This window comes from Streptomyces plumbidurans, assembly GCF_019857225.1.
In the GTDB taxonomy this organism is placed as follows: domain Bacteria; phylum Actinomycetota; class Actinomycetes; order Streptomycetales; family Streptomycetaceae; genus Streptomyces; species Streptomyces plumbidurans.
Genome location: NZ_JAFJSY010000006.1, coordinates 1 through 111,541 on the forward strand (window position 1 = coordinate 1; position 111,541 = coordinate 111,541).

At 71.6% G+C, this 111,541-nt stretch carries 109 protein-coding genes and 2 pseudogenes (1 of these 111 cut by a window edge); 64 read left to right on the forward strand and 47 right to left on the reverse strand.

What is annotated here, in order from left to right:
• Together JYK17_RS04515 and JYK17_RS04520 are read right to left on the reverse strand one after the other, a co-directional pair.
• A partial coding sequence (locus tag JYK17_RS04515) for an MFS transporter (RefSeq protein WP_222809807.1) occupies positions 1–1,322 on the reverse strand: 1,322 nt, incomplete at its 3' end.
• A 188-nt stretch (positions 1,323–1,510) separates the two neighbouring features.
• Entirely contained in the window at positions 1,511–2,464 is a 954-nt protein-coding gene (locus JYK17_RS04520; protein ID WP_222809808.1) for a GlxA family transcriptional regulator, read from the reverse strand.
• Positions 2,465–2,606: 142 nt separating this feature from the next.
• Between JYK17_RS04520 and JYK17_RS04525 the strand changes: the two genes are divergently transcribed.
• Positions 2,607–3,245, forward strand: coding sequence for an HD domain-containing protein (locus tag JYK17_RS04525; RefSeq protein WP_222809809.1), 639 nt, complete (start codon positions 2,607–2,609; stop codon positions 3,243–3,245).
• 61 nt (positions 3,246–3,306) lie between these two features.
• Here JYK17_RS04525 and JYK17_RS04530 read toward each other — a convergent pair whose 3' ends face one another.
• A complete protein-coding gene (locus JYK17_RS04530; RefSeq protein ID WP_222809810.1) occupies positions 3,307–4,494 on the reverse strand; it encodes an MFS transporter in 1,188 nt (395 codons plus the stop codon).
• Positions 4,495–4,593: 99 nt separating this feature from the next.
• On the opposite strand from JYK17_RS04530, the gene JYK17_RS04535 reads away from it, so the two are divergent.
• Together JYK17_RS04535 and JYK17_RS04540 are read left to right on the forward strand one after the other, a co-directional pair.
• On the forward strand, positions 4,594–5,679 hold the full coding sequence (locus JYK17_RS04535) for a DUF5937 family protein (protein ID WP_222809811.1): 1,086 nt from the start codon (positions 4,594–4,596) through the stop codon (positions 5,677–5,679).
• 180 nt (positions 5,680–5,859) lie between these two features.
• On the forward strand, positions 5,860–7,524 hold the full coding sequence (locus tag JYK17_RS04540; protein WP_222809812.1) for a sigma-70 family RNA polymerase sigma factor: 1,665 nt from the start codon (positions 5,860–5,862) through the stop codon (positions 7,522–7,524).
• Between the two features lie 45 nt (positions 7,525–7,569).
• Here the strand turns inward: JYK17_RS04540 and JYK17_RS04545 are convergent, their stop codons facing one another.
• The 9 genes from JYK17_RS04545 to JYK17_RS04585 form a co-directional block, all read right to left on the reverse strand.
• On the reverse strand, positions 7,570–9,561 hold the full coding sequence (locus JYK17_RS04545) for a carbohydrate-binding protein (protein ID WP_222809813.1): 1,992 nt from the start codon (positions 9,559–9,561) through the stop codon (positions 7,570–7,572).
• Positions 9,562–9,780: 219 nt separating this feature from the next.
• Positions 9,781–10,068, reverse strand: coding sequence for a zinc-ribbon domain-containing protein (locus JYK17_RS04550; RefSeq protein ID WP_108012928.1), 288 nt, complete (start codon positions 10,066–10,068; stop codon positions 9,781–9,783).
• Positions 10,069–10,130: 62 nt separating this feature from the next.
• Positions 10,131–11,546, reverse strand: a complete 1,416-nt coding sequence (locus tag JYK17_RS04555; protein WP_234547367.1) for an aminobutyraldehyde dehydrogenase — start codon at positions 11,544–11,546, stop codon at positions 10,131–10,133.
• Complete coding sequence (locus tag JYK17_RS04560; protein ID WP_108012655.1) at positions 11,539–12,858, reverse strand: flavin monoamine oxidase family protein; 1,320 nt, start codon at positions 12,856–12,858, stop codon at positions 11,539–11,541. Before JYK17_RS04560 ends, JYK17_RS04555 begins: the two co-directional genes overlap by 8 nt.
• A 29-nt stretch (positions 12,859–12,887) precedes the next feature.
• Positions 12,888–13,961 carry an ABC transporter ATP-binding protein gene (locus JYK17_RS04565; RefSeq protein ID WP_108012656.1) on the reverse strand — a complete coding sequence of 358 codons (1,074 nt, stop codon included), beginning with the start codon at positions 13,959–13,961 and terminating at the stop codon, positions 12,888–12,890.
• A gap of 5 nt (positions 13,962–13,966) precedes the next feature.
• A complete protein-coding gene (locus tag JYK17_RS04570) occupies positions 13,967–14,848 on the reverse strand; it encodes an ABC transporter permease (RefSeq protein ID WP_108012657.1) in 882 nt (293 codons plus the stop codon).
• Positions 14,845–15,735: an ABC transporter permease gene (locus JYK17_RS04575; RefSeq protein WP_108012658.1), complete on the reverse strand. Its 891-nt coding sequence runs from the start codon at positions 15,733–15,735 to the stop codon at positions 14,845–14,847. Before JYK17_RS04575 ends, JYK17_RS04570 begins: the two co-directional genes overlap by 4 nt.
• 3 nt (positions 15,736–15,738) lie before the next feature.
• Positions 15,739–16,863 carry a polyamine ABC transporter substrate-binding protein gene (locus JYK17_RS04580; protein WP_222809814.1) on the reverse strand — a complete coding sequence of 375 codons (1,125 nt, stop codon included), beginning with the start codon at positions 16,861–16,863 and terminating at the stop codon, positions 15,739–15,741.
• Positions 16,864–17,066: 203 nt separating this feature from the next.
• Complete coding sequence (locus tag JYK17_RS04585; protein ID WP_222809815.1) at positions 17,067–18,266, reverse strand: aromatic ring-hydroxylating oxygenase subunit alpha; 1,200 nt, start codon at positions 18,264–18,266, stop codon at positions 17,067–17,069.
• 370 nt (positions 18,267–18,636) lie between these two features.
• Here JYK17_RS04585 and JYK17_RS04590 point away from each other — a divergent pair, with 370 nt between their 5' ends.
• The 8 genes from JYK17_RS04590 (at position 18,637) to JYK17_RS04625 (ending at position 26,612) form a co-directional block, all read left to right on the forward strand.
• On the forward strand, positions 18,637–19,065 hold the full coding sequence (locus tag JYK17_RS04590) for a hypothetical protein (protein ID WP_108012660.1): 429 nt from the start codon (positions 18,637–18,639) through the stop codon (positions 19,063–19,065).
• Complete coding sequence (locus tag JYK17_RS04595; protein ID WP_108012661.1) at positions 19,062–20,282, forward strand: NADH-ubiquinone oxidoreductase-F iron-sulfur binding region domain-containing protein; 1,221 nt, start codon at positions 19,062–19,064, stop codon at positions 20,280–20,282. Before JYK17_RS04590 ends, JYK17_RS04595 begins: the two co-directional genes overlap by 4 nt.
• 33 nt (positions 20,283–20,315) lie before the next feature.
• A complete protein-coding gene (locus JYK17_RS04600; RefSeq protein WP_108012662.1) occupies positions 20,316–20,507 on the forward strand; it encodes a ferredoxin in 192 nt (63 codons plus the stop codon).
• Position 20,508: 1 nt separating this feature from the next.
• A complete protein-coding gene (locus tag JYK17_RS04605) occupies positions 20,509–22,563 on the forward strand; it encodes an acetate--CoA ligase family protein (protein WP_222809816.1) in 2,055 nt (684 codons plus the stop codon).
• Positions 22,564–22,605: 42 nt separating this feature from the next.
• Positions 22,606–23,778 carry an acyl-CoA dehydrogenase family protein gene (locus tag JYK17_RS04610; RefSeq protein WP_128803972.1) on the forward strand — a complete coding sequence of 391 codons (1,173 nt, stop codon included), beginning with the start codon at positions 22,606–22,608 and terminating at the stop codon, positions 23,776–23,778.
• 79 nt (positions 23,779–23,857) lie between these two features.
• Positions 23,858–25,030: an acyl-CoA dehydrogenase family protein gene (locus JYK17_RS04615; RefSeq protein ID WP_108012665.1), complete on the forward strand. Its 1,173-nt coding sequence runs from the start codon at positions 23,858–23,860 to the stop codon at positions 25,028–25,030.
• A 20-nt stretch (positions 25,031–25,050) separates the two neighbouring features.
• On the forward strand, positions 25,051–25,953 hold the full coding sequence (locus JYK17_RS04620) for a 3-hydroxybutyryl-CoA dehydrogenase (protein WP_108012666.1): 903 nt from the start codon (positions 25,051–25,053) through the stop codon (positions 25,951–25,953).
• A 47-nt stretch (positions 25,954–26,000) separates the two neighbouring features.
• On the forward strand, positions 26,001–26,612 hold the full coding sequence (locus JYK17_RS04625; RefSeq protein ID WP_128803973.1) for a TetR/AcrR family transcriptional regulator: 612 nt from the start codon (positions 26,001–26,003) through the stop codon (positions 26,610–26,612).
• 11 nt (positions 26,613–26,623) lie between these two features.
• Here JYK17_RS04625 and JYK17_RS04630 read toward each other — a convergent pair whose 3' ends face one another.
• The 4 genes from JYK17_RS04630 to JYK17_RS04645 all read right to left on the reverse strand — a co-directional run bounded on the left by JYK17_RS04630 (position 26,624) and on the right by JYK17_RS04645 (position 32,159).
• Positions 26,624–27,385, reverse strand: coding sequence for a polysaccharide deacetylase family protein (locus tag JYK17_RS04630; RefSeq protein ID WP_108012668.1), 762 nt, complete (start codon positions 27,383–27,385; stop codon positions 26,624–26,626).
• 141 nt (positions 27,386–27,526) lie between these two features.
• Positions 27,527–29,452, reverse strand: coding sequence for a glycoside hydrolase family 5 protein (locus JYK17_RS04635; RefSeq protein ID WP_234547365.1), 1,926 nt, complete (start codon positions 29,450–29,452; stop codon positions 27,527–27,529).
• A 410-nt stretch (positions 29,453–29,862) separates the two neighbouring features.
• The gene (locus JYK17_RS04640) at positions 29,863–30,588 is read right to left on the reverse strand and encodes a LuxR C-terminal-related transcriptional regulator (RefSeq protein ID WP_128803974.1); all 726 of its coding nucleotides are present in this window, start codon (positions 30,586–30,588) and stop codon (positions 29,863–29,865) included.
• A 119-nt stretch (positions 30,589–30,707) separates the two neighbouring features.
• The gene (locus JYK17_RS04645; RefSeq protein WP_108012671.1) at positions 30,708–32,159 is read right to left on the reverse strand and encodes a purine-cytosine permease family protein; all 1,452 of its coding nucleotides are present in this window, start codon (positions 32,157–32,159) and stop codon (positions 30,708–30,710) included.
• A gap of 241 nt (positions 32,160–32,400) precedes the next feature.
• On the opposite strand from JYK17_RS04645, the gene JYK17_RS04650 reads away from it, so the two are divergent.
• A complete protein-coding gene (locus JYK17_RS04650) occupies positions 32,401–33,120 on the forward strand; it encodes a hypothetical protein (RefSeq protein WP_108012672.1) in 720 nt (239 codons plus the stop codon).
• 73 nt (positions 33,121–33,193) lie between these two features.
• Here JYK17_RS04650 and JYK17_RS04655 read toward each other — a convergent pair whose 3' ends face one another.
• A complete protein-coding gene (locus JYK17_RS04655; protein ID WP_108012673.1) occupies positions 33,194–34,642 on the reverse strand; it encodes a glyceraldehyde-3-phosphate dehydrogenase in 1,449 nt (482 codons plus the stop codon).
• A 230-nt stretch (positions 34,643–34,872) separates the two neighbouring features.
• Here JYK17_RS04655 and gnd point away from each other — a divergent pair, with 230 nt between their 5' ends.
• The 8 genes and pseudogenes from gnd to JYK17_RS04695 all read left to right on the forward strand — a co-directional run bounded on the left by gnd (position 34,873) and on the right by JYK17_RS04695 (position 41,912).
• A complete protein-coding gene (gnd, locus tag JYK17_RS04660) occupies positions 34,873–36,312 on the forward strand; it encodes an NADP-dependent phosphogluconate dehydrogenase (RefSeq protein WP_108012674.1) in 1,440 nt (479 codons plus the stop codon).
• 157 nt (positions 36,313–36,469) lie between these two features.
• A complete protein-coding gene (locus tag JYK17_RS04665; protein ID WP_128803975.1) occupies positions 36,470–37,975 on the forward strand; it encodes a purine-cytosine permease family protein in 1,506 nt (501 codons plus the stop codon).
• Positions 37,972–38,517 (forward strand): cysteine hydrolase family protein, encoded by a 546-nt coding sequence (locus tag JYK17_RS04670; RefSeq protein ID WP_108012676.1) that lies wholly within the window; start codon positions 37,972–37,974, stop codon positions 38,515–38,517. Before JYK17_RS04665 ends, JYK17_RS04670 begins: the two co-directional genes overlap by 4 nt.
• Positions 38,518–38,537: 20 nt before the next feature.
• Positions 38,538–38,948, forward strand: a pseudogene (locus JYK17_RS40410) (Type 1 glutamine amidotransferase-like domain-containing protein); the annotation flags it as partial.
• A 199-nt stretch (positions 38,949–39,147) separates the two neighbouring features.
• Positions 39,148–40,389, forward strand: coding sequence for an acyl-CoA dehydrogenase family protein (locus JYK17_RS04680; RefSeq protein WP_222809817.1), 1,242 nt, complete (start codon positions 39,148–39,150; stop codon positions 40,387–40,389).
• Between the two features lie 181 nt (positions 40,390–40,570).
• A complete protein-coding gene (locus JYK17_RS04685) occupies positions 40,571–40,972 on the forward strand; it encodes an SseB family protein (RefSeq protein ID WP_108012679.1) in 402 nt (133 codons plus the stop codon).
• Positions 40,973–41,021: 49 nt separating this feature from the next.
• Positions 41,022–41,462, forward strand: a complete 441-nt coding sequence (locus tag JYK17_RS04690) for a VOC family protein (RefSeq protein WP_222809818.1) — start codon at positions 41,022–41,024, stop codon at positions 41,460–41,462.
• A gap of 36 nt (positions 41,463–41,498) precedes the next feature.
• Positions 41,499–41,912, forward strand: coding sequence for a nitroreductase/quinone reductase family protein (locus tag JYK17_RS04695; RefSeq protein WP_108012681.1), 414 nt, complete (start codon positions 41,499–41,501; stop codon positions 41,910–41,912).
• A 43-nt stretch (positions 41,913–41,955) separates the two neighbouring features.
• Here the strand turns inward: JYK17_RS04695 and JYK17_RS04700 are convergent, their stop codons facing one another.
• On the reverse strand, positions 41,956–42,873 hold the full coding sequence (locus JYK17_RS04700; protein ID WP_222809819.1) for an oxidoreductase: 918 nt from the start codon (positions 42,871–42,873) through the stop codon (positions 41,956–41,958).
• A 118-nt stretch (positions 42,874–42,991) separates the two neighbouring features.
• Here JYK17_RS04700 and JYK17_RS04705 point away from each other — a divergent pair, with 118 nt between their 5' ends.
• Positions 42,992–43,588 carry a TetR/AcrR family transcriptional regulator gene (locus JYK17_RS04705; protein WP_234547361.1) on the forward strand — a complete coding sequence of 199 codons (597 nt, stop codon included), beginning with the start codon at positions 42,992–42,994 and terminating at the stop codon, positions 43,586–43,588.
• A 209-nt stretch (positions 43,589–43,797) separates the two neighbouring features.
• Positions 43,798–44,562 carry an alpha/beta fold hydrolase gene (locus JYK17_RS04710; RefSeq protein WP_222809820.1) on the forward strand — a complete coding sequence of 255 codons (765 nt, stop codon included), beginning with the start codon at positions 43,798–43,800 and terminating at the stop codon, positions 44,560–44,562.
• A 68-nt stretch (positions 44,563–44,630) separates the two neighbouring features.
• On the opposite strand, the gene JYK17_RS04715 is transcribed toward JYK17_RS04710, so the two are convergent.
• From JYK17_RS04715 to JYK17_RS04725, 3 genes are all read right to left on the reverse strand, one after another.
• The gene (locus tag JYK17_RS04715) at positions 44,631–45,038 is read right to left on the reverse strand and encodes a MarR family winged helix-turn-helix transcriptional regulator (RefSeq protein WP_108012685.1); all 408 of its coding nucleotides are present in this window, start codon (positions 45,036–45,038) and stop codon (positions 44,631–44,633) included.
• A 76-nt stretch (positions 45,039–45,114) separates the two neighbouring features.
• On the reverse strand, positions 45,115–45,465 hold the full coding sequence (locus JYK17_RS04720; protein WP_222809821.1) for a VOC family protein: 351 nt from the start codon (positions 45,463–45,465) through the stop codon (positions 45,115–45,117).
• Positions 45,466–45,658: 193 nt separating this feature from the next.
• Positions 45,659–46,537, reverse strand: a complete 879-nt coding sequence (locus tag JYK17_RS04725) for a YhjD/YihY/BrkB family envelope integrity protein (RefSeq protein WP_222809822.1) — start codon at positions 46,535–46,537, stop codon at positions 45,659–45,661.
• Positions 46,538–46,690: 153 nt separating this feature from the next.
• Between JYK17_RS04725 and JYK17_RS04730 the strand changes: the two genes are divergently transcribed.
• The 8 genes from JYK17_RS04730 to JYK17_RS04765 all read left to right on the forward strand — a co-directional run bounded on the left by JYK17_RS04730 (position 46,691) and on the right by JYK17_RS04765 (position 52,928).
• Entirely contained in the window at positions 46,691–47,653 is a 963-nt protein-coding gene (locus tag JYK17_RS04730) for an SMP-30/gluconolactonase/LRE family protein (RefSeq protein WP_222809919.1), read from the forward strand.
• Between the two features lie 168 nt (positions 47,654–47,821).
• Positions 47,822–48,283, forward strand: a complete 462-nt coding sequence (crcB, locus tag JYK17_RS04735; RefSeq protein ID WP_128803980.1) for a fluoride efflux transporter CrcB — start codon at positions 47,822–47,824, stop codon at positions 48,281–48,283.
• Entirely contained in the window at positions 48,280–48,660 is a 381-nt protein-coding gene (locus JYK17_RS04740; RefSeq protein ID WP_108012688.1) for a DUF190 domain-containing protein, read from the forward strand. Before crcB (JYK17_RS04735) ends, JYK17_RS04740 begins: the two co-directional genes overlap by 4 nt.
• The gene (gene crcB, locus JYK17_RS04745; RefSeq protein WP_128803981.1) at positions 48,657–49,031 is read left to right on the forward strand and encodes a fluoride efflux transporter CrcB; all 375 of its coding nucleotides are present in this window, start codon (positions 48,657–48,659) and stop codon (positions 49,029–49,031) included. Before JYK17_RS04740 ends, crcB (JYK17_RS04745) begins: the two co-directional genes overlap by 4 nt.
• Positions 49,032–49,104: 73 nt before the next feature.
• Positions 49,105–49,941 carry an undecaprenyl-diphosphate phosphatase gene (locus tag JYK17_RS04750; protein WP_108012690.1) on the forward strand — a complete coding sequence of 279 codons (837 nt, stop codon included), beginning with the start codon at positions 49,105–49,107 and terminating at the stop codon, positions 49,939–49,941.
• A 119-nt stretch (positions 49,942–50,060) separates the two neighbouring features.
• Positions 50,061–50,825 carry a FadR/GntR family transcriptional regulator gene (locus JYK17_RS04755; RefSeq protein WP_234547359.1) on the forward strand — a complete coding sequence of 255 codons (765 nt, stop codon included), beginning with the start codon at positions 50,061–50,063 and terminating at the stop codon, positions 50,823–50,825.
• A 31-nt stretch (positions 50,826–50,856) separates the two neighbouring features.
• Positions 50,857–51,873, forward strand: coding sequence for an asparaginase (locus JYK17_RS04760; RefSeq protein ID WP_108012692.1), 1,017 nt, complete (start codon positions 50,857–50,859; stop codon positions 51,871–51,873).
• A gap of 116 nt (positions 51,874–51,989) precedes the next feature.
• Positions 51,990–52,928: a glutaminase gene (locus JYK17_RS04765; RefSeq protein WP_108012693.1), complete on the forward strand. Its 939-nt coding sequence runs from the start codon at positions 51,990–51,992 to the stop codon at positions 52,926–52,928.
• Between the two features lie 14 nt (positions 52,929–52,942).
• Here the strand turns inward: JYK17_RS04765 and JYK17_RS04770 are convergent, their stop codons facing one another.
• Positions 52,943–53,713 (reverse strand): alpha/beta fold hydrolase, encoded by a 771-nt coding sequence (locus JYK17_RS04770; RefSeq protein ID WP_164932413.1) that lies wholly within the window; start codon positions 53,711–53,713, stop codon positions 52,943–52,945.
• Between the two features lie 112 nt (positions 53,714–53,825).
• On the opposite strand from JYK17_RS04770, the gene mptB reads away from it, so the two are divergent.
• Positions 53,826–55,295, forward strand: coding sequence for a polyprenol phosphomannose-dependent alpha 1,6 mannosyltransferase MptB (gene mptB, locus JYK17_RS04775; RefSeq protein ID WP_181362486.1), 1,470 nt, complete (start codon positions 53,826–53,828; stop codon positions 55,293–55,295).
• Positions 55,292–56,662 carry a glycosyltransferase 87 family protein gene (locus JYK17_RS40960; protein ID WP_308011643.1) on the forward strand — a complete coding sequence of 457 codons (1,371 nt, stop codon included), beginning with the start codon at positions 55,292–55,294 and terminating at the stop codon, positions 56,660–56,662. Before mptB ends, JYK17_RS40960 begins: the two co-directional genes overlap by 4 nt.
• Positions 56,663–56,745: 83 nt before the next feature.
• Here JYK17_RS40960 and JYK17_RS04780 read toward each other — a convergent pair.
• Positions 56,746–57,576, reverse strand: a pseudogene (locus JYK17_RS04780) (D-alanyl-D-alanine carboxypeptidase family protein); the annotation flags it as partial.
• A gap of 256 nt (positions 57,577–57,832) precedes the next feature.
• On the opposite strand from JYK17_RS04780, the gene JYK17_RS04785 reads away from it, so the two are divergent.
• The 4 genes from JYK17_RS04785 to JYK17_RS04800 all read left to right on the forward strand — a co-directional run bounded on the left by JYK17_RS04785 (position 57,833) and on the right by JYK17_RS04800 (position 62,100).
• On the forward strand, positions 57,833–58,702 hold the full coding sequence (locus JYK17_RS04785) for a DUF427 domain-containing protein (RefSeq protein ID WP_222809823.1): 870 nt from the start codon (positions 57,833–57,835) through the stop codon (positions 58,700–58,702).
• Between the two features lie 26 nt (positions 58,703–58,728).
• Complete coding sequence (locus JYK17_RS04790; RefSeq protein WP_222809824.1) at positions 58,729–60,453, forward strand: MOSC and FAD-binding oxidoreductase domain-containing protein; 1,725 nt, start codon at positions 58,729–58,731, stop codon at positions 60,451–60,453.
• Positions 60,454–60,538: 85 nt separating this feature from the next.
• On the forward strand, positions 60,539–60,946 hold the full coding sequence (locus JYK17_RS04795; RefSeq protein WP_108012698.1) for a YciI family protein: 408 nt from the start codon (positions 60,539–60,541) through the stop codon (positions 60,944–60,946).
• An 8-nt stretch (positions 60,947–60,954) separates the two neighbouring features.
• A complete protein-coding gene (locus tag JYK17_RS04800) occupies positions 60,955–62,100 on the forward strand; it encodes an RNA polymerase sigma factor (RefSeq protein WP_222809825.1) in 1,146 nt (381 codons plus the stop codon).
• Between the two features lie 67 nt (positions 62,101–62,167).
• On the opposite strand, the gene JYK17_RS04805 is transcribed toward JYK17_RS04800, so the two are convergent.
• Positions 62,168–63,037 (reverse strand): alpha/beta fold hydrolase, encoded by an 870-nt coding sequence (locus tag JYK17_RS04805; RefSeq protein ID WP_222809826.1) that lies wholly within the window; start codon positions 63,035–63,037, stop codon positions 62,168–62,170.
• Between the two features lie 173 nt (positions 63,038–63,210).
• Between JYK17_RS04805 and JYK17_RS04810 the strand changes: the two genes are divergently transcribed.
• Complete coding sequence (locus tag JYK17_RS04810) at positions 63,211–63,855, forward strand: TetR/AcrR family transcriptional regulator (protein ID WP_108012701.1); 645 nt, start codon at positions 63,211–63,213, stop codon at positions 63,853–63,855.
• Between the two features lie 41 nt (positions 63,856–63,896).
• Positions 63,897–64,478 (forward strand): class I SAM-dependent methyltransferase, encoded by a 582-nt coding sequence (locus tag JYK17_RS04815; RefSeq protein WP_128804615.1) that lies wholly within the window; start codon positions 63,897–63,899, stop codon positions 64,476–64,478.
• A gap of 57 nt (positions 64,479–64,535) precedes the next feature.
• Here the strand turns inward: JYK17_RS04815 and JYK17_RS04820 are convergent, their stop codons facing one another.
• From JYK17_RS04820 to JYK17_RS04835, 4 genes are all read right to left on the reverse strand, one after another.
• Positions 64,536–64,970, reverse strand: a complete 435-nt coding sequence (locus JYK17_RS04820) for a PaaI family thioesterase (protein ID WP_108012702.1) — start codon at positions 64,968–64,970, stop codon at positions 64,536–64,538.
• 165 nt (positions 64,971–65,135) lie between these two features.
• Complete coding sequence (gene rho / locus JYK17_RS04825; RefSeq protein WP_128803986.1) at positions 65,136–66,278, reverse strand: transcription termination factor Rho; 1,143 nt, start codon at positions 66,276–66,278, stop codon at positions 65,136–65,138.
• Between the two features lie 326 nt (positions 66,279–66,604).
• Complete coding sequence (locus JYK17_RS04830; protein ID WP_128803987.1) at positions 66,605–67,429, reverse strand: class I SAM-dependent methyltransferase; 825 nt, start codon at positions 67,427–67,429, stop codon at positions 66,605–66,607.
• Positions 67,430–67,531: 102 nt separating this feature from the next.
• Positions 67,532–68,674 (reverse strand): chitinase, encoded by a 1,143-nt coding sequence (locus JYK17_RS04835; protein WP_181362487.1) that lies wholly within the window; start codon positions 68,672–68,674, stop codon positions 67,532–67,534.
• Positions 68,675–68,832: 158 nt separating this feature from the next.
• Between JYK17_RS04835 and JYK17_RS04840 the strand changes: the two genes are divergently transcribed.
• From JYK17_RS04840 to JYK17_RS04875, 8 genes are all read left to right on the forward strand, one after another.
• Positions 68,833–69,333, forward strand: a complete 501-nt coding sequence (locus JYK17_RS04840) for a winged helix-turn-helix transcriptional regulator (protein ID WP_222809827.1) — start codon at positions 68,833–68,835, stop codon at positions 69,331–69,333.
• A gap of 89 nt (positions 69,334–69,422) precedes the next feature.
• A complete protein-coding gene (locus tag JYK17_RS04845; RefSeq protein WP_108012706.1) occupies positions 69,423–69,932 on the forward strand; it encodes an SRPBCC family protein in 510 nt (169 codons plus the stop codon).
• Entirely contained in the window at positions 69,932–70,987 is a 1,056-nt protein-coding gene (locus JYK17_RS04850; protein WP_108012707.1) for an LLM class flavin-dependent oxidoreductase, read from the forward strand. The genes JYK17_RS04845 and JYK17_RS04850 overlap by 1 nt, the downstream gene beginning before the upstream one ends.
• Positions 70,988–71,081: 94 nt before the next feature.
• Entirely contained in the window at positions 71,082–71,804 is a 723-nt protein-coding gene (locus JYK17_RS04855; protein ID WP_108012708.1) for a YciI family protein, read from the forward strand.
• Positions 71,804–72,142, forward strand: a complete 339-nt coding sequence (locus JYK17_RS04860) for a YciI family protein (RefSeq protein WP_128803991.1) — start codon at positions 71,804–71,806, stop codon at positions 72,140–72,142. Before JYK17_RS04855 ends, JYK17_RS04860 begins: the two co-directional genes overlap by 1 nt.
• Entirely contained in the window at positions 72,139–73,398 is a 1,260-nt protein-coding gene (locus tag JYK17_RS04865) for an RNA polymerase sigma factor (protein WP_222809828.1), read from the forward strand. The genes JYK17_RS04860 and JYK17_RS04865 overlap by 4 nt, the downstream gene beginning before the upstream one ends.
• Positions 73,399–73,447: 49 nt before the next feature.
• Positions 73,448–73,585 (forward strand): hypothetical protein, encoded by a 138-nt coding sequence (locus JYK17_RS04870; RefSeq protein WP_164932323.1) that lies wholly within the window; start codon positions 73,448–73,450, stop codon positions 73,583–73,585.
• Between the two features lie 2 nt (positions 73,586–73,587).
• On the forward strand, positions 73,588–75,024 hold the full coding sequence (locus JYK17_RS04875; protein WP_222809829.1) for an MFS transporter: 1,437 nt from the start codon (positions 73,588–73,590) through the stop codon (positions 75,022–75,024).
• Here JYK17_RS04875 and JYK17_RS04880 read toward each other — a convergent pair.
• Positions 75,011–75,418, reverse strand: coding sequence for a nuclear transport factor 2 family protein (locus JYK17_RS04880; RefSeq protein WP_222809830.1), 408 nt, complete (start codon positions 75,416–75,418; stop codon positions 75,011–75,013). The two genes, JYK17_RS04875 and JYK17_RS04880, sit on opposite strands and share 14 nt — an antisense overlap.
• Before the next feature lie 83 nt (positions 75,419–75,501).
• Between JYK17_RS04880 and JYK17_RS04885 the strand changes: the two genes are divergently transcribed.
• Positions 75,502–76,236 carry a class I SAM-dependent methyltransferase gene (locus JYK17_RS04885; protein ID WP_222809831.1) on the forward strand — a complete coding sequence of 245 codons (735 nt, stop codon included), beginning with the start codon at positions 75,502–75,504 and terminating at the stop codon, positions 76,234–76,236.
• A 19-nt stretch (positions 76,237–76,255) separates the two neighbouring features.
• Here the strand turns inward: JYK17_RS04885 and JYK17_RS04890 are convergent, their stop codons facing one another.
• Positions 76,256–78,475, reverse strand: coding sequence for an ATP-binding protein (locus JYK17_RS04890; protein WP_222809832.1), 2,220 nt, complete (start codon positions 78,473–78,475; stop codon positions 76,256–76,258).
• 140 nt (positions 78,476–78,615) lie between these two features.
• On the opposite strand from JYK17_RS04890, the gene JYK17_RS04895 reads away from it, so the two are divergent.
• Positions 78,616–79,485, forward strand: a complete 870-nt coding sequence (locus JYK17_RS04895) for an MEDS domain-containing protein (protein ID WP_164932324.1) — start codon at positions 78,616–78,618, stop codon at positions 79,483–79,485.
• Positions 79,486–79,533: 48 nt separating this feature from the next.
• On the opposite strand, the gene JYK17_RS04900 is transcribed toward JYK17_RS04895, so the two are convergent.
• The 7 genes from JYK17_RS04900 to JYK17_RS04930 form a co-directional block, all read right to left on the reverse strand.
• Positions 79,534–80,277 (reverse strand): GntR family transcriptional regulator, encoded by a 744-nt coding sequence (locus JYK17_RS04900; protein ID WP_108012715.1) that lies wholly within the window; start codon positions 80,275–80,277, stop codon positions 79,534–79,536.
• A gap of 130 nt (positions 80,278–80,407) precedes the next feature.
• Positions 80,408–81,574 carry a serine hydrolase domain-containing protein gene (locus JYK17_RS04905; protein ID WP_108012716.1) on the reverse strand — a complete coding sequence of 389 codons (1,167 nt, stop codon included), beginning with the start codon at positions 81,572–81,574 and terminating at the stop codon, positions 80,408–80,410.
• 105 nt (positions 81,575–81,679) lie between these two features.
• Positions 81,680–82,090: a nuclear transport factor 2 family protein gene (locus JYK17_RS04910; RefSeq protein ID WP_222809833.1), complete on the reverse strand. Its 411-nt coding sequence runs from the start codon at positions 82,088–82,090 to the stop codon at positions 81,680–81,682.
• Positions 82,091–82,109: 19 nt separating this feature from the next.
• Positions 82,110–83,078 carry an acetylxylan esterase gene (locus tag JYK17_RS04915; RefSeq protein WP_222809834.1) on the reverse strand — a complete coding sequence of 323 codons (969 nt, stop codon included), beginning with the start codon at positions 83,076–83,078 and terminating at the stop codon, positions 82,110–82,112.
• A gap of 114 nt (positions 83,079–83,192) precedes the next feature.
• Positions 83,193–83,777: an Rv1733c family protein gene (locus JYK17_RS04920; protein WP_222809835.1), complete on the reverse strand. Its 585-nt coding sequence runs from the start codon at positions 83,775–83,777 to the stop codon at positions 83,193–83,195.
• A 182-nt stretch (positions 83,778–83,959) separates the two neighbouring features.
• Entirely contained in the window at positions 83,960–84,715 is a 756-nt protein-coding gene (locus tag JYK17_RS04925) for a ferredoxin reductase (RefSeq protein WP_108012720.1), read from the reverse strand.
• Entirely contained in the window at positions 84,708–85,313 is a 606-nt protein-coding gene (locus JYK17_RS04930) for a sulfite oxidase-like oxidoreductase (protein ID WP_108012721.1), read from the reverse strand. Before JYK17_RS04930 ends, JYK17_RS04925 begins: the two co-directional genes overlap by 8 nt.
• 196 nt (positions 85,314–85,509) lie before the next feature.
• Here JYK17_RS04930 and JYK17_RS04935 point away from each other — a divergent pair, with 196 nt between their 5' ends.
• Together JYK17_RS04935 and JYK17_RS04940 are read left to right on the forward strand one after the other, a co-directional pair.
• Positions 85,510–86,430 (forward strand): NADP-dependent oxidoreductase, encoded by a 921-nt coding sequence (locus JYK17_RS04935; protein ID WP_222809836.1) that lies wholly within the window; start codon positions 85,510–85,512, stop codon positions 86,428–86,430.
• Positions 86,427–87,137, forward strand: coding sequence for a GNAT family N-acetyltransferase (locus JYK17_RS04940; RefSeq protein ID WP_222809837.1), 711 nt, complete (start codon positions 86,427–86,429; stop codon positions 87,135–87,137). Before JYK17_RS04935 ends, JYK17_RS04940 begins: the two co-directional genes overlap by 4 nt.
• Here JYK17_RS04940 and JYK17_RS04945 read toward each other — a convergent pair.
• Complete coding sequence (locus tag JYK17_RS04945) at positions 87,131–87,625, reverse strand: MarR family winged helix-turn-helix transcriptional regulator (protein WP_128803999.1); 495 nt, start codon at positions 87,623–87,625, stop codon at positions 87,131–87,133. The two genes, JYK17_RS04940 and JYK17_RS04945, sit on opposite strands and share 7 nt — an antisense overlap.
• A 114-nt stretch (positions 87,626–87,739) precedes the next feature.
• Here JYK17_RS04945 and JYK17_RS04950 point away from each other — a divergent pair, with 114 nt between their 5' ends.
• Positions 87,740–88,867, forward strand: coding sequence for an ABC-2 transporter permease (locus JYK17_RS04950; RefSeq protein WP_222809838.1), 1,128 nt, complete (start codon positions 87,740–87,742; stop codon positions 88,865–88,867).
• Between the two features lie 172 nt (positions 88,868–89,039).
• Positions 89,040–89,849, forward strand: a complete 810-nt coding sequence (locus JYK17_RS04955; protein ID WP_222809839.1) for a putative protein N(5)-glutamine methyltransferase — start codon at positions 89,040–89,042, stop codon at positions 89,847–89,849.
• A 225-nt stretch (positions 89,850–90,074) separates the two neighbouring features.
• Here the strand turns inward: JYK17_RS04955 and JYK17_RS04960 are convergent, their stop codons facing one another.
• On the reverse strand, positions 90,075–90,725 hold the full coding sequence (locus JYK17_RS04960; RefSeq protein WP_128804000.1) for a WavE lipopolysaccharide synthesis family protein: 651 nt from the start codon (positions 90,723–90,725) through the stop codon (positions 90,075–90,077).
• Between the two features lie 168 nt (positions 90,726–90,893).
• The gene (locus JYK17_RS04965) at positions 90,894–92,963 is read right to left on the reverse strand and encodes a SpoIIE family protein phosphatase (RefSeq protein ID WP_108012728.1); all 2,070 of its coding nucleotides are present in this window, start codon (positions 92,961–92,963) and stop codon (positions 90,894–90,896) included.
• 277 nt (positions 92,964–93,240) lie between these two features.
• On the opposite strand from JYK17_RS04965, the gene JYK17_RS04970 reads away from it, so the two are divergent.
• The 4 genes from JYK17_RS04970 to JYK17_RS04985 all read left to right on the forward strand — a co-directional run bounded on the left by JYK17_RS04970 (position 93,241) and on the right by JYK17_RS04985 (position 97,298).
• Positions 93,241–94,116, forward strand: a complete 876-nt coding sequence (locus JYK17_RS04970) for a hypothetical protein (RefSeq protein ID WP_222809840.1) — start codon at positions 93,241–93,243, stop codon at positions 94,114–94,116.
• 104 nt (positions 94,117–94,220) lie between these two features.
• A complete protein-coding gene (locus JYK17_RS04975) occupies positions 94,221–94,589 on the forward strand; it encodes a hypothetical protein (RefSeq protein WP_108012936.1) in 369 nt (122 codons plus the stop codon).
• A 111-nt stretch (positions 94,590–94,700) separates the two neighbouring features.
• Positions 94,701–96,716 carry an NADPH-dependent 2,4-dienoyl-CoA reductase gene (locus JYK17_RS04980; protein ID WP_108012730.1) on the forward strand — a complete coding sequence of 672 codons (2,016 nt, stop codon included), beginning with the start codon at positions 94,701–94,703 and terminating at the stop codon, positions 96,714–96,716.
• 30 nt (positions 96,717–96,746) lie between these two features.
• Positions 96,747–97,298, forward strand: a complete 552-nt coding sequence (locus tag JYK17_RS04985) for a PadR family transcriptional regulator (RefSeq protein ID WP_108012731.1) — start codon at positions 96,747–96,749, stop codon at positions 97,296–97,298.
• Between the two features lie 26 nt (positions 97,299–97,324).
• On the opposite strand, the gene JYK17_RS04990 is transcribed toward JYK17_RS04985, so the two are convergent.
• A complete protein-coding gene (locus JYK17_RS04990; protein ID WP_222809841.1) occupies positions 97,325–97,891 on the reverse strand; it encodes a hypothetical protein in 567 nt (188 codons plus the stop codon).
• Positions 97,892–98,075: 184 nt separating this feature from the next.
• Positions 98,076–99,068, reverse strand: a complete 993-nt coding sequence (locus JYK17_RS04995) for a fibronectin type III domain-containing protein (RefSeq protein ID WP_222809842.1) — start codon at positions 99,066–99,068, stop codon at positions 98,076–98,078.
• Positions 99,069–99,503: 435 nt separating this feature from the next.
• Between JYK17_RS04995 and JYK17_RS05000 the strand changes: the two genes are divergently transcribed.
• Complete coding sequence (locus tag JYK17_RS05000) at positions 99,504–100,199, forward strand: glycoside hydrolase family 75 protein (RefSeq protein WP_108012734.1); 696 nt, start codon at positions 99,504–99,506, stop codon at positions 100,197–100,199.
• Between the two features lie 153 nt (positions 100,200–100,352).
• On the opposite strand, the gene JYK17_RS05005 is transcribed toward JYK17_RS05000, so the two are convergent.
• From JYK17_RS05005 to dhaK, 3 genes are read right to left on the reverse strand one after another with little or no spacing between them, the layout of a single operon-like run.
• On the reverse strand, positions 100,353–100,763 hold the full coding sequence (locus JYK17_RS05005; protein WP_222809843.1) for a PTS-dependent dihydroxyacetone kinase phosphotransferase subunit DhaM: 411 nt from the start codon (positions 100,761–100,763) through the stop codon (positions 100,353–100,355).
• On the reverse strand, positions 100,756–101,358 hold the full coding sequence (gene dhaL, locus JYK17_RS05010; RefSeq protein WP_108012736.1) for a dihydroxyacetone kinase subunit DhaL: 603 nt from the start codon (positions 101,356–101,358) through the stop codon (positions 100,756–100,758). Before dhaL ends, JYK17_RS05005 begins: the two co-directional genes overlap by 8 nt.
• Positions 101,359–101,403: 45 nt before the next feature.
• The gene (gene dhaK / locus JYK17_RS05015) at positions 101,404–102,396 is read right to left on the reverse strand and encodes a dihydroxyacetone kinase subunit DhaK (protein ID WP_222809844.1); all 993 of its coding nucleotides are present in this window, start codon (positions 102,394–102,396) and stop codon (positions 101,404–101,406) included.
• A gap of 180 nt (positions 102,397–102,576) precedes the next feature.
• Here dhaK and JYK17_RS05020 point away from each other — a divergent pair, with 180 nt between their 5' ends.
• Positions 102,577–103,164, forward strand: a complete 588-nt coding sequence (locus JYK17_RS05020) for an Rv1733c family protein (protein WP_222809845.1) — start codon at positions 102,577–102,579, stop codon at positions 103,162–103,164.
• A gap of 93 nt (positions 103,165–103,257) precedes the next feature.
• Here the strand turns inward: JYK17_RS05020 and JYK17_RS05025 are convergent, their stop codons facing one another.
• A complete protein-coding gene (locus JYK17_RS05025; protein ID WP_222809846.1) occupies positions 103,258–103,620 on the reverse strand; it encodes a DUF6479 family protein in 363 nt (120 codons plus the stop codon).
• Between the two features lie 126 nt (positions 103,621–103,746).
• Here JYK17_RS05025 and JYK17_RS05030 point away from each other — a divergent pair, with 126 nt between their 5' ends.
• The 6 genes from JYK17_RS05030 to JYK17_RS05055 all read left to right on the forward strand — a co-directional run bounded on the left by JYK17_RS05030 (position 103,747) and on the right by JYK17_RS05055 (position 110,985).
• A complete protein-coding gene (locus JYK17_RS05030) occupies positions 103,747–104,118 on the forward strand; it encodes a four-helix bundle copper-binding protein (RefSeq protein ID WP_108012740.1) in 372 nt (123 codons plus the stop codon).
• Positions 104,119–104,203: 85 nt separating this feature from the next.
• Positions 104,204–105,382 carry an acyl-CoA dehydrogenase family protein gene (locus tag JYK17_RS05035; RefSeq protein ID WP_222809847.1) on the forward strand — a complete coding sequence of 393 codons (1,179 nt, stop codon included), beginning with the start codon at positions 104,204–104,206 and terminating at the stop codon, positions 105,380–105,382.
• Positions 105,383–105,404: 22 nt separating this feature from the next.
• Entirely contained in the window at positions 105,405–106,340 is a 936-nt protein-coding gene (locus JYK17_RS05040; RefSeq protein WP_222809848.1) for an oxygenase MpaB family protein, read from the forward strand.
• The gene (locus tag JYK17_RS05045; RefSeq protein ID WP_222809849.1) at positions 106,322–108,562 is read left to right on the forward strand and encodes a serine/threonine-protein kinase; all 2,241 of its coding nucleotides are present in this window, start codon (positions 106,322–106,324) and stop codon (positions 108,560–108,562) included. The genes JYK17_RS05040 and JYK17_RS05045 overlap by 19 nt, the downstream gene beginning before the upstream one ends.
• Before the next feature lie 75 nt (positions 108,563–108,637).
• Positions 108,638–110,206 (forward strand): phytoene desaturase family protein, encoded by a 1,569-nt coding sequence (locus tag JYK17_RS05050; protein ID WP_222809850.1) that lies wholly within the window; start codon positions 108,638–108,640, stop codon positions 110,204–110,206.
• Positions 110,203–110,985 (forward strand): class I SAM-dependent methyltransferase, encoded by a 783-nt coding sequence (locus JYK17_RS05055; RefSeq protein ID WP_222809851.1) that lies wholly within the window; start codon positions 110,203–110,205, stop codon positions 110,983–110,985. Before JYK17_RS05050 ends, JYK17_RS05055 begins: the two co-directional genes overlap by 4 nt.
• A 2-nt stretch (positions 110,986–110,987) precedes the next feature.
• Here JYK17_RS05055 and JYK17_RS05060 read toward each other — a convergent pair whose 3' ends face one another.
• Positions 110,988–111,541, reverse strand: the 3' end of a protein-coding gene (locus JYK17_RS05060) for a serine hydrolase domain-containing protein (protein ID WP_222809852.1). The gene runs 1,228 nt beyond the window's last position; only the last 554 of its 1,782 coding nucleotides appear in the window; its start codon lies beyond the right edge, outside the window; the stop codon is at positions 110,988–110,990.

The following is a 111,541-nucleotide window of genomic DNA, read 5'->3' on the forward strand; positions in this document are numbered from 1 at the left end:
CTCAGGTCCCGGTGACGGGTCTCCTTGGCCACGCCGATGGCGAGCACCGTCAGGGCGGCCGCGGCGATGACGTAGAGGGCGATCGGGGTGGAGTTGTCGTACTCCGACAGGAGCGCCGTGGCGATCAGCGGGGCGGGCGCGCCGGCCGCGACCGAGGCGAACTGGGCGCCGATGGAGGCACCGGAGTAGCGCATCCGGGTCGTGAACATCTCGGAGAAGAAGGCGGCCTGGGGCGCGTACATCGCCCCGTGCAGCACCAGGCCCACGGTGACCGCGAGGAGCAGATTGCCGAAACCGCCGGTGTCGATGAGGGAGAAGAAGGGGAACATCCACAGGCCCACGCCGACCGCGCCCAACAGGTACACCGGCCGCCGCCCGATCCGGTCCGACAGGGAGCCCCAGGCCGGGATGACCGCGAAGTGCACGGCCGAGGCGATCAGTACGGCGTTGAGCGCGGTCTGCTTGGAGACGCCGGCCGAGTTGGTGGCGTAGACGAGGATGAACGCGGTGATCACGTAGTAGCTGATGTTCTCCGCCATGCGCGCGCCCATGGCGATCAGTACGTCCTTCCAGTGGTGGCGCAGCACCGACACGAGCGGCAGCTTCTCGGCCACCGCGGTCCGGTCGGCCTTGCGGGCCTCGGCGCGCGCCAACGCCTCCTTGAACACCGGCGATTCATCGACAGAGAGACGTATCCACAAACCGACGATCACGAGTACGCCGGAGAGCAGGAAGGGAACCCGCCAGCCCCACGAGGTGAACGTGTCGTCCGACTGCAGGGCCGTCAGTGCGGAGAGCACACCGGTCGCGAGCAACTGCCCGGCAGGCGCACCGGTCTGCGGCCACGAGGCCCAGAAGCCGCGGTGCCGCGCGTCCCCGTGCTCGGACACCAGTAGTACGGCGCCGCCCCACTCGCCGCCGAGTGCGAAGCCCTGGATCAGGCGCAGGGTGGTGAGCAGCACCGGAGCGGCGGTGCCGACGGTCGCGTGGGTCGGCAGCAACCCGATCGCGAAGGTCGCGCCTCCCATCATCAGCAGGCTCAGCACCAGCAGCTTCTTGCGCCCGATCCGGTCGCCGTAGTGCCCGAAGACCAGTGCGCCGAGCGGGCGGGCGGCGAATCCGACGGCGTACGTCAGGAAGGACAGCAGGGTGCCGACGAGCGGGTCGGAGTCGGGGAAGAACAGCTTGTTGAAGACGAGCGCGGCGGCAGAACCGTAGAGGAAGAAGTCGTACCACTCGATCGTGGTGCCGATCAGACTCGCTGCGACGATGCGCGTGAGACCGGTGGGCGTCGGGGGAGCGGATGGTGCTGCGGAGGCCATGTGCGCCACTTCCTCGTGTGCGGTGGGGACGGGTGGGTGTCGGCACACCGTAGGAAGGAGCAGGTCAGTGGCACATGTGGTGGGGCTACATAGTTCTGGATACGGCTATGCGTGCGGCCACCATGCGCCCGCTCCGTTTCTCGGGTCGCTCTCCTGGCGGTCGCGGCAACACCCCGGAGCGCCCGCCCTCAGCCGGTGGTCGTGGCGAAGCGTTTGCGGTATTCGGTCGGGGTCGTGCGCAGGTGGCGGGCGAAGGCGCGGCGCAGGGTCTCGTCGCTGCCGAGGCCGCTGCGCTGCGCGGCCGCGGTGACGCTGTGCCCGTCGAGCAGCAGTTGCTGTGCCCGGTCGAGGCGCACGCGCTCGACCCAGCGGGCGGGTGTCGTGTGCAGCTCGGCCTGGAACAACCGGGCCAGATGCCGGGTACTGACGGCTGCGGATGCGGCCATGGTGGGCAGACTGTGGTCGGCGGCGGGGTCGGCGAGTAGGGCCGCGACGATCGGACCGAGCAGGTCGCTGCGGGCGGGCGGGGTCTTCAGGGCCGTGGAGAACTGCGACTGACCGCCTGGGCGTTGCATGAAGACGACCAGTTCGCGGGCGGCCTCCCGGGCCACGTCCGCTCCGTGGTCGTCCTCGACCAGTGCGAGCGCGAGATCGATGCCCGCGCTGATGCCCGCGGAGGTGACGTACCGGCCGTCGTGGATGTGCAGGGCGTCCGGTTCGACCCGGACGCGGGGGTAGCGGCGGGCGAGCGTCTCGGCGTGGCGCCAGTGCGTGGTCGCCCTGCGCCCGTCCAGCAGGCCCAGTTCCGCCAGGACGAACGCACCGCTGCACACCGACGCCACCCGCCGTGCCCGCTCCGCGAGTTGGGCCGCCGCAGCCAGCAGCGCTTGGCCCGGGGGACGCTCCGCGAGCACGTCGGCACCCGCGACCACGAGCGTGTCGATCCGGCCCACCTGGTCCGCGGCGACGGTCTGCGCCAGCGCCGCGCCCGAGGAGGTCGTGATCACGCCGCCGGCGGGGGAGACCAGGACGGGTGCGTAGGAGCAGCCGAGACGCCGCGCTTGGTCCAGCACCTCCAGGGGGCCGCTGACATCGAGGAGGGTCACGCCGTCGAACGTCAGGAAGGCGACTCGGTGCGTCATGTCTGAATCTGCGTGCGTCATGTCTAAATCTGTGATGTCTGAATCTGTGGGTTGTCTGGCAGAAAGGACATGGCCCCAGCATAGGGCACCCCACGAATCTGGAGGAGGTCACTGATCGAGCAGGCAGAGGAAGGCGGACATCATGAGTGAAGAGATCGCGGGCGTACGGATCCCGGACAGCGCATTGGCACGGGAGGCGACCGAACTCGTACGGGACTCCGCAGCACCCCTTCTGTTCGACCACTGCCGGCGCGTGTTCCTCTTCGGGTCGCTGCGCGGCAGGGAGCAGGCGCTGGCCTTCGACCCCGAACTGCTCTACGTGGGCGCGATGTTCCACGACCTCGGGCTGACCGAGCGGTTCCGCCGCACCGATCAGCGCTTCGAGATCGACGGCGCCGACGAGGCCCGCCGCTTCCTGCACCGGCACGGCATCACCGGCGAGCCGGCCGACCGGGTCTGGACGGCGATCGCGCTGCACACCACCCCGGAGATCCCCCTCCACATGACGCCCGAGGTCGCCCTGGTCACCCGAGGCGTGGAACTGGACGTCCTGGGCATCGGCTACGACACCGTCTCCGACGAACAGCGCGCGGCCGTCACCGCGGCCCACCCCCGCCCCGACTTCAAGAACCGGATCCTCGCCGCCTTCACCGACGGCATCAAGGACCGCCCCGCAACGACGTTCGGCAACGTCAAGGCGGACGTACTGGCCCACTTCGTGCCGGGCTTCGTACGGGGAGACTTCGTCGAGGTCATCAAGGGCTCGGAGTGGCCCGAGTAGCCGACCACGCCGTGGCTCGACCCGGCCGAGGGTGGCCGGGCCGGGCAGCTGGTCGCAGCGGCTATGTGCGGCGAACTGCCGCTGCGGAGACGAGTGTTGCGGTGGCCAAGGTGCACCACAGGGCGGTCGCGCCGTGGGGTGCGAGGGCCGTGATGGCCGCCGGGGAGACGGCGAGGCCGAAGCCCGTGGAGAGTTGGAAGCGGGCAAGGGTACGGCCCAGGGCGTGGGGTGGGGCGAGGGCGGTGACGAGTGCGGTGGCGCTGCCGGCGTAGACGATCTCGCCGATGGTGCAGAGCACGGACACCGCGGCCACGGCCGGGGCGCCCCAGCCGTGGCCCAGTGAGGTGGCCGCGAGGAAGCCGAGGTAGGACGCGGTGAGCACCACGCCCGAGAGGGCCAGCACCGTCCGGCGGGAGTAGCGGGACAGCATCACCGTGAGTGGCACCTGAAGGGTGACCACGAGCACGGTGTTGGCCACGAAGATGGCCCCCGCCCACACCTGGGAGGCGTGCAACTGCGTCTGCAGGACCAGGGGGAGCGCGATCTCCGGAACGTTGAGGCAGAAGACGTAGATCACGTTGGCGGTCAGCAGGGTGGGCATCCGGGGTGCGGCTTCCTTCTCCCTGCCCCAGGCACGGGGAGCGGACGGCCGCGCGCGCAGACGGACCGACCACGCCAGGGTCGCCGCGGCGAGATAGGCGAGCCCGGTGACTGCTGCCAGCCACTGCAGTGCGGCGGCGCCGCCCGCCAGGCAGGCGGTGGCGACCAATGCTCCCACGCCCAGTGCGGCGTTGCGCAGGGCGCGGCCCGCGGCGAGAGCGGCGTCTCGGTCGCGGCCGTGGGCGACCGTGGCCACGACGGCGGCGTGGGCGGCCGGCCATGCCTGGTTGCCGATGCCGAGGAAGAGGGCCGCCGCCGCGAACGGCCAGACGTGCCCCGGCGGGGCCGCCAGCAGCAGCGCCACGCCCACCACCCTCACCAGCATCGCCGTCGCCACGACCGTGCTGCGGGCGCCCCGGTCGAGCCACCGGCCCACCGCGGGCATGCACACCAGGCCCGCGACGATGCCGGCCGTCATGGTGGTGCCGGAGGCGGGCGGGGACAGTTTCAGCACCGTCACCCCGTAGAGCAGCAGAAAGGGGCGCAGCATGCCGGTGCCGAGTGCGTCCACGGCCAGCGCAACGGCGTAGCGGGGGCCTCCGGAGGCCCGTACGAGGGCATGAGGGCGGATCCTGGTGGTGGTTGCCATGGCGTCAAACGGTGCGTTCGGTTGCCCGGGCGGGCACGTGGGTTGACGGACACCGTCAATCGACGCCGCCGCCCGCCGTGCGGTCGGCGATGATGAAGGGTGACCTTGAGGATCGACATCAGCGGCGCGCCGTCCGAGCGGGTGCGGTTCGCCGCCTCCCCGCTGGCCGAACTGACGGCGATGCTGCATGTGTTGGCCGAGCCCGGGCACCATCCGCAGCTCGCCGACTGGGCGGCGGACGTCTGGTCCGGGATGCGGCCGGAGCTGGCCGAGCGGCTCCGGGAGGCGGAGTTCCTCTGGCGCTCCTCACAGGCCGACTTCATGATCCCCGCGCGGCCCCGACCGACCCTCGCCGAGGAGTTGGACGACGTGGACCGGATCGACGACGAGACCTACGTGACCGCCGCGCTCGTCACCACGTGCGGCAGCAACCGGGTCCACTTCCGCGGTGCGTCGCCGCTCACCGACACGACCGCGCGCGAGCGGGCGATGGAGGTGGCCCAGGCCCGCGGCGCGCTGCAGGAGGCCTTCGCGGAACGGCTGCTCGCAGATCCGGCCGCGGTGCGAGCGCGCGTACGGCACACCCTCGAAGAATGCGCCGGCGCCTTCTTCGAGGACGCCTGGGCGGGCGTCGCCGTACGGCTCGCCACCGACCTGCGTCTGAAGAACGACCTGCTGCAGCGCGACGGAATCGCGGCGGCCCTCGCGTCCGTCTCCGGCGCGGTCACCCTCGCCGAGGACGGCGACTGCATCATCGTGGACAAGGTGCAGGACAAGGCGACCGCCGCCCGTGGCGCCGGGGTCACCTTCATCCCCAGCGTCTTCGGTCGCCCGCACCTGGTGGCGGTGCACGCGCCCGGGTGGCATCCGGTGGTGCAGTACCCCGTGGCCGAGCCGACACCGTCGGAGCCCGTGTCACTGGGGACGGTCACCCTACGGCTGGAGGCACTGTCCCATCCCGTACGGCTGCGGCTGCTGCGCACGCTGGCCCGCGGCCCGCACACCACCAGCGAGCTGGCCCACTTCTGGGAACTCTCACCCCCGGAGGTCTCCCGCCACCTCACCGTCCTTCGCCGAGCGGGCCTGATCACACCCCAGCGGCAGGGTCGTTACGTCCGCTACACCCTCAATCTCCCGGATTTGACGGCACTGGGCTCCGACGTGCTGACGGCCGTTCTGCGCTGAGTCGGCGCCGTGTGACACTCGCCACAGCCCCCCGTCGCCGGTTCCCATCCTGATCAGGGACAACACACGTCTCAGCCTCGTCTCTTGGTGCACCTGTCCGAAGAACTGTTATCCGAGACCCACCGAACGGTCTCCCAGGTATCGGGCAGGATCGTTCGACGTCGACGACGGGAAGCTTTCATGAGTACACAGCGCACGATGGGGCCGGTGGCCCTGGTGGCCGCCGCCCGAGGGGGCGATCCGGAGGCTCAGGACGCCCTGGTCAGTGCGTATCTCCCGCTGGTCTACAACATCGTGGGCCGGGCGCTGAACGGCTCGGTCGACGTCGACGACGTGGTTCAGGAGACCATGCTCCGGACCCTGGACGGTCTTGACCGGCTGCGCACCCCCGAGAGCTTCCGCTCCTGGCTCGTCGCCATCGCCATGAACGAGGTCCGCAGGCACTGGCAGGACCGCTCGCTCACCCCGGGCACCGTGGAGGAGGCCGAGGACCTCGCGGACCCGGGGGCCGACTTCGTGGACCTGACCATGGTGCAGTTGCAGCTGTCGGGCCAGCGCCAGGAGACGGCCCGTGCCACGCGCTGGCTGGAGCCGGACGACCGGGGGCTGCTGTCCCTGTGGTGGCTGGAGTGCGCGGGCGAGTTGACCCGCGCCGAGGTCGCCGCCGCCCTGCAGCTGTCGCCCCAGCACACGGCCGTACGAGTGCAGCGCATGAAGGCGCAGCTGGAGGCGGCCCGCGTCGTGGTGCGGGCGCTCGCCGCGCAGCCGCCGTGCCAGGAACTGCGCGGGGCACTGGCCACCTGGGACGGCCGCCCCTCCGCGCCGTGGCGCAAGCGAATAGCCCGGCACGCCCGCGGCTGCGTGCAGTGCAACGGGCTGTGGAGCGGGCTGATGCCCGTCGAGGGACTGCTGGCCGGCCTCGCGCTGGTCGCCGCGTCGCCCTCACTTCCGGCGAAGATACGCACCGCCGTCGGCGCGGTGACGGATGCGGGTATGGCCGAGGCCGGAATGGCCGTGCCCGGGGCGGCCTCGTCCCCCTCGGGCGGTCGCGCGGGATCGCGCCGCGGAGCCGGACACCGTGCCGCGCGGGGGCGGGTGGCATCCCGCGCCGAGGCACGCCGCCGACGGCGCAACCGGCGCCGTGCCGTCAGCGGTGCCGTCGTCGTTGCCTGCGTCGCGGGCGGTGGCTTCTGGTACTTCGGCACCGACTCCGGGCCCGCCACCACCGACGAGGCGACCGCCGAGCACTCCGCGGACGCACCGGTCGCGGACCTCTCCACGTCGAGCGCCCTGCAGACCTCCCCGTCCGCTTCCCTGTCTGCGTCGCCCTCCGCGTCCCGTACGAAGACGGCGAGCGCATCCAGGACCAAGCACCCGGCCAAGAAGGCCGCGCCGACGCCCCGGCCGACCACCACGCCCTCCCGGACCGCGGCCGCCGCACCGCAGCCCTCGTCCACGCCGTCGGACACCGTCGCGCAGGTGGTCGCGCTGGTGAACCAGGAGCGGGCGAAGGCCGGTTGCCAAGCGCTCACCGAGGATCCGCAGCTGGAGAAGGCCGCGCAGGGCCAGTCCGACGACATGGCGGCGCGCGCCTTCTTCGACCACACCAACCCCGACGGCGCCGACCCCGGGCAGCGCATCACCGCCGCGGGCTACAAGTGGTCCACGTACGGCGAGAACATCGCCCAGGGCCAGCAGACCGCGGCAGCGGTGATGGAGTCCTGGATGAACAGCCCCGGTCACCGCGCCAACATCCTCAACTGCTCGTTCAAGGACATCGGCGTGGGTGTCCACAAAGGCTCGGGCGGCCCTTGGTGGACACAGGACTTCGGCGCGAAGCTCTGACTGCCTGCTTCAGCAGGCTCAATGGGCTCAGCGGGCTCAGCGGGCTCAGTGGTCGAACGCGAACCAGTTGACGTTCACGAAGTCGTCGGGCTGGTCGCTCGCGAAGGTCAGATACACGGTGTGGGTGCCGGTGACCCCGGAGATGGCCGTGCTCTTCGTGGCCCACGTCTGCCAGCCGCCCGTGCCGGTGACCGCGATGCTGCCGACGGGTTCGCCGGAACGGGAGTTGAGCCGGATGTCGATCCGGCCGCCTGCACCGTCGGCGGCCCCGGACGCCAGCCGCACCCGGACCTGCGTCGCCGCCGTCCCGCCGAAGGCGACCTTGCCGTACTCGACCCAGTCGCCGTCGCCGACCGAGCCGATGTCCTCGCCGCCGCCGGTGTCCCCGGTGACCTCGACGGCGACACCGGAGGCGTCGTCGTACGCCTCGGCCTGGATGGCTGCGTAGGCGTCGGTCGTCGTGCCGCGTGAACCCGGCTGCGTCCAGACGTACGTGCCGACGGTCTTCGCCGGCAGCGTGTGCGTGAGCTGCCGGCGGCCGCTGCGCAGGGTGAAGTCCTGTGCTGTGGCAGTGCCGTTGACGACGACGGTCGCGATGGTGCCGTCCGGGTTGCGGTAGGCGACCGTGGTGACGGTGCCGGTGTTGCCGTAGTCGCTGAAGACGCGGTGGGCGCCGCGGTGGATGAACTTCGAGAACTGGGCGAAGAAGTAGTACTCGGGCAGGGCCCAGTAGACGTCGCGGTCGTCGAGGCTCTGGACGAACGGGGTGGGGTCGGGCACGCCGAAGTTCTGGGTGGCCCGGTTCTGGTCGAGCAGCGTGACCCAGGAGATGTAGCCCGTCGACCAGCTGCGCAGATAGCGGGCGATGCGGTCGGCGCCGTCCGTGCCCCACAGCATCCGCTCGGTCAGCACCATGTCCAGGTCGGGATAGCTGGTCTTCATCAGGGACATCGTTCTCGGGTCGCCGGAGTAGTCGTGCCAGGCGATGCCGTCGGTGTCGCGGTAGGTGTCGGTGTAACCGGCGTCCCTGCTGCCGAACATGTCGCCGAGATAGGTCCCGGTGTCGCCGAAGTTCCAGTCCCAGGCCCAGATCCGCGTGGTGATGCCGTGCGCGTCGAACTCCTTGCGCAGTTCCTCGACGAACCGCTTGGCCTGCTGTGCCGAGACGAGCATGCTCGGGTAGTGGCCCGCGGGCCAGCCCGGTTCGTTCTGCGGCGTCACGGCGTGGATGTGGATGCCCTGAGCGGCGTACGCCTGGACGACCTTGCGGTAGTAGCGGGCGAGGGTGGGGACGTGCTCGTCGAGCAAGTGGCCGTCGATGAGGCTGTTGTTGTCCTTCATCCAGGCCGGGGCGGTCCAGGCGGTACCGCAGATGGTGAGTTCCGGGTTGATCCGCAGGGCCTCCTTGAGGGTCGCGATGATGTGGTTGTCGATGTCCCTCTGGATGGAGAACCGCGACAGCGTCGGATCGGCCGGACCGTCGTCGTACGTGTAGAACTCGCCGTGCGTGAAGTCGGACGTGCCGAAGCAGATCCGGGTGAGGTCGAAACCGGCGCCGTGGTGGGGGTCGAAGAGCGCGCGAAGGGCCTTGGTGCGGGCGCCCTTGCTCATCAACGACAGGTTGTGGACGGTCGAGTCCTCCATGGAGACGCCGACGCCGAGCATCCGCTGGTACGTCTTGGCCGGGTCCACGTTGATCACCGTGCCGAAGTCCTTGCCCGACGCGGTGAGCACGAGGTCGCCCTGCCGGCTGAGCTTGTGCGCGACCGCGGCGAGACCGGTCGCCGGATCGGTGTACCAGGTGGCGCTCTTGGGCGCGAAGCCGGGCGCCGTGGACTCCGAACTCCAGGTCACCTCAACCCTGTTGGCGCCGTGGTGGCCGCCCGGCTCGGCGCTCGCCTGTCCCGGCAGAGCGAGCGCGGAGCCCGCCGCGGTCACGGCAGCGGCTGCCATGAACGTACGGCGGCTGAGCGGGGCACGGTCCTGCTCCTGCGGGAACGGCGGCTGCGCCGACGGCATGGAGGCAGACGTGGACATGGGCGTCTCCTTGAGAGGGGTCAGGGCTCGCCGTCCGGGGCGAGGCGGGCTGCTCGGCGAAGTGCGCAGCCCGTGGCGGGCGGCGTCGGTGACCGCGGCCCGCGTGAAGCCCGACACTGTGGTGTCACGCATTAATTTAAGAACTAATGGAAGTCTCCATGGGGCGTCAAGGTCTTGGACACGGCTGATCGAATCCGCGGGCGGCCGAGCGCGCCGGACTCAGTGCTGATGCGGCTGCTGCGACTGCCCGTAGGACTGGCCGCTCGGGCCGCCGGCGGCCTGCGCCTGCATCTGGTCGGCCTGTTCCCCGGTCAGCCTGTGCTCGATGCCGCAGAAGGTGCACTGCGTCGCGTACTTCGTCGAGATCGGGAACAGGGGCACGAAGAACAGCGTGAACTTGGTGACGCGCTTCTTGAGCGTGTGCGCGGAGGGGTTACCGCAGTTGCCGCACACCAGCGTCAGGATCGCGAGCTGGTACAGATACCCCTTGGTACCGAAGATGATCATGCCGGTGGCCTCCCCGATCCGTGTCTCCGGCCATCGTGCCATGCTCCCGCAGCAGCGCGCGGTCACAGCATCACATGCTTGACCTGGGTGTAGTCGAGCAGGCCGGTGAGGGAGAGGTCGCTTCCGTAGCCGGAGTGACGTACACCGCCGTGAGGCATCTCCGAGACCGTCGTGCCATGGGTGTTGACCCAGACGATGCCGGTGTGGAGCGCGCGGCTGGCCCGCATCGCCCGGTCGTGGTCGCGGGTCCACACGCTCGCGGCGAGCCCCTGCGGCACGTCGTTCGCCATGCGGATCGCCTCGGACTCGTCCGCGAAGGGCTGGACGGTGACGACCGGCCCGAACACCTCGCCCTGCACGATCTCGTCCCGCTGCCGCACCCCTGCGACCACGGTCGCCTGGTGGAAGTAGCCGGGCCGGGGCAGCGCGGCACCGCCCACGACGACCTCCGCATGCTCGGGCAGCCGCTCCAGCATCCTTTGTACGGCGGCGAGTTGGGCGGCATGGGCGAGCGGGCCGAAGTCGGCGCGCTCGTCGTCCGGCATTCCGGGCCGGCGCCCCGCGGCCCGCTCGGCGAAGGCGGCGAGGAAGGCGTCGTGGATCCGGTGATGGACCAGGATGCGGGTGGCGGCCGTGCAGTCCTGCCCGGCGTTGTAGAACGACAGCGACGACAACTGCTGTACGGCGTCGTCGAGATCGGCGTCCTCATGGATCAACACCGGTGCGTTGCCGCCCAGTTCGAGATGGAGCCGCTTCAGGTCGGCCGCCGCCGCGGCGGCGATCTCCTGACCGGCCCGGACGCTACCGGTGACGGCCACCAGCCGGACCTGCGGATGGGCAACGAGCGCGCGGCCGGTGTCCCGGTCGCCGCACACCACGTTGAACACCCCGGCGGGCAGATGCTCGGCGGCGAGGCGAGCCAGGAGCACGGCCGACGACGGCGTCGTGTCGGACGGCTTGAGGACGACCGTGTTCCCGGCCGCGAGCGCGGGCGCGACCTTCCACACGGCCATCATCAGCGGGTAGTTCCACGGCGTGATCTGCGCGCAGACGCCGACCGGCTCACGGCGCAGGATCGACGTACGACCGGGCGTGTACTCGGCGGCCGCGGCGCCCGGCAGGTTGCGGGCGGCGCCCGCGAAGTACCGCAACACGTCCACGACGGCGGGCAGTTCGTCCGCCATGAACAGCGCACGCGGCTTGCCGGTGTCGGTCACCTCGGCGTCCGCGACCGCGTCCGACTCCCGCTCCAGGGCGTCGGCGATACGCAGCAGAGCCGTCTGTCGCTGCCCCGCGGGCGTCGCCGCCCAGCCCGGAAAGGCATGTTGCGCGGCGCGGCAGGCCGTGTCCACGTCCTCGGCGGCGGACAGGGGCGCCGTGCCGTGCGGGAGGCCGGTGGCCGGGTCGATGAGCGGCAGGGTGGCACCGGAGGCGGCCGGTACTTCCTTGCCGCCGATGTGGTTGAGGCTGTCAGCCACGGCGCAGCGCCTCCTCGGCGGCGGCGCGGCCGGTGCGGACGGCGCCCTCCATGTATCCGGCGACCCACTGGTCGGAGCCGCAGACGTAGAACGGTGGTTCATGGGTGCCGTGCAGGGGACCCACCGCCATGACCTCGCCCGGCGGCCACTGGGTGACATAGCCCTGCGTCCAGGGGTCGGTGCCCCACAGCCGCAGATGGCAGGTGGTCGGGCGGTGCGCCTCGTCGCCGAACATGGCGGCGATCTCGGCCAGAAGCTCGGGGATGCGCAGGTGCGACGGGGTGCCCAGCAGGACGCCGTAGCGCTCGGGTGGGACGAGCGCCGACAGGATGCCCTCGTTCTGCGGCCAGGTGCTGCCCAGGACCCCTTCGCTCTCCGACAGCCCGTTGAGGTCGTCGGCGCGCCAGAAGGGGCGGTCGTAGACGGCGGCGAACTTCGCGGCGACCGCGTGGCGTTGGCGGCGCAGGGAGGCGAGCCGGGCGTCGCTGACACCGCTGACCGCGACCGATCGCAGTGGTCCCACCGGCAGGGCGCTCACCACGGCCGTGGCGGTGAGGACCTCACCGGTGACCAGGCGTACGCTGCTGCGCCCCGGGCGTACGGTGACGGCGGCGACCGGTGCGCCGAGCCGGATGCGCGGGCCCAGTTCGCGGCCCATCACCTCCGCGAGCGTCGCCGAACCCTCGGCCAGCCGCAGTCCTTCCCAGTCGTCGTAGTCGTAATCGCCGGTGCCCGAGCCGGGTACGGCGGCGCTCTTGCGCAGGGCGGCAAGGAGGGAGATCCGTTCGTAGGAGCCGCCGGCCAGGGCTAGTTGGCCGATGTCCCACAGGCGCACCACGGCGGGGGAGGCGTGCCGGGAGCGCAGCCAGCCGGCGACCGAGAGCCGGTCCAGGGCGGCGGCGTCCGGATGCGACCAGGGGTCGTCGGGGTCGACCGTGGCGGCCAGCGTGCTGAACTCCCGGCTCAGCAGCTCGTGTTGGGCGGCATCGCCGGGACCGAACCAGTGCGGCGGGTCCCCGGCCGAACGGCCCTCCGGCGTGGCCCGGGTGATGCGGCCGGGCTCGGCGACATAGCTGGGGACCAGCTCCAGACCGAGTTCCTTGGCGAGTTGGAGGTAGGAGGTGTGGCCGCGGCCGACCACCTCACCGCCGAGCTGGACGGTACGGCCGTCGGGGGCGCGGGTCTGCTCGACCCGGCCGCCGACGCGGTCGCGGGCCTCCAGGACCAGCACGTCGGTGCCGGCGGCGGCCAGGTCGCGGGCGGCCGAGAGCCCGGCGAGACCGGCGCCGAGCACGATCACGTCGTGATGCATGGGTATCGCTTCCGATCGGGAAGGGCGGCTCAGGCCAGGACCAGGCAGTGCTCGGGGCGCCAGCCGAACTCCACCGTCTCGCCGCCGCTCCAGCGGTCCTCCATACGGGCACGGTCGGTGTTCTGCTCCAGCACCGACAGCGTGACGCCCGGGGCGAGTTCGATGAGATACGTCGTGGTCGGGCCGCTGTAGACGGTCTCGCGCAGCTGCCCGCGCAGCTTCGACATGCCCGGTTCGAAGTCGGAGAGCCAGATCTTCTCCGGGCGCACGGACACGCTGACCGCGGTGCCGTCGCTGATCCCGGACCGGGTGCCGACCGGCAGCGCCGGACCCTGCTCCAGGGCGACTTCACCGTCCCGGTAGGTGCCGCTCATCAGGTTGGAGGTGCCCATGAAGGAGGCGACGAAGCGGCTGGCGGGGTGCTCGTAGATGTCCTCGGGGGTGCCGCACTGCTCGATGCGGCCCTCGTTCATCACCGCGATCCGGTCGGACATGGTCAGCGCTTCGTCCTGGTCGTGGGTGACGAAGACGAAGGTGATGCCGACCTCGCGCTGGATCTGCTTCAGCTCCACCTGCATCTGGCGGCGCAGCTTGAGGTCGAGGGCCGCGAGCGGTTCGTCCAGGAGCAGCACGGCGGGCCGGTTGACCAGCGCCCGGGCGAGCGCGACGCGTTGGCGCTGGCCGCCGGAGAGGGTGCGGGGTCTGCGGTCGGCGAGCCCGTCGAGCTGCACCAACTCCAGCATCTCGCCGACGCGTTGGCGGATCTCCGCCTTGGCGACGCCCTTGCGCTTGAGACCGAAGCCGACGTTGTCGGTGACGCTGAGGTGGTCGAAGAGGGCGTAGCTCTGGAAGACGGTGTTGACGTTGCGCCGGTTCGGCGGCCGGCCGGTCACGTCCTCGCCGGACAGCACCACCGAACCCTCGGTGGGGTCGGTGAATCCGCCGATCATGCGCAGTGACGTGGTCTTGCCGCAGCCGGAGGGGCCCAGCAGGGAGAAGAAGTGGCCGGCGTCGATGTCGAGGTCGAGGTGGTGGACGGCGTAGGAGTCACCGAACTGCTTGGAGACGCCGTCGAGCCGGACGGCAGGGGTCGTCGCGTCCATGAGGGTCACTCCCCGGAGAGGATGTCGAGGCCGCCGCGGCGGCCGAAGAGGCGCGGGATGAACAGGGCCAGGGCGATCAGGGCGATGGAGCCCGCGAGCATCAGCGTGCCGACCGCGTTGATGGTGGGCTGGACGCCGAAGCGGATCGCCGAGTAGATCCGCACCGAGAGCGGCTGCGGGTCGACGCCGGTGGTGAAGTAGGCCAGCACGAAGTCGTCGAAGACCAGCGCGAAGATCAGTACGGCGGAGGCGAGCACCGCGGGCAGCAGGGCGGGCAGGGTCACCAGCCGGACCGCCTGCCAGCGGGTGGCGCCGAGATCCATCGCGGCCTCCTCCACCTCGGGGTTCAGGGCGGCGACACGGGAGCGGAGGATGACGGTGACGTAGGAGATGGAGAAGGTGATCTCGGCGAGCATCACCGTGCCGGTGGACAGGGCGATGCCCAGGCCCTTGAACAGCAGCATCGAGGCGACACCGGTGACGATCTCCGGCGTGATCAGCGGCACCAGCATGACGAGGCCGGCCAGTGAGCCGAGCCGGGTGCGGCAGCGGACCAGGCCCAGGGCGAGGGCCACCCCGAGGACGACCGAACCGGCCGTCGCCACCAGGGAGATGCGCAGGCTGGTGCCCAACGACGCGATGATCACGTCGTCGTGGGCGAAGGCGCGGTACCAGCGCAGGCTGAACCCGCCGAACACGGTCAGGGACTTCTTGGAGTTGAAGGAGTACAGCGCCACGACCGCGATGGGCAGATACAGCAGCGCGAAGAAGAGCGCGGTGACGGCGATGAGGATGCGAGGCTTGCGGTCGGCGCGTCCTCGGCGGGTGCGGGACGTGGCCGCCGGGCGGGCCGGGGCGGTGGCGGCGGGCAGCTTGACCATGGTCATCGGCGGACCTCCGCCTCGTCCTTGCGGGTGCGCCGCAGATAGCCGAACATCCCGACCAGCAGGACCAGCATCAGCAGCATGGTGAGCGCGGAGCCCAGCGGCCAGTTCTGGCCCTGGAAGAACTTGTCCTGGATGAGGTTGCCGATCATGATCTGGTCCGGGCCGCCCATCAGTTGAGCGCTGACGAAGTCGCCCATGGCGGGCAGGAAGACGAGCACGAGTCCGGCCGCGGCGCCCTGCCGGGTGGCGGGCAGGGTGACGAAGAAGAAGGTGCGGAACGGTCCGCCGTACAGATCGCGGCCGGCTTCGACGAGGGAGACGTCGAGGCGTTCCAGGGCCGCGTACAGCGGGATGATCATGAAGACGACGAAGCCGTAGACGAGTCCCGCGACCACGCCCACACCGGTGTTGAGGATCTTCGTATTGGAGTCGGCCAGTCCGATCGCGCGCAGGGCGCGCAGCACCGGTCCGTCGTCGGAGAGGACCACCGACCAGCCGTACATCCGCACCAGGTAGTTGGCGAAGAACGGCACGACGATCGCGGCGATCAGCGCGTTCTTGTAGCGGCCGCCGTGCAGGGCGATCGTGTACGCCACCGGGTAGGCGATCAGCAGACAGATCGCGCAGGTCAGCAGGGCGTAGCCGAGGGAGCGTGCGAGCACCTCGGTGTAGGCGGGGTCGGCGAGGGCGCGCACGCCGGACAGGTCGAAACCGAAGCGGGGGTTGCCCAGTTCGTCGGTGGTGCCGACCGCGAGGACGGCGACGAGGGCCAGCGAGGCGATCAGGAATCCGGTCATCCACAGGGTGCCCGGCAGCATCAGCCAGACCCACATCCGGTTGCCGGAGGTGTCCTTGCGGGTGCGCGAGGAGTGTCGGAGCAGTGCCATGGCTCAGCCCGCCTTCACATGGGTCCAGGCGGTGTCGCGGGCGTCCTCCGCGGCACGGCCGCCGTTGCGGAAGAACAGGTCCGCCTTCAGGTCGTCCTCGGTGACCAGGCACTCGGGGAACGGCTTGACCAGCTCGGCGTAGACCTTCTCGGAGCCGGCCACCGGCATCGGGTAGCCGATGTACTCGATGTTCTTCTTCACGTTCTCCGGCCGCAGCATGTAGTCGATGAAGAGCATCGCCGTGCCCGGGTGGGGGGCGTTCCACGGGATGGCGTAGCAGTCGGAGTTGATCGGCGTGCCCTCCTTGGGGGCCTCGAAGCCGAACACCGAGGGGTCCTTGGCCTGGTTGAGCATGGCGGCCATGTCACCGCTCCAGGCCTGTGTCATCAGCGCGTTGCCGTTGAGGAGGTTGTTGTAGCTGTCGCTGGAGAAGCCGCGCAGCCGCGGGCGCAGGGTGCCCAGCAGCGAGGTGATGCGGTCCAGGTCGGCCCGGTCTCCGGTGCTGACGTCCAGGCCGAGTTCGAGTGCGCCCATGCCGAGCACCTCGTCGCGGTCGTCGAGCAAAAAGACCTTGCCCTTGACCTTGTCGCTCCACAAGTCCTTCCAGGAGCCGGTCAGTTCACCGATCCGGTCGCGGCGCCAGCCGATGCCGGTCTTGTACGCGGTGAAGGGGACCGTGTGCGCGGAGTGGGGGTCGTACCAGGGGTCGGCGAAGTAGTCGTAGGCGCCGAACACGGCCTGGGCGTTGGTGAGTTGTGAGTGGTCGATACGGCGCAACCGGCCGCCGCGGACCAGCCGCTGGGCCCATTTGGCGGTGGGGAAGACGATGTCGTAGCGGTTGCCGGCGTTGAGCTTGGCGACCATGCCCTCCATCGAGTCGAAGTTCGACTGGACGACCCTGACGCCGTACTCCTTCTGGAAGCCCTTGAACACGGACGGGTCGACGAAGTCGGCCCAGTTGAAGTAGACGAGATCGCCGTCGACACGTGGCTTCACCGGGGCGAGCAGGCTCGGGTCGGGCTTTTTCGCGGGCATGAACCCGCATCCGCCGGCCGCGGCGCCGAGCAGGCCGAAGGCGCCTGCCCGCAGCATGGCGCGTCGGGTCGGTGGGGGTACCTCGGGGGACATCGAACGCCCTCTCCGTCGAGGAACGGCACTGCTCCAGGGCTGGACCGGCTGGTCGGCTCGACGGAGGCCCTGACTCCGCGGGAAGGACCGGTCTGGGGAGGCTGCGAGTGTGCGTCAGCGGGGGAGGGGTAATCCCGACCGCGGACGCACCGCCGGGAGCCGTACGGCTCGGATGCGCACGGCGTGCGGCGCGCGGGAGGACGTCACGGCGTGGCCCCCTCCAGGTCGTCCCGGACCCGGCGGGCGAACCAGCCGACGGCGGCCTCGCGCTGCGAGAGCGGGCCCGGCTGGTAACCGGGCGTGGTCAGCCCGTCCTGCACGCGCTTGACCAGCTCGACGTCCTCGTCGTTGGTGACCCAGCCGATGTGGATGTTCAGCCGGCGGGCCAGCCGGGTGCGCAGGCTCTCGCCGTGCCGCGTGTAGAAGGCGCCCGGGGTCGCCGCCCGGTCCTGGGCGGTGGGCAGGGCGGTCCACGCGAGCACGTGGTCAGGGTAGAAGTCGATGAGCGTGTTCGGATAGATCACGGCGTACCGCCAAACCCGCCGGTCCGCCTCGGCCAGGCCCGGCATCGGGGTCGCGAGGCGCTGGTAGAGCCGCTCGGTCCAGTTCGAGGAGGGCTTGTCGCGCAGCGGTGACTCGAACAGGACGTAGTTCTCCCGCACGTCCACCGTGTACGCCTGGTAGTCGAGCAGCCGCATCAGCGAGGGGTGCGCCACGGGCACGTGGTAGCCCTCGAGATAGTTGTCGACGATCACCTTCCAGTTGGCGTGCTGCTCCTCGCCGCTCTTCAGGTCGTGGATGCGGTGCTTTCCCACGGGGACCAGGCCGGGACCGGCGTAGCGGCCGATGGCCTCGGCGAGTCCGGCGCAGCTCTCGGCGAGCGGGGTCGCCTGCAGGTCGAGGTTGACGAAGACGAAGCCGAGGAAGGACTCGACGTTGACCGGGTGCAGGCCGAGGCGGGGCTTGTCCAGGCAGGGGATGCGGCGGGCCTCGGGGGCGCCGACGAGCCGGCCGTCCAGCTTGTACGTCCAGCCGTGGTACGGGCAGCGGATCGCCTTGCCCGACGGCTCGGGGTCGGTGACCAGGCGGGTGCCGCGATGCCGACAGACGTTGAGGTGGGCGGCGAGGCCGCCGTCCTCGGTGCGTACGACCAGGACCTCGCGGCCCGCGGCGGTGGCGGCGAGGCGCGCTCCGGGTCCGGGGAGGTCGGACTCGTGGCAGACCAGCTGCCAGGACCTGGCGAAGATGTGCTCGGTCTCGGCCTCGGCGAGGGCCGGATCGGTGTAGTAGCGGGCGGCGAGCGCCTCCCCGGGGTGCTCGGGGGGCTCCTTCCGCGGGTGCTCGGAGGGCGTCTCCGGCACGGGCGGGGACGGGGCGGCTGCCCGGGTGGTCGACGGGTGCATGAAGGGTCCTCCTCCGCGCCGCGGCGGCGGCGATGGGCGGTGAGGCTGTGGCCGGACGAGGGCGGCAGACGTGGCCCCAGGGGTGCCTTTGGTGTCTTAGGTGCCTTTGGTGGCGCCGGAGTCTGTCCCAGTCGGCTGACTGATTGGTTAGTCAGAGTGGAGGGGATGCAGAAGCAAGTCAAGACTCGTGGGCTGACTAATTGGTTAGTTAGTCTCGTGCCCAGTCGGATGGCCCGGGCCCGCTGCTGCCCGCCCGGCCGTTCTCCCCTGTCCGCGGACCAGCGGTTCGCGCCACCGGCGTCCGGATCAGGACGCCCGCCCAGCTCCCCGCCCCTCTCGTCACGGCGACGGAGCACCCCCGGAGGCACGCATGAGCGATCGCCGAAGTCTCATATGGCTCGGCCTCACGCCCGAGCCCGAACAGGAACTGCCGGCCGCGGTCGCCGCCCTGCGCGCCGGGGCGGACGGCCGCCCCCCGTCCGCCCTCGTCACCGCCGAGCGGCGCCGCGTGGAGCGGCTGGTGCTGCGCGGCACCCAACGCGGCTGGCTGCGCTACCTCGGCGAGGTCACCGAACTCGTCGTGGAGGCCGCGACGGCGTGCGCCCCCGCCGACCCGAAGCCCGCCCTGCTGGCCGGCGAGGTCGTCCTCGACCACCACCGCATGCTCATCGGCCTGCCCGGCCCGGGCTACGACCGCACCGCCGCCCAACGGCGGGCACTGGAACGGGCGTTGACCCGCCTGAGGGCACGCCGCTGCACGGCCGCGCATGGCCGCACCCAGCACAGGAGCCCCGTATGACCGGCGTCCACTCCCTCCTGACCGAAGGACGGCCCGGACTGCTCACCACGCCCGGGACCGCCTCCTCGTACCTCGCGGCAGGCGGCTACGCGCCGCTGACCGACCCCGGGTTGACGCTCGACCGGATCGCCGCCGCGGGACTGCGCGGACGCGGCGGCGCCGGATTCCCGGCCGCCGTCAAGCTGCGCGCCGTGCGCGACGCACCGGGCAGGCCCGTCGTCGTCGCCAACGGCGAGGAGGGCGAGCCCGGTTCGGTCAAGGACCGCTGGCTGCTGCGACACCGCCCGCACCTGGTACTGGACGGTCTGCGGATCGCCGCGGCCGTCACCGGCGCCGTACAGGAGTACGTCTATCTCTCCGACGCACCCGCCGAACAGGCCGTCCTGACGGCGCTCGCCGAACGTCCCCCCGAGCTGGGCGTCGAGGTCGTACGGACGGAGCACACCTATGTCGCGGGCGAGGAGAGCGCGGTCGTACGGCGCATCGACGGCGGTCCGGCCCTGCCCACCGCGAAACCGCCACGCCCGTACGAGAGCGGGGTCGGCGGCGCGCCCACCCTCGTCGCCAATGTGGAGACGCTGGCCCGTGTCGCGCTGATGCACGCGCACCCGAACGACGCGGACCTGGTCGCCGCCACCCATCTGCTCACGCTCTCCGGAGGGGCCGGTGCCGCGCTCGTCGAAGTGCCCGCCGGTACGCACCTCAAGGTGCTCGCCGACCTGTGCGGACACGGACGGGCCGAAGCGGTCCTGCTCGGCGGGTTGTTCGGCGGCCTCCACGGCACCGGCTGGACGGACCTGCCGCTCGACCACGACGCCCTGAACGCGGCGGGCGGCGCCCTCGGGTGCGGCGCCCTGCACTTTCTGCACCCGGAGGACTGCCCGGTCGCGGTCGCCGCCGAAGCCGCCGCCCATCTCGCGGCACAGAGCGCACGGCAGTGCGGGGTGTGCGTCTCCGGCACTGGAGCGCTCGCTGCAACGCTCGCCGCCGTCGCCCGCGGCGAAGCCGACGACGACACCACCGGCAGGCTGCACCGCTGGTCGCGGCAACTGCCCGGCCGCGGGGCCTGCGGACTGCTCGACGCCGCCGCCCGGATCGCCGCCACCCTGCTCGCCCACTTCCCCGACCGGGTCGACGCCCACCGGGGAGCCGGCTGCCCCGCCTGCGTGGAACCGCCGCCCGAGAACGGGCGACGCTTCACCGTTGCCGTGCCCTGACCCGCCCCTCACCCAGCCGAAAGGACCGCCCCCATGAAACTCCTGCTGGACTCCACCCGCTGCCAGGGCTACGGCCTCTGCCAGGAACCCGCACCCGACCTGATCGACCTCGACGAGTGGGGCTACGCGCAGCCGCGGGTGGCCGAAGTGCCCGCCGACGGCGAGGACATCGCCGCTGCCGCCGTCGCCGCCTGCCCCAACTCCGCGCTGCGGCTGGGGAAGTGAGATGGGACGCGACCTCTCCGCACTCTTCGACCCGGTGTCCGTCGCCGTCGTCGGAGCCAGCGACGACCCCGCCAAGTACGGCCACGCCATCGCCGCGCAGGCCGTACGCGCCGACGGACGGCGCCCGATCCACCTCGTCAACCGCCGCGGCGGCACCGTGCTCGGACGCACCGCGGCGCCCAGTCTGAGCGCGATCGGCGAGCCCGTCGACCTCGCGGTGATCTCCGTGCCCGCCCAGGGGTTCGAGGACGCCGTCGACGAGGCCCTGCGGTGCGGAGCCCGGGCGATCGTGGCGATCACCGCCGGGTTCGCCGAGACCGGAGAGACGGGACGGGCCCGCCAGTTCGCCGTCGCCGAACGGGTGCGTGCGGCGGGCGCCGTGATGGTCGGACCCAACTGCCTGGGACTGGCCGACAACACCACCGACCTCTTCCTGGCCTCCGGCACCTTCACCCCCGGCGCCGTCGCGCTGCTGAGCCAGAGCGGCAATCTCGCCCTCGAACTCCAGCTCCGGCTCGCCCCGCACGGCCTCGGCTTCTCCCGCTTCGTCTCGCTCGGCAACCAGGCCGACGTCACCCTCGTCGATCTGCTCGCCGACTGCGCACGCCACGAGGGCACCCGCGCCATCGCGGTCTACGCGGAGGACTTCGGCGACGGGCGGGCGTTCGCGGAGGCGGCTGCCGCTGCCGGGAAGCCGGTGGTGCTGCTCACCGCGGGCCGCGGGGATGCCTCCGCGCGCAGTGCCATGTCACATACCGGTGCGCTGACCACCTCGGCCGACGTCGTGACCGCCGCCTGCCGCGACGCAGGCATGGAACTCGTCGCCACCCCCCGCGAACTCGCCGTCGTCCTGGCCGCGTTGAACGGCGCGCGACGCGCGGCCGGTCGCAGCGTCGCCGTGCTCACCGACGGCGGCGGCCACGGCGCCGTCGCCGCCGACGCCGTGGAAACGGCCGGGCTGACCGTGCCCGAGCTCCGCGAACCCACCCGCCGCCGGCTGCGCGAGACACTGTGGGAGCAGTCGGCCGTCGCCAACCCGGTGGATCTCGCCGGGATGGGGGAGCAGGACCCCGGCTCCTACGCGCAGACCGTCGCCGCGCTGCTGGCCGCCGAGGAGGCCGACGCCGTCCTGGTGACCGGCTACTTCGGCGGCTACACCGCCACCGAGGGCGGGCTCGGCGGAGGCGGCACACCGCTCGCGGAAGGCGAACAGGAGGCCGCCCGCCTCATCGCCGCCCGGCACCGCGCCACCGCGAAGCCCCTGGTGGTGCAGTCGATGTATCCCGACTCGCCCAGCTGCCGCACCCTCACCGCGGCCGGCATCCCGGTCTTCGGCGCCACCGAGGACGCCGCCCGCGCCCTCGCCGCCACGGCACCCGGCGCACCCCGCCCCGGTGTCGCACCCCTGCCCCCGGCGGCGGCCCCCCTCGCCGAGGTCGGCTACATGGAGACTCGCAGAGCCCTCGAAGCCGCCGGACTCGCCTTCCCCGCCGCACGGGAGGTCCACGACGAGACCGAACTGCTCGCAGCGGCCGGGGAGTTCACCGGACCGTACGCCCTCAAGGCCCTCCACCTGCTGCACAAGTCCGACGCGGGCGGGGTCGCCCTGGGCCTGGCCGGACCCGCCGAACTGCTCGCCGCCTTCCGGGAGATGCACGCCCGGTTCGGTGCGTCCGCCTACTCCGTGGAGGCCATGGCCGACCTCACCGACGGCATCGAGCTGATCGTCGGCGTCAACCGCGACCCGAGGTTCGGCCCGGTCGCCATGGTCGGTCTCGGCGGGGTGCTCGCCGAGGCACTGCACGACGTCGCCTTCACCCTGGCCCCCGTGCCCGCCGACCACGCCCTGCGGCTGCTGCGCGGACTGCGTACGGCGGCCCTCCTCGACGGAGTGCGCGGCCGTCTCGCCGTCGACCTGGAAGCGGCCGCGGCAGCCGTGGAGACGATCACCGCGTTCGCCGCCGCCCACCCCGAGATCGCCGAGATCGAGGTCAACCCCCTGCTCGTACGCCCCGACGGGGCCCTCGCGCTCGACTCCCGCGCCGTACTCGCCTGACCCACCCGCCCCGCATGGAACCCGTACGGAAGAGGCACCCTCATGGACCTGCGCTACACCCCCGAACAGGCCGACCTGAAGCGTCGGGCGGCCGAGTACGCCCGGCTGCTGATGCGCTACGAGGACCAGTCCGAGCAGGCCGGCGGACCCCTGCCGCAGCAGCTCGTGACCGAGCTGACCCGAGCCGCCATGGACGCCGGTGTCTACGCCATCAACATGCCCGCCGAGTGGGGCGGCGCCGGGCTCAGCCTGCTCGACCAGGTCATCGTCGAGGAGGAGTTCGGGAAAGTCACCAACTGCCTCTGGGACATCCCCTGGCGGCCCGCCAACGTCCTCGCCCAGGGCGACGAGCGGCAGCGCGAGAAGTATCTGCTGCCCGTGATCCGCGGGGAGCGGTTCGACGCGTTCGCCGTCACCGAACCGGGCGCGGGCTCGGATCCCTCCTCCGGCACCTCCACGGCCACCCGAACCGACGGCGGCTGGCTGCTCAACGGCGAGAAGTGGTTCGTCACGTGCGGCGACATCGCCGACTTCCTGCTGGTGCAGGCCGACGCCGGACCCGAGAAACTGCCCACGCTGTTCTTCGTGGACAAGGCCGCCCCCGGCGTGCGGCTGACCCGGCTGCCGCGCTTCATGCACTCCGCGGTCAACGGGCACCCCGAATTCACCTTCACCGACGTCTTCGTGGCCGACGAGGACGTCCTCGGCGGCGTAGGCAACGGCTACGAGCTCACCAAGGAGTGGTTCACCGACGAACGCCTCATGATCGCGGCCCGTACGGTCGGAGCCGCCGAGCGCGCCCTGCAGCTCGCCCGCGAATGGGCCCTGGAACGCGAGCAGTTCGGGGCGCCGATCGCCTCGTACCAGCTGATCCAGGGCATGCTCGCGGACTGCGCCGTGGACATCGCCGTCAACCGCGCCTACACCCACCAGGTCGCCTGGGAGGCGGACCAACCGGGCACCGACCGCAAGACCCTGCACGCCAAGGCCGCCACCGCCAAGCTCGCCGCCAGCGAGGCGGCGGGCCGGGTAGCCGACCGCTGTCTGCAGATCTTCGGCGGCCGCGGCTACGACCGCACCTACCCGGTCGAGCGGATGTACCGCGAACTGCGCGTGGACCGGATCTGGGAGGGCACCTCCGAGATCCAGCGGCTGATCATCGCCAACGAGCTGATCAAGCGCGGCACCCGCGCCCTGGCCCTGCCCACCGCCTGAACACCCCTCGCCCGAGCCTCCCTCGCCCGCATACCCCTCGCCCGAGCACCCCTGTCCCGCAACGACATCGAGGACTTCCATGGACTTCCGACTCACCCCGCGCCAGGCACAGCTCAAGGCCGACGCCCGCGCCCTCGCCGACCTCATCGCCGGCTACGAGCTCCAGTGCGAGCAGGACAACGGCCTGCCCGCCGACGTCCACGCCAAGATCCGCGACGCGGTCCTCGACGCGGGACTGCAGGCCGTCAACATGCCCGCCGAATGGGGCGGCGCCGGACTCACCATCGCCGAACAGGCCACCGTCCAGGAGGAGTTGGGACGTCTCACCGGCGCCCTGTGGGACATGGTGTGGCGGCCCGCCAACGCGCTCAGGTTCTGCACCCCCGAACAGCGCGAGCGCTTCCTGATCCCAGTGATCAACGGCGAACGCCGCGACTGCTACGCCGTCACCGAACCCGGCGCCGGCTCGGACCCGCAGAACCTCGCCACCACCGCCACCAGGAACGACCGCGGCTGGGTTCTCAACGGCGAGAAGTGGTTCGTCACCGTCGGCGACCACGCCGACTTCATGATCGTGCTCGCCGCGGCCGGACCGGAGCGCGCCCCCACGCTGTTCCTCGTCGACAAGGACACCCCCGGCATCGAGATGACCCGCGTGCCGCGCTTCATGCACACCTTCGTCTACGAGCACCCCGAGTTCACCTACACCGACGTCCAGGTCGGCGAGGACGCCGTCCTCGGCGGCATCGGCCAGGGCTACGACATCACCCGCTCCTGGTTCACCGAGGAGCGCCTGATGATCGCGGCCCGCACCATCGGCGCCGCCGAGCGCGCCCTTGAGCTCTCCCGCGAATGGGCGGTGGAGCGCGAGCAGTTCGGGGCGCCGATCGCCTCGTACCAGCTGATCCAGGGCATGCTCGCGGACTGCGCGGTGGACATCGCCGTCAACCGCGCCTACACCCATCAGGTCGCCTGGGAGATCGATCAGGCCTCGCCCGAGGACCGCAAGACGCTGCACGCCAAGGCCGCCATCGCCAAGCTCTCCGCCAGCGAGGCCTCGGGCCGCGTCGTCGACCGCTGTCTGCAGATCCACGGCGGCCGCGGCTACGACCGCTCCTACGCCGTCGAACGGCTCTACCGCGAGCTGCGCGTGGACCGCATCTGGGAGGGCACCTCCGAGATCCAGCGGCTGATCATCGCCAACGAGCTGATCAAGCGCGGCACCGAGGTCCTGAACCTGCCCACCGCCTGAACGAGCGGAGAGGAACCCTCATGACCGACATCGAGCACGTCGGAGTCGTCGGCTGCGGACTCATGGGCGCAGGGATAGCCGAGGTCTGTGCACGGGCCGGCGTGCCGGTGACGGTGGTGGAGCGCGATGCGCGGGCGGCCGAGGCGGGCCGGGCGCGCATCGCGCACTCGCTGGAGCGCGCCACCGCCTCGGGCAGACTCACCGACGGGCAGCACGCGACGGCGTCCGCCCTGATCACCGTGGTGGACCAGGTCGAAGCACTGCACGACCACGACCTGGTGATCGAGGCCGTCGCCGAGGACGAGGCCCTCAAACTCGACGTCTTCGCCCGCCTCGACGCCGTCGTCACCGGCGAGCACGCCATCCTCGCCACCAACACCTCCTCCATCCCGGTCATCCGCCTCGCCGCCGCGACCGCACGCCCCGATCACGTCGTCGGCGTGCACTTCTTCAACCCCGTACCGGTCCTGCGTCTCGTCGAACTCGTGCCGTCACTGCTCACCTCGCCCACCACGGCGGAACGCGCCGAGACCTTCGTGACGGACACCCTCGGCAAGGAGGTCGTACGGACCCGGGACAAGGCGGGCTTCGTCGTCAACGCGCTGCTGGTCCCATATCTGCTCGCCGCCATCCGCATGGTGGAATCGGGCAGCGCCACCGTCGAGGACGTCGACCGCGGCATGGTGCTCGGCTGCGCACACCCGCTCGGCCCGCTCGCCCTCACCGACCTCATCGGACTCGACACCACCCGGGCCATCGCCGAGTCGCTGTACGCCGAGTTCCGCGAACCGCAGTACTCGCCGCCGCCCCTGCTGTCCCGGATGGTGGAGGCCGGACTGCTGGGGCGGAAGTCCGGGCGCGGCTTCCACACCTACGCCGACGGACCGCCTGGCGAGCAGGCGGCACCGGTGGGGCGGCGGTGAGGGAAGATGGTCATGGCCCACGACCGTCGAACGAGGGGAGCCGCCCGGTGAGCACCAAGGTGCGCACGGCAGACACGCGTGAGCGCATCCTCACGGCCGCGTGCGAGGTCATCGCCGACATCGGCTTCGAGAAGATCCGTATGCGCATGGTCGCCGAGCGGGCCGGGGTGTCGACCGCGCTGCTGCACTACCACTTCGACACCCGCGAGAAGCTGTTCACCGAGGCGATGACCCACTCCTTCGCCAACACCGCGGTGGACGTCGAACGCGACGCGGAGACCGCACCGGCGGCCGTCATCCTGGCCCGCATCCTGCGCAACCTGCTGCCGACCGACCCCGAACTGCACCAGGACTGGCGGCTGTGGCAGGAACTGTGGGTGCGCGCCCTGCGCGACGAGACCACCCGCGTCTTCGCCGTGGACCTGTACGCGCAGCTGCACGCCTGGGTGACCGGTGCGGTGCGGCGGGGGATCGACTCCGGCGAGTTCACGCCGACCGACGTGGACGCCCTCGCCACGCTCGTGCTGTCGCTGAGCGACGGCTACGGCATCCGCATCATGCTGCGCGATCCGGCGGTCACGCTGGACACGGCGCTCGCGTCAGTCTGGCGCCATGTGTCCACCGCCCTCGGCCTGCCGGAGAAGATGCCGGCGGACTGAGGCACCGCCCCTCAGCGCACCGGGAAGCCGAAGGAGTAGCCCTGCTGCTTCAGCCACGGCAGGCATTCGCGCAGCGCGGCCACGGTCTGCGAACGGTCGCCGCCGGCGTCGTGGAAGAGGATCGTCGGGCCGTTGGGCACCTCGCTCCTGACGGTGGCGACGATGGCCTCGGTGCCGGGGCGCTCGAAGTCCTTGCTGTCCACGTTCCAGCCCAGCGGGCGCATCCCCTGCTTGGCCGCGAGGTGCCGGCTGTAGGGCGTGAACGCACCGCCCGGTGCACGGTAGTACTGCGGCCGTACGCCACCGGATGCCTTGGTGATCATGTCCGCGGCGTCCAGGATCTCCTTGGACTGGTACGCCTCGGCCTTCTTGTCCATCGTGGTGTCGTGCGACACCGTGTGGTCGCACAGCCGGTGCCCGGCCGCCACCACGGCCTTGACCAGATCCGGATGGGCCTGCGCCTGCGTGCCGACCATGCAGAAGGTGGCCTTCACGCCGTTCTCCTTGAGCACCTGCAGCACCTGCGGCGTCCAGACCGGGTCAGGACCGTCGTCGATGGTGATGTTCACGCCGTGCGCGCCCGCGTCCGAGGCATGGGCGATGGACACCGGGACGGTGCGCGGAGCGGAGTGGTGCGGCGAGGCAGCCGCCTGCTGCTCGTCGACGGGACCGGCCTGCGCGGTCCACACCGAGGTGGCCGCCGCCACCGCCGTCACCCCGACCGCCGCCGCGATTACCCGGCCGTACCATCCCCGCCCGCCATGCCGCGCCATGTCCGCCCCGCTCCTCGCCGTCCCTGTGGTGCTTGTGCACCTGTCAGGACGAAGATCGGGCCGCACGGGATCCGCCTGTTACTGATCACGGACAATTCCGCGGGAGTTCCGAGACGCTCCACGCTCGACGAGGGGTGCCGGTCACGCCCGCAGCGGGCTGCACAACAGGGCCGCGGGGCCCGGTGAGCTGCCCAGACGGGTGGTGAAGGCGATGCCGGCGGCGTACTCGTCGGCGGCGCACTGGCCCTTGTAGTGCCCCTCCGCGAAGTCACCGCCCGCGCCGTCGGAGGGCCGGTTGTCGGAGCGGTCGAACCACACGGTCCGCCCGGTGGCACCCAGCGGGACGCGGGCGGGTGCGCACAGAGCCGCCGACACCCGCTCACCGCGGCGGCTGTAGCCGATGAGGAACTGCCCTGCGGGGCATTGGAGTTTGGTGTAGCCGGCGGCCCAGTCACCGCCCGCGGGGACATTGCGTTCGTCGGTGACGACCGTCTGGGTGTTGCCCGCGGCGCGCAGGTCGCCGCCCGTCGTGTCGGTGCACAGGCCGCGCCCGCCGGTGTGGCTGAGACCGATCAGCCGCAGGCCGTCGGGGCATACGGCCTTGTAGGCGCCGGAGTCCCAGTCGCCGTCGGCGCGCACCCGCAGCGACTCCACGGCGTCGCCGTGGTCGGTGGCGAGCATGCGCCACACGGGCACCTGCGGGATGTCCCCGGTGCGGCTCGCGGCGGTCATGAGGTGGTTCCAGGCGCTCGCCCGCCAGTCGTCCTGGTCGAGGATGCCGTAGCGGTGCCCGGCCGTGTCGTAGCGCAGCAGCGCCCAGTCGTCGTGGCCCTCCCAGCCGACCAGCGGCCAGTAGGCGAAGTCCGTGTCGTGGTCGGCGAAGTAGTCGGTGATGTTGCCGAACCAGGTGCGGGCCGCCGCTCCCGTCTCGTTCGCCCCGACGCCGAACTCGCTGACCCACACGGGCGCGGTGTAGTGCTGCCCCTCCGTGGTGACGAAGAAGGCCTGGTCGCCGAGGACTTGGTACAGCTGGTCGCGGGTCAGGTCCTGGTAGCGCGGGTCGTGGGTCTCGCCGACTCCGGTGGCGCCGCTGTGCCGGGGGCCGGTGTAGCCGTAGAAGTGGGCGGAGTAGACCAGCTTGTGCGCGTCGACGAGAGTGTGCGACAGCGTGCGTACGGGCGTCAGCGTGGGGCGGTCGTGCGGCAGTCCGTCGACGGGCAGGCCGGTCCAGTTGATGCCTTCGACGACGATGAGCAGGTCCGGGTTTGCCTCGGTGAGGATGCGGTCCGCGGCCAACTGGGCGGCGGCGTACCAGTCGTGCTCGTCGCCGAGGCCCCAGTTGGGGTCGTCCAGGACGTCGCGGCGTACCTCGTTGTAGAGATCGGCGCCCACCACCCGTGGATCGGCCTTGTAGCGGCGGGCCATGAAGACCCAGTCGTCCGCCCACTGCCCGGTGGACTGGCTGCTGTTCCAGCGTTCGTTGCCGTCAATGCCGCAGCACCAACGCGAGGTGCTGGTGTGGTTGTTGAGGATGACGGCGAACCCGTCGTCGGTGAGGGCGGTCACGACCGCGTCGTAGACCTCCAGGGGTGTCTTGCCCCGCAGCTGCGGGTTGGCGGCGACTGCCGTGTCAGGCACGGGAGTTGTCGTGTGGATCATCTCGTTGGAGAACGGCAGCCGGACGCTGTTGATGCCGAGTTCGCGGAAGTCGGCGAGGAGTTCGGGCAGCGGGGCGCGGTCGAGGCCGAGGGGGATGCCGTACGAGTCCTGTCCGGCGTGGTGGTTGGCGGGATCGGCGGCGCTGCCGCTTCCGGTCCATGAGCCCTGTGCGCCGTCCCAGTTGGCCGCCTTCAGCCGGAAGCGGCGGCCCTGGGCGTCGACGATGTAGCGGCCGCGGGTGGACAGGGGCGCCTGCCAGGTGTCGGCGGCGGTCGAAGCGGTCTGCGCGGAGGAGCCGACGGGGTGCTGTTCGGTGGCGACGGCGGACGGTGCCGCGGTCAGCAGCGCGAAGGAGGTGGCCAATACTGTCAGGAACTTGACAAGTCTGTCGGTCTGCACGGTCTGCATCCGGTCCTCCGGAGTCCGCGGCGGGAAGGAGATGGCCGATCGACGAGTGGCGGCTGACACCCTACGAATGAACGGGCGTCAGGTCGAGACCGGGTTCGGGCGCGGGATCGTCTACGTCGCCCGCAGGAAGGGGGCGGGTGTCACCGACCGGCGCCGCGGCCACCGCGCCGGTACGCGCAGGCGCGATCCGGACATCCGCATCCGGGTGCTGATGGGCAACGACGTCGGCGGCACCGCGCCGGCCGGAGAATGCGCCGCGCGCCACCTCCTCGACGACGTGAACTACCCACCGCCGTCGTCCCGTTCGACGACCGGTGCGCCCCACCACATCTGGCCGCGCGCAGGGGCCTGCGGGAACCCCCGCGTCCGAACGGGCGGATGCGCCCCCCTCACGCGAACCGCCGGAGGCGTCACGCTGCCGGGTGGATCAGGCCGGACTCGTAGGCGAAGGCGACCGCCTGGACGCGGGCGCGGGCGCCGATCTTGGCGAGGATGTGGCTGACGTGGGACTTGACGGTGGTCGGGGCGATGGAGAGCCGTAGGGCGATCTCGCTGTTGGACCAGCCGGAGGCGACGGCGGTGAGGACGTCGCGCTCGCGTTGGGTGAGGTTGTCCAGTCCGACGTCCCGCCGCAGCGGGCGGGGAGTCGGCTCGGCGCGGACCGTGTCGATGAGCGCGCGGGTCAGGGTGGGTGTGATCACGGCGTCGCCCGCCGCAACGACCCTGATGGCGGCGGTCAGTTCCGCCGCGGAGGCGTCCGTGAGGAGGAACCCGTCGGCGCCGGCGCGCAGGGCGGCGTTGGCGTGGCTCTCGTCGGTGGCCGAGGCCAGGACGAGCACGCGGGGAGGGCTCCCTTGGCTCCCTTGGGCCCCTTTGGTCCCCTCGGCGATGGCTGGCCCGGCGGCCGGGAGGAGGCGGGGCGGGCGGGCGATGCGGCGGACCACTTCGATGTCGTCCGTGTCGGCGAGGCGGATGTCCATCAGTACGACGTCCGGGCGGAGCGCGGCGCTCATCGCGACCGCCTCGGCCCCACCGGCCGCTTCGCCGACGACGGTCAGGTCGGACTCGGCGCTCAGGAGCATGCGCAGGCCGAGGCGCTGAAGAGACTGGTCGTTGACGACGAGTACGGAGACCATGTCTGTCCTTCCCCACACTCTAAACGAAACTGTTTCGTTCACCTGGTGGGTACGATACCCCCGCTCGGCCATCGAAACGACATCGTTCACCTTATGGTTTGAGTCACATCTCGCCCCGATCAGGGCTCGCGGTGCTCGTGCGCCGCCCGCTCCAGGCTCTCCGCCTCCGCCTCGGCCAGCCGCTGCTCGGCCGCGACGTCGATGGAACGGGTCAGCAGCCAGTAGAGCCCCGCGGCCACGGGCAGCCCGATGAACAAGGAGATGTCGGCGCCGTCGAGCGCGTCGGCGATGGGTCCGGTGTAGAGCGTCCCGACGGAGAAGAAGGGGATCATGACGACGAAGCCCACCACATAGGCGATGATGCCGTGCCAGCCCCAACGCCCGTAGATTCCCCGGGGGTTGAAGATCTCGGCGATGGCGTAGTGCCCGCGGCGCACGACGTAGTAGTCCATGAGGTTGACCGCGGTCCACGGGATGAACAGATAGAGGACCAGCAGCAGGAAGTTGTTGAAGTTCTCCAGGAAGTTGGAGGTCGCGGCGAGCGCGCCGATCAGGGACAGCGCGGCGGTGAGCCCGATCGTCAGCAGACGTACGCCGAGTGTCGGCCGCACCCGCTTGATCGAGTCGATCGCGCTGATCAACGTGAGTGATCCGCCGTACATGTTGAGCGCGGTGACCGAGACCAGACCCAGGACCGCGAAGAGCAGCACGATCGCGCCGAACCCGCTGAACACCTTGTCGCCCGCCGCGTTGATCGACTCGATGGTGTCGAAGCCTTTGCCCGCCCAGGCGGCGAGCATGGAGCCGAGGACCATCAGCCAGATGCCGCCGAGGGCCGAGCCGAAATACGTCCAGTAGAAGGTCTTGCGTACGGTCACGCCCGGCGGGAGATAGCGCGAGTAGTCGGAGACGTAGATCGCCCAGCTGATCTGGTAGCCGGCGACGACGCCGAACTGGGCGAGGAACGGCGTCCACTTGAAGGCGCCGAGGTCGAAGGAACCGGCCGGGTAGTGCAGGGTGACCAGGGCGCCCACGGTGAAGATCCCGAAGACGATCAGGAAGGAGTACGTCAGGAACTGCTCGGCCTTGTGGATGACGTCGTAGCCCACCAGCGCGATGACGAGGGCGACCAGGGTGACCACGACCACCCAGAGCTTGACCCCTCCGTGCACCGTGGTGTGCATCGCCTCTCCGGCGAGGATGGTGTTGAAGACGTTGAAGCCCGCGTACTGCACATAGGCGAACAGCCACACGAGAAGGGCGCCGACGTAGCCGAACTGGGGACGCGACTGGATCATCTGCGGCAGCCCGAGCTGCGGGCCCTGTGCCGAGTGGAACGCCATGAAGAAGGTGCCGAGGACGGTGCCCGCCACGATCGCGATCAGCGACCAGATCAGATTGCCGCCCTCGGTGATGCTGATCAGGCCGACGGCCAGCGTGGCGATCTGGGCGTTCGACATGAACCACAGGGGTCCGAGGTGCCACAGCTTGCCGTGGCGCTCGTCCAGAGGCACATAGTCGATGGAACGGACTTCCAGGCCCGAAACGCGCGGTTCCGACGATGTGCTCACGGCGCCTCCAGAGTGTTGATCCACCCCTGTGGCCACATTCATGCCCCATGGCCGCCAGGTCAAGCGGTCATTGCCGACCCTTGACCGGAGGGTATGCGGAGGTCGGACCGCGAGGGGCGGGGGAGAGGCGGGTCTTGAGCGGTTCGCCGGCCACCGTCCCAGTGGGCAAAATCAGGTCACCGGCGCGGCCGCGAGAAGGATGCAGCCCCCGCCACCGCCTTCTCCCCGGAGCCCGTATTCAATGAAGTTCGCACACGTCGCCGCAACCGCGCTGGCTGTCGGCGCCCTCCTCGCGGGGTGTTCTCCCCGGCACAGTTCGTCACGGGGCTATGGCTCCCCGGCTTCCCCGGGACCGGGCGAAGGCGAGACGTCTCCCCGCACCACGAACAGGGCCGCCCCTACGCCCTCGTCCGCCCCCGATCTGGACGACTGGCCGACCCGGCCCGCGACGGCGGACAAGTTCCCCCGCAGCATCCGCAGCACCGCCCTCGGCGAGAACTACACCGGCACCGCGTACCTCGGCCGGCTGACGCAGCGATGGCACATCGACCTGGGTGCCAGGAAGAAGAACGACTTCAACAAGAACGACGACGTACCCCCTGTCTGGTACGCCGCGGGCACCGGACGACCGTCCCCCGGGGCCAAGTTGACCGTTGCGGCCGTCTGGGATCTCTCCGGCGACCTGGAATCCCTCACCTGCACCGCCGACCGAACGGCGCCGGGCCGCACCGACTTCCTGCGGGCGTGCATCCAGCTGAACTATCCGCGCGCGCAGCCGACTTCGGCCGTTCGATGGCTCGGGAAGGCGCTGCCCGACCTCGACACGGCGTACGCGCACACCAAGAAGCCCGTGGGCAGTCCGCTGTACCGGTCGGGCCGAGCAGCGTCCTATCTGCTCGAATACGACAACGGCGAGGAGGGGTTGGCCTACTCGGTCCGCATCTTCGGAACGGCGTCGTAAGAGCGTCCGCGACGCCGTCGAGGGCCGCCCCCGAACCGGGAACGGCCCTCGACACGGCACTGCCCTGCCGGCGTCAGAGCGCCGGGCTCGGGAAGGTCGGGTACTCCACCCCGGAGACGTACTGCACGACCCGGATGACCTGGCAGGAGTAGCCGAACTCGTTGTCGTACCACAGGTACAGGATGGCGTTGTCGCCCTCCACCTTGGTGGCGCCGGCGTCGACGATCGAGGCGTGGCGGGAGCCGATGAAGTCGCTGGAGACCGCGTCGGGGGCCGTGGTGAAGTCGATCTGGCGGCGCAGCGGGGAGGTCAGCGAGACGTCGCGCAGATGGTCGAGGACCTCCTCGCGTGAAGTCTCGCGCGAGAGCTGCAGGTTGAGGATCGCGATCGAGACGTCCGGCACGGGGACCCGGATCGAGCTGCCGGTGATGCGGGCCTTGAGGTCGGGCAGCGCCTTGGCGACGGCGGAGGCGGCACCGGTCTCGGTGATGACCATGTTGAGCGGCGCGGAACGGCCGCGGCGCTCGGCCTTGTGGTAATTGTCCAGCAGGTTCTGGTCGTTGGTGAAGGAGTGCACGGTCTCCACGTGACCGCGCTCGACGCCGAACTCGTCGTCCATCGCCTTCAGCGGCGGCACGATCGCGTTGGTGGTGCAGGACGCGCAGGACAGGATCTGCTCGTCCGGCTTGACGGTGTCGTGGTTGACGCCGTGCACGATGTTCGGGACGTCGCCCTTGCCCGGCGCGGTCAGCACGACCTTGTCGATGCCGGGACGCAGATGCTGCGAAAGCCCTTCGCGGTCACGCCACTTGCCGGTGTTGTCGATCAGGATGGCGTTCTTGATGCCGTACGCCGTGTAGTCGACCTCGGACGGGACGTCGGCGTAGATCACCTTGATCGCGTTGCCGTTGGCGAAGATGGTGCTGCTCGCCTCGTCCACGGTGATGGTCCCCTGGAACTGGCCGTGGATGGAGTCGCGTCGCAGCAGCGAGGCCCGCTTGACGATGTCCTGCTCGCCGCCGCCCCGCACCACGATCGCGCGCAGCCGCAGACCGTTGCCGGAGCCGGCCTTCTCGACCAGCAGCCGGGCCACCAGGCGGCCGATGCGGCCGAAGCCGTAGAGGACGACGTCCCGGCCCTCGCCGCGCTCGATCTTGTTGGCGCCCGTGGCGCCCGCGACCGCCTCGGCGGTGAACTCCGCCACGGACAGGCCGCGGTCGTCGCCCTTGTACGTCGCCGCGAGCATGCCGATGTCGATCTGCGAGGGACCGAGGTCGAGCGCGGTGAGCGCCTGCAGGAACGGCAGGGTCTCGACCACCGAGAGCTCCTCGCCGGCTATCTGCCGGGCGAAGCGGTGGGTCTTGAGGATGCTGACCACCGACTTGTTCACCAGGGAGCGGCTGTGCAGCAGGACGGTGACGTCCTGCTCGCGGTGCAGCTTCCCGATGATCGGGATCATCGACTCCGCGATCTCCTCGCGGGTCTTCCAGTTGGTGAACGAGTCGTCGTTGACAGCAGTCACTGGTCCATCTTTCGCTGATCCATCGTTCGAGCTAGGCGGCGCTCATATGTTAAACCCTGTTTGATCGATCGTTCGGGCGGGGTTCGTCACACTGACGTCCATCCGCCGGCCCCCGCCCGCACCCGTCTGCGTCCGCGATCGAGACGATCCGGCGCCCCGTCCGTACCTTCCGCACATGGGGCCCCGAGGGCCCCGCCCGTCACCGGCTTCGCACGGATCGAGGACGAACCATGAACGCAACCGCAGCCATCGGCGTGACCGGCCTGGGCGTGATGGGCCGCAACCTGGCCCGCAACTTCGCCCGCAACGGGTACACCGTCGCCGTCCACAACCGCACGGTCGGCCGCACGCGCGCGCTCATGGAGGTCTATGGCGACGAGGGCGCCTTCGTCCCCGCCGAGACGGCCGAAGAGTTCGTGGCGGCGCTGGAGCGCCCCCGCCGGCTGATGGTCATGGTGCAGGCGGGGGCCGCGACCGACGCGGTCATCGACGAGTTCGCCGCTCTGTTGGAGCCCGGCGACATGATCATCGACGGTGGCAACGCCCACTTCGCCGACACCCGCCGCCGCGAGGCCGCCCTGCGCGAGCGGGGCATGCACTTCGTCGGCACCGGGGTCTCCGGCGGCGAGGAGGGCGCCCTCGAAGGGCCGTCGATCATGGTCGGCGGCTCGGCGGAGTCGTACGACGTCCTCGGGCCCATGTTCGAGCGGATCAGCGCCAAGGTCGACGGCGAGCCCTGCGCCGCCCACATCGGGAGCGACGGCGCAGGGCACTTCGTGAAGATGGTGCACAACGGCATCGAGTACGCCGACATGCAGCTCATCGCGGAGGCGTACGACCTGCTGCGCCAGGTCGCCGGCTACACCCCGCACGAGATCGCCGACGTCTTCCGCCGCTGGAACCAGGGCCGGCTCTCCTCCTACCTCGTCGAGATCACCGCCGAAGTGCTCGCCCACACCGACCCGGACACCGGCGCCCCCTTCGTCGACGTCGTCCAGGACGCCGCCGGCCAGAAGGGCACCGGCCGCTGGACCGTGCAGACCGCGCTGGACCTGGCCTCCCCGGTCACCGCCATCGCCCAGGCCACGTTCGCCCGGGCCGCCTCCGGCCAGCGCGACCTGCGCGCCGCCTACGCGGGCCTGCCCGGCGGCACCCGCCCCCAGCTCAGCCGCACCGAGGCCGAACGCTTCACCTCACAGGTCGAGCACGCCCTCTACGCCTCCAAGGTCATCGCCTACGACCAGGGCTGGAAGATGATCCAGGACGCGGCCGCCGAGTACGGCTGGAAGATCGACCTCGGCACGGTCGCGCGGATCTGGCGCGGCGGCTGCATCATCCGCGCCTCCTTCCTCGACCGCATCCGCGCCGCCTACGCCGCCGACCACGACCTGGTGAGCCTGCTGGGCGAGATGGAGTTCGCCATGGAGATCACCGACGCGCAGGTGCCCTGGCGCGAGACCGTCGCCTCCGCGGCCCGCCGCGGCATCCCCGTCCCCGCCTTCTCCGCCGCCCTGGCCCACTACGACACCCTGCGCGCCGACCGCCTCCCCGCCGCCCTCCTCCAGGGCCAGCGCGACTACTTCGGCGCCCACACCTACCGCCGCACCGACCGCGAGGGCGTGTTCCACACCCACTGGGGCGCCCCGGAGCGCGTGGAGACAGCGGGCTGAGGGCTCGCCGCCCGGACGGATGTGTGCGGTGCTGCCGCCCGGCGCGCCCTCGTGACCCCTGCGGCCCGTGCAACTCTTGACGCTCCGACCAGCGCACACCAGGCTTCACCCCCTCGGTGCAACGCAGGCGGAACACGACTGGGCAGGCAGGACGACGATGGCAGAGTCCACGGACACCCCCGACCAGAGAGCCGGAGCCACGGGACGGCAGCTCCAGGTGGAGACGCACGGTCTCGACGTCATCGCCGACGCCGAGCGCAAGGGCACTCCGCGCACCCTGTTCTGGCCCTGGTTCGGCGCCAACGTCTCGGTCCTCGGGCTCAGTTACGGCGCCTTCGCGCTCGGTTTCGGGACCTCCTTCTGGCAGTCCCTGGCCGCCGGCGTCATCGGCATCGTCGTCTCGTTCCTGCTGTGCGGCTTCGTAGCCGTGGCCGGCAAGCGCGGCTCGGCGCCGACGATGGTCCTCAGCCGTGCGGCATACGGCGTGCGCGGCAACCGCCTTCCCTCGGTGATCTCCTGGGTGCTCACCGTCGGCTGGGAGACCGTGCTGTGCGCGCTCGCCACCATGGCCACCGCCACCGTCTTCGACCGGCTCGGCTGGGGCGGCGGCACCGGCACCAAGGTGGTGGCTCTCGTCCTGGTCGGCGCGCTGACCGTCGTCGGCGGCGTGATGGGCTTCGACCTGATCATGCGGCTGCAGACCGTGATCACGGTTGTCACCGGTGTGCTCACCGTCGTCTACATCGCGCTGGTCGCCGACCACATCCACTGGAGCACGGTCAGCGCCGTCCCGGCAGGCTCAACCCAGGACTTCATCGGCGCGCTGGTGTTCATGATGACCGGCTTCGGCCTCGGCTGGGTCAACGCCGCCGCCGACTACTCCCGCTATCTGCCGCGCAGTTCGGCGGGCCGCGGGGTGATCGGCTGGACCACCTTCGGCGCGTCCCTGGCCCCGCTGCTCCTGCTCGTCTTCGGCCTGCTGCTGGCCGGCTCCTCGGCCAAGCTCAGCGCGGGCATCGCCGCCGACCCCATCGGCGCCCTCACCACCATCCTTCCGACCTGGTTCCTGGTCCCGTTCGCCGTGGTCGCCGTCCTCGGGCTGGTCGGCGGCGCGGTCCTCGACATCTACTCCTCCGGGCTCGCCCTGCTGTCGGCGGGCATCAAGATCCCGCGCTACGTCGCGGCGTTCGTCGACGGCGTCCTGATGATCGCGGGCTCCATCTACATCGTCTTCTTCGCCGACGACTTCCTCGGCCAGTTCATGGGCTTCCTGACCACGCTCGGCGTCCCCATCGCCGCCTGGTGCGGCATCATGCTCGCCGACCTGGCACTGCGCCGCCGCGACTACGACGAGGGCGACCTCTACCGCCCCACCGGCCGCTACGGCGACGTACCGCCCGTCCCGCTGCTCGTCACCGTCGCCGCCACCGCCCTCGGCTGGGGCCTGGTCACCAACTCGGCCGCCGGCTGGCTCGACTGGCAGGGCTACCTCCTCGACCCCTTCGGCCTCGGCGGCAAGTCCGGCTCCTGGGCCTACGCCAACCTCGGTGTCCTCGCCGCCCTCGTGCTCGGCTTCCTCGGCACCCTGGCCCTCTCGCGCACCCGCGTCCGTGCCCAGGAGGCGCAGGCACCCAGCCCCCGGGACGCGGGAGCGGCCGTATGACCGGCGGACTGCTGGCCGTCATCGACATGCAGCGTGTCTTCGCCGAGCCCGAAAGCCCCTGGGCCGCCCCACGTTTCGCCGAGGCCGCGGCAGGAGTACGACGCTTGCTGCCGGCCTACGCCGACCGCGTCGCCTTCACCCGCTTCCTGGCGCCCGCCCAACCCGTCGGCGCCTGGCAGGACTACTACGAGCAGTGGCCCTTCGCCCTTCAGCCGCCGGACGCCCAACTCTGGGAGCTGGCGGACGAGTTCGTTGAGGAGGCTCCCCTCACCGTAGACGCCACGACCTTCGGTAAGTGGCCCTGCCTCGCTCCGCACCTCGGTCCCGGCAACCGCCTGATCCTCACCGGCGTCAGCACCGACTGCTGCGTCCTGTCCACCGCCCTCGCGGCCGCCGACGCCGGAGTGGAGGTCCTGGTGGCCGCGGACGCCTGCGCGGGCGCGGACGACGACTCCCACGCGAAGGCGCTGCACGTGATGGACCTGTATCGGCCGCTGATCCGTGTGACGAGCGTGGCCGAACTGCTGGCGGAGGCGAGGTGAGCACATCCGCGCAGCGTCAACTGGCCCTGCTCGGCGGCGGCTTCAGCACCGACGACGACGGCCTGCTGGACGACTGGGTCCTGAGCCTCGCACGGACCCGGACCGGGTCCGCGCCGCCGCGCATCTGCTTCCTGCCCACCGCCAGCGGTGACGCGGCCGCGTACATCGACCGCTTCGACGACACGTTCCGGTCACGCCATGACTGCGAGCCGTCCGTACTCCCGCTGTTCAGGCGGGAGTTGGACGACGAGCAACTCCGTGCCCAGCTGCTCGGGCAGGACGTCGTGTACGTGGGCGGCGGCAACACGGCGAACATGCTGGCCGTCTGGCGCGTGCACGGCGTCGACCGGCTGCTGCGCGAGGCCCACGACCGCGGCGTCCTGCTGTGCGGCATCAGCGCGGGCGCGAACTGCTGGGCCGAGGCCTCGCACAGGTCGTGACGCGGGAGCGGGGCGCCCACGCGTACCGGGTGGACGCGGACGGGCACGGGGGTGCCGACGAGCGCGCGCTGCCGAGCCGTCCGCTGCGCTGAGACCTTGGCGGTATCCGGTCGGTACCGCGGGCTGTTTGATGTGTTCAATCACTTGTATCGCGTCATGCAACGGACGGCCCCACCCGTCAGGAGGCACCGTGCTCGCCGCTCCCGAACCCGACCTCACTGAAAGCGAGATCATCGAGCGCGCCGTCGCGCTAAGGCCCGTACTGCTCGAACGCCAGCCGCAGACAGAGCAGTTGACGCACTACCCCAAGGACACTCACGAGGACTTCCTGCGGGCCGGCTTCTACCGGATCCTGCAGCCGCGCCGCTACGGCGGATACGAGTTCGGCCTCCCGGTCTTCTACCGCGTGGTCACCGAGATCGCCCGAGGCTGCCCCTCCACCGGCTGGGCCCTCTCGCTCACCGCGGCCCATGTGCTCCAAGTGGCCACCCTCTTCGACGAGAACGCCCAGGACGAGATCTTCGGCGCGGACGGCGACTTCAGGGCGGCGTCCACCGTCGTACCCGTCGGAGTCGCGGAGCGCGACGGAGACGGCCGGGTCGTCCTGGACGGCACCTGGCCGTACTCCTCGGGCGCCCCCTACTCCACCCACTACGTCGGTCAGACCCTGCGCGCCCCGGCCACCCCCGGCGGTCCGCCCGGACCACCGGTCCTGTTCGTCGCCCCGCGCTCGGTGTGGACGGTGCTCGACGACTGGCACGGCGTCCTGGGCCTGCGCGGCAGCGGCTCCAACAGCGTCCACATGGAACAGGCCCGTATCCCGGAGCACTTCACCCGCGAGGCGTTCCTGCTGGACCTGCCCGTCGAGGGCGGCAGCACCGGCTCGCAGCTGCACGGCAATCCGATGTACGCGGGCCGGGCACCGAGCTTCTTCCACGGCGAACTGGCCGCCGTCATGATCGGCATCGCGTACGCCGCCGCCGACGAGTACGCCCGGATCATCGCCGCCCGCCCCCTCACCCTGGAACCCGACCGCACCCGCGCCGACCTGCACGACTACCAGCGCCACCTCGGCCAGGCCCTCGGCACGATCGACATGGCCGAGGCGGCCCTGCGGCAGACGGCGCAGGACTGGATGGACACCTGCCGCCGCAATGTCACCGGCGAGGCCCCCTTCACCGTCGTCGAGGACAACCGGCTCGCGCTGATGTTCCTGAACGCCGGACGGGCGGCCTGGGACGTGCTGCAGGGCATCCTCTTCCGCACGGCCGGCTCCCGGCACGCCCGCGACGGCGAACGGATGCAGCGCTACTTCCGGGACGCGGCGACGTACTGGACGCATGTGGGCGCGAGCATGGCCGAGCCGCTGACCCGCCGGGTCGGCTGCGACCGCCTGGGCCTGCCGTCGCACGACATCCCGCTCATCCCCTGACACGGCTCCGGCGACGGAAATGATGTGACTCCGGTGGCGATTCACCGCCGGGATGAAGCGGCGGTGAATCTCCGGGGGAGATGGGAATGGGCTCGTCCGGATCGGGTACGCGAGCAGGACCGTGCCGGGGTGGATCTTGCCCCGCGCGGGCCGTACCACCGCCGCTACCAGGGGATCTGCCATGGACACACCTGCCAACGACGACAAGACCACACCGGCCCGGCAGGCGCTGGACGCGCTGGCCGTGAACAACGAGGACGCCGGGGCACTGGACACGCTCGCCGGCAGCGAGGTGCTCGTGCCCGTGCCGGACGACGCGAACCAGGAGGACGCGGTGGACCCGGGCGCGGTGGCGCTGCCGGTCCTGGAGCAGCCGGGCGGCGACCCGGTCGTGCCCGTGTTCACCTCGGAGGTGGAGATGGCGGGCCTGCTGCCCTTCGTCTCCCGCTACCGCCTGGTGCCGCTGGGCGCCCTCGCCTCGCAGTGGCCGGCCGAGGACCTCTCGCTGGCCATAGACGCGGGGTCCGAGCACCCGCTGACCCTCACCTCCGAGGGCGTACGCACCCTCCTGGCCCGGCCTTGACACGGCAGGCCAGGAGCCCGGCCGCGGAACGGCGCAGTACCGTGAGCGCATGGAACAGCGCATCACGTTGATCACGCTGGGTGTTTCCGATCTCGCGCGCGCCAGAACCTTCTACGAGACGCTGGGCTGGCGCGGGCAGGAGATCGAAGAGACCGTTTTCTTCCAGGCGGGCGGTCTGGGACTGGTCCTGTGGAGCCGCGAGAAGCTCGCCCGCGACGTCGGCCTGGACCCCGGACCTGGACCGGTGAGCGGCTTCGGCGGAATCGCCCTCGCGCACAACGTCCGCTCCGAGGCCGAGGTCGACGCACTGCTCGCGGCCGCGGAGCGGGCGGGCGGAACCATCACCAAGCCCGCCGCCGTCAACGCCGTCGGCTTCTACTCCAGCGCCTTCACCGACCCGGACGGCTACGCCTGGGAGGTCGCGTACAACCCCGGCTTCCCACTCGCCGACGACGGGACGGTCACCATCCCGGACTTCGGCGAGGCCTGAGAGCCCAACGGCCAACGTGTTAGGGAGTGGACGTCGATGGCAGACCGTACCTACCTCAAGCCGCCCTGGATGCAGCAGCATGTCGGGAACCGTCTGGCGCCGCTGTTCGGACGGTCCGTGGTGTCCCGGCTCTCGGTGCGCGGGCGCACCAGCGGGCGCCGGCGGACGGTGCCCGTGGCCGTCCTGGAATACGAGGGCGAGCGCTATCTCGTCTCCTACCGCGGCCTGAGCGACTGGGCGCTGAACCTGCGCGCCACGCCCGAGTGCCGGCTGACCGTGCGGGGCCGTACGGAGGAACTCATCGCGGAGGAGATCCCCGAGGCCGAGCGTCCGCCCATCATGGCGGCGTACCGCGAGAAGTACGGCGGCATGCCCACGGTCTCCTCGGTCCTGACGGCACTTCCCGACCCCGCCGACCATCCGGTCTTCCGGCTGCGAAGCCGAGGCTGACCGATCAACTGCCGCGTGTTCGCCGGTGAGTTGAGTCGGAAGGTCACGCCGCCGTCAGCGGGGCCGGCCGCGGGAAGGTGACGCCGGTCAGTTCCTCGGAAACGGTCCACAGGCGGCGGGCGGCCACCGGGTCGCTGGCCGCGGAGGAGCGGCCCACCAGGGTCGGGGCGCCGCGCATCTCGCCGAGGCTGTCCGGGCCGACGTAGCTCGCGCCGGGCAGATCCTGGACGGCGGCGTACAGAGTCGGCAGGGCCCCGGACTTGTTGTCCTGCGCCACGAAGCGGTTGCCGACCCGCATGAAGGCGCGCCGCAGCACGCTGCCGTCGTGGCTCTGGAGGTTGGTGGCCGCCCAGCCCGGGTGCGCGGCCGTGGCGCGGACGGCGGAGCCCGACTCGGTGAGCCTGCGCTGCAGTTCGAGGGTGAAGAGCAGATTGGCGAGCTTGGACTGGCTGTAGGCCTTCATCGGCGCGTACTCGCCGGTGAGGTTGAGGTTGTCGAAGTGGATGCGGGGGCTGCCCGGCATCCGGTGCGCGCCGGACGCGACGGTCACCACCCGGTCGGTGATGTGCGGCAGCAGCAGGTTCGTCAGGGCGAAGTGCCCGAGGTGGTTGGTGCCGATCTGCATCTCGAAGCCGTCCTTGGTGGTGGACTCCGGGATGTTCATGACGCCGGCGTTGTTGACGAGCAGATCCAGGTCGCCGCTCCAGGCGGCGGCGAACTCGCGTACGGAGGCGAGATCGGCGAGGTCGAGCCGGCGTACCTCCACGCTGCCGTTCACGCCCGCCGCGGCGGCCTCGCCGCGCGCGGGGTCCCGTACGGCGAGAACGACATGGGCGCCCGCGCTGGCCAGCGCCTCGACGGTGGCGATGCCGAGTCCGCTGTTGGCGCCGGTCACGACGGCCGTGCGGCCGGTCTGGTCGGGGATGTCGGAGATGGTCCACTTGCTGGTTCGCGTTGTCATGCCAGCCAATGTAGGCGTCGCCAACAATGCTGTCAATGACAACAATAGTGACGGTGCCAACAATGGTGACGGTGCCAACAATGTAGGCGTCACAAACATGACCGATACACTGAGGCCCATGCCCACCCGAACCCGCAGCTACCACCACGGCGACCTGCGCGCCGCCCTGCTGACCCGCGCCGAGGAGACACTCCGGGAGAAAGGGCCGGGCGCACTGTCGCTGCGTGAACTCGCCCGCGATCTCGGCGTCAGTCATGCCGCACCGAGCCGCCACTTCAAGGACAAGCAGGCGCTGCTGGACGCGCTGGCGCTGAGCGGATTCGACCGCATGTCGGCCGTCCTCGGAGCTTCGCTGGACGGTGTGCCGGAGAAGCTCCCCGAGCAGGTCGAGGCGGTGGTCCGCGCCTATGTGGGCTTCGCCCGCGACAATGCGGCGCTGCTCGACCTGATGTACTCGGTCAAGCACGACCCGGAGGCCTCCGACGCCCTGCTCGAAGCGACCCAGCGCTGGTCGGACCTGGTCCTGCGGCTCGTCGCCGAGGGGCAGGCCAGGGGAGAGGTGCGGGAGGGGTCGCTGGAGCACACCGCCCTCCCGGTGTTCGCGACCCTGCACGGCTACGCCGACCTCGCGGTGAGCGGCATGCTGCCGCCCGAGATGGACGAGCACGGCCTGGACGTCGTGATCGCGTTCATCCTGCGGGGCATACGGCTGTGACCGGTGCGCCGGAAGCGGGGCGCCGTAAAAATGGGTTGGACGGACGGAGGCCGGCCGGTATCGTGCGCGAGGCCGTGACACCGACCGAGGAGGTGAGACCCATGAACGCTGTGACCGTGTGGGTGCTCCCTGTGGGGATCATGGTCGGCGACTGACATAGGGGTCGCCGGGAGCGCCTCGATTTCAGGCCTCCCGAAAGGCAACCACCTGTGCATACTTTGCAGTTCACCGCGGAGACATCGGCGAACGGTGTCCGTGAGCGCGACTTCACCCTGGGCGACATCCCCGGCGTGCTCTGGTCTCCCGAGTCCCTTCCCGAGCGTGCACCGCTGATCCTGATGGGTCACGGCGGCGGCACCCACAAGAGGTGGCCGGCGATGACCGGCCGCGCAGCCCGCCTGGTGACCGGCGGCGGCTTCCATGTCGCCGTCATCGACGCCCCCGGCCACGGCGACCGGCCCCGCACGGCCCACGACGAGCAGGAGATCGCCGCACTGCTGCGGGCGCGTGAGGCGGGCGAGCCGGAAGGCCCGGTCGTCGTCCGCTACAACGCCCACCTGGCCGAGCGGGCCGTGCCCGAGTGGCAGGCGGTCCTCGACGCCCTCCAGGAACTTCCGGAGATCGGCGCCGACGGACCGGTCGGCTACTACGGCCTGAACATGGGCACCGCGATCGGGGTTCCGCTGACCGCGTCCGACGCCAGGATCAGCGCCGCGGTCTTCGGTCTCCACTGGCCCGACGTCCTGGCCGAGGCGGCGCGGCGGATCACCGTGCCGGTCGAGTTCGACATGCAGTGGGACGACGAGCACATCCCGCGCGAGGCGGGTCTCGCACTGTTCGACGCCTTCGCCTCACGGGAGAAGTCGTTGCACGTCAACGCGGGCAGGCACAAGGAGCTGCCCCGGTTCGAGGCGGACAGCGCGGTCCGGTTCTTCGTCCGCCACCTCGGCAGGACGGTGTCGGCACCGTCGTGACGTGCACGGCCGCTGCGCCACGGGTGTGACGTGACGGCCGCTACGGCACCGACATGAGGTGACGGCCGCTACGACATGGGTACGGCCCGGCTGCCCAGCAGCCGGGCCAGTACCTCGCGCTGCAGTGGCAGCACTTCGGCGTGCAGAGCGCGGCCCTTGTCCGTCAGGGCGACCCACACCCCGCGCCGGTCCTCCATACACACGGAACGCTCCACCAGGCCGTCCTTCTCCAGCCGGCCGATGAGCCGGGACAGCGCGCTCTGGCTGAGATGGACGCGTTCCGCGAGGTTCTGCACCCGGCACTGCTCACCCTCGCCGGGCGCCTCGGACGCGAGGATGTCGAGCACTTCGAAGTCGCTCGCGCCCAGGCCGTGCGGGTGCAGGACCCGGTCGATCTCGCACATGGTGCGGGCATGCACGGAGAGGATGTCCCGCCACTTCTCCTCGAGCCGGGAGGCGGCCGTTTTCACTGCCATGACCGCACGGTAACACCGAATCAGCCATTTGTTGACAGTGCAACCAATGCGGGTGCATGGAGATCAACCCGTACTGTCAGGAGGTCGGGTCCTGGAGCAGCCCCACGAGGTTGCCGTCCGCGTCCTTGGCGAAGGCGATGAGCCGTCCGTTGCCGACGTCCTGCACGTCCTGCAGCACTTCGGCACCGGCGTCCACCAGCGCGGCCAGCCGCCCGCGGATGTCGGAGACGTGCCAGTACGGCACCGGGCCGGTCATGCCCTTGGAGTGCCCGTTGGGGTCGAGCCCGACGTCCAGCCCCGCGTCCTTGAAGCCGACGTAGTACGGCTCGTCCGCGTACGGCTCGACCTCCAGCAGAGCGCTGAACAGGGCCTTGGCCCGCGCGAGGTCCTTGACGGGGTAGATGACGGTCTTGATGCCGACGGTCATGGTGTGCTCCTTGGCAGAGGATGAACCGACGGATTTTGTCGGTGGCTCCACGCTAGGACGGGGGAGCGGGGAACGGCTTCTTCGATCCTGACCGGATGCCTCGGATGCCCTCGATCGGCCCTCCGCCGGGAGGAACCACCGGGGCGCCATCGCCACGTCGCCACCCTTGTCACGTACGCACGTACGCACGTCCTCACGACAAGCTCCGCCGTGACCGCTTCTGCCACGACCGCATGGCTGCCGGAGGCTCGGGTCCGCCGCCGTCCGGCGGGCCGGACGCCGAAAGGTCCGGCGGATCGCCGGGGCTGTCCACATGCCCGAGCCACTCGCACACGAGCCGGCCGAGCAGCGCGCCGCCGTAGACGACGAACCCCACGCCGACGAGCCAGGACTCCACGACCAGGACCGTGCCGACCGGGCCGTAGGTGAACGCGTTGGTGACGAGGAGCGGGGTGAAGACCAGATACGAGAAGCCGCGCAGGCCGACCAGACCCGCCATCGTCGCGAGCGCACCGGGCAGCAGATGGCGCCAGGCGACCTGGCGGGCGAGCAGGAAGTGCGGGCCCCACCAGAAGAACAGCACGCCGACGCCCATGCTGAGCAGGATGCGGGGCGTGCCTTCCAGGACATTCCGCGTCTGCACCTGGGCGTACAGGTACACCATCAGCATCACCAGCCACACCGCCTGCCGCCAGATCTTGTGCCAGGCGATGGAGGGCGTCTTCCAGATCCGCTCGTAGCCGTTCTGCACGCTCGACGCGAAGGACATGCCGAAGAACGCCAGCAGGGCCACACTCAGCATGCTGGTGGTGCTGATCACCTTGCGGGTCGGGCCGAAGACATGCGCGAGCGCGTCGGCGGACCGGCCGGACAGCGCCATGCCGTCCACCAGCCACAGGGCGAAGCCGCCGTGTCCGAAGGGATCCGCCGCGGCGACCACGATCAGCAGCGGGGCCAGGGTGACCAGGGCGAGGGTCGCGAACCCCATGGCCCGGTGCAGCAACTCCAGTTCCGTGCCGCGACGGTGCAACTCGGCCAGCCCCGGCCGGTGCCTCGCGGCCCACCGCGACATGAGGACCACCCCTTCCTCCGGCCCGGGGCCACCCCTGGTGGTGTGTGAGTGGCCAGGAACACCCCCGGACAAACCTGATCGGGTGACGCGTACCCGGTGGGCGGCCCTACCCATGCCAGCATGAACCGTCCCGACCTCGACGAGGAGGTTTTCATGGACCGTCCCGGTGAACTGATCCCGCTCCAGTACATCGACATCGGTGGCCGCGGCCCCGAGGACGTCGTCGCGGATTCCCGCGGCCGTGTCCTGACCGGCGTGGAGGACGGCCGGATCCTGCGCATCGACGGACTGACCGAGCCCGGGTCCGCCCGCGTCGAGGTGCTCGCCGAGACGGGCGGCCGTCCGCTCGGACTGGAACTCCTCACGGACGACGCCCTGTTGGTGTGCGACGCCGAACTAGGACTGCTGCGCGTCGATCTGCGCGAGGGCGTCGTCCGCATCCTCGCCGACTCGGTGGCGGGTCAGAGACTGACCTTCTGCAGCAACGCGGTCGCTCTCTCGGACGGCAGCGTGTACTTCACCGTCTCCAGCCGCCGCTACTCCCTGGAACAGTGGATCGGCGACATCGTCGAACACACCGGTACGGGCCGCCTGCTGCGCCTGGCCCCCGGCAGCGAGACCCCCGAAGTCCTGCTGGAGGGGCTGCAGTTCGCCAACGGGCTCGCCCTGAGCGCCGACGAATCCTTCCTGGTCGTCGCCGAGACGGGCGCGCGCAGGCTCACCCGCTACTGGCTCGGCGGCCCCGACGCCGGGCGGAGCGAGCCCTTCGCCGAGAACCTGCCGGGCATGCCCGACAACATCTGGCGCGGCGCACCGGACGACCCGATCTGGGTCTCGCTGGCAGGCCCCCGGGTGCCGGCGCTCGACCTGCTGCACCGCGCCGCCCCCGCCGTCCGGTCGGCCGCTGCCCGCATCGCCGTCCGTGCCCCGTACCGCCCCACCGGCACCATCGGTGTCCTCGCGGTCGACGACTCGGGCGGGATCGTCCACCATCTCGCCCACCGCCGCTCCGGCTACCGCATGGTGACCAGCGTGTGCGAGGCCGCCGGACATCTGGTGCTCGGCAGTTTGTGGGAGCGGGGCGTCGCGGTGTGCGCGCGGCCCGCCCCGAAGTGACCCGGGCGCGGCGCGGACGCTACCCTGTTGCCCGGCCGCGATCACCTCTCGCGGCGCGGCGGTGGGGCCCGCCGTACCCGAACCGCGGCCGTACCGCCGCCAACGGTCCCTACTTGCGAACGAACGGCGCCCGCATCCCGGGCCCCGGCGAGTAGGAGACGTACGCCCATGACAGCCCCCGAAGCCGAGAGCCTGCGCACGCGGCCCCACAGCCCGCGGCCGCCCGTCTGGCGCGGCCAGGCCCCCGTCCTCGCGGTGGTCGCGCTCGGCGGCGCGATCGGCGCGAGCGCGCGCTACGCACTGACGCTGTGGTGGCCCACCGGGCCCGGCGGATTCCCCTGGGCGACCTTCTGGACCAATGTCGTCGGCTGTGCCGTGATAGGCGTGTTCATGGTCGTCATCACCGATGTGTGGGCCGCCCACCGCCTGGTGCGGCCCTTCTTCGGCACCGGGGTGCTCGGCGGCTTCACCACCTTCTCGACCTATGCCGTCGACATCCAGCGGCTTGTCGACTCCGGCCATCCCCGCACCGGGCCGGCCTACCTCGCCGCGACCCTGATCGCGGCCCTCACGGCGGTGTGGCTGGCGATGACCGCCGCCCGCCGCGTCCTGAAGTGGAGGCAGCCATGACGAGGCTGACCGGCACCGCCCTGCGCGTGACCGTCTTCATCGGCGAGAACGACACCTGGCACCACAAGCCGCTCTACTCGGAGATCGTGCACCGCGCGCACGCCGCCGGGCTCGCCGGCGCCAGCGTCTTCCGCGGTATCGAGGGCTTCGGCGCCTCCTCGCTGATCCACACCTCACGGCTGCTGTCCCTGAGCGAGGACCTGCCGGTCGCGGTCGTCGTCGTCGACACCGAGGAGCGCGTCCGCGCCTTCCTCCCGCAGCTCGACGAACTCGTCGCGGAGGGCCTGGTGATCCTCGACGAATGCGAGGTCATCCGGTACGTCGGCCGCGGGGGTGATCCCGGTGGCACGGGCAGGAAGGGCGAGAGGTCGTCGTGAACTGGCTGCTGGTCGTCGTGGGCGCCGCGGTCGGCGCCCCGGTGCGCTATCTCACCGACCGCGCGGTGCAGACCCGGCACGACACGGTCTTCCCCTGGGGTACGTTCGCAGTGAACGTCTCCGGCTCGCTGATCCTCGGCCTGCTGACCGGTGCCGTGTCCGCCGGAGCGGCCGGCTCCCACCTGCAGCTGCTGATCGGCACGGGACTGTGCGGGGCGCTGACGACGTACTCGACCTTCTCGTACGAGACCCTGCGCCTGACCCAGACCGGTGCGGGGCTCTACGCTGCCGCCAACGTCGTCGGGAGCGTGCTGGCGGGGCTCGGCGCCGCCTTCCTCGGGGTGTCGGTCGCCCAGGCACTGTGGGGGTAGGTGTCCGGTCCTTCACCCGGCCGTAGTAAGACTGTCTACAGCACTGTCGACCAACTCAGCAGAACTGGATCCCATGAGCGTCATTAACGTCGGTCAGGCCGTCGTCCTCGGTGTGGTGGAGGGGGTGACCGAGTTCCTCCCGGTCTCCTCGACCGGCCATTTGAAGATCGCCGAGGGGCTGATGGACATCCCCGTGGACGACGACGCCGTCGTCGGTTTCTCGGCTGTCATCCAGGTCGGTGCGATCGCGGCCGTGCTCGTCTACTTCTTCAAGGACATCGTGCGGATCGTCTCCGCGTGGGGCCGTGGCCTGGTGAACAAGGAGGAGCGGTACCACCACGACTACAAGTTCGCCTGGTGGGTGATCGCCGCCACCATTCCGATCGTGATCGTGGGGCTCGCGGCGAAGCCGCTGATCGAGGGCCCGCTCGCGTCGCTGTGGGTGGTGGCCGCATCCCTGATCGTCGGCAGTGGCGTGATGTGGGCGGCCGACCAGATGGGCCGGCACAAGCGAGGTGAGGACGACACCACGTTCAAGGACGCGATGCTGGTCGGCTGCTCGCAGATCCTGGCGCTGCTCTTCCCGGGCTTCTCGCGCTCCGGCGCCACCATGTCCACGGCGCTGATCCTGGACCTGGACCGGGTCGCGGCCACCCGTCTGTCGTTCTTCCTCGGCATCCCGGCCCTGACCGGCGCGGGCCTGTACGAGCTCAAGGACGCGCTGGGGACGGGGGTGGGTGCCGCGCCGCTGGCCGTCGGCACGCTCGTCTCCTTCGTGGTGGCGTACGCCTCCATCGCCTGGCTGCTGAAGTTCGTCGCCAAGCACTCGTTCAACGCGTTCGTGATCTACCGGCTCGTCGTCGGCGTGCTGCTGCTGGGCCTGCTCGGCACGGGAACCCTCAGCAGCTGAGGGCGGCTTCCGGTTGCTCGTCACCGAGGCGTGAAGTCCGATCCCGGGCTTCACGCCTCGTCCGTTCCTCCCAGCGGCCCGCCTTGACAGCGGCCGCCCGCCGCCCGCACCATCGCTCCGTGAACCTGTCAGACAGCCAGACAGCCGTGCCGGGGCCGCGACGCGTCAGCGCGATGGAAGCGGTCCTCGCCCATCTGCGTACCGCCATCGAGCGCGGCGAGTACGAGGTGGGCGACAAGCTGCCCTCCGAGGCGGAGCTGTGCCGCACCCTGGAGGTCAGCCGGCCCGTGCTGCGCGAGGCCCTCAGGGCCCTGCAGACGATGGGTCTGACCGTCTCCAAGACGGGCAAGGGCACGTTCGTCGTCGCGAGCGCGGTGGAGGACCCCACCTTCGGCGACTACGCGGCCAGCGATCTGATGGAGGTGCGCCGGCACGTCGAGATCCCGGTCGCGGGCTACGCGGCGCTGCGCCGCACCCCCGAGGACCTCGACCACCTGGCGCATCTGCTGGAGCGCATGGAGCGGGAGACCGACACCACCTCGTGGGTCGCCCTCGACACGCTCTTCCACCTGGCCGTCGCCGAGGCCTCCCAGAACCCGGTCTTCCGCCGGGTCATCGAGGAGATCCGGGACGCACTGGCGCGTCAGTCGGCCTTCCTCAACGAACTGGGCGGACGCCGCGAGCAGTCCAACCGCGAGCACCGGGCGATCATCGAGGCGCTGACGGACGGCTCCGAACGCGACGCCGTGGATGCCATGGCGCACCACCTGGACCGCGTCTGGACCACCCTCGACGACATCGTCCGCCGCGGGCGCGCGGACGGCGCCGCACGCCCGGCCACCGACTCCACCGACCACCGACCCACCACAGGAGAAGGCGCGTGACCCTCGCGCCGTCCCAGTACAAGAGGCAGTGATGTTCAGCAGTTCCGTCGCGGACGCACCCCTGATCCGCGAGCCCCTCCACGCCCCCGTCGCCCACCTGATACGCGGCGGGGTCGTCGAGGGCATCCACTACGGTTCCGTCGTCGTCCTCGACACCGACGGCAAGGTCCAGCTCCAGATCGGAGACATCGAGGCCGCCTTCTACCCCCGCTCCGCCCTCAAGCCCGTCCAGGCCGTCGCCATGGTCCGGGCCGGCCTCCCGCTGGACGGCGAGCTCCTCTCGCTGGCCGCGGCGAGCCACTCCGGCGAGGAGCGCCACATCGCCGGCGCCCGGCGCATCCTCGAACTCGCCGGGCTCACCGAGGACCACCTGCGCAACGTGCCGGACATGCCGTACGACCCGGCCGTCCGCGACACCTGGGTACGCGAGGGCCGCGCGCCCTCCCGGCTCGCGCAGAACTGCTCCGGCAAGCACGCGGCCATGCTCTACACCTGCAAGCTCAACGGCTGGTCCCTGGACGACTACCTCGACCCCGCGCACCCCCTCCAGCAGGCGATCGCCGAGATCGTCGAGGACCTCACGGGGCAGCGCGTCGCGCAGGTGACGGTCGACGGGTGCGGGGCTCCGTTGTTCTCGGTGTCGCTGCACGGGCTCGCGCGCGCGGCCGCCCGGGTGACGACGGCGGTGGCCGGCACTCCCGAGGCGCGGGTCGCCGACGCCATGCGTACGTATGCCGAAACGGCGTCCGGCGCGGGCCGGGACGTGGCCGCGCTGATGCGTGCCGTGCCGGGGCTGCTGGCCAAGGACGGCTTCGAGGGCGTCCAGGTCGCCGCACTGCCGGACGGCCGGGCCGTCGCCGTGAAGATCGCCGACGGGGCGAACCGGGCGCGGATCCCCGTGGCCGCGGCGGGGCTCGCTCGCGCGGGCGTCGACCCGGAACTGCTCACCGAGTTCGCCGGGGAGCCGTTGCTCGGGGGTGGGGAGCCAGTGGGGTGCGTGCGTGCGGTGCGTGCCTTGGATCCGGTGCCGTTGGGTGTCTGCGCCTAGGGGTTCCGGGTTCGAACGGGGGGCAGCGGGCGTCTTCGGTCTGCCGGTCGTGTGTGGCTGGTCGCGCAGTTCCCCGCGCCCCTGAAAGACGCCATCGGGACCGGGGCGGCGGCACAATGGTGATCATGACTACGGCGTCGTCGCACTCCTTCGAACCTGTCCTGGCGCGCATCGCCGAGGAGATCGAGCGGACCCCCGGCAGCGGCCGTCCCGCCGACTACATCCCGGCGCTCGCGGCCTGCGACCCGCGCCGCTTCGGCATGGCGGTGGCGGAGCTGGACGGCACGGTGTACGGCGTGGGGGACTGGCGCGAGCCGTTCTCCACGCAGTCCATCACCAAGGTCTTCACCCTCGCCCTCGACCTGGCCCGCGAGGGCGACGCACTGTGGGAGCACGTGGGCCGCGAGCCCTCCGGCAACCCCTTCAACTCCCTGATCCAGCTGGAGTACGAGAACGGCATCCCGCGCAACCCGTTCATCAACGCGGGCGCCCTCGTCGTCACCGACCGGCTGCAGACCCGTACCGGAGACGCCTCGGGCGAACTGCTCGGCTTCCTGCGGGCGGAGAGCGGCAACCCCGCCCTGGACTTCGACAAGGACGTGGCCGCCTCCGAGTCCGCGCACGGGGACCGCAATGCCGCCCTGGCGCACTTCATGGCGTCCTACGGCAACATCGACAACCCGGTCCCGGTGCTGCTGGACCAGTACTTCCGCCAGTGCTCCGTCATGGCGTCCTGCGCCGATCTCGCCCTGGCCACCGGCTTCCTGGCCCGCCACGGCATTCGCGCCGACGGCGACCGGCTGCTCAGCCAGAGCCAGGCCAAGCAGGTCAACGCGGTGATGCTGACCTGCGGGACCTACGACGCGGCGGGCGAGTTCGCCTACCGCGTCGGCCTGCCCGGCAAGAGCGGTGTCGGCGGCGGCATCATCGCGGTCGTGCCCGGACGCTGCACGCTGTGCGTGTGGAGCCCGGGGCTCGACGAGCGCGGCAACTCGGTGGCGGGCGTCGCGGCGCTGGACCGCTTCACGACCCTGACCGGCCTTTCCGTGTTCTGAACCACGGTGGCCCCTCAGTTCAGGAACTCCGTCAGCAGCGGCAGCAGGACCGAGGTGCGGCGCATCAGCTCCACATGCGTGGTGCCCGGCAGCACGGCCAGCCGCGCGCCCGGGATCAGCTCCCGCATCTCGGCCGCGTGCTCGATGCGTACGAAGTCGGTGTCGCCGATGAGCAGCAGCGTGGGCGCTGTGAGCCCACGCAGGTCGTCGGCGGTCCAGGGCAGCGGGGCGTGGGCCGCGCCCGTGACCCTGCCGAGGAACTCCTGGAAGTGCTCGGGATGCGGCGCCACGGCCGCGTAGGCGTCGGCCCACTCCTGGAAGTCCTCCTGGCTCGGCAGTCGCGGTGAGGTGTAGTCGGGGGTGCGGATCTCGTCGTGGTAGCCGTCCTGGTGGTACTGCACGGAGCCGAGCACCAAGCGCCCGACGCGCTCGGGATGCCGCACCGCGATCTCCAACGCGGTCAGGCCGCCGAGGCTGAAGCCGATGAAGTCGGCCTGTCCGATGCCGAGTTGGTCCAGCAGCGCCACGACGTCCGAGGCGAAGTTCGGCACCGACATCTCGCGCTCGGTGTCAGCGGTGTGGCCGTGCCCCTGCAGCTCGGGCGCCACGATGCGACGGCCCTCGCCGAGCGCGGGCAGCACCGCCCCGAAGGACAGGCCGACGGTGTGCACCCCTCCGTGCAGCAGCACCAGCGGGCGGCTGCCGTCGTCGCCCGAGCCGTGGCTCTCGTAGTACATCTCCAGGCCGTTGACCTTCGCGTATGCGGAGTCGGCGGGCATGTTCATCACGTCCGTTCGGTAAGTGCCGGGACTGGCAGGAACGCTTGAAGAGACACAGGGGAGACCGGCCGGGCACGGGGGAATCATCGCTGCGGCGGCAGGATCACACGCCGGTCACATGCAGGCCCCCGCCCGGAAGGGGGCGCGTCAATCTCCGGCCACCCGGCATCGACACGCTGGTCGAGTGTTGGCCAAGGCCTTTCCCGTCGATCTCCGCCGCTGCCAGATGCTGGGCCTGGCCGGTACCGCCTTCCTCGCCCTGGGCGGTGAGTCGGCCGGCGCCCTGCCCGTACGGGAGCTGCTGGCTCCGGCCAACGTCCACGCCGCCCTCGGCCTGGTCGGCGTCTACTTCGGCGTCGTCCTGCTGATCGCCGCCTGGGTGCTGCTCGGCCGGCTCGTGCGCGGCACCGAACCGCCCACCCCGCGCGACCTGATGCTCGTTCTCGCCGTCTGGGCGGCACCGCTGCTCCTCGCCCCGCCGCTGTTCAGCCGTGACGTCTACAGCTACCTCGCCCAGGGCGCCATGGTCGACGCCCACATGGACGTCTACGCCCAGGGCCCCGCCCAGCTCGGCGGCCCGCTCGCCGACGAGGTGGCACCGCTGTGGCAGCACACCGGCGCCCCGTACGGCCCGGTGTTCCTCGCCGTCGCCTCCGCGCTGTCCGGCCTGACCCGGGGCGAGATCCCCGCGGGCCTCTTCGGTATGCGGCTGGTCGCGCTGCTCGGCGTGGCGCTGATGGCCGCCGCGCTGCCCCGGCTGGCCCGGCACAGCGGAGCCGACCCGGCCGCCGCACTCTGGCTCGGCGCCCTCAACCCGCTGGTCCTGCTCCACCTGGTCGCGGGCGCCCACAACGACGCCATCATGCTCGGTCTGCTCGGCGTCGGCCTGGTCGCCGCGCTCGGCGGACGGCCGGTCCTGGGCGCCGCGCTGGTCACCCTCGCCGCGCTGGTCAAGGCACCCGCCGTACTGGGGCTCGCCGCGGTCGTCCTCCTCCAGGTGCGGGCGGGCAGACCCCCGGCCAAGGCGGCGCTGACGACCGCACTCGCCGCCGCGGCCACCACCGTCGCCGCGACCGCACTCGCCGGCACGGGATACGGCTGGATCGGCGCCCTCGACACCCCCGTCTCCCCGCACAACTGGGCGCTCTCCAGCCTCCTCGGCCGCGCCACCGGCGCCCTGCTGGGGCGCTTCGACAGCGACCTTGCGCCGCTGGCCCTGCCGGCCTGGCATCTGCTCGGTCTCCTGATCACCGCGGTCGTGGTGGCGGCCATATGGTGGCGGCTGCGCCCCAGACCCGTCTACGCGCTGGGCCTCAGCCTGGCCGCGGTGGCCGCGTTCGGCCCGGCGATCCGCCCCTGGTACGCCCTGTGGGGGCTGTTCCTGATCGCCGCCGCGGCCCCGACCACCTCGGTACGGCAACGGGTGGCGGCCGTGACGGGAGTGCTCGCGCTCGCCACCCTGCCGAGCGGCGGCCCGGCCGACAGCGGGCAGTTGATGCTCGCCGTGTCCGGCGGCGCGCTGGCCGTGGTCGTGCTGTGGCAGGCCCACCAGGCCGCGCAGGCACCCGCCGTGGGACGGACCGCGTGAACGCTCCCCGCACCGACCGCGGCCGACTGTTGCTGGTATTCGCCCTGGCCGCCGCCGTCACCGTCTTCACCGCGACCGTGCCGCTGCTGCGCGACTGGTTCGACCTGCGCGTCTACCACGGGGCGGTCAACGCCTGGGTCCACCACGGCGGCCGGCTCTATGACTATCAGGTGCCGGGCACGGCGTACGGCTTCACCTACCCGCCGTTCGCGGCCGTCGCCATGCTGCCCATGTCCCTCGTCGGCCTGCACACGGCGATCGCCGCCGCACTCGTGCTCAACCTGGCGGCCCTGGCACTGGTCGTGCACCTCCTCACCGACGGGACATGGCGCCGCCACGGCTGGTTCGGCTGCGCCGTGGGCCTGTGCCTGCTCGCGCTGTACGAACCGCTGCGCGACACCTTCAGCTTCGGCCAGGTCAACATCCTGCTGCTGGCCCTGGTGCTCACCGACGCCCGGCTGCTCGCCACCGGCCGGGAACGCCTGGCGGGCGTCGGCATCGGCCTGGCCGCCGCGATCAAGCTCACGCCCGCGGTCTTCATCGGTCTGCTGCTGATCGCCCGGCGATGGCGTGCGGCCGCCGTCGCGAGCGCGGTCACGGCGGCGGCGACCGGGCTCGCCGCATGGGTGGACCCGGCGGCCTCCCGTTTCTACTGGACCGACGCCCTGTGGGACACCAGCCGGGTGGGCCGCCTCGCCTACGTCTCCAACCAGTCGCTCCAGGGCATCCTGGCCCGGCTCGGCGTCATGGACCGCGCGGTGTGGGCCGGGGCGGTCCTGGTGGTCCTCGGCATCTGGGCGTGGCGTGCCCGCCGTGCGGTGGCGGCGGACGACTGGCCGGCCGCGTTCGCCCTCACCGGCGCGACGGCGTGCCTGGTCAGCCCCATCACCTGGGTGCACCACCTGGTGTGGCTGCTGCCGGCGTTCGCCGTGCTGGTGCGCAGCGGGCACGCGCGCGTGGCGGGCGTCCTGTACGCCGTGATGTGCACCAGCGTGGTGTGGCTGTGGTTCCACGACGCGTCAGGCATCGACGGCTTCCTCGGCAGCAACGTCTACACCTGGATCACACTGGGTCTCCTGCTGTGGCTGCCGGTGGGTCAACTCCGCGCCGACGCCCTGCCCCTGGCCCGCAGCACCAGCGCCACGGCCACCGCACCGAGCAGGGCGGCACCCGAGACGACACCGGCCGTCGGCCATCCGGGGCCGCTGTCCCGGGCGCCGGCCACCGGTGTGGCGCGTGGTGCCGCCACCGGCGTGGCGTGCGGCCCCGGCCGCGACCTGACCCGCAGCCCGTCCAGCGAGCCCACCGGTTCGACCAGCCCGTCCGCCGCGAACCCCCAGTCCAGCAGCCGGCGAGCCTCCTCGTAGACGGCGAATCCGCCGCCCTCCTGAGGGTTCATCACCGTGACGACGAGCGTGCGCCCGTCCCGGCGGGCGGCGGCGACGAGCGTGTTGCCGGCGTTGCTGGTGTAGCCGTTCTTGACGCCGATCAGGCCCGGATACGGCTCCACTCCGTCCGCACCGGTCAGCAGCCGGTTGGTGTTCTTGATGCCGTACGACCATCCGCTCCCGCCCGGGAACTTCGCCTCGGCCGTGCCGCAGTAGCTCGCGAAGTCGGGGTTGCGCAGTCCCTCCCGGCCGAACACCGCCAGGTCGTACGCCGACGACACCTGGCCCGGCATGTCGTACCCGTCGGGCGAGCGCACCTGCGTGTCCATGGCGCCGAGGGTGCGGGCCTTGGCCTGCATCTGCTCGGCGGTCCGGTGCCAGCCGCCGTTCATCGAGGCCAGGACGTCCACGGCGTCGTTGCCCGAGTTGAGGAAGACCCCGCGCCACAGATCCGAGACCCGGTACGTGAGCCCCCCGGCGACCCCGACCCTGCTGCTGCCGGGACCGATGTCGGCCATCTCCTCCTCGCGGACCGTGTGCCGCAGGTCCGCCGGCAGGACCGGCAGCACGGTCAGGGCGAACAGGGTCTTGAGGGTGCTGGCGGGCGGCAGGGCCCGATGGGCGTCGTGCGCGGCGAGCACCGCGCCGGTGCGCGCGTCGGACACCAGCCAGGACAGCGCGGAGACGTCCGGCAGCCCGGGTGCGCTCCGATGCGGCCGGACGAGAGTGCCCTCGCGATACAGATACGACGGCTGCGGCAGCCCCGCCCGAGCCGGGGCGGGCGGCACGGGCTCCGCACCGGCCGCGGCCGCCACGGGCGCGAACGCGATGACGCCCGCGACACAGAGCACACAGGTGGCGGCGGCCGCCCGGGATGGAAATTCGGTGATCATATGATCAACGTAGGAATTGGACCGGTGTACAGGGCGATGACCGGGCCGGGAACGTTCCGCTAGCACCCGGATGCCTCAGTGGGGTCACCTGACCTCCTCACTTCATCGCCCCTCAGCTTTCTAACCCCTATTTGCGTCTTGACAGGTTAGGGGTGGGATGCTTGACTCGAACTGCAACCACTAAAAGCGCGCACAAGAGTTAGATTTGGACTCGGCGCCTGCCGTGGCTCCGGGCCGAGCCGGAAGGAACGAAACGATGGGTCTGTCCTGGCAGCAAGGTCCGCTCGCCCCCGGCGCGGTCGGCCGCTTCCTCGTCCCCGAACCCCTGCCCGAGCGGATGCTGTTCGCGGAGCCGCTGCGCCGGCGCATGCGGGTCCGGTTCGCCGACACCTGGATCGCGGACAGCGAGGACGTCGTGCTGCTGCACGAGCCCGGCCGCTACCCGGTGGCGTACTTCCCCGTCGGCGACATCGACGCCGCCGTACTCGAGGCGGGCGGGCACACCACCCGCCACCGCGACCTCGGGCCGACCACCTGGTACACCGTGCGGGCGGGGACGCAGAGCAAGCAGCGCGCGGCCTGGCAACACACCGAACTGCCTGACCACGCTGCTGAGTTGAAGGGGCGCGTGGCCTTCGCCTGGCGGGCGATGGACGCCTTCTACGAGGAGGACGAGCGGATCGTCGGCCACGCCGCCGACAACTACCACCGCATCGACATCCGCCGCACCAGCCGCCATCTCGTCGTCCGCAGCGGCGACCGCGTCGTCGCCGACTCCCGGCGGCCGCTGGTCCTCTACGAGTCCGGGTTCGCGCCCCGCTGGTACGTGCCGCGGGCCGATGTCGACGAGACGGCCCTGACCCCGGCCGACACCCGGACGTTCTGCCCCTACAAGGGTCTGTGCGACTACTACGACATCGGTGAGGCGCGGCGCGCCGCTTGGTCGTACCGCAACGCCTACCGGGAGGTCGACCGCATCGAGGACCTGGTCTCCTTCGAGCCCGACGAGGTCGAGGTGCGACTCGACGGTGTCCGGCTGAGGCTGGAACCTGGGCAGAAAGTCGTCTCGCACGGCGTCGACCGCAACCTCGATCTCGACGAGACGGCTCCCGTCGAGCAGCCGTGAGCACGAGCACGAGGAAGGAGCGGGCCATGCCGTCCCTGCTGTCGGTGAACGTGGGAAAACCCAAGGACGTGGCGTGGCAGGGCCGTACGGTCCACACCGGTGTGTGGAAGGACCCGGTGTCCGGACCGGCCATGGTGCGCCGGCTCAACATCGACGGCGACGGCCAGGGCGACACCAAGGGCCACGGCGGTGAGCAACGGGCGGTGCTCGTCTACCAGATCGAGTCCTATCGCTACTGGCAACGGCACTTCGGACGCGACAACTTCACCTTCGGACAGTTCGGGGAGAACCTCACCGTCGACGGCCTTGCCGATGACGAGGTCTGCATCGGCGACCAATACCGCATCGGCGAGGCCGAGTTCGAGGTCACCCAGCCCCGGGTCACCTGCTACCGCGTCGGAATGCGCATGGGCGAACCGGAGTTGCCCGCCCTGCTGGTCAGCCACCACCGCCCCGGCTTCTACATGCGCGTCCTGCGCGAGGGACGCATCGAGGCCGGCGACCGGATCGTCAAAACCCGTACCGGCCCCGGAGCGCTCACCGTGGCCGACACCGACGCGCTGCTCTACCTCCCCGACCGCGACCCGGCCAAGCTGCGCCTCGCTGTCGACATCCCCGCGCTGAGCCCGGGTTGGCAGGGCTCGTTCCGCGAACTGCTCGCCGACGGATCCGGCGCCGCCGCTGCCGCCCGCCCCGCCTGGGACGGCTTCCGCGAGCTGCGGGTGGCCGACGTCGTCGCCGAGAGCGCGACCGTCACCTCGATCCATCTGACCGCCACCGACGGGACCCGGCTCCCGGCCGCCCGCGCGGGCCAGTATCTGACGCTGCGGGTCCCCGGCGCCGGGCAGCCCGCACCGGTGCGCAGCTACTCGCTGTCCTCCGCGCCCGACACGGGCAGCTACCGCATCAGCGTCAAGCATGAACCGCACGGCGCCGCGAGCGGCTTCCTGACCACCGGTCTGCGCGCGGGCGGGCTGCTCGAAGTCGCGGCGCCGCGCGGCGAGTTCGTGCTCACCGAGGGCACCGGCCCGGTCCTGCTGATCTCCGCGGGCATCGGCGTGACACCGACGCTGTCCATGCTGCACGTGCTCGCGGCCGCCCGCAGCGACCGCGAGATCTGGTGGATCCACGGTGCCCGCAGCCCGGGCGAGCACCCGCTCGCCGCGGAGGCGCGCCCCCTCCTCGCGGCACTCCCGCACTCCCGTGAGCATCTCTTCTACAGCGCGGCCACCGCCGAGGAACGCGATCGCGACGGCGCGAGCGCCGGGCGCGTGACCAAGGACGCGCTGACCGCCCTGAAGGTCCCGGCCGACGCCACCGCCTACATCTGCGGGCCAGCGGCATTCATGACCGACATGACGGACGCCCTCGTCGCGGCCGGCCTCGACCCGGCCCGCATCCACACCGAACTGTTCGGGGCGCTGCCCGCCATCAACCCCGGTCTCACCGCGCAGACACGCCGGCCACCGCACCAGCCGCCCGGACCGCCCGGCTCCGGCCCGACGGTGACCTTCGCCCGCAGCGGCATCTCCACGCCCTTCCCCGACAGCCGCGGCAGCCTGCTCGAACTCGCCGACGCCTGCGACGTCCCCGCCCGCTGGAGCTGCCGCACCGGCGTCTGCCACACCTGCGTCACCCCCCTCCTGTCGGGCCGAGTCACCTACGAGCCGGCCCCGCTGGAGCCCCCGCCCGACGGCGACGTACTCATCTGCTGCGCCCGGCCCGGCGGCGACATCGTGCTGGACATGTGAGACGGGCGAACACCATGACCACCACATCCGCCGCACATTGCGACCGGCCACAATGGGTCGCACGAGCCCGAGGAGTGACGACACGATGGCCAAGTACCTGCTGCTGAAGCACTATCGGGGCGCCCCGGCCTCGGTCAACGACGTGCCGATGGACCAGTGGACACCGGAGGAGATCGCGGCGCACGCGCAGTACATGGACGACTTCGCGGCACGGCTGGAGAAGAGCGGGGAGTACGTCGAGGGCCGGGCGCTGACCCCCGAGGGGACCTTCGTCCGCTACGACGGCGAGGGGCGCCCGCCCGTCACCGACGGTCCGTTCGCCGAGACCAAGGACCTCATCGCCGGCTGGATGGTGATCGACGTCGACAGCTACGAGCGCGCCCTCGAACTGGCCGCGGAGCTGTCCGCCGCCCCCGGCGCGGGCGGCAAGCCCGTCCAGGAGTGGCTCGAGGTGCGCCCGTTCATGGCCGAGCACTGCACCACGACGGAGTGACCCCTTCGATGGACGAGGCCCTGCTCAGGAGCCTCACGCCCAGCGTGCTCGCCGTCCTCGTCCGCCGCGGAGCGGATTTCGCCGCTGCCGAGGACGCCGTACAGGAAGCCCTGGTCGAGGCGGTCCGCCGCTGGCCGGACGATCCGCCCCGGGACGCGAAGGGCTGGCTGGTCACCGTGGCCTGGCGCAAGTTCGTCGACGCGACCCGGGCGGACGCCGCACGCCGGCGCCGTGAGGGCCGCGTCGAAGAGGAACCGGCGCCCGGACCCGCGCCCTCGGTGGACGACACGCTCCAGCTCTACTTCCTCTGCGCCCACCCCTCGCTCACGCCGTCGTCCGCGGTCGCGCTCACCCTGCGCGCCGTCGGCGGGCTCACCACCCGGCAGATCGCCGAGGCCTACCTCGTCCCCGAGGCCACCATGGCGCAGCGCATCAGCCGGGCCAAACGCACCGTCTCCGGCGTGCGCTTCGACCGGCCCGGCGACGTCGCCACCGTGCTGCGCGTGCTGTACCTGGTCTTCAACGAGGGCTACTCCGGCGACATCGACCTCGCCGCCGAGGCCATCCGGCTCACCCGGCAGCTCGCCGCCGCGATCGACCACCCCGAGGTCGCCGGGCTGCTCGCCCTCATGCTGCTCCACCACGCCCGCCGGGCCGCCCGGACCGCGCCGGACGGCAGCCTGGTCCCGCTCGCCGAGCAGGACCGCGGTCGCTGGGACACCAAGGCGATCGGGGAGGGCATCGACATTCTGCAGAAGGCACTGGCCCGCGACCGGCTCGGTGAGTACCAGGCCCAGGCCGCCATCGCCGCCCTGCACGCCGACGCGCCCACCACCGCGGAGACGGACTGGGCGCAGATCGTCGAGTGGTACGACGAGCTCGCGGCCCTGGTCGACAGCCCGGTCGTGCTCCTCAACCGCGCGGTCGCGATCGGCGAGGCCCACGGCCCACGCGCCGGCCTCGCGGCACTCGCGGAACTGAACGACTCACTGCCCCGCCACACCGCCGTTGCGGCCTACCTCCACGAACGCGACGGCGACCTGGAAAAGGCTGCCGCACTCTACGCCGAGGCTGCCCACAAGTCCTCCAATCTCCCCGAACGGGCCCACCTGACCCGCCAGGCCGCCCGCCTCAACGCCGGGCGACGCGCCTGACAGGTGGTGCATCTCCTACCCTCAGGTCGGGCATCTCCCGCCCGTCAGGTCGTGCATCTCCCACCCGTCAGGCGAGAACGCGACCGAGGAAGTCGCGGATGTGCCCGGTGATGGTCGCGAGGTGGCTCTCCAGGGCGAAATGGCCGGAGTCGATCAGATGGATCTCGGCGTCGGGCAGGTCCTGGCGGAACGCCTCCGCACCGGCGGGGCCGAAGATCTCGTCGCCCGCTCCCCAGACCGCCAGCAGCGGGACCCGGGAGTCGCGGAAGTACTGGTGGAGCCGCGGGTAGAGGTCCACGTTGGTGGGGTAGTCCCGGAACAGCTTGAGCTGGATCTCGTCGTTGCCGGGGCGGTCCAGCAACGCCTGGTCGTGGAGCCAGTTGTCCGGGCTGACCAGACTGGGGTCGGCGACGCCGTTCACGTACTGCCAGCGGGTGCTCTGCAGGGTCAGGGCACCGCGCATGGCGGCCTCGGTGTCCGGTCCGGGGTTCGTCGTGTAGGCGAAGACGCCGGCCCAGAAGGTCTTGACGAAGCCCTCCTCGTAGCCGTTGCCGTTCTGCGTGATGATCGCCGTGATGCGCTCCGGGTCCTGGACGGCGAGCCGCCAACCGATGGGAGCGCCGTAGTCCTGCACGTACATCGCGAACCGTCCGACGCCCAGCTGCTCGAGCAGCCCGGCGGTGACCTCGGTGAGCGCGTCGAAGCTGTACGGGAACTCCCGCACCCCCGGCATCGCCGACTGCCCGAAACCGATGTGGTCGGGAGCGATCACGTGGTAGCGGTCGGCGAGGGCCGGGATCAGGTGCCGGAACATGTGCGAGCTGGTCGGAAAGCCGTGCAGCAGTACGAGCGCGGGGGCCTGGGGGTCGCCGGCTTCCCGGTAGAAGACGTCGAGTCCGTTGACGGTGACCGTGCGGTGGTGGACGGAGGAGATCATCGCGCCTAACCCTTCAAATTTGAGTGAGTGGCTATGCGTTCAGTGCAGCACCTTTCGCCTAACCTGTCAATGCGATATTAGAGGTTATGTCTCAAGGCGCCCGCATCCCGTCTGTGCGTACGAGTGAGTGCTCACTCATTGACTGAGTGAGCACTCACTCGTACGCTGGCCGCATGACGACACATGATGAAACCCAGCAGGGCACCCCACAGAAGTCCCGGCGCCGCGCCCCCGCCATGGAGCCCGACGAGCGTCGGCAGATGATCGTCGCCGCCGCTCTGCCGCTTGTCGCGGAGGCGGGTGCCAAGGTCACCACCGGTCAGGTCGCGCGCGCCGCGGGGATCGCGGAGGGGACGATCTTCCGTGTCTTCGCCGACAAGGACGAACTGCTCGACGCGGTGATGGCCGAGGCGATGCGCCACGATCACGCTGTACGGGAGATCTCCTCGATCTCGCTCGACCAGCCGCTGGCCCACCGCCTGGCCGAGGCCGCCGACGCGCTCGGCGCCCATCTGGGGCGGATGGGCGCGGTCGCGGGAGCCCTGCACGAGTCCGGGCACCGGCGGCAGCGGAGCGATGAGGGAAAGAGGCCGCCCGCCGGAGCCCGGGAGGCCTCGATGGCGGCGATCCGCGAGGCGCTCGCGGAGTTGTTCGCACCGGAGGCGGGGCAGTTGCGGATCTCCGGTGATCAGGCCGCCGCGCTCTTCCTCGGCCTGCTCTTCCACCGCCCGCAGCAGCTGGGCGCCGTCGCGCTCGACACCTCCGAACTGGTCGCCGTCTTCCTGCACGGAGCGCTCGCGGAGGAGGGCGCGAGGTGAGCGCGCGGCCCGCACTGCCCGACGACCTGTTCTGGGACGAGATGTACCGCAGCCGAGACCGGGTGTTCTCCGGGGCGCCCAACGCGGTGCTCGTCCGCGAGATCACCGGCCTGCCCGTCGGGCGTGCGCTCGACGTGGGATGCGGCGAGGGCGCGGACGCGCTGTGGCTGGCGCGACACGGCTGGCAGGTCACCGCGGTCGACATCTCCGAGACGGCCCTGCGCCGCGCCGCCGCCGACACGGCCGGCCTCACGGACCGCGTGGCGTGGAGACACGCCGACCTGACCGTCGCGCCGCCCGCACCCGGCGCCTTCGACCTGGTGTCCGTCCAGTACTTCCCGCTCCGGCGAACGCCGGAACATACGGTGTTGCGCGGCCTGTTGGATGCCGTCGCCCCCGGCGGCACACTGCTCTTCGCCACCCATGACCTCGCCGACCTGACCCCGGACCCGGAGCAGGGCTTCGACCCCGACGACTACTACCGGACCGACGACCTCGCCGCGTTCCTCGACCGCGACTGGACCGTCGTCGTCAGCGAAACCCGTCCGCGAGGCGGCCCCGCGCCCGCCGGCACCCACCACACCCACGACTCCGTACTGCGAGCGCGACGCGGACCCTCGTGATGCGATCAATGCGATCAATGCGATCAATGAGGTCAATGCAGTCGGTCAGACGTCCAGTCAGTCCCCGGAGCCGTCGTTCGCCGCGAGCACGATCTGGGTCTGCGTGGTCTGCCCCACGAGCCGGTCTCTGTCGTCGCGCAGGTCGGTCTGTACGACGACCAGGGTGAAGCCGACGTGCAGGGTGCGGGCCGTGGCGTGGACGCGTCCGGAGGTCACTCCCCGCAGGAAGTTGGTCTTGGACTCGATTGTGGAAGTCCCGGCGCCCGGCGGGAGGTTGAGATAGGCGCAGACGGCGCCGACGGAGTCGGCCAGCGCCATCAGGGCTCCGCCGTGCAGGACTCCGCCCGCGGTGCAGGCCTCGGGGGACCAGGCCAGGCTGCCCACGACCCGGTCGGGGCGTGCCTCGTGGAGTTCGATGCCCAGGCGTGCCGCGAAGGGCATGGCCGCGAGGAGGGCGGCGGGGCCGGGGGACGTCGACTCTGAAGGTGGCATGGTGTGCTGCCTTTCGCGAGGGCGGGGACGCGGTGCCGGGCGCGCGCTGATGATCGTGCGCGGTGTCAACGGCAGTGTGGCAGCAGGTGTACGGCACTCGGGGGCAACTGCGCGTTCTCGTCCGTCCGTCGCCACGACAACGTGGTGCGGCGCACGCGTGCCGGGTCACTCGGCGGGCAGCGTCGGCTGGATGCGGCGTACGAACGTCGCGTTGTCCGGGGTGTTGCGCAGGCGTTCCAGCAGGGTCTCCGTGCCGGTCTGGCCGTCCCGGGTCTGCAGGGCGCGCCGCAAGCCGCGTACGGCGGTCAACTCGGCCGGGGGCAGGAGCAGTTCCTCGCGGCGGGTGCCGGAGGGGGTGATGTCGACGGAGGGGAAGACGCGGCGCGCGGCGAGTTCGCGGTCGAGGCGCAGCTCCATGTTGCCGGTGCTCTTCAGCTCCTCGAAGTAGTAGTCGTCGGCGCGTGAGCCGGTCTCGACCAGCGCGGTGGCGAGGATGGTGAGCGATCCGCCCTCCTCGGCCAGCCGTGCGGCGCCGAAGAACCGCTTCGGCCCGAGCAGCGCCGCCGCGTCGACGCCACCGGTCAGGGTGCGGCCACCGGATGCGGCCGCGTTGTTGTGGGCCCGGCACAGCCGGGTCAGTGAGTCGAGCAGGATCACGACGTCCTCGCCGGCCTCGACGTGCCGCTTGGCCCGTTCGATGACCAGCTCGGCCAGGGCGATGTGCTGCTTGGCGGCCTGGTCGAAGGTCGAGGCGTACACCTCGCCGCGCACGGAGCGCCGCATGTCGGTGACTTCCTCGGGGCGCTCGTCGAGCAGCAGCACCATCAGACGGGCCTCGGGGTGGTTGCCGGCGACGGCGGCCGCGATCTGCTGCAGCACAATCGTCTTGCCGGTCTTGGGCGGGGCCACGAGCAGTCCGCGCTGGCCCTTGCCGACGGGTGCGATCAGATCGACGACGCGCCCGGTCAGGCCGGCCGCAGGGTGTTCCAGGCGGAGCCGCTCGCGCGGGTGCAGCGGCGTGAGATCGCGGAAGTGGGGGCGGCCGCGCAGTGCGTCGGGCGTGCGCCCGTCGACCCGTGCGACCTCGGTCAGGGCGCGCCGGGCGTCGCGTACGCCTTCGACCAGGTCGCCCTTGCGCAGGCCGTGACGGCGGATCAGCGCGGGGGAGACGGCAGGGTCGGACGGCGAGGGCAGGAGGCCCTCGGCGCGCAGGTGCCCCTTTCCGTTCGCGTCGATGTCGAGGACACCGGTGACGGCCTCGGTCCGGGGCTCTTGCTTGACAGGGGGGTGTTCGAGAGTGGTGGTCATGGTGGTCGGTCCTTTCGAGGACGGATGGCATGGAACATGCGAAGGGAGGGGAACGCCGCGGAGGGAAGGCGGACAGAGCACGCTTTCTGCGGCAGGAACAGCACCTCGGATACGGCAGAACCGCTGGTCACGAGGCGGTGCTGGGAAGCCGGTGAGCCGACCGGGAAACGGTGGGCGATACGGCGAACTGAGATGAGATCCGCACCGGCGCCCTCAAAGGGGGCGTACACAAGTGCTGGTAGGACCGTACCACAACGGGTACGGCGTCAAACCGATCGGCGGGTTCCGAGGGTTCGGCGTCGGCGGGTTCCGTGGGTTCAGCGGGTTCAGCGGGAGGCGAGGAGGCCGTAGAGCAGCGGGATGCGCGGCTGCGGCAGGCGCCACCAACCGGACGGGGTCCGCACCATCTGCGGCCAGCGCGGCCAGGGCAGCTCGTCGCTCTCCCGCAGACTCCGGATGGTCAGTCCTGCTCCGATCAACGCGTTGACGACGTCGCTTATTCCGTGCATCCACTCGTAACTGTCGGTGGCGCCCTCGACGGCCGGACCGTCGGTGTAGGTGTGCGTCGCGTCGCGGTGCACCGCGACCTCGCCGGCCAGGTAGTCGTGCCGCAGCAGCAGATCGGGTCCCTCGCCCGGGCCCGGCTTGGGGCCCAGCGAGTTGAGCAGCGGGTGGAACTCCACGATGTACAACCGGCCGCCGGGGCGCAGGAGCCGGGCGACCACGGACGCCCAGCGGTCCAGGTCGGGCAGGTAGCACAGGGCGCCCTTGCCGGTGTACACGATGTCGAACTGCCGCCCCTGCAGGGCCTGTTCGGCGTCGTAGACGTTCGCCCGTACGTACTCGACGTCCAGGCCCGCCTTCGCCGCGATGTCCCGGGCGGCGGTCGTCGACGCCTCCGAGAAGTCGAGTCCCGTGGCCCGGGCGCCGCGGCGGGCGAGGGCGAGGGTCTCGGTGCCCAGATGGCACTGCAGATGCAGCACGTCGCGTCCGGCCAGTTCGCCGAGGTCGTCCCACTCGAATGAGGCGAACCAGCGGGCCGGGTCCAGGTCCTGGTCGAGGCCGTAGAACTGGCTGGCGAGATGGACCGGGGTGCGCGCGTCCCAGTTCGCCTGGTTGGCCCGCATGAACCGCGCGTGCTCGTCGTTCATAACCCCATCCAACCCCGAATCCGCGCCGCATGGTGGGAAGAGACAGAGGCCGGGGTCGCGGACCCCGGCCTCTTCAGGTGTGCCTGACGGTGAAGTGTCCGGTCAGCAGTACAGGTTGCCGCCGGGGCTGACGCCCAGGATCGAGGTGAAGCGCTGGTAGGCGTCGACGCGGCTCTGCACCTGCGCGGGGTTCTTGCCGTCGCACTCCAGCGAGCCGTTGATGCTCCGGATCGTCTGGCCGAAGCCCGCGCCGTTGACCATGGCGTTGTGCGGGGTCATGGAGCCGGGGCCGGACTGGGTGTTCCAGTACCACAGGCCCGTCTTCCACGCGACCGCCGAGTCGTTCTGCACCAGCCAGGGGTTGTCGAGCAGGTCGATGCCCAACGCGTCGCCCGCCGCCTTGTAGTTGAAGTTCCACGACAGCTGTATGGGGCCGCGTCCGTAGTAGGCGGCCTGTCCGGCCGGGCAGCCGTAGGGCTGGCTCCAGTCGCAGTACGTGGGGTAGTTGGCGGTGTTCTGCTCGACCACGTAGACCAGACCGCCGGTCTCATGGCTGACGTTGGCGAGGAAGGCGGCCGCCTCCTGCTTCTTGACCGTGTCGCTGCCGGTGTTGGCGAAGCCGGGGTAGGCGCTGAGCGCGGCGGTCAGGCCGCTGTAGCTGTAGAAGGAATTCCGGTTCGGGAACATCTGGTTGAACTGCGACTCGCTCACCACGAAGCCCGAGGGGGTGCCTCCGCCGTCGCTCGCGGGTGCGTTCCACTTCTGGTTGGCGCCGCCCGTGCAGGTCCAGATCTGCAGCCGGGTGCCGTTGGCGCTGTTGTTGTCGCGCACGTCCAGACACTTGTTCGCGGCCGGATTCACGATGTCGTGGGCGCCGGAGACCACCCACTGCTGGTTGGGACCGCCGTTGCAGTCCCACAGCTGGACGGCCGCGCCGTCGGCGGTGCTGCGGTCGACGACGTCGAGGCACTTGCCGAGCGCGCGCAGGGTGCCGTCGCCGGGGTTGGACCAGTTCTGGGCGCCGGTCCCGTTGCAGTCGTAGAGCTGGACGGCGGTCCCGTTGGCGCTGTTCGCGCCCGCCACGTCGACGCACTTTCCGGCCAGCCCCGTGATCTGGCCGGAAGCCGCCGAAGCGGGTGTGACGCTCACCAGCGCGGTGAGCAGGGCTGCGAGAACGGCCACGAACGCGAGCCGGTCGAGGGCGGTGCGTCTGAGGCGGAAGGCGGTGAATCGGGGGGTGGGCATGGTGGACCTCGCTTCTCGTCGGCGCTGCCGAAAGTGAGGGTGCTGTGTATTGGTCCAGACCATGGCAGGAGAGCGGAAGGGCGTCAATACTTAAGGAAAGGGCTGAAGTTAATGGCCGAAACCCTGGGTCTCATGACGAGACTGGCTAGGGTGAGGTCATGAAACGGACGTCCTTCTCGAACTGGCCGTGCTCCATCGCGACGACCATGGACCTGCTGGGCGACGCCTGGACGCCCCTGGTGCTGCGGGAGGCCTTCTACGGGATCCACCGCTTCGACGCGTTCCAGCGGGAGTTGGGCATCGCGCGCAACACGCTCACCGAACGGCTGCGCCGGCTCGTCGACGAAGGGCTGCTGGAGAAGCGCCCCTATCAGGACGAACCCCGGCGCTATGACTACGTGTTGACCGAGAAGGGGCGGGATTTTTTCGGCGTGCTCGCCACGCTGTCCCGCTGGGGCGACCGCTGGCTGGCGGGGGAGGAGGGCGCCCCGGTCGTCTTCCACCACGACACCTGCGGCCACGACACCCATGCCGAGGTCGTCTGCGCCCGCTGCCGCGAGCCGCTGCGCGCCGAGGACACCTCCATGCGGATGGGGCCCGGCTACCCGGAGCGCCTGAAGCAACGACCGGACGTACGACGCCGCTTCGGCCTCACGTGAGGCTCCTTGACAGGGTTAGTCTCATCACGCAACTCTGAAGGTCAGGCCCCTTGAGGTCAGACCGTTCGACGGCGAGGAGGTAGCCCGACGTGAAATGGACCGGCGCACGGTACACGGACACACCCACCGTCGAGGTGCGGACCTGGATCGATGCCCCGCCCGAGCGGGTGTGGGCCCTGGTCTCGGACATCTCCCTGATGCCGGACATGAGCCGCGAACTCCAGTCGGTCGCCTGGCTCGACGGCGCCACCGGGCCCGCGGTCGGCGCCCGCTTCCTCGGCCACAGCAAGCACGACGCGCTCGGTGAATGGTCGACCACCTCCTACGTCGTCGAGTACGAACCGGGCCGCCGCTTCGCCTGGGCGGTGCAGGACCCCGCCGACCCGTCGGCCGTCTGGCGCTTCCGGCTCCACGCCGGCGACGGCGGCACCGATCTGTCGCAGTGGATGCAGATGGGCCCCGGCCGCTCCGGACTGTGCGAGGCCATCGACCGCATGCCGGACAAGGAACAGAAGATCGTGTTCGTACGGCTGCGGGAGCTGGAGCAGAACATGACCGCAACCCTCAAGGAGATCAAGAAGCGGGCGGAGGCCGGCTGATGCGCACCGCGACCACGGTCGAGGCGTCCGCGGGCGAACACTGGTCCCAGACCGCCGACTTCGTCGTGGAGGCCGAGAAGCTGGGCCTCGACATCTGCTGGGTCGCCGAGGCCTGGGGCTCCGACGCGCCCTCCGCCCTCGGCTACTACGCGGCGCGCACCGACCGGATGCTGCTGGGCTCCGGCGTCATCCAGGTCGGCACCCGCACCCCGGTGGCCGTCGCCCAGACCGCGATCACCCTCTCCAACCTCTCCGGCGGCCGCTTCCTGCTGGGCCTCGGCGCATCCGGTCCGCAGGTGATGGAGGGGCTGCACGGCGTGCCCTTCGCCCACCCCCTCGCCCGTGTGCGGGAGACCGTGGAGATCGTGCACCGCGTGCTCGACGGCGGCAAACTCTCGTATGAGGGAACGCAGTTCACTATCCCGCTGCCCGGCGACGCCGTCCCGATGCGGCTGTCGGCGCGGGCCGAGCACCCCGTGCCCGTCTACCTCGCCGCCCTGTCACCGGCCATGCTGCGGCTGACCGGTGCGGTCGCCGACGGCTGGCTCGGGACCAGCTTCGTGCCCGAGGGCGCTGCGGGCGCCTACTTCGCCCACCTCGACGAAGGACTCGCCGGGGCCGGGCGCAGCCGCAAGGATCTGGACGTCTGCCAGGGCGCCGAGGTCGCCTTCGCCGCCGACGAGGACGCACTCGCCGCGATGGTCGCCGGCCGCAAGAAGGAGCTGGCCTTCAGCCTCGGCGGCATGGGATCCGCCTCGACCAACTTCTACAACAGCGCCTACAGCCGCCAGGGTTGGGCCGAGGTGGCCGCCGAGGTCCGCGAGCGCTGGCAGGCGGGCGACCGGGACGGCGCGGCCGCGCTCGTGACCGACGAGATGGTCCTCGGTACGACACTGATCGGCACCGAGCCCATGGTGCGGGAGCGGCTGCGGGTGTGGCGCGACGCCGGCGTGGACACCGTACGGCTGTATCCGGCGGGGGAGAGCCTTGAGGACCGGCTCGCCACGCTGGGTCGGGCCATCGAACTCGTACGGGAGACCGGCAGCGCGTCGTAGGGACGTCCTGAGGATCTGTCCGGCAGAGTGTCGATTCGGTCGGCCCCCGTTCGTCGGTGGGGCGTAGGAAGCTCATGACGACCGGGAGGACCCCATGAAGTACATGCTGCTCGTCTGCGGCGACGACACCGCCGATGCCTCGGGCATGGCACCCGTCGAACCCTGGGTGGAGGAGCTCGGCGAGCGGGGCGCACGGCTGCACGGCCACCGGCTCGCCCTGCCCTCCGAGGCGGTCACCGTGCGTGTCCGCGGAGGTGAAGTCCTGCGCACCGACGGGCCGTTCGCGGAGACCAAGGAGTACGTCGCCGGATTCGACATCCTGGAGTGCGACAGCCTGGAGGAGGCCGTCGAGGCCGCCGCCCGGCACCCCGTCGCCACCATCGGTGCCATGGAGGTGCGCCCCTTCTGGCCGATGTGGGAGGGAGAGGACGCCGAGACCGCCCTCCGCGCCCTCGACGCGGAACTCACCGAGGCCTTCCAGAACCGCGACGTGGACCGCGCGCTGGCCTGCTACGCACCGGACGCGGACGTCATCCACAGCACGGACGGCCACGAGCGCCAAGGCATGGACGCCCACCGCGCGGCGCTGCGGGACCTGTTCACGTCGGTCACCGGCCCGGTCACGCGCGAGGTGCTGGACCTGCGCGTCGAGGTCGACGAGAGCGTCGGGTTCGCCCGCTGCCGTGTCCGGGTGACCGCCGAGCGCCCCGACGGCACCCCGATCGACCACACGATGCGGGTGACCACCGGCTACCGCGACATCGGGCTGCGCCGGGTGATCACCCACGAGCACGCCGTGACCCTGAAGGAGGCGTGATGAAGTACGCCCTGCTGTTCTGCACCCCGGTGGGAGCCGAGGAGCGGAGCCCGGCGGAGCACGCCGCCGACCCGCGCTTCGCCGCGTACTTCGACGAGGTACGGGCGGGCCGGGTCACCGGCGGGGCACGGCTGCGGCCGGCGAGCGACGCCACCACCGTGCGGGTGCGGGGCGACGAAGTCCTGCTCAGCGACGGGCCGTTCGCGGAGACGAAGGAGTATCTCGCCGGGATCTCCTTCATCGACGTCGCCGACCTCGACGAGGCGATCGCCCTGGCCGCCAGGCATCCGGCCGCCCTCGACGGCGGCTCGGTCGAGGTGCGGCCGGTCTGGGAGTGAGCGCCACGGACGACGTCGAGAAGGCCGTCGCCGCCGCCTTCCGCGAGGAGTGGGGCCAGGTCGTCGCCACCCTGATCCGGGTGACCGGCGACTGGGACCTCGCCGAGGAGAGCGCGCAGGACGCCTTCGCCCAGGCCCTGGACCGGTGGCGGCGCGACGGCATCCCGCGCCGCCCCGGCGCCTGGCTGACCACGACCGCCCGCCACCGCGCTCTCGACGTACTGCGCCGGGAGGCGGTGGGTGCGGCCAAACTGCGGGAGGCGGCCGTGCTGGCGCGCGACGAGGGACCGTACGACCCGGAGTACGACGGCGAGGACAGCGGTGTCCAGGACGACCGGCTGCGGTTGATCTTCACCTGCTGCCATCCCGCCCTGCCCATCGAGGCCCGCGTCGCGCTCACCCTGCGCACCCTCGCGGGCCTGACCACACCGGAGATCGCCCGCGCCTTCATCGTCCCCGAGGCGACGATGGCGCAGCGCCTGGTGCGCGCCAAGAAGAAGATCCGCAACGCCGGCATCCCCTACCGGGTGCCGCCCGCGCACCTGCTGCCCGAACGCACCACCGGCGTGCTCGGCGTGCTCTACCTGCTCTTCAACGAGGGGTATGCCGCCTCGTCCGGTGCCGATCTCGTACGCACCGACCTGTGCGCCGAGGCGATCCGGCTCGCGCGCCTGCTGGCCCGGTTGATGCCGGACGAGCCCGAGACACTCGGGCTGCTCGCTCTTCTGCTGCTGCACGACGCGCGCCGGCACACGCGCGTGGACGCGGCCGGTGAACTGGTGACCCTGGAGGACCAGGACCGCAGCGCCTGGGACCGCGCCGAGATCGACGAGGGCACCGCACTGCTGGAGACCGCCCTGCGCCGCGGCCGCCCCGGCGCCTACCAGATCCAGGCCGCCATCGCCGCCTGCCACACCACCGCCACGACGGCCGAGGACACCGACTGGGCCGACATCGCCGCGCTCTACGGCGAGTTGAGCCGCTTCGTGCCCTCGGCCGTCGTCCGCCTCAACCGCGCGGTCGCCGTCGGCATGTCCGAGGGCGCCGACGCGGGGCTGGCCCTGGTGGCGGACCTGGAGCGGGAAGGCGACCTGACCGGGTACCACCTGCTGCCCGCCACCCGCGCCGACCTGCTGCGCCGCAGCGGACGTACGCGGGAGGCGGCCGAGGCGTACGAGCGGGCGCTGGAGCTGGTGGAGAACGACGCGGAACGGAGATTTCTGCAGAAGCGGCTCGCGGAGTGTCGATCCGCCTAGGACCCGTTCGTCGGTGGGGTGAAAGCACCCCACGACACCGGAGGCTCCGATGACCACCCACCGGCCCACCCGCCGCACCACCCGGCTTCGCAAGGCCCTCGCCGCGCTCCTGCGCGAACCCCGCAGCCCCGGCGACCCCGACGGCACACCGGACGTATGGCTGGCCGCCCTGCGCCTGGGAGGCTGACCGTGCCCACCACCGACACCCGCCGCTGGTACGCCCTGGCCCTGCTCTGCGTCGCCGGGTTCATGGTGATCCTCGACGCGCAGATCGTGCTCCTCGCCCTGCCGTCGATCGCGGACGGGCTCGGCCTGTCCGCCGACGGCGCCCAGTGGGTGATGAGCGCCTACCTGCTGAGCTTCGGCGGACTGCTGCTCCTCGGCGGCCGCACGGCCGACCTGCTGGGCCGCCGCCGCGTGTTCATGACCGGGACGCTCCTGTTCGGACTGTCCTCACTGCTGTGCGGACTGGCCTGGACGCCCGGCGTACTCGTCGCGGCCCGCGCCGTCCAGGGCGTCTCGGCCGCGATCATGGCGCCCAGCGCGCTCTCCCTGCTGGTGAGCACCTTCGACGAGGGCCGCGAGCGCAACAAGGCCCTCGCCGTCTGGTCCGGCAGCGGCGGCTTCGGCGCCACCGCCGCCCTCCTGATCGGCGGCCCCCTCACCGGCACCCTCGGCTGGCAGTGGGTCTTCTTCCTCAACGTCCCCGTCGCCGCACTCCTGTTGGCGCTGACCCCGCTCCTGCTGCGCGAGAGCCGCACCGACGCGCGCGCCCGCTCCTTCGACCCGGCCGGTGCGCTCACCGCCACCGCCGCGCTCGTCGCCTGCGTCTACGCCGTCGTCGAGGCACCCGGCGCCGGATGGCTGTCCGCGCGCACGACGGGCCTGCTCGCCGCGTCCGTACTGCTCGCTGTGGTGTTCGTCCGCATCGAGTCGCGCGCCGCGGCCCCGCTCGTGCCGTTGCGCCTGCTGCGCGCCCGGACGGTGAGCGGCGGCAACCTGGTCGTCTTCCTGCTCGGCGCGAGCGCCTTCGGGATGTCGTACACGCTGTCCCAGTACGGCCAGGGCGTCCTCGGCTACTCGCCGCTGCGCTTCGGGCTGTGCAACGTCGTGATGCCGGCCGGGGCGGTCGTCGGCTCCTACGGCGGACAGGCCCTGGTCACCCGGCTCGGCGCCCGCCGGATCGCCGCGGGCGGCCTCGCGCTGGTCGGCGCGGGCAGCGCCCTGCTGGCCGGGGTCCCGGTCGACGGGAGCTTCGCCCGCGACCTCCTCCCCGGACTGCTGCTCTTCGGCCCGGGCCTCGGCGCCTGCGCGGTGGCCGGTGCCATCGCCGCCCTGACCGGCCTACGGGAACAGGACTCCGGCGTCGCCTCCGGCATCAACACCGCGGCCTTCCAGATCGGCGGGGCCTTCGGCGTCGCCGTCGTCACGTCCGTCGCCCTCACCTGGACCGACGGGCCGGACCGGCTCGCCGCCCTGACCGGCGGATACCGCGCCGCGTTCCTCGCGTGCGCCGCCCTCGCGACCTCCGGGCTGGCCTGCGCCCTGCTCCTGCTGCGCCGGGGCAGCACACCGGACAGCCAGGAAGACCGCTCGCCCGTGGCGGCCCGTCTCAGGACGCGTTGACGGACCGCGCCTGCGCCTCCTTGACGATGTCCTCGAACCGCGCCCCCATCTCCGCCGCCAGGGCCTGCGCGCCCGACAACGGCCGCACCATGACCATGAGTTCGCTGATCAGGCCGTCCTCGTTCAGCCGGATGAAGTCGCAGCCCGTCAGCTCGCGGCCGCCCACCCGGGCGGTGAACACCAGGGCGTGGTCGCGGCCGTCGGGCCCGGCGAGTTCACGGTCGTACCGGAAGTCCTGGAACACCTTCGCGACCGCGCGCAGGATCGCCGCGGTGATCGCCTTGCCCGGATACGGCTTGAAGACCACCGGACTGGTGAAGACGACGTCCTCGGCCAGCAGCGCCTCGACGGCCTCCATGTCCCCGGCCTCGACCGCCTCGCGGAACGCTCGCATCGCGCCACCTCATAATCAATTTGTTGAGTAGGTGAGTATGAGAGTAATCAGCGGCCGCCAAGGTGTCCACTACGCTGACGTGGATGTTCAGCCCCGAGGGCCCCAGCCTGCGCGAGCTCGCCGTCCAGGCACTGTCGTCCGTCGAGCACGGCTACGACCTGCTCGCCCCGAAGTTCGACCACACCCCCTTCCGCACCCCCGCATCCGTGCTCGACGCGGTCGCCTCCGCACTCGCCCGCACCGGCCCCTTCGACGCCGGGCTCGACCTGTGCTGCGGCACCGGCGCGGGCGTCGACGTGCTCGCCGGTGTCTGCCGGCGCAGCGTCACGGGGATCGACTTCAGCGCGGGCATGCTCGCCGAGGCCGAGCGGCCAGTACGGCCGCCGAAGCCGACGGTCTCCTGGGTCCGCGGGGACGTCCGCGCGCTCCCGTTCGCCCCCGGCACCTTCGATCTGGCCGTCAGCTTCGGGGCGTTCGGGCACTTCCTGCCCGAGGAGCTGCCTGACCTGTTCGCGCAGGTCCACTCCGTGCTCCGGGCGGGCGGCCGCTTCGCCTTCCCGGTGCTCGCCCCGCCCCGGCCCACGTCCCCGGCGTACTGGATGCTGCTCGGCTTCGACGCGGTCATGCGCGTGCGCAACGCCGTGTGGCGGCCCCCGTTCGTCATGTACTACCGCGCCTTCCGCCTCGGGGACGTACGCCGTGAACTGGAGCGGGCCGGGTTCCGTGTGGAGCTTCAGGCGCTGGAAGAGTTCGGGCGGCGGGGGGACGGGAGTTCGCGGGCGCGGATGATCGTGGCTGTGAAGGAGACGGTGGGCTGACTGCTCGGCGCCCGGCCGATCAGACGCCGGACGCGCCGGACACACCGGAGATGTCGGGGCCCCCGGGTCCGTCCGAACCCCCAGGTCTGTCCGAACCCCCTGGCCCCTCTGGCCCGTTGGCTTCATCAGACCCGTTGGCTCCATCAGCCCCATACGACCCGTCAGAACCATCGGCCCCGTGACCCGCCCCGCCCAACGCCCACGTCACCGCCTCGTCGGAGCCCAGCTCCCGTCCCGCGTCCACTGCCTCGGCGAAGCGGGCGTCGCCGAGGGAGGCGCGCAGGCGGCGTTCGTACTCACGGTGGAAGACCGTCCGGTCCGGGCGGCCGAGTTGCGGCAGGCCCGCCGTCAACCACAGGCGTCTGCTGACGCCCAGCAGACGGGCTGCGAGCTCGTCCTCGCCCTGCGCGGCCCGCGCGACCACCAGGAGGTCGGCGACCGCGGCGGCGCCGATCCGGTCGTGCACCCGCCACTTGGCCGCCAGCGCCTCGCGCGCGGAGCGCACCGCCTCGTCCGGGTGGCCCAGACCGATCCCGGCGAGCGACACGAAGAAGTCACCCCAGGCCCGCATCCACAGCTCCCCGCGCTTGGCGCACTCGGCGCGCAGCCGCTCGGCGACCGCCGCGCACCGCTCGAACGCGGCCTGGCTCGCCAGCAGATACGCCTGTACGGCGAGGGTCAGCAGCTGGAAGAACTCGGCGCCGCCGTCGCCGGACGGCGCCTGGCGCACACTGCCGTACAGCACCGCCGAGCGCGCCGACTCGCCCCGTACGGCCAGGCTGGCTCCGGTCAGCGGCAGCGCGGGCACCGGCAGTCGGCGTTCCTCGGCGAGCCACACGTAGGCGGCGCTCACCGACTCGGCGGCCTCCAGGTCGTCCGGGACGACGGTGACCAGCCGGTGGGCCCACACGGCCAGGGTGTGCTCGGGTCCGCCGTCCTCGGGGGCGCGCCGCAGCGCCCGTTCCAGGTAGGTGCGGCCCTCCTCGGCGAACCCGCAGGCGAACCAGAAGAACCAGAGCGAGCCGGTGAGTTCCAGCGCCGTCTCGGGCTCGGCGGCGGTCAGGCACTGCTCGATCGCCAGCCGCAGATTGGCGTGCTCCGCCGTCAGCCGTTCGGACCACATGCGCTGGCCAGGTCCGAGCCACTCCGCCTCGCCCTGGCGGGCGATCCATCGGAAGTAGTCCCGGTGGCGCAGCCGGACCGCCTCCTGCTCACCCAGCCCGGCCAGCCACTCGGCGCCGAACGAGCGGACCGTGTCGAGCATCCGGTAGCGCACCGCCGCGCCTTCACCGTCCATCGTGACAATGGACTTCTCGGTGAGGGAGGCGAGCAGACCGAGGATCTGCTCCGGGTCCAACGGGCCGCCGTGGCACACGAATTCGGCCGCCTCCACGTCCCAGCCGCCCGCGAACACCGACAGGCGCGCCCACAGCAGCCGCTCCAGCGGGGTGCACAGTTCATGGCTCCAGCCGATCGCGGTGCGCAGCGTCTGGTGGCGGGCGAGGCGCGGTCGGGCGTGCGAGACGAGCAGGTCGAAGCGTGAGTCCAGGCCCTCCAGGAGCCGGTGCAGGGGAAAGCCGCGCAGCCGTACGGCGGCCAGCTCCAGGGCCAGCGGAATGCCGTCCAGGCGGGCGCAGATGGCGGCCACGTCGGCACGGTTGGCATCGGTGAGAGTGAACGACGGCACCGCCGCCACCGCTCGTGCGGTGAACAGCGCCACCGCGTCGTCGCGTTCGCCCAGCGGCAGCGGTGCCACGGTCAGCAGATGCTCGCCCGGCACCCCGAACTGCTGCCGGCTGGTGGCCAGAATCCGCAACTCCGCGACGTTGGCGAGAAGTTCCTGCACGACGCGCGCGCATTCGTCCAGCACATGCTCGCAGGTGTCCAGGACCAGCAGTACGGGTGCCCCGGCGAGATGTTCGCAGACCGCCTGCAGAAGGGGCCGCAGTGTCTGCTCGGTCAGCCGGGTCGCCTGGGCCACCGTGTTGGTCAGCAGGTCCGGATCACGCAGCTCCGACAGCTCCACCAGCCACACCCCGCCCGGGAAGGCGGCCTTGGCGGCGTGCGCGGACCGCAGGGCGAGGCGGGACTTGCCGACCCCGGCCGGCCCCGTCAGTGTCACCAGTCGCTCCGCCCCCAACAGCTCCGTGATCCGGGTGAGTTCGAGCCTGCGGCCGACAAAGACGTTCGCCTCGGCGGGAAGGTTGCCGATCCTGCCGCCCTGTACAGAGGCCGCCATCGTCCCCCCTCACCCGGAACCGATGGCGGACACGATAACCCCTCACGGCGAGCCTGTTTCGGGCGTAGCTTGGAAGCGGTCCGTCCACCGAGGGAGGTAGGGGGATGGCCGCCGTACCGCTCCGCAGGACCGTGGGTCAGATGCGTCAGGGAGACCACTTCCTCCTCGGCTACGACACGGACGAAGAGCGCGACACCGTTCTGGCGTCGTTCCTGCTCGACGGTCTCGCCAGCGGACAGCGGGGGCTCGTGCTGACCCCTGCCGACGTGCCGGGCCAGGTCGCTTTGTCGTTCCTGGAGGCGTACGGCTGCCGGGTCGACGAGGAACTCGCGCAGGGGCGGCTGTGCGTCGATCCGCATCTGGCGAACCCGCAGGGGCTGTGGGATCTGGACGAGGTGATCCGGCGTGAGGCGCGCCGCGCCGTCGGCGACGGCTTCCTCGGCCTGCGCGTCTGCGCGGAGAGCCTGCGCTCCCTGGCCGGCAAGGAGCTCAAGACGCTCCACGACAGCGAGTTGCTGCTCGACCCCGTGTTCTCCTCCCTGCCGGTCCTCGGCATCTGCCAGTACGACCGCAGGATCTTCACGGACACCGAACTCGCCCGGATCACCGCGCTGCACCACGGCCGGGTCGGCGCCGACGACGTCTGGCGCGACGAGATCCTCACCATCAGCCGTACGTTCTCGCCCCCCGGCCTGGCCCTGGCCGGGGAGGTCGACGACACCAACGTCACGGCCGTCGCCCGCGCCCTGCACGCCGAGACCGATCGGGCCAGGTCGCGCGCCGCGCCCCGCACCCATCTCGACCTGCGCGACCTGCGCTTCATCGACGTCGGGGCGCTGCGGCTGCTGGCGTTCACCGCGCTGGGCCTGTACACGGCGGGCGGCACCCTCGAACTGGCGGGAGTGGCCCCGCACGTGCAGCGGGTGATGCGGGTGACCGGCTGGGACCGGGTGCCCGGCCTGCACATGGAACCGGCGCGGGCGCGCGGACCGGAAGGGGCGGAGCTGTGACCTGCTCCCGTCCATCCCGCGGCTTCGCCGTCGGCGCCCGGGGTGTGCTCAGCCCGCCGAGGGGAGGGTGAACTCGTAGACCAGGGCGTCCGGTTGGGCGTCCACGACGAGGTCCGTGATCTCCAGCGGCCGTGCGTACTGGTCGTGCACGCGCCGGGTGACCCGCACCGATGGCGTGTCCGCGAGCGGGGTGATGGTGTCCCGGTGGTGGAGTGTCAGACCGGCCCTGCGCATCCAGTCGTAGGCGCGCCGCAGTTGGGCCGAGGCGGCGCCGTCGGCGCGGTCGCGGTAGCGGGCCAGCTCCTCGACCTCCGCCAGGGCCACGGCGGAGAAGGAGGTCACGGCGGTGCGGCGGCCCCGGCCGTCGGCGGCGGCCGATTCGTAGCGGTGCACCAGGGTGGGGCGGTGCGGGGCGAGTCCGAGGACCTCGGCGTGCTCCGGCGGGGGAGTCTCCCAGCTGACCCGGGCCCGGTCGAGGGCGCCGGGATCGGCGGCCCGGACGCCGACCGGGAAGCTCAGCGAGGTGGGGCTCTCCAGCGGCAGCCCCGGCAGGGTGGCGTGGCTGCCCCGCCGGTCGGTGGCGACCAGACCGTCCCGGCGCAGTACCTCCAGCGCCTGCCGGACGGTCTCCCGGCTGACGCCGAAGTGTCCGGCCAACTGCCGCTCGGCGGGCAGCCGTTCGCCGGGCGGGACGGTCCCGTCGCGCAGCTCGCCGAGCAGCTGCGTCGCGACGCGCCAGTACAGCGGTTGCCCTTCGGGGAGGGGACGGTCGTGCGGGGTGGTGCGGTCCATGCCGCGCCTCCTGTTGGTGACGTGCCGTAGCCGTGCGGACTCGATGCGCCACCAGATCTAGCATTGGTCTAAACCACGAGGGAAGACCGGCTTGCGGGTTCGGCCGAAACCGGCCTGCCCGGCATGTTTCTCACAGCGCGCCGTAGAGCGCGTCGATCAGGGCCATCTTGCGTGGGTCGTCCGCGATATGAGGCCCCATCCGGTTCATCACGTACCCCAGGGACACCCCCGCCTCCGGGTCGGCGAGGCCGCAGGAGCCGCCGAAGCCGTCGTGTCCGAAAGCGCGCGGGTTGGGTCCGTAGGAGCCGTGCGGGCCGCTCAGCCAGAGCCCGAGTGCCACCTCCGTGTCGCCCCCGAGCCCGGCGCCGAGCACCAGGTCGCGGCAGCTGCCCTGTCCCTCGCGCACCCGCTCGGCCGCCTCGGGGGACAGGATGCGGTGGCCGTCGTAGGAGCCGCCGCCCGCGAAGATGCCGTAGAGCGCGGCGACCGCTCTTGCCGTGCCGTGGCCGTTCGCGGCCGGGATCTCGGCGGCCCGCCACTCGGCCGTGTTCGCCTCCCTCGCGCCCACCACCGGATTGGCCAGCGCCGCGAGTGCCGGCGGCGTCAACTGTGCGAAGGCGGCGGCCTGTTCACTGCTGGAGGCGGCAGGAGGGCGCACCAGCTCCGCCGCCCGGCCGGCCTCCTTCTGGGGCAGCCCGATGCGGAAGTCGATCCCGAGCGGCCCGGTCACCTCCTGCTCCAGGAAGGCCCCCGGCAGCAGTCCGGAGACCCGCCGGACGACCTCCCCGACCAGAAAGCCGAACGTGAGCGCGTGATACCCGGACTGCGTCCCGGGCTCCCACCACGGCTCCGTCGCCGCGAGCCGTCGTGTCGTGCACTCCCAGTCGTAGAGCTGCTGGAGCGAGTGCGGTTCGCGCAGGCCGGACAGTCCCGCGCGGTGCGACAGCAGATGCCGTACGAGGATCTTGTCCTTGCCGGCCGCGGCGAACTCGGGCCAGTAGCGCGCCACCGGCGCGTCGAGGTCGAGCAGGCCCCGGTCGACGAGGATGTGGGCGCACAGCGCGGTCGGCCCCTTGGACGTGGACCACACATTGACCAGCGTGTCGCGCTCCCAGGGCCGGGTCCGGGCCGCGTCGGCCCAGCCGCCCCACAGATCCACCACGACCTCGCCGCCGATGTCGACGGTGACCGCGGCGCCGAGTTCCCCGCGGTCGCGGAAATTCTCCTCCAGCGCCGTCCGCACCGCCGTGAACCGCTCGTCGCAGTGACCGTGCACCACCGGCTCGCGCTGCGCCATGAAGCCCTCCGTCGTCCGTTCTGACGTCGTCCGCCCTGAGCCCGGACCGCGGCACTGCGGCCTGGGCGATGACGAACGTACCGACTGGTCGGACTGGAGGGAAGGTCACAGCAGGAAGAGCCTTCCGGCCACGTCCCGGTCGCCGTCGGCCGTGTGCCAGTAGTCGCGGCTCTCGACCGCCAGGCCGGTGTCGTCGAACCGCACGAGGACGCAGCCCGCGAGGACCGACGCGGTGCCGTCCTCGGTGTCCTCGGCCCGCACCCGGAACTCGGCCGCGGCCAGACCGTTCCGGCCGACCAGCGGTGGCGAGAACCGGACGTCCCTCACCCGCTCCCGCTCGAACGACCACCGCAGGTAGGCGGTGAGTTCCGCCCGGCCCCGGTGCGGTTCGCGGAACGGCATGGAGCGGTGGACGCAGTCCTCGGCGTACAGCTCCAGCAGCCCGTCCACGTCGTGCGCCGCCCAGGCCCGTTCCCAGACCCGGACGAAGCGCTCGGCGGCCACGGAGGTCTCCATGCGCGGCTCCTCGGGCGTGTCAGACGTACGACCGCAGCCAGGCCAGCTTGGCCGCCTCCTGGTGGGGCCCGCCGCCCTCGTGGTCGTTGAAGTCGTACACCTCGATCGTCTTGTCGTCGTGCGCCCAGGCGTTGAAGGCGGCGAAGACCGTGGAGGGCGGGCAGGTCTGGTCCTCCAGGCCCGCCGAGAACAGGGCGGCGGCGCGGCCGCGCGCGGCGAAGTGGACGCCGTCGAAATAGGACAGGGTGCGCAGGGCGTCCTCGGTGCGGCCGCGGTGCGTCTTGAGGAAGAGCCCGATCTCGCGGTAGGGGTGGCGGTCGGTCAGGGTCGCCGCACGCGGGTAGTCGCACAGGAACGGCACGTCCGGTGCGACCGCCGTGAGGTCCGGGACCAGACCGCCCACGGCGATCGTGATGCCGCCGCCCTGACTGGCGCCGAGCGCGACCGTGCGGGACGCATCCGTCAGCGGGTGCGAACGGGCCGCCTCCACCGCACGCACCGCGTCCGTGAACACCCGGCGGTAGTAGTAGTTCTCGGGCGCGTCGATGCCGCGGGTCATGAAACCGGGGTAGGCGGGCGCGCCGCCCACCGGATCCGGGGTACCGCCGCCCCCGCCCCATGCGCTGCCCTGCCCGCGCGTGTCCATCACGAAGTGGGCCCGGCCGGTCGACGCCCACAGCAGATGCTCGTGCGGCAGACCGCGCCCGCCGCCGTAGCCGATGAACTCCACGACCAGCGGCAGCGGTTCCTCGGTGCCCGCGGGCAGCGTCAGCCAGCCCTTCACCGGGTGCCCGCCGAACCCCGCGAACGTCACGTCGTACACGTCCACCGTCGTCAGGCCGGTGTCGACCGGGTCGAAACGGGCGTCCAGGTCGTGCTCTCGCGCTTCTTGAAGGGTCTTGGACCAGAACGCGTCGAAGTCCTCGGGCTCGGTGGACACACTGCGGTACTCGCGCAACTCGTCCAGCGGAAGGTCGAACAGGGCCATCTAGGACCGCCTTTGGGAGAAGCCAGTGCGGAGACGGTGCGGATGATCACACCGTACGTGCGTGGTCCAGCTACCCGCCAGACCCTGGTGAATGCCCGTGTCACCCGGCGGGCGTCACGCCCGGCGCCGGGTCCACTCCGGTTCGGTCCTGGCCCACTCCCGCTCCCATTCGAGCATTCGGTGATTGGTGGCCACGCGGTTGACGATCGCGTTCGCGAGGAGCACCACTCCCACGGCGCCGCCGGTGGCGGTCACGCCGATGGTCAGGGTGTGCTGCCAGATCGCGGTGCCGTCGGGCGGCGGCGGGACGGCCCTGCCCCGGGAGTCGAGCCAGAGGGCGACGGTGTCGCCGTGCCGGGTGCCCGCCGGGACGCGTGCGTTCGTGGTGTGCGTGCCGGTGACGGGGTCCTTCCAGCGCACGTCCACACGGTAGGAGTGCTGCCGTCCGCCCTGCACGGCGGGCAGCTGCTCGGGGGCCTTGCCGACGACCTCGGCCCGTACGCGATGCCGCTCGGCGCGCTGCGCCGCGGCGATGCCCTGCGCCTCGTCATGGGCCCACCAGGCCGCCAGCACTCCCGCCAGCGGCGCACCCACGAACATCAGGACCGCGACGGCCAGCGCCGTCCATGCCGCGATCACGTCGGAGCGGCGCCGCAGCGGATTGTGCCGCCAGCGCCAGCCGCGCACCTGGGTACGCATGTCGACCTCCTCGCCGTCACCGAAGCCGGAGGGGCCGTAACCTTTTCGGGTTCGTATTGTCCCTCCGTTCGGTGTATGTGCGCGAGTGCCCTCGGGGTCCGGGTACCCGGCGGGCCGGAGATCGCTCACCGCGAGAACGCGCCGATGCCGTGGTGTGCGCCACGCCGGCCCGACCTCTCCGGTCAGCCGAAGCGTTCGATGCGGATCCGGTCCACGGGCTGACCGGCCCCGACGAGCAGCCGCGAGGCGTGCTCGGCGAAGGCGTTGGACCCGCACACATAGGCCTCCCACCCACCAGGAGGCCGCTCGGCCAGGAGCGGCGCCACATGTGCGGCCGCCATACGTCCCACGGGCACGCCTTCAGGGGCGCTCCGCGTGAACAGGGGTGTCGTCTCCGCGCCGAACTCCCGCGCGTAGATGAGCTCCTCGGGGCTGCGCGCGGACACCAGCAGCCGCAGAGGCACGTCCAGGCCGCGCGCCCGGTGGTGCCGCACCATCGACATCAGCGGTACGACCCCGGAGCCGGCCCCGACGAGCAGCGCGGGCCGGTCGCCCGGCCAGGCGAAGAAGCCGCTCAGCGGGCCGCGCACCTCGACCCGGTCGCCGGGCCTGGCCGTCTTGTGGAACCAGCCCGAGACCTCGCCGTCCGGCACCCGGTCCAGGGTCACTTCGAGATGCCCCCGGTCGTCGGGGGCGGACGCGATCGAATAGTGCCGCTGGGCCGTGTACCCGTCCGCGGCGGTCAGCCGCAGCAGCAGGTGCTGGCCGGGCAGATGCCCCGCCCAGCCGGGCACCGCGAACCGGAAGGTGGCCGCGTGCGGGGTCTCCCGGCGGATCTCGGTGAGCGTGGCCGTGTGCCACCGCGCGGCGGCCTGGTCGCTCACGGGGACACGGCCGGGCACGGCGAAGCGCCTTGCGGGTGTGTACGTCTCAGTCACCGTGGTACCGCTGCTCCTGCCAGGGGTTGCCGCGGGCGTGGTAGCCGTTCTGCTCCCAGAAGCCGGGCTCGTCGTGGTCGAGGAGCGTGAGGCCCGCGATCCACTTGGCGCTCTTCCAGAAGTACAGATGCGGCACCAGGAGCCGGGCGGGCCCGCCGTGCTCGGCGGGCAGCGGCCGCCTGTCGTACTCCCAGGCGATCCAGGCACGTCCCCCGGTCAGGTCCGCGAGCGGCAGGCTCGCCGTGTACCCGGTGTGGGAGTGGGCCACGGCATGGGTGGCGGACTCATGGGGCCGCACCACATCGAGGAAGGCGTCCAGCGACACCCCCGCGAAGCGCACCCCGAACTTCGACCAGCCCGTCACACAGTGGATGTCGCCCTCGTACGCCGACTCCGGCAGCGCGTGCGCCTGCTCCCAGTCCCAGGTCCGCGACCGCTCCACGAGCCCGTCGACGCGGAAGGTCCAGTCGGCGGGCGCCAGTTCGGGGGTGACCTCCGCGGACAGGACGGGCCAGTCGTCGCCCGCGTCGTACTGGCCGGGCGGCAGACCCGGTTGATGGACGCGGGGGCGTCCGGTGAAGCCTCGGGTGACGTTCATGGAGATCCAGCGGGAGGGAGGCGATTGGTTACGTCTTCAACCGTACGTGCTCGCCGGCCGTGCTCATGCCCGGGGCCGCCGGCATCCGGGCAGCGCTCATGAACGCCGTATGAAGATCAGGAGCCCCGGGAATAGCCGGCCGCCGATCACCCTTGCTGACTGTTGCCGTCGTCGACAGCGAAGGAGTGTGAGAGACATGCCCAAGGCGTACGTCTTCACGCGCAACGGCGGGCCCGAGGTGGAGGCCCTGATCGAGGTGGAGCGGCCGGTTCCGGGAGCCGGCCAGGTGCTGGTCGCGGTGCGCGCCGCGGGCGTGAACCCCGTGGACTGGAAGCTGCGCAACGGATTCCGGCGCCCGGGCGACACCGGGGAGCGCGCGTTCCCCGCCTATCTGGGCAGCGAGGTGTCGGGCGTCGTCGAGGCGGTCGGCGACGGGGTCGAGGGGTTCGCCGCCGGGGACGAGGTCTTCGGGCAGCCGGTGGTCGGCGGGTACTCCGAGTACGCCTTGCTCCCGGTCGGCTTCACCGCCCACAAGCCGGCGGCCGTGTCCTTCACCGACGCCGCCACCCTGCCCGTCGCGGGGGCGACAGCGTACGACGGGATCCACCAGCTCGACCTGCCGGCCGGCGCGACCGTGCTCGTCACCGGCGCGGGCGGCGGTGTCGGCGTCGCGGCGGTGCAGATCGCCCGCACACTCGGCCTGCGCGTCGTGGGAGTCGCGAGCGAGGCCAAGAAGGACCTGATCGAGTCCCTCGGCGCCGTGCACGTGCCCTCCGGAGAGGGCTGGACCGCGCGTGTGCCGGAGGGCGTCGACGGCGTGTACGACCTCGTCGGCGGCGCCGTCGTCACCGAGGCCGCGACCCTGCTCGCCGACCGGACGAAGCTCGTCACGGCCGCGGCGTCGCCCGACGAGGTGCGGGCACTCGGCGGCGCCCGCGTGGCCCGGGTCCGCACCCCTGAGCGGCTGGCGGAGGTGGCCGACCTGGTGGCGACGGGCGGCCTGGACCCGCAGGTGACGCGGACCTTCCCCCTGGACCGGGCCGGAGAGGCGCTGCGCACTGTCGAGGACGGCCACGCCCGCGGCAAGATCGTGATCGTCCCGGAGAACGCCGCATGAGCCACGTCCTCGACCACCCCGCCCTGGCCTCCCTGACCGGCCCGCACGCGCACTTCGCCGAGCGTCGCGGCCGGGTGCTGCGCTACCCCGTCGACGTGACGCCGTGGCAGGCACTGCCCGAGGAGCCCGACGCCGACGACTGGGCCGACCTCGCGGCGCTCGCGGGACCCGGTGCCGACGTGCCGCTGCTCGGCTTCCGCGGGGAGGTCCCGCCGGACTGGGAGATCACCTTCCGGATCGAGGGCGTGCAGTACGTCGACGACGGCCTGGCCGCCGCCCCCGAGCCGGAGGCGGTCCGCCTCGGCCCCGACGACGTCCCCGAGATGCTCGACCTGGTCGAACGCACCCGGCCCGGACCCTTCCTGCCCCGCACCATCGAACTCGGCACCTACCTGGGCATCCGCCGGGGCGGCGCCCTGATCGCCATGGCGGGGGAGCGGCTGCATCCGCCGGGCTGGACCGAGATCAGCGCCGTCTGCACCGACCCCGCGTACCGCGGCGAGGGCCTGGGCACCCGGCTGATCCTTGCCGTCGCCCACGGCATCCGCGAGCGCGGCGAGACGCCGTTCCTGCACACCGGCGCCGGCAACACGAGCGCCATCCGGCTCTACGAGTCCCTCGGCTTCCGGCTGCGCCGCACCACGGCGTTCATGTCCGCCCGCGCACCCGAACACCTCACGGACGAACGGGTGGTGGCCGTTTACTGATCGGCCTCCTGCTCCTGATCGGCTTCCTGTTCCTGATCGGTTTCCTGGTCGTCGTCGCCGTAGCCCTCGGGGGGCCACGCGTTGTAGCGCACGAGATAGGCGGCGAACCGCTCCAGGTCCTCCGCCGGCCAGTGCGCCAGCCGCTCCCGGAAGGCGGTGCGGCGGCTCTCGGTGACCTGCGCGAGGATCCGGCGGCCCGTGCCGGTCAGGTGCAGGACCTGCACGCGATGGTCCTCCGGGTCCACCCGGCGCTCGATCAGGCGGGCCCGCTCGAGCGCCGCCACCTGGCGGCTGACCGTGGACTTGTCCAGGGCGTAGTGCGCCGCGAGGTCGGTCGCCCGGCAGCCACCGCTCTCCTCCAGATGCCCGAGCAGGGTGTACGAGACCAGTGACAGCTCGGGGTGCATACGGCCCGCCGAGGCACGCGCGCGCCGGGCGAAGGCCGTCATCTCGCGCTGGATCGTCTCCACCGCTTCGTCTGCTTCCACCGGACCTCCTCACTCGGCACGGAATATCACTCGACCCGGCTTGGTTGTATAGTACAACTTGAATGAGAGTTGTATAAGCCAACTACCTGTCCAGTCGTCTGGAGGTTGCGAACGATGAGGTCGCCGGCCCTTCGTCATGTGATCACGCACCTGATCACCCCGCTGCTGATGTGCATCGGCATGGGACTCGCGTACATGGGGGCGTTCGTGACACCGGCGCCCCACCACCTGCCCGTCGCCGTCGTCGGCTCCGGCCCGCAGGTGAAGGTGTTCGCGCAGACCGTCAAGGACGAGGCGGGGGACAAGCTCGACGTCCGTACCGTCGCCACCCGCTCCGACGCCGTCCACCTGCTCGACTCCCGCGCCATCACCGGCGCCTACGTGCCCGGCGCGAAGACACCGGAGCTCGTCGTCGCCTCCGCCGCCTCCGACATGGACGCCACCGCGGTCGAGAAGGTCTTCACCCCCGTCGCCGCCGAGCAGGGCGCGGCCCTGAAGGTCACCGACGTGGCCGCACCCGTCGACGACGACCCCACCGGGCAGGGCCTGTTCTTCCTGCTGATCGCGCTGAGCATCGGCTCCTACGCCTCCGTCGCCGCGCTCGGCGCCGCCGGCGGCACCCTGCCGATGCGGATCCGCGCCCTGCTCGCGCTCGGCGTCTCCGCCGTCGTCAGCGGCATCGGCGCGCTGCTCGCCGGGCCCGTCTTCCACCTTGCCCACCACGACCTGGCGAACCTGTGGGGCATGGCCTGGCTGTACTCCGCCGGCATCCTCTTCGTCGGCGTGGGCCTGCACACCTTCCTCAAGCGCTGGACCACGCTCGCCATGATGGTGCTGTTCGTGATGCTCAACTTCACCAGCTCCGGCGGGTTGTTCCGGCCCGACCTGCAGAACGGCTTCTTCGGCACCCTGCACGCCTTCTGGAACGGCGCCGGCTTCGTCGAGGGCGCCCGCAGCCTGCTCTACTTCGGCGGCGACGGCCTCACCCGCAACGTATGGACGCTTGCGGCATGGCTGCTGCTCGGGCTCGCCGTCACGGGGATCGCTGCGGCCTACGAGCGGTCCAGGGCAAGGGCCGCGGGCACCGCTGCGGCACCCGTGAGCGCACCCGAGGAGACCGTCGTGGCCGACGCGACCGCGACGGCGGAGGAGGGGGCCTCGACGGCGAAGGAGGGGGCCTCGACGGCGGAGGAAGGGTCCGCGACAGCGGAGGAAGAGGTCGAGGAGACGGTCGGCGTGTGACGTCCGGTACTGTGGCCGTCCGGCCGTGGAACGCCCCGGCCCCGGAGACCGAGGAGGTGAGACCCATTTCCGCAACACGCAGGTCGGGTGCTCTCCCCACCGGTCAGGCGTGTCACCGTCCGTAGGTGACCGCGAGAGCGCCCTTCGACTCACCGAAAGGCTCTCGGCCCTCATGCCTCCATTGTCTCCTTCTCCTTCCTTCCCGTCGTCGCCGTCCACCCGTGACTCCGTCGTCGCCGCGCTGCGCGCCGCGGGCTGTGTCTTCGCCGAGGACGAGGCGGAGTTGATCCTCGACGCCGCCCGCACACCCGAGGAACTGGCCGCCCTGGTCGACCGCCGGGCCGCCGGGGTTCCGCTCGAAGTCGTCGTCGGCTGGGCGGAGTTCCGCGGACTGCGCATCACCGTAGAGCCCGGCGTCTTCGTGCCCCGCCGCCGTACCGAGTTCCTCGTCGAACAGGCCCTCGCCCAAGTCCCGGACGCCTCCGTCGTGGTGGACCTGTGCTGCGGTTCGGGCGCGGTCGGCGCGGCGCTGGCCCGAGCGCTCGGGCCCGTGGAACTGCACGCCGCCGACCTCGACCCGGCCGCCGTCCGCTGCGCCCGCCGCAACATCGACGGCCACGTCCACCAGGGCGACCTCTTCGACGCGCTGCCGGACGACCTGCGCGGCCGTATAGACATCCTCGCCGCCAACGTCCCCTACGTCCCCACGGACCAGGTCGACCTGCTCCCGGCGGAGGCCCGCGACCACGAACCCCTGTCCGCCCTCGACGGCGGGCCCGACGGCCTGGACACCCTCCGCCGAGTAGCCGCTGAGGCCCCCCAATGGCTGGCCCCAGGCGGCTGCGTCCTCGTGGAGACAAGCGAACGCCAGGCCCCGACAGCCCTCGACGCCTTCGCCACCGGCGGGTTGAGGACGCGCCTCGCGGTTTCGGAGGAGCTGTACGCCAATGTCGTGATGGGGGTCAGGGGGCTTGACCAGTAAGGGGGCGGGGTGCGGCGTGGGCGTCTGTTCTGGTGGGCCGCGGTGCAGAGCGGACTGTCTTACTCGGCCGCGGTGCCGGTGGCGCGGGGCATGGTGTCCTGACCGGTCGCAGTGCCAGGAGCGGGGTCGATCGTCTTGATCGGACGTGACCCTGGGGATGGAGCCGACCGCCCTGACTGCCGTGGCGCCGGGACGCAAAGCCGATTGCCCCGACCGACCGCTACGTCAGGTGGTCGCGCCGTTGTCCGACGGGCTCGCCGACGGGGCGGGCAGGCGCCAGTTGCGGTGGCCCGGGAACTTGTTGGGGCCGTCTCCGCGGCCGCCCTTGTCGCCGGGGCGCTTGTTGTTCCAGGTGCCGGTCAGTGCGTGGGTCGCGGTCCTGGTGCCGTTGTCGGAGCGGGTGCCGATGAGGAAGGCGGTGTCGCCCTTCTTGAGGCCGTCGGCGCCGGAGCCCTTCGTGCCGTTGTGCAGCACGGTGGTGTCCGAGTTCACGGTCCACGTCCACTGGGCGCCGTCGTCGCTCTTGACGGTGACTTGGTCGCCGTCGGTCTTCTCGACGGTGCCGCGCTGCCAGGTCCGTACGATCCACTTGCCGGTGTCCTGGTCCTTGACCGTGGCCTCGCCGTGCACGCCCATACCGCCGGCGCCGAACCACCGCCCGCCGTGCCGGTCACCCGGTCCGTGCGGGGACGGCGACGCGGATCCGGAGGCGGAAGGCGTGGCCCCCTGGCCCGAGTTGCCCGAGGTGGCGGCGTAGGCGACGGTGCCGCCGAGGGCGAGGACGACGACCGTGGAGGCCGCGATCACGGCACGCGAGCGGCGGGACGGCCGGCGCCACGACCGCGGCGCGCGGTCCGCCCCTCCGGGACCCGTCATCACTTCCATGTCCGGTGAGGTCCCGTTCCCGGCAGTGGGTTCCTGGTCCGGCTCGTGCATCACGGCTCGCTCCCATCGGCCACGGCCACGGCATCCGCATGCCATGCCTACCTGTGATTGTCGAATGAGGACGATAAAGAGCAGGTAATCAGTACCTGTGAATCCGGCTCACCGGCACGTCTTCTGCACCCGCGCGATGAGCAGCGCCACGTCGTCGGAGTTGTCGGGCTGGTGCAGCGTGCGCAGCAGCAGGTCCGCGACCTCCTCCAAGGGACGGTCGGGCCCTTCGAGCAGGGACAGCAGGGCGTCGAGGCGCTCGTCGAGCGGATGCTGCCGGGTCTCCACCAGACCGTCGGTGTACAGCACGAGACGGTCACCCGGCTCCAGATCGACCGTAGTCGTGGAGAAGGCGACCCCGCCCACGCCCAGCGGCACGCCGGTGGGCAGTTCGAGCAGCTCAGGCGGCTGCCCGGGACGCAGCCGGGCCGGCGGCAGATGGCCCGCGTTGGCGATCCGGCACTGCCGCAGCTCGGGGTCGTGGACGGCGTAGACACAGGTGGCGATGGAGTGGTCCAGGTCCTCGGTGATCCGGTCGAGGTGCTCCAGGAGGCGTGCCGGATCGAGGTCGAGCGAGGCCAGGGTGGTCGTCGCCGTGCGCAGCCGCCCCATGGTCGCCGCCGCGTTGATACCACTGCCCATCACGTCGCCCACCACCAGCGCCGTCTTGCCGCCGCCCAGCGGGATCACGTCGAACCAGTCGCCGCCGACCTCGGTGGTGCCGCCGGCCGGCTGGTAGCGGGAGGCGACCTCCAGGCCGCCGGTCACGGACGGATGGCTGGGCAGCAGGCTGCGCTGGAGGGTGAGGGCGGTGTTGCGGGCGTTCTGGTACCAGCGGGCGTTGTCGATCTGCACCGCGGCCCGGGACGCGAGTTCGCGGGCGAGCAGCAGGTCGTCCTCGCTGAACGGCAGCGGGTTGTTCGTGCGCTTGAGGTCGAGCGCGCCGAGCACCTCGCCGCGCGCGATCAGCGGCACCGCCAGATAGGAGTGGACGCCCGCGCGGGCCAGCTGCTCCGCCGCCTCGGGCGAGCGGGCGATCCGGGACAGATGCGCGGGCGCGACGTGCGGCACCATGACCGGACGGCCGGTGCGCACGCACTCGGTGACGAGCCGGTCGGGGCCGTAGCGGGCCACCTGCCCGGGCGGGTCGGCCGCCCGGAGCGCCTCCGGGGCGTCGTCCGCCTCTACGGCCAGGGCACGGATCACCGCGGACTCCGCGGGACCCAGACTGCTGCGTCTGCCCGCCACCACCGCGTCGAGCAGATCCACGGCGGCGATGTCGGCGAGCTCCGGCACGGCGACGTCGGCCAGTTCGCGGGCGGTGCGGTCCAGTTCCAGGGTGGTGCCGATCCGGGCGGAGGCGTCCGCGATGACCTGCAGCCGCCTGCGGGCGGCGTCCGCCTCCACGCCGGCCCGGTGCTGGTCGGTGATGTCCACGACCGAACCGGCCAGGCCCAGCACGGTGCCGACCGTGTCGTCCAGCCGGTACAGCGACATCGACCAGACGCGCTCGTTCTCCGGGTCGGCGTGGGTCCGCCCGACGGTCTGCTGGTCGACCAGGGGCCGCCCGGTCTCCAGCACCCGGCGCGCCGCCGTCTCGATCAGGTCGACGTCCAGATGCGGCAGCACCTCGCGGATCGACCGGCCGACGTGGTCCTTGGCCGACAGCCCGTTGATCTGCTCCAGCGCGGGGTTCACGGAGACGAACCGCAGATCGGTGTTGAGGACGGCCAGGCCGATGGGGGACTGGGCGATCATGCGGGTGGACAGGGCCACGTCCCGTTCGAGGCGCCGTACGGTCGACCGGTCGGCGCACAGTCCCAGCGCGTAGACGTCGCCGTGGTCGTCGAGCAGGCGCATGTTGCGGAACTCGACGAGGCGGGTGGTGCCGTCCTTGCGCCGGATGGGGAAGGCGCCGGCCCAGCTCTGGCCGGTGAGCATGACGTCGGCGAAGAGCTTGATGACGAGGTCGAGGTGCTGTTCGTGCACCATGATCCGGGCGGCGTACTCGCCGAGCGCCTCGTGGGCCGGGTAGCCGAACAGCTGCTCCGCCTGCGGGCTCCACAGCACGACGCGTCCCTCGGCGTCCAGCACCACCGAGGCCATGCCGAGCACGTCGAGCAGCCCGCTCGGCCGTACGGACTCCTCGCCCCCGGCCGCCGGAAACTCTGGTGCACTCATTCCACGCACCGCCTTCGCCCGTTCACGCGGCACGTCGTTCCCCCGTGCCGACTCCCCATGTTCTACCGCGCTCAATCGTCCCTGTGACGCCTCTGTCGCCCACCTCCACCATCCCTCAACACCTCCGGGGCCCTTGCCGGGAGCCGTCACGACACTACCCGGGACGCAGCGTCGCCGAGTCGAAAGCCTCCGTTACCGAGGTGGTCTGTACATGACCACCTGGCGTGGCCAGACTGAGCGCCGAAACCCGCCCCGCCCCCCACGGAGGAGCCCTTCCATGCCCCTGCGCTCGCGGCAACGTCGTCAAGCGGCCCTGACCGCGGTGCTCGCCCTCGCGACCGCCGCCGTCCTGTCCGCCGCCCCGCCGGCCTCGGCCGCCGACACCTGGAACGAGGTGGGCTCCGACCGGGCGGACCCGCTCACCGAGAGCCAGGGGCTGACCTCAGTCGAGGTGCCGGCCGGCAGCCCCAACCACTACACGGGCATCGGCACCATCCCCGCCGACGTGGCCGCCCGGGGCTGGAACCACGTGGGCGACCCCGACGCCTCCTACGACGGCCACTACGTCGAGCCGTACCAGGCCGACTCGGGGAACGCGAAGATGTACCGCGTGCAGGCGCCGGACGGGAGCTGGTCCGAGTACGTCCACACGCTCGGCCCCGACGAGGCCCTCAACAACTCGTGGGTCGCGATCTCGCCGGACGGCCAGTGGATGCTGTCGGGGGAGTACGGCACGATGAACCGCTTCCTGGTCTTCCCGACACCGGGTGTCAACGCCTCCACCTCGCCCTCGGCGAACCTTCCGCAGGTCTCCACCGTCCGGCTCGACCATGCCGTACGCGATGTGCAGGGCTGCGACTTCTCCGGCCCCACGACGCTGCTGTGCTCCTCCGACGACCCGGACGACTCGCTGTTCGGGATGACCAAGCCGCTGCTCCAGGTGGACCTGTCGGCGGCGCCGAACGGCACGTCGGACGTGTCCGGGCACGTCACCGCGCTGCGCCAGCTCCCGCTGCGCAGCGCCTGCTCCGGCACGTTCGAGGCGGAGGGCATCGACTACGACCGCCGGGACGGCACGCTGCGGGTGATCGTCGTGTCGCCGGGGTTCTGTGTGCTGACCGACAGCAAGACGTACCGCTTCACACGGGGCTGAACCGCGCGCTGGTCCGGCCCGGGCAGTGGTGCTTTTCTGGGGGAGTGGCGCGGTACGCGGACAACTCGCACCGCCGCGCCACCCCCGCGAGAGGAGCGACCATGATGGACCGTGTGCGACCGCACGAGGAGCCCGTCTCCCTCGAGATCAGTGGATGCAGCAAGGAGGACGCCCGGATCGTCTTCGACACGCTCTGCACGTGCTTCGAGTCCGACCGGGCCGCGAACGAGGTGCCGCAGCAGCTGCACGAGACGCGTCCGATGGTGTGGCTCGGCACCTTCGAGGTGACCGACGCCCACGAATGCCCGGCTCCCGCCCGGCTGTCGTCCTCCGTCGAGGTCGACGCGCAGGGTGGCTACTGGGCGATCGAGCGCCTGCGCTCCACGCTCGACCCCCTCTTCACCGTCCGCGACCTCACCTCGGCCTCGGGCGACCAGGAACGCGAACTGCACGTACGCCTCGAAAGCCGATAGCCCGGCGCCTCTGCGTGGCCCTTCTCACCCCTCCTTCATTTTGCAACTAGTTGCAGAACAAGCTCCGGGTCCTCTACAACAGTGAGCACGTCACCGCACACGGAGGGCCCGATGAGCCGCTACCCCCATCTGCTGAACCCGCTCGACCTGGGATTCACCACGCTGCCCAACCGCGTCCTCATGGGCTCCATGCACGTGGGCCTGGAGGAGGCCGAGCGGGGTTTCGAGCGCATGGCGGAGTTCTACGCCGCCCGGGCGCGCGGAGGGGTGGGCCTGATCGTCACCGGTGGCATCGCGCCCAACGACGAGGGTCGCCCGTACGAGGGCGGCGCCAAGCTCACCACCGACGCGGAGGCCGAGCAGCACCGCGAGGTCACCGACGCCGTGCACCGCGAGGGCGGCCGGATCGCGATGCAGATCCTGCACTTCGGCCGGTACGCCTACCACCAGGACCTCGTCGCGCCGAGCCCGCTGCAGGCCCCGATCAGCCCCTTCCCGCCCCGCGAGCTCACCGACGCCGACGTCGAGCGGACCATCGACGACTACGCCCGCGCCGCCCGGCTGGCCCGTCAGGCCGGCTACGACGGCGTGGAGATCATGGGCTCCGAGGGCTACCTCATCAACGAGTTCATCGTCGCGCAGACCAACCACCGCACCGACCGCTGGGGCGGCTCGTACGAGAACCGCATGCGCTTCCCGGTCGAGATCGTCCGGCGCGTCCGCGAGGCCGTCGGCGAGGACTTCATCGTCATCTACCGGCTGTCGATGCTGGACCTGGTCCCCGGCGGCTCCACGCTCGACGAGGTGATCACCCTTGCCAAGGCGGTCGAGGCCGCCGGGGCGACGATCATCAACACCGGGATCGGCTGGCACGAGGCCCGCATCCCCACCATCGCGACCTCCGTGCCGCGCGGCGCCTACAGCTGGGTCACCAAGAAGCTCATGGGCGAGGTGTCGGTCCCGCTCGTCACGACCAACCGCATCAACACCCCCGAGCTGGCAGAGGAGTTGCTCGCCACGGGCTGCGCGGACATGGTGTCCATGGCCCGCCCGATGCTCGCCGACCCCGACTTCGTCGCCAAGGCCGCGCAGGGCAGGCCCGAGGCGATCAACACCTGCATCGGCTGCAACCAGGCCTGCCTCGACCACACCTTCGCCCTCAAGATCACCTCCTGCCTGGTCAACCCGCGCGCCTGCCACGAGACCGAACTCGTGCTGTCCCCCACCCGGTTGAAGAAGCGCGTCGCCGTCGTCGGCGCCGGACCGGCCGGACTCGCCTGCGCCGTCTCGGCGGCCGAGCGCGGTCACGAGGTCACGCTCTACGACGCCGCCGGCGCGGTCGGCGGCCAGCTCAACGTCGCCAACAAGGTGCCCGGCAAGCAGGAGTTCGACGAGACCCTGCGCTACTTCCGCCACCAGCTCGACGCCCACGGCGTGGACGTACGCCTCAACACCCGTGTGGTGGCCGGTGACTTGACGGGATTCGACGAGATCGTCGTCGCCACCGGCGTCACCCCGCGCACCCCCGACATCCCCGGCCTCGACCACCCCAGCGTCGTCGGCTATCTCGACGTCCTGCGCGACGAGGTTCCGGTCGGCGACCGGGTCGCGATCCTCGGCGCGGGCGGCATCGGCTTCGACGTGGCGGAGTTCCTCACCGACGGCGGGGACAAGGCGAGCGAGGACCCGGCGACCTACTTCCGCCAGTGGGGCGTCGACATGGACTACCGCGGCCCCGGCGGTCTTGTGACCCCCGAGCGCCAGGCACCGCCGCGCAGCGTCCACCTGCTGCAGCGCAAGGAGAGCAAGGTCGGCGCGGGCCTCGGCAAGACCACCGGCTGGATCCATCGCACGGAGCTCAAGCACCGCGGCGTCACCATGGTCCCGGGCGTCCGCTACGACCGCATCGACGACGCCGGCCTGCACATCACCGTCGGCGACGAGAGCACGGTCCTCCCCGTCGACACCATCGTGCTGTGCACCGGACAGGACCCGCGCCGCGACCTGTACGAGGAGCTGGTCGCCGCCGGACGCGACGTGCATCTGATCGGCGGTGCCGACGTGGCCGCCGAACTGGACGCCAAGCGGGCCATCAAGCAGGGCACGGAACTGGCGGCGGCCCTCTAGAAGCCGTACCGCCGTCCTTAGGATGACCGCATGTCACTCCCGCACGCGATCCTGACCGCCCTGCTGGAAAAGCCGTCCTCGGGGCTGGAGCTGACCCGTCGGTTCGACAGGTCGATCGGCTACTTCTGGTCGGCGACGCACCAGCAGATCTATCGCGAGCTGGGAAAACTGGAGGCCGAGGGCCACATCAGGGCGCTGCCCTCCGAGCAGCCGGCCCGTGGGCAGAAGAAGAGCTACGAGGTCCTGCCCGCGGGCCGCGCCGAACTGGCCCGCTGGACCGCCGCGTCCCAGGACCCGAAGCCGCACCGCGACCCGCTGCTGCTGCGGCTGCGCGCGGCGGCCGTGGTGGGCACCGCGGGGCTCGAGGCCGACCTGAACCGCCATCTGGAGCTGCACAGGCGGCAGTTGGCCGACTACGAGAAGATCGAGCAGCGTGACTTCCCGCCCGGGAAGGACGCTCCGCACGACCGGATCCGGCACCTCGTGCTGCGGGCCGGGATCGACCTGGAGACGTTCTGGACGCAGTGGCTCACGCATGCCCTGGAGGAGTTCGCCGAACTGCCGGAGTCCGGGACGACGTGAAAGGAACGGCGTGACCGCTGTCGCCGTCAGAAGCGGTGCGGCTTCGCGCGCCTGCGCAGGAACCAGCCCGTCGCGATCACACCCGTGCCCACCAGGGCCGCGCCCACTCCCAGCGTGACCGGGCCGTAGTCCTTGACGGCGCCGCCGAGCCCGCCCGCCACACCGCGCGAGAGCGAGGGCGAGGGCGCGGGCTTGGACGTGGCGGAGATGGTGGGTCTGGAGGCGGGGGAGACCACGACGGACTGGGTGCCCGCGGTGCTGTTGTTGGACGAGCAGATGACGATCACCGTGTATGTGCCGGCGTTCACGCTCGACCAGGCCGCCGACTGCAGGGCGGTGGTGCCCGACAGCGACACCTGACGTCCCTGGGCGAAGTTCGTCTGGCCCCTGCTGAGCAGCGAGGCGGTGCCCCAGCTGCCGCTGCTGCTGGTCCGGGCGCACTGGGTGGTGGTCACCGAGACCGTGGACCCGCTGGTGCTCACCGAGATGCCCGAACCCTGCGCCACGGCAGGGGTGGCCGCCAGGGCGAGGGGCAGCACGGCGGCGGCCGCGGTGGTCAGGGCGGAGCGGGGAAGTGGCTGGGAGTTGCGCATTGGTCTGCCCTCCGACGGCACGGTCGGCGGCACATCCCTTGCGCCGCCGAGGGTCGGGAAACGCCCGTGCTGCCTCAGAGGCAGCCAACGTCCCCGCCGCCCCTCCCGCATGCGGACCGCGCCCGGGCAGGTGAACGATTCCTTCGTCCGGGCCATGCGGACGCGCCCTGGGCCGGGTGTGCCCTCAGTCTCCGCTCGTGTCCCCGGTGGTCACCGTCCGCTCAGCCGACCAGCCTCCCCAGGTCCCGTCGGGCAGCCTGGCCCCGATCCGCACGCGATGGGTCACGCCGGCGTCCCTGCCGACGTAGAAGGAGTACGAGGCCTTGGTGCGCGGTGCGTCCCCGCCGTACACCAGAGAGGTGGCCGCCCGGCCGTCGAGGCGGATCCGGTACTCGGTGATCACTCCGTCCGCGCGCGGCGGGATCCAGTGGAGGTCGAGGTAGTAGGCACCGCCGGCGCGGTGGCCGGTCGCGTGGAAGGCGGTGGGTGCGGTGTTGCGGCCGTCGTCGGAGCCCGGGGTGGTGAGGCGGACGGTGGAGCCGGGCGGCGAGGCATTGTCGGCGGCGTCGCGGGCCCGGACGGTGAAGGCGTAGTGGGTGCCGGGACGCAGCCCCGTGACGACGGTCGCCGTCTGTGCTCCGCCCACACTGTGGATCTTCGAGGAGCCCTGGTAGATGTCGTACGAGACCACGGCTCGGTCGTCGGTGGAGGCGGACCAGGAGAGCTCGACCTCCCTGCTGCCGATCACCCGGCCCCGGGTACGGCCCGGCCGACTCGGCGCAGTGTCGTCCGCCGCCACGTCCACCGGGGTCGTCGCGCGAGCCGCGCGGCCCGCCGGTCCGAGCCGGCCCTCGGTGTCCCGGGCGCGCACGGAGAAGGCGTACTCGGTGGAGGGCCTGAGGCGGGTGACGTCCACCATGTGCTCCGAGCCCGGCACTTCCTCGACCTTTGTGGTGCCGCGATATACCTCGTAGACGCGGACCCGGGGGTGGGCGGACACCGCGTTCCACATCACGTGCACGCTGGTCGCGCTGCCCGCCGCCGCGGTCACGCCCGTGGGCGCCGCCGGCAGCGCGCCGCTCTCGTCACCCGCGTCGTTCAGGCCGCAGGACCCGACGAGGGTGAGGGCCGCGCAGAGCGCGAGGGCGCGGTACACGAGCACGGTGGCACGACGCACGGCTCTGCCTCCCCGGGCCGCGGCAATGGTCCGGACCAATATCGCGCGGCTGACGTGGTCGCATCAAGAGGGCGGTCCGGCGGGGGTGGTGTTGGTCGCCGCCCGCGAGGGTTACGTATGCTGAAGCACCTCACGGCTGAACTCTCCATGAGGGCTGGTGAGTTATGCCGGTGGCGCGGACCGCTGTCGTCGCTGTTCCCGCGCCCGACGGGGGTGGTCGGGCAGCCTGAGTCGATACGGACTCAGGCGCCCGGCCCCCGCCGCTCGCACCCTGTTGCGTGCGTCTGGCCTCCCGTTGCGCGCGCCCGGCGCGCCACGCCGTAGGTCGCCTGAAGCCCGTACGCCGGTTCGCCCGCCTACGGTGTCCGCATCATCACCAACGGCACATAACGGGCATAACGCCTGCCTGTGTCCCTACAGGAGAGGCCCTTCATCGTGCGTGTCCAGTCGCTGACCCTGGCCGTGGCCGGCGCCGCCCTGCTCGCCCCGTCGATGGCGGCCGCCGCCGAACCCCGTGTCCCGGCGGAACCGACCGCCGTGCGCGAGGGTGACGTCCGCGCCGCCGACCTGCTGGCCAGGGCGCGTGACTGCACCCGGATCTCCCACGGCCGCTTCCGCAGCGACCACGGGAAGCGTGCGGCCGTCACGGTGTGCGGCACCCGGCACGCCGTCTTCTGGAAGGCGGACATGGACATCGACTGCGACGGACAGCCGGGCCCACGCTGCAACCGACGTACCGATCCGCTGTTCTCGGCCGCCACCGCCTACCAGCAGTCCGACGGGCGCGCGTTGAGCGCCGAGCGCCTTCCGTACGTCGTCGTGCCCGCCGCCGACTCCGTCTGGAACCCGGTCGCGTACGGCGTCCGCGGAGGAACAGTCGCCGCCGTGGTGTACCGCGACCGCGTGCAGTACGCGGTGGTGGGCGACATCGGCCCGCGCGGCCTCATCGGCGAGGCGTCCTACGCCACCGCCAAGGGCCTCGGCATCAACCCGGACCCGCGCCACGGCGGCGCATCCTCGGGCGTCACCTACATCATCTTCAAGAACTCGCAGGCCAAGCCGATCGAAAGCCACACAGCCGCCGTCGTTGCGGGACGACGGTTGGCGCGGCGGTTCGTGCAAGGGGAGTAGGCCTCCGGCTGTTTGCAACGCTACGGGCGGCGCAGCGGACCTGCCGCGGGAGTGCGGGCCCGCGGCAGTCACGGGTCGGCCGCACCGGACCGGCGTCCGTCAGAGTGCCGTCCGGTGGACTGCCGCGGGCCGCCCCCCACCCCTCCCCGCGCGTCACACCTTCCGGTAGCTGTACGCCTCGGCGGCCGCGGCTTCCACTGCTGCGAGGTCGGCGCCCGTCGATGCCGTGACCACCGCGGCCACGGCGCCCTCGACGAACGGGGCGTCCACCAGCCGGGTGTTGTCGGGGAGTTCGTCACCCTCGGCGAGCAGCGCCTTCAGGGTGAGGACGGCGCTGCCGAGGTCGGTGAGGACGGCGACCCCGGCGCCCCGGTCGACGGACGCTGCAGCGGCCGCGATCAGCTCCGAGCTCGTGCCGAGGCCACCGCCCTCGGTGCCGCCCGCCGGGGCGACGGGCACCGAAGTGCCGCCGCCCGCCAGTCCCTTGGCAAGATCGGCCACGGACGCGGCCACCTCCGCGCTGTGCGACACCAGCACGATCCCGACCTGCTTCTCGTCACTCACCGTCGGCCTCCGCGAGAGCGGCGACGAGCAGCGAGGACGAGGTGGCGCCGGGATCCTGGTGGCCGATGCTGCGCTCCCCGAGGTAGCTGGCGCGGCCCTTGCGGGCCTGCAGCGGCGTCGTCGCGAGCGCGCCCTGCTCGGCCGCGGTCCCGGCGGCGGCGAAACCACCGTCGCGGAGCGCGTCCACCGCGGGCACCAGCGCGTCGATCATGGTCTTGTCGCCCGGCGCCGCACCGCCGAGCGTCATGACCGCGTCCACCCCGGCGCGCAGCGCCTCGGCGAACTGCTCCTCGCTGACCTCCGGGGCGTCCCCGAGCGCCTTGCCCGTGCGGCGCAGCAGCGTGCCGTACAGGGGCCCCGAGGCGCCGCCGACGGTCGAGATCAGCTGCCGCCCGGCCAGTGTCAGCACCGCACCGGGCGTCTGCGGCGCCTCCTTCTCCAGCGTCGCGGTCACGGCCCGGAACCCGCGCTGCAGATTGCTGCCGTGGTCGGCGTCCCCGATGGGCGAGTCGAGGGCGGTGAGCCGTTCCGCCTCGCGGTCCACGGACGCGGCGGTCGCCGTCATCCAACGGCGGAAGAAATCGGCGTCGAGCACTGGATCTCCTTGCATGGTAGGTACGTTGACACCCGGCCTGCCGGTCTACATCCCCCAGCGCAGCCCCGGCGTCTTCACCGGCGCGTCCCACAGCCTGAGCAGCTCTTCGTCGATCTGGCACAGGGTGACCGAGGCGCCGGCCATGTCGAGCGAGGTGACGTAGTTGCCCACCAGCGTGCGCGCGACGGAGACGCCGCGCTCGGTGAGCACCCGCTGCACCTCGGCGTTGAACCCGTACAGCTCCAGCAGCGGCGTCGCGCCCATGCCGTTGACCAGGACGAGGACGGGATTGCGCGGAGGCATGTCCTCGAGGATCGCGTTCACCGCGAACTCGGCGATCTCCCCCGAGGTCATCATCGCCCGCCGCTCCCGGCCGGGCTCCCCGTGGATGCCGATGCCCAGCTCCAGCTCGCCGGAGGGCAGGTCGAAGGTGGGGCTGCCCTTGGCCGGCGTCGTACAGGCGCTCAGGGCGACACCGAAGCTGCGGGAGTTCTCGTTGACCTGCCGCCCGATCGCCTCGACCCGCTCCAGGGGCTGCCCCTCCTCGGCCGCGGCGCCCGCGATCTTCTCCACGAACAGCGTCGCGCCGGTGCCCCGGCGCCCCGCGGTGTAGAGGCTGTCGGTCACCGCCACGTCGTCGTTGACCAGCACCTTGGCGACCTGGATGCCCTCGTCCTCGGCGAGCTCGGCCGCCATGTCGAAGTTCAGCACGTCACCCGTGTAGTTCTTCACGATGAACAGCACGCCCGCCCCGCTGTCGACGGCGGCCGCGGCGCGTGCCATCTGGTCCGGCACCGGAGAGGTGAAGACCTCGCCGGGGCAGGCTCCCGAGAGCATGCCGGGGCCCACGAAGCCGCCGTGCAGCGGCTCGTGCCCCGAACCACCACCGGAGATCAGGGCGACCTTCCCGGCCACGGGAGCGTCCCGCCGTACGATCACCCGGTTCTCCAGGTCCACGGCCAGCTCGGGATGGGCGGCCGCCATGCCGCGCAGCGCGTCCGTGACCACGGACTCCGGGACGTTGATCAACATCTTCATGGCTTCCTCCTGCTGAGCGTGGCACCTGTGGGCAGTATCGACCTTGAGGCGGCAGCGGTCACGTGGGCGTCGGGGCACTTGTCGGGCTGTTCGGCAGCGGTTGACCCTCCCATTGCGATGCACGAAGTGAGACCTTTTAGGTGTGTCCGTCCTCATTGCGCCCGTGAGGAGGTGTGACCGATGCGCAGAATCAGGCGCGTGCAGGTCCTGGGGTGGCGCTGGCGGAGGAATCCACTGCGACGGCGCAGCGATGTGCTGGAGGCGTGGATCGTGCTGGCCGCCTGGGCCGTGGCGACGCTGGGAGCGGTCGTCGCCGGCATCGTCGGCGCCCAGGTCGCGCAGCGCGCGGTGCAGCACGACCGGGCGGAGCGCAGGCCGGTGAGCGCCGTCCTCGTCAAGACCGTTCCCGGCAGCGCGCGGGACGTGGCCACCGGCGTGCGGTACGACATGGTGCTCGGGAAGGTGCGGTGGACCGACGCACACGGGGTCGTCCGTACCGGCACGACGCAGGTGAAGCCCGCGGCCAGGCCCGGCAGCGCGGTACCGGCGTGGACCGACGGCCACGGCCGGCTGGTGTCCCGGCCGGTCGCCCCGGCCGAGGCGACCACGCGCGTCGTGATGACAGGCACCGGCGTCGCACTGGCCACCGGTGCGCTGGTCCTCGTCGGCGGACATCTGATGCGGATGCGGGTGGAGCGCCGGGCCACCTTGGAGTGGGGCGTCGAATGGGACCGGATCGACCGGCGCAGGGGGCATACGACGGGGTGATCCGGGTGCCGTCCGCACAGAATTCCGGCCCGGGTGCCCGTGCACCCGGGCCGGAGCCGGCCGGACGACTACTCGTACGTCACCCCTCGTGCCTCAGCGCACGCCCGAACCGCCGCTGCCGAAGGAACCGCTGCCGCCCTCGCTCCAGCGGCGCCGGCCCTTCTCCGAGCCGGTACGGGTCGGCGAGTTGCCGTGGCCGGGCAGCTCGTGCGGGGTCAGACGGTGGTCACTGCGGGGGACCTCGTCGGGTTCGCGGTTCTCCAGCACCTCACGGACCGGACCCCCCTCCGGCATCTTCGGCTGCTCGTCCGGACGCGGCGGGGCGGGCTCGCGGCGGCGGATTCGGGCGCCCATCCAGAAGGCGCCGATCAGCAGGGCCACGATCACCACTCCGGCCGCGATGAGCCCCATGGCGGAGGCGCTGCTTGCGGCTGTGTACATCCAAGCGCTGGTCATTGCACGCGGGTACCCCGGCCCTCTGCGGTGAACCCGGCCCGCCCGGATCGGCCCTTCCGAAAGCCCGCCCGGGTCGGCTCGCCCGCCCCGGTGTTTGACCGGATCGACCGAGGCAACCCGCCCGGTGTGACTACGACGACCCAGCAGGAGCTCTTCCAATTCCTGGAGGATCGCTTCGCGTGTGCGCAGGCGTGCACCGAGTGCGCCCGAACGTGCGCCCTGCGCGCGAGCATGGTGGACGCGGACGGCACCCAGGAGCAGGAATTCGTGCGACGCAAGGGCATCATGTGCGCGGAGGTGTGCGACACGACCTGCCGGGTGCTGTCCGAGCAGAACAGCCTCGACGAGTCCGCCATCCGCATCCAGGTGGAGTGGTGCCGCACGGTGTGCCTGGAGAGCGCGCACGCCTTCGACCGGCACCCGGGCGCGGAGGACGGCGCGAAGGCCACCCGCGAGTGCGCCCAGGCGTGCACGGACTTCCTCGCCACACTGAATTGACGACCGTCCCTTCGGCATTCCCAATTTCTGAAACACGTTCTACGGTGTGCGCCGTCAGGACCTGCCTGGGAAGCCTGGAGGCGCCGTGCACCTCGAATACACGCCCGAGCAGCAGCGGCTGCGCACCGAACTGCGGTCGTACTTCGCCGAGTTGGTGCCCGACAACGCCTATGCCCGGCACGCCGACCCGGCCGTTCAGAAACGCTTCTACCGCGAGACCGTCCGGCGCCTGGGAACGGACGGCTGGCTCGGCGTGGGCTGGCCGAAGGAGTACGGCGGGCGCGGGCTGAGCGCGATGGAGCAGTTCATCTTCTTCGACGAGGCCGCCCAGGCCGGCGTACCCCTGCCGCTCATGGCGCTCAACACCGTCGGGCCGACGATCATGCAGTACGGCACGGACGAGCAGAAGTCCTACTTCCTGCCCAGGGTCCTCTCCGGCGAGATCGACTTCGCGATCGGCTACAGCGAACCCGACGCGGGCACCGACCTCGCGTCGCTGAAGACGCGCGCGGTGCGCGAGGGCGACGAGTACGTCGTCAACGGCCAGAAGATCTGGACCACCAACGGCGACACGGCGGACTGGGTGTGGCTCGCGACCCGCACCGACCCGGACGCCCCGCCGCACAAGGGCATCACCATGCTGCTCGTGCCGACGACCGACCCGGGCTACTCCTGCACCCTCATCAACACCCTCGCCTCGCACGACACCACGGCCAGTTACTACGAGAACGTCCGCGTCCCCGTCACTCGCCGCGTCGGCGCCGAGAACCAGGGCTGGCGGCTGATCACCAACCAGCTCAACCATGAGCGCGTCACCCTCGCCGCGCACGGCACCATGGCCATCCGCGCCCTGCACGACGTACAGCGCTGGGCGATGGAGACCAAGCTCGCCGACGGCCGCCGCGTCGTCGACCTGCCCTGGGTGCGCCGCCGTCTCGCCCAGACCCACACCAGGCTCGACGCGATGAAGCTCCTCAACTGGCGCATGGTGAGCGCCGTCCAGGACGGCAGCCTCACCCCCCAGGACGCCTCCGCGGTCAAGGTCTACGGCTCCGAGGCCCGCCGTGACGCCTACGCCTGGCTCATGGAGATCGTCGGCACCGCCGGCGAACTCAAGGAGGGCTCCGCGGGCGCGGTCCTGCACGGCGAACTCGAACGCGGCTACCGCTCCGCCGTCATCTTCACCTTCGGCGGCGGCAACAACGAGATCCAGCGGGAGATCATCTCGTGGATCGGTCTCGGGATGCCGAGGGTACGGCGCTGACTTGCGGAGTTAGCCTGCAGGGATGGCAGGTCCACAGGCAGGTGACGCCGGGCTGTTCCGTCCAGAATCCGTCACATGGCAGATGCACGGCGACCCGATGATGTGGGTCGCCGGCATCCGCGCGCTCTACCTCCAGGCCCTGCATCCGCGCGCGGTGCGCGGCGTCATGCAGAACTCCGACTTCCGCAAGGACGCCTGGGGCCGGTTGATGCGGACCGCCGACTTCGTCGGGACCACGACCTACGGCACGACCGAGGCCGCCGAGCGGGCCGGGGCCCGGGTACGGAAGATCCACAGCATGCTGTCGGCGCACGACCCGGACACGGGGGAGCGGTACGGCGTCGACGAGCCGGAGCTGCTGCTGTGGGTGCACTGCGCGGAGATCGACTCGTATCTGAGTGTGGTGAGGCGCTCCGGCTTCCGGCTCACCGACGCGCTGGCCGACCGCTACATCGGCGAACACCGCGTCAGCGCCCGCCTGGTGGGCCTCGACCCCGACGCCGTACCGGCGAACCAGGAGGAGATGGCGGCCTACTTCGAGAAGGTGCGGCCCGAGCTCGCCGCCGGACCCGAGGCACGCGAAGTGGACGACTTCCTCCTCCGCCCGCCGACGCACCCGCTCCTCCTCCCGGCGCGTGAGGTGTTGTGGCGGCGTGTGGCGCAGCTGGCGTACGCCGCCCTGCCGCCGTACGCCCACGAGCTGTACGGCAGAAAGGCTCCGAAACCCGCCACCGTCACCCGCCAACTGCGCGCCACCGGCACCCTGCTGCGCTGCGTTCCCGCACGTGTGCGCTGGCAACTCCCGCCCAAACACATCCTGCGCGCCATGGCACGCCTGGGCCCCGGCTCCCGTCCGGCACCGTACAAACTCGGACGACAGCTCGCCATACTGGACGAGCCAGGGGGTCGAAAGGACAGTAACGGGGGCGATCGCGGCAGATGGGGGACAGCAGGCTGATCCAGGGCCGGTACCGGCTGCTCGATCTGATCGGGCGGGGCGGCATGGGCGAGGTGTGGCGTGCGCGCGACGAGTCGCTGGGCCGGCAGGTCGCCGTGAAGTGCCTCAAGCCCCTCGGCCCGCACCAGGACCAGTCCTTCACCCGGGTGCTCAGGGAACGCTTCCGCCGCGAGGCCCGGGTGGCCGCCGCCCTCCAGCACCGCGGCGTGACCGTCGTCCATGACTTCGGCGAGTCCGACGGCATCCTCTACCTGGTCATGGAGCTGCTGGAGGGCCGCAACCTCTCCCAGCTGCTGGAGGACAACAAGCAGCATCCGCTGGCCGTCGGCGACGTCGAGGACATCGCCGACCAGGTCGACGCAGCTCTCGCCTACACCCATCAGCAGGGCATCGTGCACCGCGACCTGAAGCCCGCCAACATCATGCGGCTCGACGACGGCACGGTGAAGATCTGCGACTTCGGCATCGCCCGCCTCGGCCACGACATCGGCTTCACCTCCCGGCTGACCGGAACCGGCATCGCCATGGGCACCCCGCACTACATGTCGCCCGAGCAGATCGGCGGCTCGGAGGTCGACCAGCGCAGCGACCTGTACTCGCTGGGATGCGTGCTGTACGAGATCGCCACCGGGGTACCGCCGTTCGACCTCGACGACGCCTGGGCGATCCTCGTCGGCCACCGCGACACCCCGCCCGACCCACCCCGCAACCGACGTTCGGAACTGCCCGAGTACCTCGACCGGATCATCCTGGACCTGCTCGCCAAACATCCCGGGCAACGCCCGCACGACGCAAGCGAGTTGGGCCGTCGTATCACCCTGGGCCGGACGACTCCCGCGTATGTGCCGACCGTCGTCACCCCGCAGCCGGTGCTCGACCCGCCCGGGCGCCTCCCCTCCCGCGAGGCCCGCCTGCCCTCCTGGACCCGCGGCATGACCACCGGCCACAAGGCCACCGGCGCCCACCTGCGCACCACGCCCCCGGACGCCGGCGCCGGACTCAGCGGCGAGTGGATCCCGCGCCCCATGGGCGGCCGCCCCCAGGAACCCGCCCCCGAGGAGCCGTCCGCGCCCTCCCCGGATAAGCTCGCCGCACTGGCCGGCCGGCACAACGCCGGGCTCAGCCTGGGACGGCTGGGCCGCTGGGCCGAGGCCGGAGAAGTGCACCGCGCGGTGGCCGCCGAGCGCACCCATCTGCTCGGCCCCGACCACCCCGACACCCTCGCCAGCCGCTACGAGGTCGCCTTCACCCTCAGCCGCACCGGCCGCGCCGCCGACGCCCTGCAGGAGTACAAGCAGGTGGCCGCGGCCAGGACCCGCGCGCTGGGCGCAGACCACGTCGACACGCTCGCCGCACGCCAGGAAATGGCCTATGTACTGGGGCAGTTGGGCCGCCACTTCGACGCCCACCAGGTGTACGTCTCGGTGCTCGCCGCCCGTGAACGCGACAGCGGCCCCGACCACCCCGACACCCTGCGCTGCCGCCACAACCTCGCCTTCAACCTCAGCAGGCTCGGCCGCCTGGAGGACTCGTACCGCATGGCCTGCGAGGTGGCCGCCGCGCGGGCCCGGGTGCTCGGCCCCGACCACCCGGACACCCTGGTCACCCGCTATGAAGTGGCCTACGCGCTCGGCCAGTTGGGCCGCTGGCCGGAGGCCCTGCAGACCTATCACGAGGTCGCCGAGGCGCGCGCCCAGGCCCTCGGCCCGGACCATGCGGACACCCTCGCCGCCCGCTACGAGGTCGGTATCAGCCTGGGCCGGCTCGGCCGCAGCGCGGAGGCACTGACGCTGTACCGCGAGCTGATCGAGGACCGCACCCGTGTCCAGGGCCCCACCCACCCCGAGACCCTGCGCGCCCGCCACGGCCTGGGCGTCAACCTCGGCCGCCTCGGCCGCTGGGAGGAGGCCCTCGCCGAGTCCCGCGACGTGTGCGCCATCCGCGAGCGCGTCCTCGGCCCCGACCACCCCGACACCCTTGTCAGCCGCCGCGAGGTCGCCGTCGGCCTCGGCTGGCTGGGCCGCTGGCCGGACGCCCTGACCGAGTACCGCCGGGTCGCCGCCGCCCGGGAGCGCGTGCTGGGCGCCGACCACCCCGACACCCTCGCCAGTCGCAACGACGAGGCCCACTGCCTGGAACAGCTCGGCCGCGGCGCCGAAGCCGTCGAGCTGTACCGCAGGGTGGCGGCACTGCGGCAGCAGCGGGCGGCGGGCGGACGCTGACCCGGCGGAGAGCGGCGCCGACCCCGACGCCGTACACCCCTGGCCGCCGACGATCATCGCGTGTTACGAAGAAGCATGGCTGCTCACGAGGGACCCCGGACATACGACGCCGTGATCGTCGGCGGAGGACACAACGGCCTGGTCGCCGCCGCCTACCTGGCCCGGGCCGGACGGTCCGTACTGGTCCTGGAGCGGCTGGACCACACCGGGGGCGCGGCCGTCTCCACCCGCCCGTTCGCCGGGGTCGACGCGCGTCTGTCGCGCTACTCCTACCTGGTCAGCCTGCTGCCGTCGAAGATCGTGCGCGACCTCGGCCTGGACTTCCGGATCGGTCCGCGCACCATCTCCTCGTACACACCGGCGGAACGGGCCGGGCGGCCGACCGGACTGCTCGTCGGCGGCGGCGAGGCACGCACCCGCGAGGCCTTCGCCCGGCTCACCGGCTCCGACCGCGAGTACGAGTCCTGGCAGCGTTTCTACGGCATGACCGGCCGGGTCGCCGAGCGCGTCTTCCCTACCCTGACCGAGCCGCTGCCCACGCGGGACGAGCTGCGTCGGCGCGTCGACGACGAGGAGGCCTGGCGCACCCTGTTCGAGGAGCCCATCGGCGTCGCGATCGAGGACCGCTTCGCCGACGACCTGGTGCGGGGCGTCGTCCTCACCGACGCCCTCATCGGCACCTTCGCCGACGCCCACGACCCCGCACTGCCCCAGAACCGCTGCTTCCTCTACCACGTGATCGGCGGCGGCACCGGCGCCTGGGACGTCCCCGTCGGCGGCATGGGCGCCCTGACCGACGCCCTCGCCACCGCGGCGCGCGACGCGGGCGCCGACATCGCCACCGGCCACGAGGCGGTGCGCATCGACACGGACGGCCGTACGGCCGAGATCACCTACCGGACACCCGACGGCGAGAGGGTCGCCGCCGCCCGGCACGTCCTGGTCAACGCCTCTCCGCAGGCACTCGCCGAGCTGACCGGCGACGCGCCGCCCGCCCCCGCCGAGGGCGCCCAGCTCAAGGTGAACATGCTGCTCAAGCGGCTGCCCAGGCTGCGCGACGAGTCGGTGGACCCGCGCGAGGCGTTCTCCGGCACCTTCCACATCGCGGAGGGCTACCGGCAGCTGGCCACCGCGCACGCCCAGGCCGCCGCCGGGGAGCTGCCCGCCGCGCCCCCCTCCGAGATCTACTGCCACTCCCTCACCGACCCGACGATCCTCGGGCCGGATCTCGTCGAGCAGGGCTACCAGACCCTCACGCTCTTCGGCCTGCACACACCGGCCCGGCTCTTCGACCGGGACAACGACGGCGTACGCGAGGAACTCCTCAAGTCGACCCTCGCCCAGCTCGACGCCCACCTCGCCGAACCGCTCGCCGACTGCCTGGCGACCGACGCGGACGGCCGCCCCTGCATCGAGGCGAAGACCCCGCTCGACCTGGAGCGCGACCTGCGGCTGCCCGGCGGCAACATCTTCCACCGCGAGCTGTCCTGGCCCTACGCCCAGGAGGGCACCGGCCGTTGGGGCGTGGAGACCCGGCACGCGAACGTGCTGCTGTGCGGGGCGGGCGCCGTACGGGGCGGAGGGGTGAGCGGCGTGCCGGGGCACAACGCGGCGATGGCGGTGCTGGAGGCGACGGCCGGGTGACGCACTCGGCCCGGGACTTCTACGACTCGCTCGCCGCCGATTACCACCGCATCTTCCCCGACTGGGACGCGAGCATCGCCCGCCAGGCCGCCGCGCTCGACGGACTGCTGCGCCACGAACTGGGCCCGGGTCCGCACCGGTTGCTGGACTGCGCCTGCGGCATCGGCACGCAGGCCATCGGACTCGCGCGCGCCGGGCACCGGGTCGTGGGCAGCGATCTGAGTCCCGTAGCGGTCACGCGGGCCGCCACGGAAGCCGCGGCTCGCGGCGCCCGACTGCCCACGACGGCCGCTGACATGCGCCAACTGCCCTTCCGAACAGGCGCTTTCGACGCCGTCGTGTGCGCCGACAACTCTGTCGCCCACCTGCAGACGACCGACGACCTGGCGGCGGCGCTCACCGACATGCGCCGGGTACTCCGCGACGACGGACTGCTGCTGCTCACACTCCGCGACTACGACGAGGCCCGCCGAACCCACCCCACGTCCGTGCCGCCCCAGGTGTCGCACGACTCCGACGGCCGCTCGATCACCTTCCAGCTGTGGCACTGGCACGACGACGGGGAGCACTACGACCTGGAGTACTTCCAGCTCGTACCCGCCGGGGACGGCTGGGAGGTACGCGTGCGCCGCGCCACCTCCTGGGCGCTGACCCGAAACCAGGTCTCCGCGGCCGCGACCGAGTCCGGCTTCACCGCCCTCACCTGGCACACACCGGACACCAGCGGCTTCTACCAGCCGGTGCTGACGGCTCGGGCGGCGGCCGATCCGAAGAGCTGACCCTAGTCGGCCGACGCCTCCCACCCCGCAGCCACGATCCGCGCCGAGTCCCCCTTCCGCCCATCATCGAAGAGAACCCGACCCCCCACCTCGACGCGCACCCCGTCGACGTACACCCCCCGGCCGACATACAGCTTGTCGGTCGTGTAGCGCCAGCGGAGGGTGAGGGCGGGGTGGGCGGGGAGGTCGGCGCTCACCCGGTGCCAGACGTGGCCCGACCAGCCGGTGACCGAACCACTGGGATGTCCCTGCGGCTGCTCGCCGTGGCGGGCCGTGGTGAACGGGATCGGGTGCCAGGTCGTGCCGCCGTCCGTCGTGGCCTCCAGCACGAGGACGTCCGACGCGGGCTCGGTGTCCCACCACAGGGCGTTGCTCAGCCGGGCCCGGCCGGGTGTCGTGTCGAGCGCCGGCAGGGTGAGCGTGGCGGTCGTGGCGCTCGCCATCCCCGCGAACCATGCCGTACGTCCTAGCTCCGGGCGCACCGGCACGGCGCGTGCCAGGTTGTTGCCCGCGGCGACCCGGGGAGCGGAACCGGAGCGCCAACTGCGCACCGGAT

What these genes read in the sequence shown, in the direction of transcription:
- JYK17_RS04520 (WP_222809808.1), bottom strand. Translation starts at nt 2,464, where the DNA reads ATGACGCACCGAGTCGCCTTCCTGACGTTCGACGGCGTGACCCTCCTC.
- JYK17_RS04525 (WP_222809809.1), top strand. Translation starts at nt 2,607, where the DNA reads ATGAGTGAAGAGATCGCGGGCGTACGGATCCCGGACAGCGCATTGGCA.
- JYK17_RS04530 (WP_222809810.1), bottom strand. Translation starts at nt 4,494, where the DNA reads ATGGCAACCACCACCAGGATCCGCCCTCATGCCCTCGTACGGGCCTCC.
- JYK17_RS04540 (WP_222809812.1), top strand. Translation starts at nt 5,860, where the DNA reads ATGAGTACACAGCGCACGATGGGGCCGGTGGCCCTGGTGGCCGCCGCC.
- JYK17_RS04545 (WP_222809813.1), bottom strand. Translation starts at nt 9,561, where the DNA reads ATGTCCACGTCTGCCTCCATGCCGTCGGCGCAGCCGCCGTTCCCGCAG.
- JYK17_RS04550 (WP_108012928.1), bottom strand. Translation starts at nt 10,068, where the DNA reads ATGATCATCTTCGGTACCAAGGGGTATCTGTACCAGCTCGCGATCCTG.
- JYK17_RS04560 (WP_108012655.1), bottom strand. Translation starts at nt 12,858, where the DNA reads ATGCATCACGACGTGATCGTGCTCGGCGCCGGTCTCGCCGGGCTCTCG.
- JYK17_RS04565 (WP_108012656.1), bottom strand. Translation starts at nt 13,961, where the DNA reads ATGGACGCGACGACCCCTGCCGTCCGGCTCGACGGCGTCTCCAAGCAG.
- JYK17_RS04570 (WP_108012657.1), bottom strand. Translation starts at nt 14,848, where the DNA reads ATGACCATGGTCAAGCTGCCCGCCGCCACCGCCCCGGCCCGCCCGGCG.
- JYK17_RS04575 (WP_108012658.1), bottom strand. Translation starts at nt 15,735, where the DNA reads ATGGCACTGCTCCGACACTCCTCGCGCACCCGCAAGGACACCTCCGGC.
- JYK17_RS04580 (WP_222809814.1), bottom strand. Translation starts at nt 16,863, where the DNA reads ATGTCCCCCGAGGTACCCCCACCGACCCGACGCGCCATGCTGCGGGCA.
- JYK17_RS04585 (WP_222809815.1), bottom strand. Translation starts at nt 18,266, where the DNA reads ATGCACCCGTCGACCACCCGGGCAGCCGCCCCGTCCCCGCCCGTGCCG.
- JYK17_RS04590 (WP_108012660.1), top strand. Translation starts at nt 18,637, where the DNA reads ATGAGCGATCGCCGAAGTCTCATATGGCTCGGCCTCACGCCCGAGCCC.
- JYK17_RS04595 (WP_108012661.1), top strand. Translation starts at nt 19,062, where the DNA reads ATGACCGGCGTCCACTCCCTCCTGACCGAAGGACGGCCCGGACTGCTC.
- JYK17_RS04600 (WP_108012662.1), top strand. Translation starts at nt 20,316, where the DNA reads ATGAAACTCCTGCTGGACTCCACCCGCTGCCAGGGCTACGGCCTCTGC.
- JYK17_RS04605 (WP_222809816.1), top strand. Translation starts at nt 20,509, where the DNA reads ATGGGACGCGACCTCTCCGCACTCTTCGACCCGGTGTCCGTCGCCGTC.
- JYK17_RS04610 (WP_128803972.1), top strand. Translation starts at nt 22,606, where the DNA reads ATGGACCTGCGCTACACCCCCGAACAGGCCGACCTGAAGCGTCGGGCG.
- JYK17_RS04615 (WP_108012665.1), top strand. Translation starts at nt 23,858, where the DNA reads ATGGACTTCCGACTCACCCCGCGCCAGGCACAGCTCAAGGCCGACGCC.
- JYK17_RS04620 (WP_108012666.1), top strand. Translation starts at nt 25,051, where the DNA reads ATGACCGACATCGAGCACGTCGGAGTCGTCGGCTGCGGACTCATGGGC.
- JYK17_RS04630 (WP_108012668.1), bottom strand. Translation starts at nt 27,385, where the DNA reads ATGGCGCGGCATGGCGGGCGGGGATGGTACGGCCGGGTAATCGCGGCG.
- JYK17_RS04635 (WP_234547365.1), bottom strand. Translation starts at nt 29,452, where the DNA reads ATGCAGACCGTGCAGACCGACAGACTTGTCAAGTTCCTGACAGTATTG.
- JYK17_RS04640 (WP_128803974.1), bottom strand. Translation starts at nt 30,588, where the DNA reads ATGGTCTCCGTACTCGTCGTCAACGACCAGTCTCTTCAGCGCCTCGGC.
- JYK17_RS04650 (WP_108012672.1), top strand. Translation starts at nt 32,401, where the DNA reads ATGAAGTTCGCACACGTCGCCGCAACCGCGCTGGCTGTCGGCGCCCTC.
- gnd (WP_108012674.1), top strand. Translation starts at nt 34,873, where the DNA reads ATGAACGCAACCGCAGCCATCGGCGTGACCGGCCTGGGCGTGATGGGC.
- JYK17_RS04665 (WP_128803975.1), top strand. Translation starts at nt 36,470, where the DNA reads ATGGCAGAGTCCACGGACACCCCCGACCAGAGAGCCGGAGCCACGGGA.
- JYK17_RS04670 (WP_108012676.1), top strand. Translation starts at nt 37,972, where the DNA reads ATGACCGGCGGACTGCTGGCCGTCATCGACATGCAGCGTGTCTTCGCC.
- JYK17_RS04685 (WP_108012679.1), top strand. Translation starts at nt 40,571, where the DNA reads ATGGACACACCTGCCAACGACGACAAGACCACACCGGCCCGGCAGGCG.
- JYK17_RS04690 (WP_222809818.1), top strand. Translation starts at nt 41,022, where the DNA reads ATGGAACAGCGCATCACGTTGATCACGCTGGGTGTTTCCGATCTCGCG.
- JYK17_RS04695 (WP_108012681.1), top strand. Translation starts at nt 41,499, where the DNA reads ATGGCAGACCGTACCTACCTCAAGCCGCCCTGGATGCAGCAGCATGTC.
- JYK17_RS04700 (WP_222809819.1), bottom strand. Translation starts at nt 42,873, where the DNA reads ATGACAACGCGAACCAGCAAGTGGACCATCTCCGACATCCCCGACCAG.
- JYK17_RS04705 (WP_234547361.1), top strand. Translation starts at nt 42,992, where the DNA reads ATGCCCACCCGAACCCGCAGCTACCACCACGGCGACCTGCGCGCCGCC.
- JYK17_RS04715 (WP_108012685.1), bottom strand. Translation starts at nt 45,038, where the DNA reads ATGGCAGTGAAAACGGCCGCCTCCCGGCTCGAGGAGAAGTGGCGGGAC.
- JYK17_RS04720 (WP_222809821.1), bottom strand. Translation starts at nt 45,465, where the DNA reads ATGACCGTCGGCATCAAGACCGTCATCTACCCCGTCAAGGACCTCGCG.
- JYK17_RS04725 (WP_222809822.1), bottom strand. Translation starts at nt 46,537, where the DNA reads ATGTCGCGGTGGGCCGCGAGGCACCGGCCGGGGCTGGCCGAGTTGCAC.
- JYK17_RS04730 (WP_222809919.1), top strand. Translation starts at nt 46,691, where the DNA reads ATGGACCGTCCCGGTGAACTGATCCCGCTCCAGTACATCGACATCGGT.
- crcB (WP_128803980.1), top strand. Translation starts at nt 47,822, where the DNA reads ATGACAGCCCCCGAAGCCGAGAGCCTGCGCACGCGGCCCCACAGCCCG.
- JYK17_RS04740 (WP_108012688.1), top strand. Translation starts at nt 48,280, where the DNA reads ATGACGAGGCTGACCGGCACCGCCCTGCGCGTGACCGTCTTCATCGGC.
- JYK17_RS04750 (WP_108012690.1), top strand. Translation starts at nt 49,105, where the DNA reads ATGAGCGTCATTAACGTCGGTCAGGCCGTCGTCCTCGGTGTGGTGGAG.
- JYK17_RS04760 (WP_108012692.1), top strand. Translation starts at nt 50,857, where the DNA reads ATGTTCAGCAGTTCCGTCGCGGACGCACCCCTGATCCGCGAGCCCCTC.
- JYK17_RS04765 (WP_108012693.1), top strand. Translation starts at nt 51,990, where the DNA reads ATGGTGATCATGACTACGGCGTCGTCGCACTCCTTCGAACCTGTCCTG.
- JYK17_RS04770 (WP_164932413.1), bottom strand. Translation starts at nt 53,713, where the DNA reads ATGAACATGCCCGCCGACTCCGCATACGCGAAGGTCAACGGCCTGGAG.
- mptB (WP_181362486.1), top strand. Translation starts at nt 53,826, where the DNA reads ATGCAGGCCCCCGCCCGGAAGGGGGCGCGTCAATCTCCGGCCACCCGG.
- JYK17_RS04785 (WP_222809823.1), top strand. Translation starts at nt 57,833, where the DNA reads ATGGGTCTGTCCTGGCAGCAAGGTCCGCTCGCCCCCGGCGCGGTCGGC.
- JYK17_RS04790 (WP_222809824.1), top strand. Translation starts at nt 58,729, where the DNA reads ATGCCGTCCCTGCTGTCGGTGAACGTGGGAAAACCCAAGGACGTGGCG.
- JYK17_RS04795 (WP_108012698.1), top strand. Translation starts at nt 60,539, where the DNA reads ATGGCCAAGTACCTGCTGCTGAAGCACTATCGGGGCGCCCCGGCCTCG.
- JYK17_RS04800 (WP_222809825.1), top strand. Translation starts at nt 60,955, where the DNA reads ATGGACGAGGCCCTGCTCAGGAGCCTCACGCCCAGCGTGCTCGCCGTC.
- JYK17_RS04805 (WP_222809826.1), bottom strand. Translation starts at nt 63,037, where the DNA reads ATGATCTCCTCCGTCCACCACCGCACGGTCACCGTCAACGGACTCGAC.
- JYK17_RS04810 (WP_108012701.1), top strand. Translation starts at nt 63,211, where the DNA reads ATGACGACACATGATGAAACCCAGCAGGGCACCCCACAGAAGTCCCGG.
- JYK17_RS04815 (WP_128804615.1), top strand. Translation starts at nt 63,897, where the DNA reads ATGTACCGCAGCCGAGACCGGGTGTTCTCCGGGGCGCCCAACGCGGTG.
- JYK17_RS04820 (WP_108012702.1), bottom strand. Translation starts at nt 64,970, where the DNA reads ATGCCACCTTCAGAGTCGACGTCCCCCGGCCCCGCCGCCCTCCTCGCG.
- rho (WP_128803986.1), bottom strand. Translation starts at nt 66,278, where the DNA reads ATGACCACCACTCTCGAACACCCCCCTGTCAAGCAAGAGCCCCGGACC.
- JYK17_RS04830 (WP_128803987.1), bottom strand. Translation starts at nt 67,429, where the DNA reads ATGAACGACGAGCACGCGCGGTTCATGCGGGCCAACCAGGCGAACTGG.
- JYK17_RS04835 (WP_181362487.1), bottom strand. Translation starts at nt 68,674, where the DNA reads ATGCCCACCCCCCGATTCACCGCCTTCCGCCTCAGACGCACCGCCCTC.
- JYK17_RS04840 (WP_222809827.1), top strand. Translation starts at nt 68,833, where the DNA reads ATGAAACGGACGTCCTTCTCGAACTGGCCGTGCTCCATCGCGACGACC.
- JYK17_RS04850 (WP_108012707.1), top strand. Translation starts at nt 69,932, where the DNA reads ATGCGCACCGCGACCACGGTCGAGGCGTCCGCGGGCGAACACTGGTCC.
- JYK17_RS04855 (WP_108012708.1), top strand. Translation starts at nt 71,082, where the DNA reads ATGAAGTACATGCTGCTCGTCTGCGGCGACGACACCGCCGATGCCTCG.
- JYK17_RS04860 (WP_128803991.1), top strand. Translation starts at nt 71,804, where the DNA reads ATGAAGTACGCCCTGCTGTTCTGCACCCCGGTGGGAGCCGAGGAGCGG.
- JYK17_RS04870 (WP_164932323.1), top strand. Translation starts at nt 73,448, where the DNA reads ATGACCACCCACCGGCCCACCCGCCGCACCACCCGGCTTCGCAAGGCC.
- JYK17_RS04880 (WP_222809830.1), bottom strand. Translation starts at nt 75,418, where the DNA reads ATGCGAGCGTTCCGCGAGGCGGTCGAGGCCGGGGACATGGAGGCCGTC.
- JYK17_RS04885 (WP_222809831.1), top strand. Translation starts at nt 75,502, where the DNA reads ATGTTCAGCCCCGAGGGCCCCAGCCTGCGCGAGCTCGCCGTCCAGGCA.
- JYK17_RS04890 (WP_222809832.1), bottom strand. Translation starts at nt 78,475, where the DNA reads ATGGCGGCCTCTGTACAGGGCGGCAGGATCGGCAACCTTCCCGCCGAG.
- JYK17_RS04895 (WP_164932324.1), top strand. Translation starts at nt 78,616, where the DNA reads ATGCGTCAGGGAGACCACTTCCTCCTCGGCTACGACACGGACGAAGAG.
- JYK17_RS04900 (WP_108012715.1), bottom strand. Translation starts at nt 80,277, where the DNA reads ATGGACCGCACCACCCCGCACGACCGTCCCCTCCCCGAAGGGCAACCG.
- JYK17_RS04905 (WP_108012716.1), bottom strand. Translation starts at nt 81,574, where the DNA reads ATGGCGCAGCGCGAGCCGGTGGTGCACGGTCACTGCGACGAGCGGTTC.
- JYK17_RS04910 (WP_222809833.1), bottom strand. Translation starts at nt 82,090, where the DNA reads ATGGAGACCTCCGTGGCCGCCGAGCGCTTCGTCCGGGTCTGGGAACGG.
- JYK17_RS04915 (WP_222809834.1), bottom strand. Translation starts at nt 83,078, where the DNA reads ATGGCCCTGTTCGACCTTCCGCTGGACGAGTTGCGCGAGTACCGCAGT.
- JYK17_RS04920 (WP_222809835.1), bottom strand. Translation starts at nt 83,777, where the DNA reads ATGCGTACCCAGGTGCGCGGCTGGCGCTGGCGGCACAATCCGCTGCGG.
- JYK17_RS04930 (WP_108012721.1), bottom strand. Translation starts at nt 85,313, where the DNA reads ATGAACGTCACCCGAGGCTTCACCGGACGCCCCCGCGTCCATCAACCG.
- JYK17_RS04935 (WP_222809836.1), top strand. Translation starts at nt 85,510, where the DNA reads ATGCCCAAGGCGTACGTCTTCACGCGCAACGGCGGGCCCGAGGTGGAG.
- JYK17_RS04940 (WP_222809837.1), top strand. Translation starts at nt 86,427, where the DNA reads ATGAGCCACGTCCTCGACCACCCCGCCCTGGCCTCCCTGACCGGCCCG.
- JYK17_RS04950 (WP_222809838.1), top strand. Translation starts at nt 87,740, where the DNA reads ATGAGGTCGCCGGCCCTTCGTCATGTGATCACGCACCTGATCACCCCG.
- JYK17_RS04955 (WP_222809839.1), top strand. Translation starts at nt 89,040, where the DNA reads ATGCCTCCATTGTCTCCTTCTCCTTCCTTCCCGTCGTCGCCGTCCACC.
- JYK17_RS04960 (WP_128804000.1), bottom strand. Translation starts at nt 90,725, where the DNA reads ATGACGGGTCCCGGAGGGGCGGACCGCGCGCCGCGGTCGTGGCGCCGG.
- JYK17_RS04965 (WP_108012728.1), bottom strand. Translation starts at nt 92,963, where the DNA reads ATGAGTGCACCAGAGTTTCCGGCGGCCGGGGGCGAGGAGTCCGTACGG.
- JYK17_RS04970 (WP_222809840.1), top strand. Translation starts at nt 93,241, where the DNA reads ATGCCCCTGCGCTCGCGGCAACGTCGTCAAGCGGCCCTGACCGCGGTG.
- JYK17_RS04975 (WP_108012936.1), top strand. Translation starts at nt 94,221, where the DNA reads ATGGACCGTGTGCGACCGCACGAGGAGCCCGTCTCCCTCGAGATCAGT.
- JYK17_RS04980 (WP_108012730.1), top strand. Translation starts at nt 94,701, where the DNA reads ATGAGCCGCTACCCCCATCTGCTGAACCCGCTCGACCTGGGATTCACC.
- JYK17_RS04985 (WP_108012731.1), top strand. Translation starts at nt 96,747, where the DNA reads ATGTCACTCCCGCACGCGATCCTGACCGCCCTGCTGGAAAAGCCGTCC.
- JYK17_RS04990 (WP_222809841.1), bottom strand. Translation starts at nt 97,891, where the DNA reads ATGCGCAACTCCCAGCCACTTCCCCGCTCCGCCCTGACCACCGCGGCC.
- dhaK (WP_222809844.1), bottom strand. Translation starts at nt 102,396, where the DNA reads ATGAAGATGTTGATCAACGTCCCGGAGTCCGTGGTCACGGACGCGCTG.
- JYK17_RS05020 (WP_222809845.1), top strand. Translation starts at nt 102,577, where the DNA reads ATGCGCAGAATCAGGCGCGTGCAGGTCCTGGGGTGGCGCTGGCGGAGG.
- JYK17_RS05025 (WP_222809846.1), bottom strand. Translation starts at nt 103,620, where the DNA reads ATGACCAGCGCTTGGATGTACACAGCCGCAAGCAGCGCCTCCGCCATG.
- JYK17_RS05040 (WP_222809848.1), top strand. Translation starts at nt 105,405, where the DNA reads ATGGCAGGTCCACAGGCAGGTGACGCCGGGCTGTTCCGTCCAGAATCC.
- JYK17_RS05045 (WP_222809849.1), top strand. Translation starts at nt 106,322, where the DNA reads ATGGGGGACAGCAGGCTGATCCAGGGCCGGTACCGGCTGCTCGATCTG.
- JYK17_RS05050 (WP_222809850.1), top strand. Translation starts at nt 108,638, where the DNA reads ATGGCTGCTCACGAGGGACCCCGGACATACGACGCCGTGATCGTCGGC.